Raw genomic sequence first — 115,343 nt, 5'->3', positions numbered from 1 at the left:
TCGAAGTCCTGCCGCTAAACGAAAATGCATGGCACGCAGGTGATGGTAACGGCAATGGCAATCGGAAGTCTATCGGCATTGAAATCTGTGAGTCCGGTAACTACGGTAAGACTCTTCAAAACGCGGCTGCACTCGTAGCACGTATGCTATATGAGCGTGGATGGGGCGTAGATCGCCTGAGACGGCACTTTGATTGGTCGGGTAAGATTTGTCCTAGATTGATGTACAGCGGAGGTAAATGGACAGCCTGGGAGCGGTTTAAACTTATGGTACAAAAGGAGTTGAACGCAATGGATAAACCGAAGCAGCCTGATAAATCGGCCGACGGCGTGACAATCACTGTCGACGGTCGCGAGTTGGACGAGGCTGGGATTCTAATCGGAAATACCGCCTATGTTCCGGTTCGGGCGGTGCTTGAGGCAGCCGGCGCCAAAGTGAAATGGGATGGAAAGGGAAAAAAGGTCAACATAACTTCATCGTGATTGGAGACACTATTGGGGTGTCTTTTCCTCCGAAAAAAGGGCCGCGGTAGTATACCGCGGCCCCTACAACTCCTTGCTTATCTTCTAACGATCGTCCGGAATGCATTATCTAGCGTACGAATCTCAGCGAGCAATCTCGAATCTGTAAGATCGGTCCATCCCAATATGTTGCTGACTTGTCCGACGTAAAACGTATGAGCTTGCTGCATTAAATCAGACCCGTCAAGTTCAGATACAAATGCACGGAACACCTTTTCATATGGATTCATAGCCTTCTGCCTCCATAGTATTTATATAAGAGAGGGGGCAGATGCCCCCGTATGGTTCACTTTAATATCAACGTTACAGTGTTGAGGATGATTGAAATGACAAGCAACACGATTGTGATGTCCGCCTTTTTCATCCGCATATCCACTCCTTTCTGTTGCTGTGGTATACTTGAGTTGGACGACCGAGCCACTACCCGCCCCCGAAGGGGCGAGTAGCTTCCCATCCTAACGGAGTAGGGAAATGACGGCGGTTGCGAGTTGGGCCAGAGCCGTGAGAAGCAGGACCCATTCTCGTACCTTGACTCGGTCGTCTTTTTGCTGTGGTGGCGGTTGCGGTGGCCGAGTCTGTTTTTTCTTTTTAGCCATGTGCTCACCTCCTTTCTATACCCTCATTATATACTGGTACCACTATATAAATCAAGTGTTTTTATACTGGTGACAGTATATTTTTTGTGTTATTATTCAGAAAAGGGGTGAAGCTATGGAGAAGAAAGGTAAAGCTGCGACCAGAGCAAAGGATAAGTACAATTCGGCAAACTATGATCAAATTAAATTGTGGGGCCGGAAGGGAGACCGCGAAAGAATCGATGTGGCTGCTGCGAAAAGCGGGAAGAGCAGGAACGCCTTCATCATGGAGGCCATCGAAGAGAAAATCGAACGGGAAGGGTTGGAAAGCCAGACAGAAACTAAAGAGCCCCGGGATTAGTCCCGAGGCTCTTTGTTACATAAGATACCATATTACTTTACACAACCGTATGCTTTTGGGTAACTTGCTTTACATCGAAAAGTGTAAAGTAGACCCCTTGACATTTCCTCTCTACAACCATCCTGCTAAAAATTCGCGAATTTTACAACTTAGCTATCGCAAAAGAAGAAAGTATATAGATAAGTTTGCTCCGTTTGTGTAAAATGTTGGATAACACCAAAAAGAGGGGGATAATATTGGAAATCAAATACGTATTATTGATTCTGACGATAGGAGTTGCGATTTGGGGCATCAACCTATATAAGCAACAAAACAGTACATACAAAATACCATTAATCGCGACTTTCGTTTTAGGGGTGATAACCATGGCCCTTTTTGCATTTAGTTCCGTGGCCGACGATACAAAGGATGTTGTTTCGTCTTCGGTTGAAAAGTCGTCCCAAAAGGAAGAGAGTGGTTTTTCGAAATATTTCAAAAATGATCTCGAACCATTTGCGAAAAGTATAAATGCCGATATTGATAACAACTGGAAGTATTATATGATCGAACCTATAGAGAGACTTGAACGCGACGGCGACCTGGAAGCATTCCGAGGGGACATGGATTTACTCATCAAACTTTACAGCCTTACGGTCGCGAATATCAATAACATGAAAATCCCGGATACTCTCGAGACGAGCGATCGACAAGATATAATGGAATACCGGGATGAATTGAGTAAGGCGGTAGGGTTGCGGCTCGTTATCGCGAAGACCTTGGTTGAACTGGACGACGCAGATAAAGTTATTAAGTATGATGCAAGCAAAGACATGGCAGAAAGCGAACAACATCTCAAGTCAGCAGCTAAAGCCTTTGAGCGAGCGGTGAAGAGAAATATAAAAGCCTCGGAATGATCCGAGGCTTTCTCTTTATTGTGATTTCGCCCAATCGAGGAGCGTTTCAATGTGTCCGATGCTCGCGTCACACATATAGGTGAGACCATAGGGGCTGTAGTATCCTGCAATGATAATTCTGCCGTATTTCGTTTCGACTAAAAATTCAAAAGAATAAAAATGCTCCGACTTTGTTATGATTGATTTTAGAATTTCGCCTTGTTGCAGCTTTATTTCGAGACGGCGGACATCCTCGTTATTCATTACTCCCTTTAGTTCATCAAGCGTCATATAGAACCCTTCCTTCCGTGACCATATTTTGACCATATTCGTACCTGAAAGTATCCGAAATTATCCGAACTTAATTTCTCTAAAGCCTGATTACCCTAAGAAATCCTATATAATAGGAAGCGAAACAATACGGAGATGATCTTTCCGCTAATCGAGGATGCGCTTCTGCATGGCGGGCTGGCGCTCGTGGCGACGCCGCGGCGGGATGTGGTGCTGGAGCTGAAGCCGCGGATCGAGGAGGCTTTCCCGAACGAGCGGGTCGTGACGCTGTATGGCGGAAGTCCCGACCGTTGGGGCGAGGGCAGAATTACGCTGGCGACGACTCATCAACTGCTGCGGTTCGACCGGGCATTCGATCTCGTTATTATTGATGAACTGGATGCGTTTCCTTATCACAATGATCCCATGCTCCATCGCGCGGCAGAGCGAGTTTGTCGCCGAGGGGGCGTTTTTGTGTTTCTGTCGGCCACCCCGCCGGAAGCGATGCAGCGTCAAGTGCGGCGCGGGACGCTGCGGCATGCCCGGGTGCCGGTGCGGTATCATCGGCATCCGCTGCCGGTACCGGTACGGGTCCCGATGCCGGGCGTAGCGACGTGTCTGGCGCGCGGGTCGCTCCCAGGGGGCCTGATCCGCCGTATGGCGGAATCGGTTGAGCGGGGAGCGCAGGTATTTATCTTCATCACCCGCATCCGGCAGGTGGAAGGTGTCGTGCGGCTCCTGCAGCGGCAATTTCCGGAGATTCGGGTGGAGGGGACCTCCGCAGCGGATGAGCTGCGTGGAGAGCGGGTGCTCCGCTTCCGGGAGCGGGATATTCGGATGCTGGTTACGACGACGATTTTGGAGCGGGGCGTTACGGTTCCGAAGAGTGATGTGTACATTCTCGATGCGGATGACAAGCTGTTCGATGAAGCATCGCTCGTCCAGATGGCGGGCCGGGCCGGACGTTCGAAGGAGGATCCGGCAGGCACGGTCGTCTTCGGTTCCCGTCAATGGAATCGGGCGCAGCGCAGGGCGGTGCGGCAGATTCGCGAGATGAACCGGCTGGCGAGGAGGCATGGTTATTTGCTGTCCGCTTATACTGGAAGGAGATGGCGAAGTGGCTGAACCGGCAGCGCAGGGTTATTGGCTTGAGCGGAAGCTGCAGCAGGTGCTGCGGCCGCAATCGATTCCGTGCAAGGTATGCAGCCAGGCGATAGGAACGTCAGGAGCCGCTTTTCATAAGGAGAGAAGAGAAGCAGCGTTAACGAAGGAAATATGCAGCGGATGCTTACGGGATATCCCTTGGATTCAATGGATCGGATGCATGTCATGCGGACGGGGCATTCGCTGTCCTGACTGTGTTCGCGATGCGTTAGCTTTTCACGGTTTGTCTGCCAATCGAAGCGTGGTCCAATATAATGAAACGATGAAGCAATGGCTGGCGGAGTATAAGTTCCGGGGGAATATCCGATACGAGCCGGTAATGGCGGCCATGATGACGGCATCCTATTCGATGCTGTTTCGCTCCGTGTATCCTGTCGCGGCTGGGAAAGATAATTCGACCGTGCAAAGATTGAGGAACTGGCTGTGGGGAACTCCACTGGAGGAGATGCTGCCCGATCTTGTCACTTATGTGCCATCGACGGCTGCGCGTCTCCAGGCGCGCGGGTTCAACCAGGCGGAACGGTTGGCGCGGCTGCTGGGTCAGGTTTGGATCCGTCCAGTCGTAGGGTTGCTTGACCGGAAGCAGGATGGGGAGAAGCAGAGCAAGCAGGAGCGGAAGGGCAGAGAGCGCAGTGCGGCCGAAGCCTTTGCGTTGAACAAGCATGCGCCGGTCATGGCCGCCCGTTCGTTATCTTCGGCTTTCGTCGGTGTGATTAAGCGGCGGGGACATATCCGCATTCTCATCATTGATGACGTGTATACGACTGGCAGCACGTTACGCGCTTGTGCCCGTCAGCTCTCGCGGCTGAATGACGCCTTTTCTATCCCGGTGAAGATAGCCAGCTATACGTGGGCGAGAGCTTAAATGTTAGAGGTGGTGCTTTTGATCACGAAGCAATTGAGGAAGCAACTCGGCATCGAATCTTGCATTCACTCTTGAAGTCCGCTGCTCATGTCGTTTCGCCTATATTCCGCTGCTCCTTCTTCAAGTTCTTGCAACCTTCTCGGTGCTGAAAAGCCCCTGTTTGAACACGCATTTTTTAGTAAAAATCCTCTCGTTTTCTGTCGATGAATAAGTTATGATGAATACAACGGCATATAAGGGGGCGAGAAGATGGAATTGAGCAATTGTCCGCGCTGCGGCAGGCTGTTCGCCAAGGCATTCAGGGACATCTGCCCTGCATGTCTGAAGGAGATTGAACAGGAGTATGAACGGTGCGTGGCCTATTTGCGCGATCAGCGGCATGCGACGCTGCATGAGCTAAGCGAAGAGACGAAGGTCAGCCCGCGCCAGATTACGCAGTTCATCCGGGAAGGACGCATTTCAATATACCAGGCTCCGAATTTGACATATGATTGCGAAGTGTGCGGCAACCCGATTCGGGAAGGGCATATGTGCGAATCATGCCGGAACAGGCTGGTTCGACAAATACAGGAAGCGGGCATTGCGAAGGAGCCGGACAAGGGAGAAGCGGCCTCCGGAACGAGGGCGTACCAGGCTTTTGAACCGTCCCGCGACAAATAGCCCGCGGCATGAACTTCTTTTGACAAGAACTAAATTTTCCTTGACACGGAACCGATAATCTTAGTAAAGGTTATCGGTTTTGTCTATGTATACGGATATGCCTTACAATAGAAGGAAACAAGTTGGAATGAGGACGGGATGCGAGCCGGAATGAACGGCCGTCTGCCGTGTGAAACGAGGTGTAATGATGAAGATCAATGAAACGCAGCGCGTCGGAGCGATCCAATATTATCAGAAGCAGCAGTCGGCCGGGAGAGTCTCTCCGAAATCATCCCGCAAGGATGAACTGACGATATCGACCGAAGCGAAGGAAATGCTGGATGCGCAAAACCGGGTAAACAATCCGGCCCGCCAGGAGCGTATTGCCGAGCTGAAGCAGGCCGTACAGACAGGGACGTATCATGTCGCTGCCGACAAGATTGCGGAGAAGCTGCTTCCCCTGTTTCGCAAAGAAACTGAATGAGCGGAGGAACGAATGTGAGCGCAGCGCCAATTGTGGAAATATTGAGCCGCATGGAGGATATTTATTCAGAGCTGGTGCGTATCGGGGAAGCCAAGACGCAGGTAATTATTCAGAATGACATCGATAACTTGGTCAAGCTGTCCCAGCAGGAATCGAAATGCTTGAAGCAGCTAGCTTCCCTGGAACAGGAGCGGGAAGGGGCTGTGCAGTCGTTCCTGCAATCGAAGGGGATCAAATCGCAGCTAAAGCTTACGGTGACCGAGATTACGAAGCTGATTTTCGACGCCAATGAGCGGCAAGAGATGCTCGCCGTGCAAGAACGTATCCGGACGGTGCTGGAAAAGTTGAAATTCACCAATGACCATAACCAGACGCTCATTCAGCAGTCCATTCATTTTATCGAATATCAGCTTAATTTGCATATAGATTATTCCGAACAAGACATGCTGTACCGCCGCCCGGAGCAAGCTGCTCCCCAATATAGCAGACCCGGCATGATGGATACGCGTGCATAGACGGATGAAGGAAGGGAACGAACGAAGATGAGATCAACCTTTCACGGATTGGAGACGAGCAAGCGATCCTTGTTTGTCCAATCGACCATGATGCAGACTTTGGGACATAACATCGCCAATGCTTCCACGGACGGTTATACGCGGCAGCGGGTGAACGCTTCTGCGACCCGGCCGCTGGCGATGCCCGGAATGTACAACAGCGTAGCTCCGGGGCAGTTGGGTACCGGCGTGCAGTACGACAGCATTACCCGTATCCGCGACAGCTTCCTCGACCTTCAATTCCGGAGAGAGAACCAGACGCTTGGCTCGTGGAGCATTGTCGATAATACGATCCGTTCGATTGAAGGCTTTTTCAATGAACCGTCGGATAATGGCTTGCGCAGCGTCATGGATAAGTTCTGGAACTCCTGGGAAGTCCTCAATCGCGACCCCTCTCTGCTCAGTGCCCGCGTCGAAGTGGCCGGTGCGGCCTCTAACTTCACCAATATGCTGAAGCATATCGATGAGTCGCTGACCAAGCTGGAGAACGATATCCAGTCCAGCATCAACATCAAAGTGAACGAAGCAAACGATATTATCGCAAATATTGCAAGCTTGACGGATACGATTAAGCGCGTGGAAGGCATGGGGGATAACGCCAATGATTTCCGGGATCAGCGCGACCTGCTGATTGACAAGCTCTCCACCATCATCGATGTGCAGGTGACCGATGGAGAGGGAGGAGATATCGCCATTCTGTCGGGCGGTGTTACGGTCGTCGAGAATGGAGAGGCGACGCCGATTACGGCGGATGTAGCCGCCACGGCAGGACAGCTTCATGGATATGCGCAATCGCTTGCCGAAGTCGAGCGGGTGCGCGACCAAGCGAATGCGATGGTTAGAACGATGGTAACCGGATCGGTAGATGTCGAGCTGGCAGCTGGCTATGTGGCTGCTTCGCCGCTTATTGCCAAGAGCGCCGTAGAGCTGGAGAACGGGACGACAATCCCGGCAGGCGGCACGATTCCGGCAGGCTCCATCTTGAAGGGACCCGCCACGGTCCAAGTGAACGGATTTAACGGCTTGCACAGCCTGGGTTATACGCTGTCAGACCCTGCCAAGTCGGGCATTCCATTCTTCACGACAACGGACGGCGGCGAATTCTCCATCAGCAATATCCAGGTCAATGTCGATATCGTGAATAACGTCAGTAATATCGCGGCCTCCGGACGTTATGACACCGTGAACGGGCAGAACATTACGGTTAAGGGGAACAGCGTTATCGCGCATGCCTTGGCTTCACTCCGCGACAAATCATTCAATTATCCGGCGGATATGACATCGTTGTCCACCGGCTCGGTAGATGATTATTACCGCGCGATTATGGGCGACCTGGGAACGCGGGCAACAAACGCGGAGCGAAATGTCAAAGTGCAGAGCGATATGGTCGATTCCGTGCAATTCCGCCGGCAATCGGTGAGCGGAGTGTCACTGGACGAGGAGATGGCCGACATGATTCGCTTCCAGCATGCCTACAATGCGGCGGCGCGGAACATGACGACGGTCGACGAGATGCTTGATCGGGTCATCAATCAGATGGGTATCGTTGGACGGTAACGTTAAATAAAGGAAGCAGGATATGTAAGGAGGAACTAGGATGCGCGTAACGAGTGCAATGCAGAATACGCAGCTGCTCCGCAATATGCGATATATGAACAGCAATGCGATTGATCTGAATAATAAACTATCTTCCGGTCAGCGGATTCACCGTCCAGGCGACGATCCGGTCGGCATCGGCTATCAGATGCGGTATGACAGCGAACTGAACCGCAATGATGAATTTACCTCCAATGCGCAGATGGGATCGGGCATGCTGCGCACCATGGATTCCTTGATGCAGCAGACGAGCGACGTGCTGAAGCGGGTTCGTACGTTGGTGCAGCAAGGATCAACCGGGACGACGCCGGATGATGCTCGTATAGCAAATGCTGCGGAGTTGAAGCAGCTCAAGGAGCAGCTTGTCATGATCGGCAACAGTTCCTATAATGGGCGCTATCTGTTCAACGGCCAGAAGACGGACATCCCGCCTTATACGAGTGCGGGAGCCGCGACGGAGAAGACAGATGAAGGGATTTACAGACTAAATGTAAGCCCTGCGGTCACCGTTCCGGTAAGCATTACAGGCGAATTGATATTTGGCAAGGCCATCGATACAACGAAGCCGATCGATAAAGATAATGATAATGTGTTCCAAATGATGGATGACATGATCAAAGCGGCAGAGAATAACGACATAGATGCACTCCTGAATGGATTGGAGCGGATTGACGCCTCCTCGGACCGAATTAATACGCAGTGGGCAGAAATTGGGGCGCGCATGAACCGCTTCGAGCTGATGGAGAACCGTCTTGCGGATGATAAAGTCAGCCTGAAGACCGAGCGCGGCCAGGTCGCCGATGTCGATATGCCGGGAGCGATTATCGCCTTGAAGACGCAGGAAAACGTGATGCAGGCGGCCTTGGCAACGGGGGCCCGGATTATGCAGGTATCACTGATCGACTTTATTCGATAAACTCGGAGAAGGGTTAAATTTCCATGAATATATCGGATACCATTAGGCAGGTTCAATCGCATTCCTTCCGCTATGAACCGGCTGAGTTAACGATTCGCCAGCGCCCCGTCGAGATGGAGGCCGATTGGCAGCCGGTATGGGACGAGCTGGGGCTGCAGCGGCCTTCTGTTCTAGCTAGCGAGCGCAAAAACGAGGCGATACAAGTGGCTGTCCAGGCTACGCAACAGAAAGCGCAAGAAGGCGACCGTTTGGGCAATATCGCCAAGTCGAAGACGACCTTCGGCCAGATTGCCTTCGAACGCTATATGCAAAAAGGCCAAAAAGAAGTGCGGCTCTATGCGCTGCCCTCCCAGAGCGTAGCCATTGATGTTCGGGTTTACCCGCCGGAAATTGAAGTGCAAACGAAAGGTGTTGTTCGGGAATGACGTCTACCAATGATTCAGTCGCATCAAATGTAACGATCCAAAGTTCCAATTACGGGGCTCTTCATCCTGAACCTCATCAGATCTACGAGTTCGTCAGAGGCATGGTTGGGTTTCAATCGATTACCCGCTACGCTTTAATGCCATACGACGATTCCGTCTTCTATATTCTCCATGCGGTGAATGAGGAACGGAGCTTTATCTTAATTCCGGCGGAATATGTCCAGAACTACAGCTTTCCTATCGACCGGGATACCGTGGAAGCTCTGGGAGTACAAACGCCGGAAGAAGTCGTGACGATGCTTGTCGTTAATATCATTAACGATGCGATTAGCGTGAATTTGCGAGCTCCCGTCCTCTTTTCGCCGAAAACGCAGAAGGCATGTCAGTATATCATCACAGACTCTAATCTCCCTGTCCGGCATTTTCTTCAAGGAAGGGGAGAATAGGATGCTGGTACTGAAGCGAAAAACTGGCGAGACGGTCATGATCGGCGACGAGATTGAGGTTCGCGTGCTTGGCGTGGAAGGAGAGTATGTCAAGCTTGGATTTGTGGCTCCAAAAAATGTGCAAATTATGCGGAAGGAATTGTACGAGAGCATCGTACAGGAAAATAATTCTGCTGTCGAGACCACTAGGGGAGCCAATGAAAAACAAGATATCAATATGATTGAGATATTGAAGAAATTTAAAAAATGAGAAATCATAGGCAGATTCAATGCAAGGAAATATAGCCTTGTTGAAATGTGAGGTGGATATAGATGAGCAGCATTCATCGTACAGACACCGCGGGGATAGACTTACAGGTTCATCGGTCGACGATTCAATCCTTGAAAAATGTGCTCGGCAAAGAAATGCCGGGGGAATCACCTTCTTCTCAAACTGGAACCACCTTGGATTACATAAATATGAGCATCGAAGACAAGCAGGATCTGCAAAAAAAGGTAGAGGAGTTGAATGAATCGATTGCCAGCTCCGGCAAAGAGATTCACTTCAGGTATCACGATGACGCCAAGGAATTATATGTCGAGGTTATCGACAAGAAGACGAAGGAAGTCATAGCCAGTTTGCCTCCGGAATTTTTGATAGAACTGTCGGTCAAAATGAAAGAGCTCATTGGCTTGTTTTTGGATAAAAAAATATAAAAGAAAGGCGGTAGGAACAATGGGGTTTAGTATTGGCGGTCTTGCTTCCGGATTGGATACCGGGATGATGATTGAAAAATTAATGATGCTGGAGAGAATTCCCTATAATAATCTCGAGCAAAAGAAAAAAGATTTTTCTGGGTTTCAGTCCTATTTTCGTAATTTAAATACAAAGTTGTCCACACTCCGCGATAAAGCTGCGGATTTAACGTTGAATGCGAACTTCAAGCTGACATCGACCAAAAGCTCGGATGAGCAAGCCGTAAAGGCGGTTGGCTCCGATAATGCTATAACCGGGAACTATCAGGTAACCGTAGATAAGCTGGCAAAATCGCATGTTATTAAAGCGAATGAGTTTACCTCAACAGATGATTCCTCTTCTCTTGAAAACCAAACGGTTTCTTTTCGTCAGCCAGATGGGACTGAAGTTGCGGTTACGTTGAAAGGCAAAACATATGGAGAGATGCTCGAAAATCTCAAAAATGATATCAATAAAAATAGTAAAACCGTATCTGCTTCTCTGGTAGAGACATCCCCAGGAAAGAAGACACTGGTATTAACTTCGGTGAAAACTGGAGTGGAAAATGCGTTCCATCAAGGTAACGGAGGTTCATCCGGAATCGGGATTACAGGTAGCGGGAACATTTTAAACGACCTGGGTCTCTTGTCGGGCGGGAATTTCCAGGAAGTTCAAGCTGCACAGAATGCGGAACTAAAAGTAAACGGGTTGTCCGTTACCAGTTCCTCCAACGAGGTTAAGGGCGTCATTGATGGCGTGACCTTGCAGCTCCAAAAAGAATCTTCTTCCGCTATGATCACGGTTGGACAAGACTCGGACAAGGTCCTTGAGAAGGTTAAAGGCTTCGTGGATGCATTTAACGAAGTTCGCAAGCTGATTCGGGAAGGGTTGGCCAAGCCAGCAGAAAAACCAAAGGATGATAAAACCCCCTATCGTAAAACAACGCTTCAGGGTGATTCGACCTTGCGCCAATTGGATATGGAGCTAGGCAGTTGGATGTCAAGCAATATTGCGGGCTTGGGTACATTGGCTGACCTTGGTATCGAAATCGATAAGGATAAAAAAGGGGCCGATATGACGGGGCAGATCGTCTTCGATGAGAAGAAGTTTAAAGAAGCCTTGGAACGTGATCCGGAAAAAGTAATAGCTATGTTTAATGCAGATGAGACCGACAGCTCGGGGAAAAAGAAGCAGGGGATCGCTACCATATTAAGTGAAGAGCTTCGCACTTGGACAAGCAAGGCCAACGGAATTTTACAATCCCGCGTGAATGGCTATGATTCTGAAATCTCTTTTATCACGGAATCCATGACCAAGATGGAAGATCGTCTCACATTGAAAGAACAGCAATTAAAAAGACAATTTACGGCCATGGAAGTGGCTCTGAGCAAATTGAAAAACGAACAGTCCTGGTTAAACAGTCAAATCAAAGGTTTGTCGCAGCAGAGCTAGCAGGTTAAGGGGATGAATAGATGTACACCAATATGACCGCCGGTTATCAAGCCTACCAAAAAAATAAATATGAAACAGCTTCCCCTCATAAGTTGATTCTTATGCTATATTACGGGGCGTTAAAGTATATGAATCAGGCGGAAACTGCGCTTACAGAAGATAATCCCATGTTGGCCCACCAGCATATTCTGAAGGTGCAGGATATCATCTATGAGTTGATTGCTTGCTTGAACGAACGCGAAGGCGGGGAAGTTGCCCAAAATCTAAAAAATCTGTATTTGTATGTGATTGACCAACTAGTTCAAGCTAATATCCAAAAATCTCAACAGCCGCTAGCGGAAGCTAAAAACGTGATTCAATCCATCAAAGACGCTTGGGAAACGATCGGCAAAGATGTTACGGCGGGTCAAAATTATGCGTGATACTCGAACAAGACTTGATATATACGATGAGATGATCGACTTATGCCAACAATATATTCTTGAAATAAAGGAACGAGAATGGCAGGATTCAGCTTTCCTTGCATTTGTGGAAAAGTGGGATCAACTGAAGGAATCTATCTCGTCTGTTGATCCAGGAATGCTTACTAAGGAAGAAAGAAACCAGGAAGCTATACGTTGTCAGACGCTTCAGGTGCTTTACCAGTCCATAATCGATCGCATTGAAAGACAAATAAGTCAACTGGGCTCCCAGGTCCAAGGCGTCCGCCAAAGCAAGACGATTATGAATGCCTATCAAGGTATGGGAAGAGTGGATCAAGTGGCTTTTTATTTTGATCAAAAAAAATAAGCTGCTTTTATTTTAGCTATAAAAAAAAGATTATGAAAGTTCGATATATATAATGGGCCGCAAGGAAGTGGCCCCATAATGAAATCATGGAGGATGATGAAGAATGTCGATGTTTATTAACACGAACGTGGGCGCAATCAACGCTCACCGCAACCTGGGCATGAACAACACAGCAATGGGCAAGACAATGGAAAAATTGTCTTCCGGCTTCCGTATCAACCGTGCGGCAGACGATGCGGCAGGTCTCGCTATCTCCGAGAAAATGCGTTTCCAAATCGGTGGTATGAATCAAGCTATGCGCAATGCACAGGATGGTATCTCCTTGATTCAAACGGCTGAGGGCGCTTTGACAGAAGTACATTCCATGCTGCAGCGTTTGAACACGCTAGCAAACCAATCCGCTACGGGTACTTATGATAATAAAGACCGTGCGAACACGCAAAAAGAAGTGGATGCTTTGCTCGCGGAAATTGACAATATTGCAGGCTCCACAAACTTTAACGGAATTAAATTGTTGAATTCGAGTGCAAATGTCAGCTTCCAAATTGGCGTAGAAAAAACGAATACGCTAACTGCTGCTCTCACGAGTATGAAAACTTCTGCACTCGGTGTAAGTGGTTTGAGCATCAGCACACAGGCCAAGGCTAATGCGGCTCTTTCCACAATTGCAGCGGCGATTAACACAGTTGCTGAACAACGTGCAGCTTTTGGTGCGGTACAAAACCGTCTAGAACACACCATTAACAACTTGGGCGTAACTGCCGAGAACCTGTCCGCTTCTGAATCCCGTATTCGCAACGCTGATATGGCGAAAGAAATGACAGACTTTACTCGGAATCAAATTCTGGTTCAAGCGGGTACAGCAATGCTGGCTCAAGCGAACTCTGCTCCACAATCTGTTTTGAAGCTTTTGGGGTAATATTGACTTTTTCAAAACTTCCAGCCTATTTTTGGCTGGAAGTTTTTTTATAGGGATCAATCTTGTTTATCCTATGTCAACCCCATTGGAATTAGTTTTTCTTATGGATCCAATTCATAACTAAGAGAATGGAGCAAACTTTCTTATTAGTAGATCATTGAAAGATAATTTGTTTTTACTATAAAAAATGTATGATCATTACTCGATATATATAATAGGCCGCAAGGATGTGGCCGAATGATATCATGGAGGATGATGAAGAATGTCGATGTTTATTAACACGAACGTAGGCGCAATCAATGCTCACCGCAATCTGGGCATGAACAACACAGCAATGGGCAAGACAATGGAGAAATTGTCTTCCGGGTTCCGCATTAACCGTGCGGCGGACGATGCGGCAGGTCTCGCTATCTCTGAGAAAATGCGTTTCCAAATCGGCGGTATGAACCAAGCGATGCGCAATGCGCAGGACGGTATCTCCCTGATTCAAACGGCTGAGGGTGCTTTGACAGAAGTACATTCCATGCTGCAGCGTTTGAACACGTTGGCTAACCAAGCTGCTACGGGAACTTATGATGCTAAAGACCGTGCAAACACCCAAAAAGAAGTGGATGCATTGATTGCAGAAATCGATAACATTGCAAGTTCCACGAACTTTAATGGAATTAAATTGCTGAATGCTAGTGCAACGGTCAGCTTCCAAATTGGTGTTGAAAAGGGTAATACGTTAACTGCACAACTGAAGGACATGAGAGCAGCTGAATTAAAGGTGAATAGCTTGAGCATTGGCACGCAAACAGCAGCAAGCAACGCTCTTTCCACAATTGCAGCGGCGATTAACACAGTTGCGGAACAACGTGCAGCCTTTGGTGCGGTACAAAACCGTCTGGAACACACCATTAACAACTTGGGCGTAACTGCCGAGAACCTGTCCGCTTCTGAATCCCGTATCCGCAACGCTGATATGGCGAAAGAAATGACAGACTTTACTCGTAATCAAATCCTGGTTCAAGCGGGTACAGCAATGCTGGCTCAAGCCAACTCTGCTCCACAGTCGGTTTTGAAACTTTTAGGCTAAAAGAAAATTGGTTTACCCTGGGCGCTTTCGCGAATTGCGAAAGCGCCTATTTTTATGACCTGTCCCCCCTCCATAAAATATTGAACGCCGCATACCGATAATTAAAATAAAGGAAGTAAAGGAGCGTATAAAATGCAGATATATACGGATGGAGAAATAAAAAAGAAGATTATAAATAGTTCGGATTTCATGCCTTGGTGGAACGTTTTCCGGGAAGAGCTTGTTCAGACAGGCAAGTTAGTTTATTCTACAACGATAGATGGAGAGACAGCCTATGATACCGATGTAGAGTATATAGCAAAGAATGTAAACCACATCTCTGAATTAAGGTTCCAAACGATTACCATGAAGGATGCGATTAATGAGACTCTAGACCAAATAAGAAATTATGTTGAAAGAATTTTTGATCATAAAGAAAATCTGGTATCTATATTTTACGGCAAAGTATCAGAGAAGGACTGGAAATTGTTTGGTGAATTTACAGAAGGGTTGCAATGGTTGCATGTTTCCTTAAACTTTCTCAATTCTTTACTAAAAGAAGTGGGGTTATCTAGAGAAATGGTAATAAGAATTGATGAAAAAATAGAAAGGTTAGGTCAACATATTAATAATATTAATGATGCCCTCATACAAGAAGATTTTATTTGGGGCGGCGATATTATTACTTATGAATTTTTTCCGTTATTTGAATCTATAAATGAACTTGCGGGAGATATTTATGTCTAATGTGCTAGAACGGAATTTATCTGTTTTACAGTCAACTTACCCCAATCTGTATACTGCTGTGACGGGCCATTCAGTTGATACTAATAGTGTTGAAGTTGTTAACTCTCATTCCAACGAAGTGACGATCAAAGTTCTCAAAGCCGATGGTTCCATCAGTTATCTTCATAGCCGGTACAACCCAATTGAAGAGGCAGAACGATGGTGTGATTCATTGGAAAGTAATATTTCCGATTCAGATGATTTGTTTGTGTATGGAATGGGATTAGGTTATCATATCGAGGAATTAATGAAGAGATATCCTCATAAGCGATTTTATATTTATGAACCTGAACCTGCTATTTTTATTAGAGCAATAGAATCCAGAAATTTAGAAGGAATTCTTCTCCACCCCAATCTTATTGTTCTGGGGGTTGGGAGGGAAGAATTTATCCAAGAACAAATGATTACCAGTGTTATCGATGTAATTACGAGTTCATATAAAATTGTGAGCCTTAATGGGTATGAGCGGATCTATTCAGATGAGATGCGAGTATTTAATCGCTTGTGTAAAAAAGAAATTAACCGGTATCGAAGTAACTTAGCTACCTATGCGGTCTTTGGAGAGGACTGGGTAAAAAATATCACATTGAATATGCCTAAAAATATTTCCAGTCATTCAGTGAAGAAGTTGAAGGACGTTCTCAAACAGCAACCGGTTCTTATTGTTGGTTCAGGTCCCTCGGCAGATTTGGATAAGGAAGCTTTACAACAACTATCTTCCAGAGTTTTTACCATTGCAGCTGGCTCAAGTGTACAATTTTTATTTAGTATCGGAATCATTCCCGATTTAATTGTCACTCTTGATGGAAGTGAAAAAAATTATCAAGTTTTTAGCGGCCTGCAGTATTCCGATATTCCATTACTTTATGGGACATATGTACACCATAAGATAATTGAGAATAAACGTAAAGCGCTATTTCATGTGGCGATTGCCGAAGATACATTAACGGAATACCTGCTTAATGAACAGGATGCACCAACGTTCGCTTCAGCGTGTTCTGTAACAGGAACCGCCATTCAAGCAGCTGTATATATGGGGGCATCTTCTATCATCTTTGCTGGACAAGATTTTTCTTACCCCAATAATAGGCTTTATGCCAATAAAGTTGATCATTTTACAGACGAAGAGATAACCGATTATTTAGAAGCAGTAACAGAGTTAGAGGTTCCAAATGTTTGTGGGGGCACGAACCCTACATCCATTCCAATGATGGTCACGTTAGAGTCTATTGAAGAACTTATTTCGTTTTTCAATTCTAAGATTGAATTTATTAATACATCTAAAGTTGGAGCTCATATCAAAGGAACAAAGCATACTCCAATTGAATACTTGCTTGATGAGCATCCAGAATGGAATAAATCTGATGGCTCATTATTTAATACAGCATCGCATGAGTCATCATGCGTAGAGAATGGAAAAATGGCGCTCGAAAAGATGCAAGATCTCTTGGAGCAACTAGGGAAATGTAATTCTACATTAGAGCGAATAAACGAATATTGTCGGCAAATTTTATCGACTGATAAGACCATGGATTCTTTCGATAATTACGTCAGTTTTATTGAACAAAAATGGTCCGAAATTGTAAATAAACCTGTATTTACATATATTTATTCCGCTATCCTTCACCATCAACTCGTTATTTTCCGTCGCTACATACCAAAAATCGTTAGCGAAAAGGATGAGTCTAAACGTGGAAGGCTTTTGGTAAAGCATCTTCTCCCCGTTACTTCTAATATGCAGGAGGTCACTCCTAGGCTCATTGAATATTTTAGAGAAGGAATAAATAAGGTGGAAAAATGTATAGAGGAGCATAGTCGTGAAGTCAAATAAAAAAATTCTTGTTACAGGAGCAGACGGGTTCATAGGTTCACATTTAACGGAAACGTTGATCCGGGAGGGTTACGACATAAGAGCCTTTGTCTTCTATAATTCGTTCAACACATGGGGATGGCTCGATGCTTGCGCAGATGATGTGCGTGGTCAATTTGAAGTGTTCAGTGGCGATATACGTGATCCGCACGGTGTGAAGTCGGCGATGAAGGATTGCGATGCGGTCCTGCACTTGGCTGCGCTCATTGCAATTCCTTACTCCTATCATTCGCCGGATACCTACGTAGACACAAATATTAAAGGAACGTTGAATGTGCTTCAGGCTGCAAGAGAGTTGGATATTGAGAAGGTAATCCATACATCTACCAGTGAAGTGTATGGTACTGCCCGGTATGTTCCGATTAATGAAGCACACCCCTTGCAGGGACAATCGCCTTACTCTGCTTCGAAGATAGGAGCAGATCAGTTGGCACTTTCGTTTTACCGTTCCTTCGGAACTCCAGTTGGTGTCATACGCCCATTCAATACATATGGACCAAGACAATCTGCAAGGGCTATTATTCCAACAGCAATAACGCAAATCGCATCTGGCAAGGACGTGATTGAACTAGGCGCACTGCATCCAACCCGTGATTTTAACTATGTAGAAGATACCGTCCGCGGGTTTATTGCCATGTTGGAGTCGCCTAACTCTGTAGGAGAAGAAATTAATATTGGAAGTAATTATGAAATTAGTATTGGCGAAACGGTTGAACTGATTGCAGATGTTATGGGGCGATCAATAACCATTCAAACTGCTGCAGAAAGAATGCGTCCTGATAAAAGCGAAGTGGAGCGTTTGTGGGCGGATAATTCTAAAGCGGAAAGGCTTTTGGGATGGAAGCCCAAATATCAAGGAAAAGATGGCTTAAGGGCAGGTCTGAAATCGACGATTGAATGGTTTACACAACCCGATAACCTGGGTCTATACAAAACTGGCATTTATAATATATAGAAATCAGGCGATGGACTATGATGGTGAATGACATTATCAATAAGTTAAGCGAGTTGTTGCCACAACAAAATGGAACAGTATCATTGCATGAACCTCGTTTTCAAGGGGAGGAATGGAATTACGTCAAGGATTGTTTAGACAGCGGCTGGGTGTCATCAGTAGGTTCATATGTTTCAAGGTTTGAACGGGACCTTGCGGATTATTTGGGAGTCAAGCATGCCGTAGCCGTCGTTAATGGGACAGCCGCTCTTCATATTAGCTTGTTATTGGCTGGCGTTCAAGAGAAAGATGAAGTTTTGATTCCCTCTCTATCCTTTGTGGCTACAGCCAATGCAGTAGCATACTGTCATGCGCTCCCCCATTTTATTGATGTATCTGCGAGGACATTAGGCATTGATTCTGCTGCCCTGGAAGACTACTTACTCGAGATAGCCGAAGTCCGTGCAGGAATATGCTATAACCGCCTAACTGGAAATATTATTCGAGCTGTGGTGCCTATGCATACATTTGGACATCCCGTGGATATGGACCCGCTTATCGATGTATGTACGAGGTTTCATATCGTATGTGTTGAGGATGCTGCAGAATCTTTAGGATCGATTTATAAGAGCAAGCACTGCGGGACAATAGGAAGCATAGGAGCATTCAGCTTTAATGGGAACAAAATCATGACTACTGGCGGAGGCGGGGCAATCGTCACTAATGATGAAAACATCGCTAGACGGGCCAAACACATTACGACGACGGCAAAACAACCCCACCCCTGGAACTTTGTGCACACGGAAGTGGGGTATAATTATCGGTTGCCTAATATTAATGCTGCCCTGGGATGCGCTCAATTAGAGTATTTACCGAGACTAGTTGAAGCGAAGCGCAGACTTGCAATGAAATACCAGGCTGCCTTTGAATTGGTTGAAGGGGTTAGTATATTTCAAGAAATGCCTTATGCCAGAAGTAACTACTGGCTAAATGCAATAATATTGGACCAACCTGATGAACAGATAAGGGAAGCTATACTGGAGATGACGAATAGGAAAGGTATCATGACACGTCCTATTTGGACTCCGCTTCATAAGCTTGCCATGTACGAACAAATGCCGAAGATGCCATTAAAGGTAACTGAATCTCTGCAGAATCAGATCATTAATATTCCAAGCAGTCCGCATTTGACAGGAGAGTTTTATGCGTAAATTATGTTTTATCACTGGCACACGTGCTGAATATGGGTTAATCTACTGGCTATTGCGGGAAGTCTCTTCCGATCCAGAACTCCAATTACAACTGGTAGCAACCGGTATGCATCTGGCTCCAGAGTTCGGGGCAACGTATAAGGTTATTGAGGAAGATGGGTTCACGATAGATTGGAAAGTCGATATGCTGCTGTCTGGCGATAGCGGCTATGCTATGTCTAAGTCAGTCGGTCTAGGAATTATCGGTTTCACGGATGCATTTCGTATACTGCAACCCGATCTAGTCGTGCTGACTGGAGATCGGTTCGAAACGCTTGCCGCCGCGCAAGCAGCCATGTTTCTGAATATCCCCATCGCTCATTTGTACGGAGGCGAAGTTACAGAGGGGGCTATCGACGAGTCAATCCGGCACGCGATCACGAAGATGGCTTATATACACTTTACTACTACTGAATCATACCGCAAACGGGTGATTCAATTAGGAGAGGCGCCGGAACGGGTATTTAATTTCGGGGCACCAGGTTTAGATCACCTTACTCATTTGAAGCTCCTAACTCGAGACGAGTTAAGCAAAGAACTCGAATTTGAATTGAGCCGTCCTTTTTTTCTGGTGACATTTCATCCTGAGACGCGAAGCCAGCATTCATCCATAACCGATTTTCAGGAGTTAATTCTGGCATTGGAAAAGTATGATGACTATTCAATAATTATTACCAAGCCAAATGCTGATGCTGGCGGGAGGGAGCTTATCACATACATAGAGAGATATGCATTGAACAAGAAGGAACGAATCTATCTATGTGCGTCCCTGGGACAATTAAAATATTTAAGTGCCATGAAGCATGCCGCAGCAGTTGTTGGAAATTCCTCGAGCGGAATTATTGAGGCTCCTGCACTAAGAGTGCCGACAATCAATATTGGCAACCGACAAAAAGGACGTTTACGAAGTCCTTCTATTATAGACTGCGAAGCACGGGCTAGGCATATTACAGAAGCGATTCATGTTGCTCTTTCAAAATCTTTTCAAGAAATGGTTTCTCGGCAAGAACCGGCTTATGGTGCAGGTCAAGCTTCCAAGCCAATAAAAGAGACACTGAAGAGTATTGATTTGCAAGAAGCACCTGTAAAAAGATTTTATGATGTTTCCTAAATGGAGTGGTGAGCGTGACAAAACATATCGAGATTATTGCAGAAGCAGGCGTTAATCATAACGGTTCACTGGAGATGGCAAAAGAACTTGTGCGGGTAGCCGCTCAATCTGGAGCTGACGCCATAAAGTTTCAAACGTTTAAAGCTCAGCACCTTGTTACCTCCTATGCGGATATGGCGGAATATCAAATGAAGACAAGTAAAGCCCAGTCGCAGTTCGAGCTGTTAAAAAATTTAGAGTTAAGTGCCGAATATCATTTTGAAATTATTGAGTATTGTGAAAAGGAGGGTATAGAATTTCTTTCAACCCCATTCGATGTCGAGAGTTTATTATTTTTGGTAAACAAATGCCGAATTAAGAGGATTAAGTTATCGTCAGGTGATTTAACAAATGGTCCCCTCCTGCTGGAAGCAGGGCGTAAGGGTTTACCTGTGATTTTATCTACGGGAATGGGAACATTAGGGGAAATAGAAGACGCGCTTGCAGTGTTGGCATACGGTTATCTGAATAATCAAGAGCCTGCTTCATTACATGAGATAAAGAAGTCTTATCGCACTGACGAAGCACAAAATATTTTGAAGGAAAAGGTGACACTTCTTCATTGTACTACTGAATACCCGACTCCGTTCCATGAAGTTAATTTAAATGTGCTCTCTACGCTTCGTGATGCATTCGGCTTATCGGTAGGATTATCGGACCATTCAAAAGGAATTTCCGTAGCCATAGCCTCCGCTGCCCTTGGGGTATCTGTTATTGAGAAACATTTCACTCTGAACAAAGATCTTCCTGGCCCGGATCATCAAGCATCATTAGAGCCAGAGGAATTATTTGCACTTGTTGAGTCGGTTCGTCAGGTCGAGGCTGCATTAGGAACAAAACGTAAGTATCCGACGCCATCAGAAAGCAAAAATATCAATATTGCCCGCAAAAGCCTGGTAGCTAGCCAACCTGTTCGTGCAGGAGAAGTTTGGACGAAAGAAAATGTAACAGGAAAACGGCCAGGGCAAGGAATTTCACCTATGAATTATTGGGATATACTCGGTAAGCCCGCGAATAAGGACTATGGAGTGGATGAGATTATTAGCCGTTATAAAGAGTAGCTCTGTTTCGTCAACCTTTCGCCAGAAAGCATCTAAGTGATGAGGAACGAACTGTGCAGCAAGTCGAATTGGTACTACTCGGTAATAGGGGCAGGTGTTTTGCGACTCCATTCAATACCGGAAAATATCACTGCATATGGAGTTCCTGCCAAGGAGGTTACATAATGTTCGATTGGAAAAAGGTACTCGTAAAAGGGAATACCTCCATTTTGCAGGTAATCGAGAAAATTGATGCAACTGGACTGCAAATTGCTCTTGTTGTTGATGAAGACGATTCATTATTGGGAACCGTGACGGATGGTGACATCCGCAGGGGCATCCTGAAGGGCGTTTCTCTAAAAAGTTGCATAACTGAAATAATGAACCGGCAACCTGTTTCGGCAAGAGTTAGCGACAATCCGCAAACGATTTTAATGATGATGAAAAAGAAACATTTGCGCCAAATTCCGGTTCTTGACGAAGAAGGAAAAATTGTTCGCATAGAATTATTGGATCGATTTATTGAAAAAAAACTATATCCCAATCCCGTCGTTTTAATGGCGGGAGGATTAGGAACCCGACTTCGCCCCCTTACGGATCATTGTCCGAAACCTATGCTGAAGCTTGGCGATAAGCCGATTTTAGAACTGATTATTGAGAATTTTATTGAATATGGATTTTATCGTTTCTATATCTCTGTTAACTATCATGCAGAAATCATAAAAAATTATTTCGGTGATGGTGCTAAGTGGGGGGCAGAAATTCAGTATATAGATGAAACGGAACGTCTGGGCACAGCTGGAGCACTCAGTTATCTAGCGGATATGCATTTGGATATGCCTTTCTTTGTAATGAATGGCGACTTGTTAACCAAAGTCAATTACGAGCGACTATTAGAGTATCACTCAGAAAATAAGGCAATGGCCACCATGTGCGTCCGTGAATATGAGTATCAGGTGCCTTATGGAGTTGTGCGTGTTGATGATAGCAAACTTCTTTCAATCGAGGAGAAGCCTATTCAGCGTTACTTTATAAATGGAGGGTTGTATGTGTTGCAGCCAGAAACCTTGGAATTGATTCCCCGCGGCAAGTATTACGATATGCCGGAATTATTCCAGGGGCTCATTGCAAATGGGCATAACACAACGGTATTCCCTATACTCGAATATTGGATTGACATTGGACGAATGGATGATTTGAAGCGGGCAAATGTTGATATGGAGGCGGGGGTAATATGATTTGTGAGGCAAAGACATTAGCTATTATCCCTGCCCGAGGAGGGTCGAAAGGACTTCCGAGAAAAAATGTAAAGCCTTTAATTAATAAACCCCTTATAGCATGGACCATTGAACAAGCCTTAAAATCTCGCTATATCGATCGCGTCCTCGTATCTACGGAAGATGAGGAGATAGCGAAGGTTTCAAAAAATTTTGGTGCGGACATTCCCTTTCTAAGACCGGAGGAGTTGGCAGGAGACGAGTCCTCCGTTGTAGAAAGTGTGATGTACGTATTGGAAAGGATTACTGGTTATGAGAATGTGGTCCTTTTACAACCTACCTCACCGTTGCGCGTTTCTGAAGATATTGATAATTGTTTAGAATTGCTTATGAACAATGAAGTTGATTCTGTTGTATCTGTCACTAGCCCTGAAAAAAGTCCTTACTGGTGTTATCGTGTAGATGAGCATTCTAAATTACTGCCTCTATTTTCAATTGAGAACAATCTGCCTAGACAGCAACTGCCACAAGCTTTTGTTTTGAACGGAGCCGTATATGCGATGAAAGTAGAGCATTTATTAAGGAGAAAGGGATTTGTAACAGAGAACACGCTAGGGTATAAAATGCCTGTTGAGCGCAGCATAGACATTGATTCAGAATTGGACTTTTGGCTGTGTGAGAAGTTGCTTAAATCAAAATGATGAATACGGATATTTCAAATATATTCGTTGACAACGCTTCCAGCCAGTGATATAGTCGGAATTGTGAAGGATAAATCTTCACGGCATTTGAAGATGAAGGGAATGTTATCGACATGCAAGGTAAAGTAAAATGGTTTAACGCTGAAAAGGGCTATGGCTTTATCGAGACTGCAGAAGGCAACGACGTATTCGTTCACTTCTCCGCTATCCAAGCAGAAGGCTTCAAGACTCTGGAAGAAGGTCAAGAAGTTGAGTTCGATATCGTGGAAGGCGCTCGCGGTCCACAAGCAGCTAACGTAATCAAACTGTAATTATACCGACGTGAGTCGAATTATATATGATTCCGATTAGCTTAACGAAATCCTGGCACTTAGTGCCAGGATTTTTTGTTTCTCCACTTGTTTGTTCTTAGAAAAGCCTACTGTTTTCATTAACTAAATGTCACTGCCTTACGCTCTAAAGGTACATAATTTTCCCTCTGTTACCGATATATAATTTGAATTGATTTTTTACAGTATATAGGAATGGGAGAACGACATGAGACCTCATAGCATAATGTTTCATCATTTTCATGATGATTGTGAACATATTCGTGGTCAAGGTTCAATATCGGCAGGTAAATTAGAAGAAATGATCTTATATTTACAAAAGAATAATGACATATTATCAGCAGATGAATGGATGGATAAGGCATTACGCGGCACTTTGAAACATAATGAGCTTTGTTTAAGCTTCGACGACAACCTTAAGTGTCAATATGATATTGCCTATCCCGTGTTACAAAAGTTCAGTTTGAAAGCATTTTGGTTTGTATATACATCTCCCTTAGAAGGAAAATTAGAAAAACTGGAGGTTTACAGATACTTTAGGTTTGCATACTTCCAAGATGTAGATGATTTTTATAATGCATTTTTTACTTTAGCTAAGAAGTCGGAATATGGAGATGAGGTTATCCAATCCTTAGACAATTTTATCCCGTCATCATATTTAAAGGATTTTTCCTTTTATACGGATAACGATCGGACATTTCGATATCTAAGAGATCAGATTTTAAAACCTGCTAAATATCACCAACTTATGGAAACGATGCTATACGAATATAAAATAGATTTTGATTCCTTAAAAAATAAACTTTGGATGACTAAGGAGAATGTTTTAGAATTACATAAAAAAGGACATAAGATCGGACTACATACGCACTCCCACCCTACATCAACTGCTGATTTAGATAGTAGTGAACAGATGAATGAGTACAAAACCAATTTACAGGTTCTTTCAGCTATTACTGGAGACACACCGGATTGTATGTCACATCCATGTAACTCTTATAACCATAAGACAATTGAAGTATTAAAAGAACTTCATATAAAACTAGGGTTTAGGTCCAATATGAAGGATAACTTTCATTCACTTTATGAATTTCCGAGAGAAGATCATGCAAACATTATAAAAAAAATGGAGATTGACGTGTTATGAAGATAACAGTTTTTACAAGCAATCAACCACGGCATGTGTCTTTAATAGAGTCTCTGGCAACTATTGCGGATGAAGTGTACGCGATTCAAGAGTGCAATACTGTTTTTCCAGGAAGAGTTGCTGACTTTTTTAAGAAGAGCGATATTATGCAGGAATATTTCAGTCATGTTATGAATGCGGAACGAGAAGTATTCGGAAATATAAAGTTCACTTCTAATAATGTAAGTCAGCTTGTACTCAAAAGCGGGGATCTAAATATGTTAGACATCCAAACATTATCCCCTGCGCTTAAATCCGATTACTACATTGTTTTTGGTTCTAGTTACATTAAAGGTCCATTATGCGAGTTTCTGGTTGCTAATAAAGCCATAAACATTCATATGGGGACTTCTCCATATTATCGTGGAAGTTCATGCAATTTTTGGGCCCTGTATGATGGTAACCCAGAATTGGTTGGAGCCACTATTCATTTGTTAAGTAGCGGGCTAGATTCAGGAGATATGTTATTCCATGCATTTCCTAGAGCTGAAGCAATTGACCCTTTTGTTATTGGGATGAAGGCAGTCAAAGCTGCTCATGAGTCATTGATCGAGTACATTAGTACGGGGAAAATAAATGAATTTTCTCCAGTTAAACAAGAAAGAAAACACGAAATAAGATACACACGAAATAGAGACTTTACCGATGAGATTGCTCAAAAGTATTTACAAAACTCTCCCGATCCCCAATTTATCAAAAACAAACTTGAGTCTAGGGACTTAAAACAATTTTTGAATCCCTACATTGGATAATGCATTTGCTAATATAGTTAAGTAATTTGTAAAGCCTGTTGAGTTTGGATTTAATGTTAGTCCATTCGCAGAAGGAGACATTATTGGAATTGATTCAGTAGATGACTTGCATGCTGCGGAAGAATTGCTGAAGAGAAAAGAGCTGGATTCGTGTTTGCAGGTGCATAGGAGGCCTCCTTAAGCACAACACAGACCAGAGAGAGGCACGCCTGCCTAACAAGACAAGCACAGCGCCGCTAAAGGGCGTTGGGCTTGTTTTTTTGTTTGTAAAAAATACCCCATCCGGGAATACTCCAAATACAATATACCGGGGAAGGAGGCTGCACATGAGCGGAAAGGATGAAACCTTGGAGTGCTCCGCGCTGGGTAACGAACCGTTAGCCGCGGCTATGGAGAAGAATGTGCAAAAGGTAAAGGAGACGCTGGGCGAAAGCACGGATCTCGTCGTAAGAGAACTGTGGGTGGGAGGAAGGTCTGAGCTGAAGACAGCCATTTTGTACATCGAAGGACTGGCCGATACGACGGCAGTGCAAGATTTTATCGTGAGGGCGGTTACGAGCAGCGAGATAATCTCGGAGGAGCAAGAGCGATCGCCAGAGGCGGATTGGTTCACCATATTCAAACAATATGCCGTGTCGGTGTCGCACCTTGAGGAAGTGGCCGATTTCCGCAAACTGTTCAGCTGCCTGATGAGCGGGGAAACCATTATTTTGCTTGATCGATGCGGCCGTGGACTTGCCGCGGATACGGCAGGCTGGGAGGATCGCGGGGTGCATACTCCCGAAGATCAGACGGTGGTGAGAGGCCCGCGGGATGCGTTCACCGAAAACTTGAGGACAAACACGGCGCTTGTTCGCCGGAAAATCAAAAACCCGAAGTTGTGGCTGCAGAGCAAAACGATCGGGACGCTGTCGCAGACGAGCGTAGCCGTCATGTACATAAAGGGAACGGCAGACGAGCAAGTGGTGAAGGAAGTTCATCGGAGATTGGACAAGCTGGAGCTGGCCGGCATATTGGAAAGCGGCATGATCGAAGAGCTTATTGAAGACCGGACCTATACCCCTTTTCCAACGATGTACAACACGGAAAGGCCCGATGTGGTTGCATCCGGGCTGATGGAAGGACGCGTAGCGATATTGGTCGACGGAACGCCCTTCGTATTGTTGGTGCCTGCCCTCTTCATTCAATACTTCCAGGCTTCCGAAGATTACTATCAGCGCTCCGACTTCGGGTTGATTCGAATGCTGAGGATGTTGGCCTTCTTTATTGCTCTGCTGGGCCCGTCCCTATATATCGCCGTTACGACCTTCCATCAAGAGATGCTTCCTACGCCGCTCATGATCAGTATCGCGGCCGGGCGGGAAGGCATTCCCTTCCCCGCTTTTGTGGAAGCCTTGATTATGGAAACGATCTTCGAGATTTTGAGGGAGGCAGGCGTTCGCATGCCAAGGGCGATCGGGCAGGCCGTATCCATTGTCGGCGCGCTAGTGATTGGCCAGGCGGCGGTAGAGGCGGGGCTGGTATCGCCAGGGATGGTCATTGTCGTCGCGATAACCGCGATCTCCAACTTCTCCATTCCTGCATACAGCATGGGAATTGCCGTCAGAATCTTGAGGTATCCGCTGATGGGAATGGCGGCGATGGCGGGGTTATATGGCATTTTTATCGGTCTCGGGATGATTATGGTCCACTTGTGCAGCCTGCGATCGTTCGGCGTGCCGTACATGACACCGTTCTCCCCGTTCAATCTGCGGGATCAGCAGGACAGCCTCTTCAGACTTCCGAAGGTCAGCCTCGCCCAACGCATACACCCAATTAATACGAAAAAGAAGCGCGATGGGGGCAGATAACCGTGATATATTCGGGCTATATATGGCGCACTGCTGCGCTTTGGCTTATCGCTGCGCTGGTCTTGACCGGGTGTTGGGACAGGAGAGAAGTCAACGATATGGTCATCGCGGTAGCAATGGGGGTTGACCAGGCGGAAGAGGGGTATATTGTCAGCGTTCAGGTGGTCGATCCGGCAGAAATCGCTTCGAGGAAGGGGAGCGGACGCGCTCCGGTTACGGTCTATAAGGAGCGGGGGAAGACGTTGTTCGATGCTGTCAGGAGGATGACGACAACGTCTGCTCGAAAAATCTACTTTTCCCATCTGAGGATGTTCCTGATCGGCGAAGAAGCGGCCAGAAGGGGCATCGGCCCCGCAATCGAATTCATTTCCCGGGATCATGAATTTCGAACCGACTTTTACATCGCCATCGCCAGGGAGATTAGGGCCGAGGAGATTTTGAAGGATTACCCGGCTATCGAAAAAATTCCGGCCGACAAAATGTTCTCCTCGCTGGAGATGTCAAGCAAATCGTGGGCGGCGACCGGGACAGTCAAGCTGGATGAGCTGATATCCGATATGATGACCGCAGGGAAAACGCCTGTCATTACAGGCATTCGATACCTTGGCGATCGAAAGGAAGGGAAGACGAGAAAAAATATACAGGCAACGGAATCGCCGGCACAATTAAAATATGAAGGAATGGCCATCTTTCGTAAAGATAAGCTCGCCGGTTGGCTAAATGAAGATGAGAGCAAAGGCTATAACTACATAAAGGGCCGCGTGAGGAGCACCGTGGTCGCGATTCCTTGTCCGGGCGAAGAAGGTATGCTTGTGTTAGAAACGCTTAGAACAAACAGCCGAATTCATGTAAATAGAGCTAAAGCCAGCCGCATGCCGAAAATCGATATCCATATCACGGCAATCGCCAATATAGGAGAAACGCAGTGCAAGGCTAATCTTGGAGATCCGGCCGTTATTCGCGCTCTGGAAAAGATCGGGGAAAAGAGGCTGGCATTGGTTTTAGAGAAGACGCTCAAAAAGGCGCATGACATGAAGAGCGACTTTATCGGCCTGGGGGCTGCCGTTCATCGTTCGGCTCCCGGAGCTTGGGCCCGGCTGAAGGCCGATTGGCCAGAACGTATGGCTTCCGTGCCCGTACATTTTCATGTCGATGTGAAGCTAAGAACCTCCGGGAAAATGAAAGGCACATTTCTTGAAAAAGTGAAAGAATAAGCTGCTTGTACCAAAGGGGGGGCGAGTTGATGGTGAACCCGATGAAAATCAATCTGCGTCAATTTAAAATACTGGTCATTCTCTTCACGGTCGGGACCACGATTCTGATTACGCCGGCCGGATTAGCAGCGGAAATCGGACAAGATGCCTGGATGGCTCCCATCGCGGCAATGGGGCCGGGTTTGCTGCTCGTCCTGCTGTATAACCGGATTAACCGTGCCGCTCCCGGAATGACGATCGTTGAAATAAGCGAGTCGCTGTTCGGCATATGGATCGGGAAAGGATTGGCGCTGCTGTTTATCCTGTTTTCCTTCTTCGGAGCCGCTTTGGTGTTATTCGATGTCGGCAAGTTTATTATTACGGTTTTGATGCCGGAGACGCCGCTTCTGTTCGTCAATGCGCTGTTTGCTCTTCTTCTCTTGTATGCGATCGGGAGCGGCTTTGATACATTGGCCAGAATGGCGGAACTGCTGTTTCCTTGGTTTGCGCTTTGGTTTCTACTTATGGCGGCGCTGCTGATTCCGCAAATCGATGTTCGGAATGTCCAGCCGTTCCTGGAAGCGGGGCCGAAGGAACTGGCGCATTCGGTGCTGGTGGTGTTGAGCCTGTCCTATATGCCCCTCGCGGTCTTCCTGATGATTCAGCCCGTCGAGTTGACAGGCGCCGGCAAGAGCCCTCCAGCCTTCGTTAGAGCTGTATTGATCGGCGGGGGCCTCTCAAGTCTCGTCGCGACGTTAACCATCCTTGTGCTTGGCGCTAACGTCACCTCACTGCAAGAGTATCCGGTCTATTCCTTGGCGCAGAGAATCAGCATCGGCAAATTTCTGGAACGGGTTGAGGCGATTGCGGCGGGTCTGTGGTTAATAACCGCGTTTGTGAAAATGTCCCTCTACTTCTACGCCGCAGTATCAGGGCTTGTCCGTCTTGCCCGTCTTCCGAGCCGCCGAGGCATATTGCTGCCTATGGTCGCGCTGCTCGTCGTTGTGTCGGGAAAAGTTTTTCCGAATTCGGCTTCCGAGCAGCAATTCACCGCCACAATGTGGATCCCAATCGTATTTACAGCAGGCGTGGCTATTCCTCTTCTGCTGTTCATCGGACTGATGATCAAGCGCGGGACGCATGAGGAAGGGCAATAACTCCCCTTCGCCCACGACAACATGCTCTCACTCTCTATGTGCGTGCAATCACAAGCTGTTGGAATGAGCCGTGTTTCTCTAAAAGCAGAGACGAGAACCATTCTCATTCTAAGCGCAGCTATTCTTTGCAAGCGGTAAGGGGGAGCGGCAATGAACAAGACGCTTGATCTGACGAAAACGGTGTATGACTTATGCGCATCCGATTCCGATATGATTCGCATGATGCAGTCACTGGGATTTGAGCAGATTGCGAATCCCGTCGTATTAAATACAGCTGGCCGCATCATGACGATTCCAAGGGGAGCCAAAACCAAGGGAATCGATATGGATGTCATTATTGATACATTCGAACGCGAAGGCTATCGTGTCATCGGCAGGGAGGGGATCCGCAATGAGTGAAATCATTAGCAACCGCGGGCGTCATGGTCACAAAACCAATCGGGAGCGGCAGGAACAGCTAAAGCAAATTATTAAACAACTCCATGAGGGTAAACCGGTTGATGAAGTCAGGGCCCAATTTGAGGAGGCGGTGGGCGATGTGACGGTGGCGGAAATTTCGGCGCTTGAGCAGGCGTTGATCGGCGAAGAGGGAATTCCGGTCGAGGAGGTGCAGCGCCTCTGCTCCGTCCATACCGCCGTCTTCAAGGGGTCTATCCAAGAGCTGCACCGTTCTGCTCAGCCAGAGGAGCAGCCCGGACATCCGGTTCATACATTCAAGTTCGAAAATCGCGAGCTGGAGCGGCTGCTTCATTTCCAGCTTTCTCTTCATATGGATCGCTTCATGCAGGATGGAAGCGAGCGCAGCCAGGACAAGGTGCTGGAAGATCTGAAGCTTCTGATGGAGATAGATAAGCATTACTGCCGCAAGGAGAATCTGCTGTTTCCTTTTTTGGAGCGCTACGGAATTCACGGCCCGACCCAGGTCATGTGGGGCGTCGACGATCGTATCCGCGCTGATCTGAAGGAGGTAAGACAGGTTATATTCGACTCTTCTTTCGGCGAGATGGAAGAACGGCAACGCATCGCGGGACGCCTGCGCAGTCTCGTTCAAGAAATGGACGAGATGATTTTTAAGGAAGAAAATATACTCCTTCCAATGGCTCTGCAAACCTTAACAGAGGATGAATGGGTTCACATTGCCGCCGAGAGCGGCGAGATCGGGTACTGCTTGATTGAGCAGCCCGCCGAATGGAAGCCTGGGCGTGCGCCGGCTGTATCCGAGGTTGCGGCCGTTTCCCGGCTAAGGAGGGACGGCCTTTTCTATTTAATTAATGATATTAATAATAACGTTGTCATTGCCGGCAATAGCCACAAAAATCCAGATTCAAACGCGCTTCGGCCGGGTACATAGCTCATACATATTGTTAATGAATTGTAACCGTTTCACGTGGTTCTTGCTGGGCAGATATGGTATAATGAAGGCATCAAAGGAGGAGTGTCCTATGAATTATAAAGTTCGAGGTCAACACATTGAAGTGACAGACGCCTTGCTCGATTATGTCGAGAAGAAACTAGGGCGGCTGGAACGCTATTTTGAAGCTCCCCCTAAGTCAGATGTCAACGTGACGCTGAGCGTGATACGCGATCAGCATACCGTTGAAGTGACGATTCCTTTGCCGGGCTTGCTGCTAAGGGCGGAAGATCGAAGCAAGGATATGTATGCATCCATCGATTCCGTTACGGACAAGCTGGAACGGCAAATCCGCAAGCATAAGACCAAGGTCAACCGGAAGTTCCGTCAGACGGGCACCGATGCGCATCTGTTCAGCGATGCGGCCACGCCGGTACCGGTGGATGAGGAAGACCAGCTCGAAGTCGTACGGACGAAGCGGTTCACGCTGAAGCCGATGGACGTCGAAGAAGCGATTCTGCAGATGAATATGATTGGACATAGCTTTTTCGTCTTCTCGAACGCACAGACGAAGGAAGTGAACGTAGTCTACCGCCGCAATGACGGGCGCTACGGCTTGATTGAACAAGGCTGATTACGGCTTGGCCGGCTCTGCTGCATTGCGATGTCAGAGTCTGCACCCAATACCCAAATTTGGACTGAGCCTATTTCCACAACGGAATGGGCTCTTTTCGCGTATATACTATAGTAAAGATGTTTAGTACACATTTTGCGGCTTTACTTGAAAAGTTTCATATAGTTTGCGAAAGCGAGACATTCACTCATTCTGCAAGGCAGGACGGCCTGAATTGGCGGAAATGCGCGAATTCCTGCCCTGCCAAGGTTGCGGGCGCCTTTTGAAACTGTTACAATTTATTGCAAAACGAGTCAACGCCGCCATTCCCGAATCCACCCGCTCCGCGGGGGTGGGATGGACGAAGAAATCACGAACGGATTTGCGTGAAAGGGGTTTAGCATGCTAGGACTTGTGAAAAAGATATTCGGTGATGCCAACGAGCGCGAAGTGAAACGGTTGATGAAGACCGTGGACGTGATCAATGGCATGGAGCCGGAATTCGCGAAATTAACGGATGAACAGCTGCGCGGGAAGACGGAGGAATTCCGCGCCCGTCTTGAGAAGGGCGATACGCTGGATCAACTGCTGCCTGAAGCGTTCGCTACCGTCCGCGAAGCGGGCAAGCGCGTGCTTAACAAGCGTCACTATGACGTGCAGTTGCTTGGCGGTATGGTGCTTCATGAAGGCAAAATCGCCGAAATGAAAACCGGGGAAGGGAAGACGCTGGTCGGGACCTTGCCCGTCTACTTGAACGCCCTCGCCGGCAAAGGCGTGCATGTTGTTACAGTCAACGACTATTTGGCTACGCGCGACAGCGAAGAGATGGGGCAAATTTATCAGTTCCTAGGCATGACAGTCGGCTTGAACTTGGCCGGCATGGATCCTCTGATGAAGAAGGAAGCTTATGCCTGCGACATTACGTATGGCACCAACAATGAGTATGGGTTCGATTACTTGCGCGACAACATGGTGCTCTATAAGGAACAAATGGTTCAGCGCCCGCTGAACTTTGCCATTATTGATGAAGTGGACTCCATTCTGATCGATGAAGCGCGGACGCCGCTGATTATTTCCGGACAAGCCGCCAAGTCGACAGATCTTTACCATTTTGCGGATTCATTCGCGAGACTGTTGAACCCAGAAGAGGATTACACGGTCGACGTCAAGACGCGTCAGGTCGCTCTGACAGAAGCGGGGGTATCGAAGGCGGAGAAGGTGCTCGCTGTCGATAACCTGTTCGACCTGAAGAACGTTACGTTGAACCATCACCTGCAGCAGGCCCTCAAGGCGCACGTGATTATGCGCCGTGACGTCGATTATGTCGTGCATGATGGCGAAATTGTCATCGTTGATGAGTTCACCGGCCGCATGATGGCGGGCCGCCGTTACAGCGATGGCCTCCATCAGGCGATTGAGGCGAAAGAAAATCTGGAAGTGCAGAACGAGAGCATGACGCTGGCGACGATTACGTTCCAGAACTACTTCCGGATGTATCGCAAGCTGGCCGGCATGACCGGTACGGCGAAGACGGAGGAAGAAGAATTCAAGAGCATCTACGGGCTTGAGGTTATTCAGATTCCGACGAACAAGCCGAATCAGCGGAAAGATGCGCCGGATGTCGTCTACAAGACGGAGAGTGCGAAGTACAACGCGGTCGTCGAAGAGATTGTGAGACGGCATCAGAAGCAGCAGCCGGTGCTTGTCGGTACGGTATCGATCGAGAACTCGGAGCTGCTGTCGGATAAGCTGCGCAAGAAGGGCATCAAGCATCAGGTCCTGAACGCGAAGTTCCATAGAGAGGAAGCCGAGATTATTTCACGGGCGGGCGAGCCGGGTCAAGTTACCATTGCGACCAATATGGCCGGCCGCGGTACGGATATTATTCTCGGCGAAGGCGTGCCGGAGCTGGGCGGCCTGCATATTATCGGGACGGAACGCCATGAGAGCCGTCGGATCGACAACCAGCTTCGCGGCCGTGCCGGACGCCAGGGCGACCCGGGCTCGACGCAGTTCTACCTGTCGCTCGGGGACGAACTGATGCGCCGCTTCGGCGCGGACAACGTGCTCGGCATGATGGAGCGCCTCGGCTTCGAGGAGGATCAGCCGATCGAGTCGAAGCTGATTACGCGCGCGGTAGAATCTGCCCAGAAGCGGGTCGAAGGCAACAACTTCGACTTGCGCAAAGTCGTCCTTCAATATGACGACGTGATGAACCAGCAGCGCGAGATTATTTACCGTCAGCGCCGCGAAGTGCTGGAGGCGGAAAATATCCGGCAAATCGTCATGGATATGATCAAGCCTTGCATCGAGCGCGCCGTCGACGCGCACTGCAACGAAGATGATATTCCGGAGAACTGGGAGCTGCAGGAGATCGTCGATTATATGCACCGGACGATGCTGGATGAAGATACGATTACGAAGGATGACCTGTGGGGCAAGGAGAAGGACGAGATCGTCGAGTTCTTGTTCGACAAGGTCGTTGAGAAGTATACCGAGCGGGAAGAGCGTCTCGGACCGGAGCTCGTGCGCGAGTTCGAGAAGGTCGTCGTGCTTCGCGCGGTCGATTCCAAATGGATGGATCATATCGATGCGATGGATCATCTTCGCCAGGGCATCCATTTGCGAGCGTACGGCGGTACCGATCCGCTGCGTGAATACCAGTTCGAGGGCTACGAGATGTTCAACAACATGGTCGCTTCCATTCAGGAAGAAGTCTCGCAATACATTATGAAGGCTCAAGTGGAGCAGAATGTGGAACGCCAAGCCGTTGTCGACGAGAGCAAAATGTCGACCAACGCCGAGCCGGCGGTCAAGCGTCCGGTCGCCAAGGGCGAGACAATCGGCCGGAACGACCCTTGCCCTTGCGGCAGCGGCAAGAAGTACAAGCAGTGTCATGGCAAACAAGGGTAAGGGAGCCGTTCTATAGGCAGGTGTCGGGGCGGTCAATGAATGACCGCAATAGGCACTGTCTAAGCGGCGGCATGGCAATAAGCCGATGAGATGGACGGGCGGCATAGGAATGAGCCGCCCGTTATTCGGATCGGAGGGAATGGAATGACTTCCCTTCCCATACAATATGGTCGAGGTGACAGCAGATGATTGATGCAAGTGTACGCCATCAATTGCGGGATATCGCAGCCAAATTGACCACCCTTAGGGGGTCTCTTTGACTTCGATCTGAAGCAAGAGATGATAGCGAACTACGAAGAGAAGATGTCGGCGCCGGATTTCTGGGATGATAACGAGCGGGCGCAAGGCGTTATTGGCGAGCTGAACGCCATCAAGGGCATCGTCGAGGAGTACAGCAAGCTGCAGCAGGACTATGAGGACACGCAGATGATGCTGGAGCTCGCCGAAGAGGAAAATGACGAAGGCCTCGCCCAGGAGCTGGGAGAGAGCGTGAAGCAGCTGTATGGGCGGGTCGAGCAGTTCGAGCTTCAACTGCTGCTCAGCGAGCCATACGACAAGATGAACGCTATCCTGGAGCTTCATCCGGGCGCCGGCGGCACCGAGTCCCAGGATTGGGGACAGATGCTGCTGCGCATGTATACGCGCTGGGCGGAGCAGCGGGGCTTCAAGGTCGAGGTGCTCGACTATCTTCCGGGGGATGAAGCCGGGATCAAGAGCGTAACGCTCCTCATCAAAGGCTACAACGCTTACGGCTACTTGAAGGCGGAGAAAGGCGTTCACCGGCTGGTCCGCATCTCTCCATTCGATTCCTCCGGCAGACGCCACACGTCCTTCGTGTCCTGCGACGTCGTTCCCGAGATTACGGATGATGTCGAGATCGAGGTACGGAATGAAGATTTGAAGATTGACACGTACCGGGCCAGCGGCGCCGGCGGCCAGCATATCAATACGACGGATTCGGCCGTGCGGATTACGCATATTCCGACCGGCATCGTCGTGACATGCCAGACGGAGCGCTCCCAGATCAAAAACCGCGAACGGGCGATGACCCTTCTGCGATCCAAATTGTACGAACGCAAAATCGAAGAGCAGCAGAAGCAGCTTGCCGAAATCCGCGGCGATCAGATGGAAATCGCGTGGGGCAGCCAGATCCGTTCGTACGTGTTTCACCCGTACAGCATGGTCAAGGACCATCGCACCCAGGTGGAGACGGGCAACGTCGGCGCCGTCATGGACGGCGACATCGACGAATTCATCGAAGCGTATTTGCGCACATTAATCCAACCCGCTTCCGAATCTTAATCGAGGTTGTTCCGTTCGAAAAGCCAGGCTTTTGGAACGGATCCTAATATAGACCGACTTGCCACCTGCGCCGATGTTCATATCGGGGCAGGTTTTTTTCTGCACGGCAACGCTTCACTATGCTAGAGTGAGGGCCTGGAAAGCAAGCAATACTATCATGGACGATGTCCGTGATTTGCAATTATGGTGAACAAGGAGAGACGCAATCGTTATGCCAACTCAATCTCAATCCCAATCTCAAGGTCAAGCCTCATCGGGATCTTCCCGCAAGCCGCGGCGCCGCGAGCCCCGGCTGCCCTATCATCATCCGCTCCGGATCGTGCTTGACTATGGCTGGATCCTGGTTGGCGCATTCATTATGGCGCTGACGTTCAACAGTCTGATGCTCCCGAACCGCATCGCCTCCGGCGGCATCTCCGGTCTGTCCATTCTGCTGGAAAAGCAATTCGGCTGGAACCCGGCCTACACCCAGTATGCTTTCAATATACCGTTATTTATAATTGGCGTTCTCCTGCTCGGCAAGCAGTTCGGGGTACGGACATTCATCGGTTCGCTGGCGCTGCCGACCTTTATATTTCTGACGAGCCACATCGAGCCGGCGACGGATAACCCGCTGCTGGCATCCATATTCGGCGGCATCGGCATCGGGTTGGGCCTCGGCATCGTCTTCCGCGGGCGCGGGTCGACCGGGGGCAACGCCATCTCGGCACAGCTGCTTCACCGGTACGGACGCATCAGTCTCTCGCTGTCCGTCGCGATCTGCGACGGCATCATCATCGCGCTGGCCGGCTTCATGCTCTCCTTCGAGAGCGCCATGTATGCGCTGATCGCATTGTTCATTACAAGCAAGACGATTGATATCGTCCAGGTCGGCCTCGGCTCGACGAAGGTCGCCTTCATCATCAGCGAGGAGGCCGAGCGCATGTCTGAGGTTATTCTGCATGATCTCGATCGCGGCTTGACGAAGCTGCGCGGGGAAGGCGGCTTCACGGGGGAAGGACGAACCGTACTGATGGTCGTCGTCGGCCAGACGGAGATTATCCGGCTGAAGGAACTGGTCCGCTCCGTCGATCGCCAAGCCTTCGTCATTATTAGCGACACGAATGAGGTGCTGGGAGAAGGATTCAAGCTGTCTCCCGAACGGCCGTAAGCCGAGCAACAGCCACAAGATGTTTCCACTGCAGGTAGAGTCTGGACATCCGCTGAATGGTTCAGACTCTTTTCCTTAATATATATGTAAACTTTCTTGACTTGGGCAGTGAGCCGATGTTACGATTATTACAGAATTGTTACCTACATAAAAACGGGAAGATGCTCTTTTTCCGCAAGGTGACGACTCCCCTGAATGAGTCCATCATATACATACGATGGATAGAGATGGATAAGATTCATCTGCCAGAACCACGGCATGAACTAACCGGCCGATAGATGACTGAGTTATGGGAGGTGCACGAATGGCAGTGACGAACAATCGAATCCGCGGGAATCCGTGCGCGCTTGTCATCGTGGTGCTTATTCTCATCACCTCGATACTCATGCCGCTGCATCTTGATTTTCATCCGGTTACGGAAGAGTCGCCGAAGCAAGTGGCTGAACCGTATACGCATACCATTGTTAGCACGAGGCCGAACGTCAAGGTGAAGTTCGTCGGCCCGCCCCCGATGATATCAACCCCCTCAATTCTAAAATGGAGCATTCCATCTGAAATTACACCTCATATTTTTCATTTTTTGGCATTTATTGCGATTGCGCTCAAATGTTTATTTCTGATGCCCGTAAAATTCACCTCGGCGTTCGTGGACGTAGCCATGCGCACAGCTGGCAATGCCGGGAGCACAAGCTGAATCATTACGATAGTGGAGGGAATCACATTGAATATCAGGCAATCGGATTTACCGGGAATTGGTCGGAAGTACTCGATGGAGACAGCGAGCGGAGACAAGCTGGTCATTATTATTCATGACGACGGCCGCCGGGAAATGTACCATTTCGACGAGGAAGATCCCGAGCTTATTCTGTCGACGGTAACGTTGGAGGATGAGGAGGCCCGCATGATCGCCGGCATCATCGGCGGCTTGAATTATCAACCGAAAGCATTGGAAACGGTAGAGATGGCATTGAATGACCTTGTCATTGAATGGTACAAACTGGATTCGCATGCAAAATGCATCGGCAAACGCATCGGGGAATTGAAAATCCGTGAACGGACGGGCGCGACCATTATCGCCGTAGTCGAGAAAAATCAATCGAAGCACATTAATCCGGGCCCGGATTATCAATTTGCACCGAATACGACGCTGGTAGTCACCGGGGAAAGGCAGCACCTGAAAGCGCTGAAAGCATTTTTGTCTACTGGATGCGATGAGAGTTGATGAGGGGGGCGGCGCTAAGCCGCGTCCATATATGCTGCTATCCCTATGTACAAAGGGGGATATATGGATACGTTAATTTTTGAAATCGGACTGGCGATAGCCTTAATTACGATCGTAGGACTCGTGTCGAACAAGCTCCGGTTTTCGGTCATCCCGTTCTATATTTTGATTGGGATGGCCGTCGGACCGCATGCTCCCCATTTCGGAGTCATTGACCTGCGGTTTATTGAGAGCGGAGTATTTATTGATTTCATGGGACGCATTGGCGTGCTGTTCCTGTTATTCTATCTCGGGCTGGAGTTTTCCGTCAGCCGGCTGCTGAAGTCGGGCAAATCGATTGTCGTCGGCGGACTATGCTACATCGGGATTAATTTCGTCTCGGGTCTGCTGCTCGGATGGCTGATGGGCTTCCCGCTCAAAGAGACCATGGTTATCTGCGGGATCATGACGAGCTCTTCCACCGCCATCGTGGCGAAGGTCCTCGTCGACCTGAAGCGGACGGCGAACCCCGAGACCGAAATTATTATGGGCATGATTATGTTCGATGATCTATTCATCGCCGTGCATATTTCGATATTGTCCGGGCTGGTGCTGAGCGGAGACAGCTCATTCTGGAGCGTGCTCCTGACATCGCTGTCGGCTTTGATCTTCATTCTGCTCTTCCTGTTCATCGGACGAAGGTTCATTCCTTTTATCGATAAAGGCCTCAATATCAAGTCGGCGGAGCTCTTCCTGCTTGTTATCATCTCGGCGCTGTTCCTGACGGCAGGCTTCTCGGAGACCTTCCATGTCGCGGAGGCCATCGGGGCCTTGATGGTCGGCATGGTGCTGGCGGAATCGAGCCATGTGAAGCGGATTGAGCATTATATTTTGCCGTTCCGCGATCTGTTCGGCGCGATCTTCTTCTTCAGCTTCGGCTTGACGATTGACCCGACCTCGCTGTTCGGAGCGGTATGGGTCGCTTTGCTCGGGGTTCTGCTTACGATTCTCGGAAATATGCTGTCCGGCTATATCGCGGGGCGCGTGGCCGGCATTTCCGGGCGGGCATCGATGAACATCGGCTTTACGCTCGTATCCAGGGGCGAATTCTCAATCATTATGGCCAATATCGGGAAAATGGGCGGTCTGCTGCCCGTCGTTCAGTCGTTCGCCGTACTGTATGTGCTCATATTGGCTGTCTTGGGCCCGTTACTGACCAAGGAGTCAGAGCGAATATACGGATTGTTCGGCAAGCCGCGGCAGCGGCAGAAGCCCAAGCCGAAGCAGCAGCATAAGGAAATGTGACGCGTTCTCCGCATGGATCGGGTTGCGGAAGCGTTTATAGATTCATATGAAAAAGGCATGAGGAGGAGAAGCTTGAGGCTTCGCTCCCCATGCCTTTTTCCGTTGGAGAAGGGTAAGAAAAAGGAAATTGGAAAAGTGATTGTATTTATATAAACTCGGATGTATAATGATACATAAATTATTGCGCCGGAACGTATTTTCTACTGAAAGGCAAAGAAATGGAGAGATCGAGACATGGGGAAGGAACAGGCAATGAAGGTGGCGATTGTCGGATCGACGGGTTATGGCGGCGTGGAACTGATTCGTCTGCTGCTGAATCACCCGTATGCGGACATTGCGTCCGTCATATCGGCTTCGAGCGCGGGGACGCCGATAGCTGCCGGATTTCCGCATCTGCATGAGATCGTGACCGACACGCTCGATGGGGTTGACCCGGAGCTGATCAAGAGCAAGGCCGATGTCGTGTTCACGGCGACGCCATCGGGCGTCAGCGCCAAGCTCGTGCCGCAGCTGCTGCAGGCGGGCCTTAAGGTCATCGATCTGTCCGGGGATTTCCGGTTGAAGGACGGGGCGGAATATATGAAGTGGTATAAGCATGATGCGCCGCCCGCCGAGCTGCTGGAGGAAGCGGTGTACGGCCTGTGCGAATGGAGCGGCCGCGCGGAGCGGGTGAAGGGACGAAGGCTGATCTCCAATCCGGGCTGTTATACGACGGCCGCGCTGCTTGGCCTAGCGCCTGCGGTCCAGGCGGGCTGGATCGATCCGGCGACGATCATTATCGACGCCAAGTCCGGCGTGTCCGGAGCAGGGCGGGGCGTCAGCCTGAATGTTCATTACGCGGAGATGAACGAGAACTTCAAGGCTTACAAGGTCAACCAGCACCAGCATATTCCGGAGATCGAGCAGCTGCTTGGCGAGGCTGTGGGAGCGCCTGTAACCGTGACCTTCACGACCCATCTGACGCCGATGACGCGCGGCATTTTGTGCACGATGTACAGCACGCTAACCGGGGATTATACGGAACAGGACTTCATTCGGCTCTATCGGGAGAGCTACGCGGGGCGGCGCTTCGTCCGCATACGCCCGCAAGGAGAGCTTCCGGCTACGAAGGAAGTGTTCGGCTCGAACTATTGCGATATCGGCTTCGCGGTCGATGCGCGAACGAAGCGGGTGACGGTCATTTCCGTCCTCGACAACGTCGTCAAGGGAGCGGCCGGGCAGGCCATCCAGAATTTGAATCTGATGATGGGCTGGGAGGAGAGCAGCGGACTGCAGCTCGCTCCGGTCTACCCTTAATCACAAGTTACCATTTCAGAAGAAGAAGGTCGATGCCTTATGAAAAATACAGAAACCTTGCTTACCGCCACTGAGGCGCCTTTTCACGCAATTCCCGGTTCGGTCACGACGCCGCTTGGCTTTCGTGCCGGGGGCCTGCATTGCGGACTGAAAAAAACCGATCGCAATGATCTCGGCGCCATCGTATGCGACGTGGCGGCGACGGCGGCGGCGGTCTACACGACGAACGCCTTCCAGGCGGCCCCGCTGGCCGTAACGCGCGCCAGCCTGGCGGAAGCCGGCACGCTGCGCGCCGTGCTCGTCAACAGCGGCAACGCCAACGCCTGCACCGGCAAGCAGGGCGAGGCGGACGCATACCGCATGCGCAGCGGCTTTGCCGGGCAGTTGGGCGTCGCGCCGCATGAGGTGGCGGTCGCTTCGACCGGGGTCATCGGCGAGCCGCTGAAGATGGATTGCGTCGAGCGGGGCATGGCGGCTTTGCCTGCCCGGCTGACGGCGGAGGCGGACGGCGCCGAGCAATTCGCGCAGGCGATTCTGACGACGGATCTCGTGAAGAAGGAAGCCTGCGCGGCGGTAACCGTGAACGGCAAGACGGTTACCGTCGCCGGCGCGGCCAAAGGCTCCGGCATGATTCATCCGAATATGGCGACGATGCTCGGCTTCGTAACGACCGACGCGGCGGTTGAGCGCTCCGCGCTGGAACGGCTGCTGCGGCAGACGACCGACGTGACGTTCAATATGATTACGGTGGACGGCGACACGAGCACGAATGATATGCTGCTCGCGATGGCCAGCGGCTTGGCGGGCAATGAACCGCTGCAAGAAGGCCATCCGGACTGGGCGTCGTTCGCCTCCGCCTTCCGCTATATCTGCGGCCAGCTGGCGCAGGCGATTGCCCGCGACGGTGAAGGCGCGACGAAGCTCATCGAGGTGAGCGTCACCGGCGCGGCGACCGATGACGCGGCCCGGGCGATTGCGAAGTCGATTATCGGCTCCAGCCTCGTCAAGTCCGCCGCTTTCGGGGCGGATGCGAACTGGGGGCGGATTATCGCGGCGGTCGGTTATTCGGGCCAGCCGGTGAACATCGACACCGTCGATATTCATATCGGGCCCATCGAGGTGCTGAAGCAATCGACGCCGGTGCCGTTCGATGAAGAGGCGGCGCTGGACTATTTGAAGGGCGATACGGTGCATATCCAGGTCGGCCTGCATATGGGCAGCGGCGAAGCGACGGCATGGGGCTGCGACCTCACCTATGATTATGTCCGCATCAATGCGGCCTACCGGACGTAGATAGCGGCCAAGTAATTGATGGGATTAATCATTTATTCCGCTAAAGATAATAGACCTTAATAAAGTTAATAAATAGAGGTAATGAGTTTAAAGAGAGATTAGCTTCCCGATGGAGAGGGGGATGGACCTTGCACACGTTGTCTGAGGAGCAGGGAACCGGGACGAAGCGCTTCGTACGGACGGAACGGTTCGTCATGAAATGCGGAGGCAGCACCCTGGCGGCGCTGCCCGATACCTTTTATCAGCAGCTGACGCAGCTGCAGGCGGAAGGCACGATGCCGGTCATCGTGCACGGCGGCGGTCCGGCCATATCGGCGATGCTCGACAAGCTCGGCATCGAGAGCGAGTTCGTAGGCGGACTGCGCAAGACGGACGAGGCCGTGCTGGACGTCGTGGAAATGGTGCTGGCCGGACAGATCAACAAGCAGATTGTCCGGCGCTTGACCGGGACGGGCGCGCGTGCGGTCGGCCTGTCGGGAACGGACGGCGGGCTCATCCAGGCCCGGCCGGTCGCCAATCAGGCGGAAGTCGGCTACGTCGGCGACGTGACACAGGTGAACGCCGGGCTCGTGGAGGCGCTGATCAGCCGGCAGTATATGCCGGTCATCGCGCCGATCGGACTCGATGGAGGCGGACAGCGCTACAACATTAACGCGGACACAGCGGCCGGCGCAGTCGCCGCGCATCTCGGCGTGGAGCGGCTCATCGTCATTACCGATGTGCCTGGAATTATGAAGATGAACGACGGCGCCCGCACCGTCCTCCCCGTCGTCACGACCGCGGAGATCGAGGCGATGATCGGGAGCGGGGAGATTTACGGCGGGATGATTCCGAAGGTGCGGGCCGCGATGCAGTCTATGGCGGGCGGCGTGAGGGAAGTCGTCATCGCGGACGGAGCGGAGCCCGGAATATTGCGCCGGCTGATGAGCGGCGAAAACATCGGCACGCGAATCGTGCAGGAAGAGGATGAGGAGGGAGTACAGTGACACAGGCGGACCATGTAACACCATCATTATTGCCAACCTATGCGCGCTATCCAATCACTCTCGTGAAAGGAAGCGGCAGCCGATTATGGGATGATCGGGGCCACTCGTATTTGGACTTCATGAGCGGCATCGCTGTCGCGAACCTCGGGCATGTGCCGGAGCGGGTCAAGGCGCGCGTGCAGGAGCAATTGGATACGCTCTGGCACGTCTCCAACCTGTTCCGCATTCCGCAGCAGGAGCAGGCAGCCGAATGGCTGACGAATCATACATGCGCGGACGCGGTTTTCTTTTGCAATAGCGGAGCGGAGGCGAACGAGGCCGCCATCAAGCTGGCCCGCCGCTATCACGCCAAGGTGGCGAAGAGCGGACGCTACGAGATCATTACGTTCCAGCAGTCGTTCCACGGCCGGACGCTGGCGACGCTGACGGCGACGGGGCAGGATAAGGTGAAGGAAGGCTTCCGCCCGCTGCCGGAAGGCTTCCGCTATGTGCCGTTCAACGATATCGACAGCTTGCGGGCGGCCGTGAACGATAAGACAGCCGCTATCATGCTGGAGATCGTGCAGGCCGAAGGCGGCGTGCACACGATTAAGGCCGCCTTCGCCCAGGAAGTGGCGAAGCTGTGCGCCGAGCATGGGCTGCTGCTGCTTATCGACGAGGTACAGACCGGCATGGGCCGCACGGGAGCGCTGTTCGCGCACGAGCATTACGGGCTTGAGCCCGACATATTCACCGTGGCGAAGGGACTGGGCAGCGGATTCCCGGTTGGAGCGATGCTTGCCAAGGAGCATCTGCGCGAAGCATTTGGTCCCGGCAGCCACGGATCGACCTTCGGCGGCAACCCGCTCGCGATGTCCGCGGTCATCGGCACGATGGAGACGATGATCGAGCAGAAGGTCGCGCAGCGGGCCGGAGAGCGCGGAGCGTATCTGCTGAACTCGCTGAAGGTGAAGCTGAGCGACGTCCCGGTCGTACAGGATGTCCGCGGCTTGGGGCTCATCATCGGCATCGAATGCGGCGAGCCGGCTGCGGACATCGTGGAAGCCGCAAGGGCCGCCGGATTGCTCGTCATTACGGCCGGTCCGAACGTCGTCCGGCTGCTGCCGAACCTGCTGGTCACGACGGAGGAGATCGATGAGGCGGTCTCGATTCTGCACCAAGTGCTGGAGGCGCGTTCGCAGGCCAAGGCGATCGTATAAATCAATAACATACCCCGAGCCTGCCGGGCGCTTGCGGCCGGCGGCTTCGGTTCACTCATGGCGCAACAGGAACAGATTCGCGGCGAACCGCCGCAACAACACGGAACCCGGAGGTGGCTTCATGACTTTGACAGAGGCGAAGATTGATTTGCGCGGTCGCGATTTCATCGCGCTGGCCGATTATACGAAGGAAGAGCTTGAATACCTAATCGATTTGGCGATCGAACTGAAGCGCAAGCAGAAGGCGGGCGAGGCGTACCGGCCGCTGGCGGGGAAGACGCTTGGCATGATTTTCGAGAAGTCGTCCACCCGGACTCGCGTCTCCTTCGAGGTGGGCATGTACCAGTTGGGCGGGCATGCGCTCTTTTTGAGCAAAAACGATCTCCAGCTAGGACGCGGAGAGACGATCTCGGATACGGCGCAGGTGATGTCCCGCTACTTGGACGGCATCATGATTCGGACGTTCGCCCATCGCACGGTCATTGACCTGGCGCGCAGCGCGACGATTCCGGTCATCAACGGACTGACGGATATGAGCCATCCGTGCCAGGTTCTGGCCGACTACCAGACGGTTCTCGAACATAAAGGCCGTCTGGCCGGCTTGAAGGTCGCTTATATCGGCGACGGCAACAATATGGCGCACTCGCTTATGATGGGCGCCGCGAAGCTTGGCGTCAACATGGCGGTCGCTTCGCCGGAAGGCTATGCGCCGGATGCGAATGTCATTGCCCAATGCGAGGAGCAGTCGGGCCTGACCGGAGCGGAACTCCTTATCACCCAGGATCCCGCCGAAGCGGTTGCGGATGCGGATGTCATTTACACGGATGTGTGGGCAAGCATGGGCTTCGAGGAAGAGCAGAAGATGCGGGAGCAAGCGTTCAAAAACTTCCAGGTGAACGAGGAACTCGTGCGCTATGCGAAGCCGGATTACATCTTCATGCACTGCCTGCCGGCGCATCGCGGCGAAGAGGTAAGCGCGGGCGTCATTGACGGCGGCAATTCGGTTATTTTCGACGAGGCGGAAAATCGCCTCCATGCACAGAAGGCCATCTTGGCGGCTTTGATGGGATAATCGGATAGCCAGGACGCCGGGACAGCATTGCAGCTAACGGGACGAAGAGGAACGGGGGAGACAGAAGTGGAAAAGATCAAAATCGTATTGGCGTATTCGGGCGGCCTCGATACGTCGGTCATTTTAACCTGGCTAAAAGAAACCTATGACGCCGAAATTATCGCTTTCACCGCGGATGTGGGCCAAAAGGAAGAGCTGGACGGCCTCGAAGCGAAAGCGATCGCGACCGGCGCATCCAAAGTATATATCGATGATCTCCAGGAGGAGTTCGCTCGCGATTTCATCTATCCGATGTTCCAGGCGGGCGCCCTGTATGAAGGCCAATATTTGCTCGGCACGAGCATCGCGCGTCCGCTGATTGCGAAGCGCATGGTCGAGATTGCCCGCAAGGAAGGGGCCAAATTCATCGCGCACGGCGCGACGGGCAAAGGCAATGACCAGGTGCGCTTCGAACTGGCGGTCGCTTCGCTGGCGCCGGACATCGAAGTCATCGCCCCATGGCGCTCCGAAGAATTCCGGGCCCAATTCCCGGGCCGGGCCGAGATGATCGCCTATGCGGAGAAGCATGGCATTCCGGTCCAGGCATCGGCGGCGAAGCCGTACTCGACCGACCGCAATCTGCTTCATATCAGCTTCGAGAGCGGCATGCTGGAGGATCCGTGGTTCGACGCGGCTGCCGACAGCAACAAGGAAATGTACGTGCTGAGCGCGGCCCCGGAAGATGCGCCGGATGAAGCCGAGTACGTCGAATTGACGTTCGAGCAGGGGAATTGCGTCGCGGTCAACGGCGAACGCCTGACGCCGCTGCAGGTGATGAACAAGCTGAATGAGCTTGGGGGCAAGCACGGCATCGGCCGCGTCGACATGGTCGAGAACCGCTTCGTGGGCATGAAGAGCCGGGGCGTGTACGAGACGCCGGGCGGCACGATTCTGTTCACCGCTCACCGGAAAATGGAGTCGCTCACGATGGACCGCGAAGTGATGCATCTGCGGGACTCGCTTATTCCGAAATATAGTTCGATTGTGTACAACGGCTTCTGGTTCGCGCCAGAGCGCCTGGCGATCCAAGCGCTTGTGGACGAGAGCCAAAAGCATGTTACGGGCACGGTCCGTCTGAAGCTGTATAAAGGCAATGTCATCGGCGCCGGCGTGCAGAGCCCGTTGAGCCTGTACAATCCGGATATCGCGACGATGGAAGCCGATCCGACTCAGGCTTACGATCAAAATGACGCGACCGGTTTCATTCATCTGAACGCGCTGCGGCTGAAGGTCGCATCCGGTGTTCACGGCGCGAGCGTGCACGGAGCGAAGCTGGAGCAGTAGACGGCACGGAACAGGCAGGCGGGACTCGGCAGCTGTGCACGGCAGCTGCCGCCGTTGCCGCAGGCATGAAATGCCGGTCTGCAACGCAAGCAAGGTGGAGGGGGTAACAGGGTGAGCAAATTATGGGGCGGCCGGTTCACGAAGCAGACGAACGAGTTGGTGGAACAATACACGGCCTCGATCTCATTTGACAAATTGATGGCAGAAGAAGATATTCAGGGCAGTCTCGCGCATGTCGCCATGCTGGGCCGCTGCGGAATTTTGCCGCAGGACGATGTCGAGACCATCAAGGACGGATTGAATCAAGTTTTGGACCGGATTCGGAACGGCGAGATGGAGTATTCCGTATCCGATGAAGATATCCATATGAATATCGAAAAAGCGCTGATGGAAATCGTCGGCCCGGTTGGCGGAAAGCTCCATACGGGACGGAGCCGCAACGATCAGGTGGCAACCGATATGCATTTGTACTTGCGCAAGCATGTCGTCTCCTTCGCCGGCTTGCTGGCGGACCTGCAGAACGCGCTTATCAAGCAGGCCAAGGAAAATATCGGGACAATCGTGCCGGGCTATACGCATTTACAGCGGGCGCAGCCGATCCTGTTCGCCCATCATCTCATGGCGTACGTATCCATGTTCGAGCGCGATATCGAGCGGCTTATCGACAGCTACAAGCGGATCAATGCGCTGCCGCTCGGCGCCGGCGCCTTGGCGGGAACGACCTTCGCCATCGACCGGCATCTGGTCGCCGAGCAGCTCGGCTTCGACCGCGTCTACGAGAACAGCCTCGACGCGGTGAGCGACCGCGACTTTATCGTCGAGTTCCTCTCGAACGCGTCGCTCATCATGATGCACCTGTCCCGCCTCTGCGAGGAGTTGGTGCTCTGGTCGAGCACCGAGTTCCAGTTCATCGAGCTGGACGACGCGTTCTGCACGGGCTCGAGCATCATGCCGCAGAAGAAAAATCCGGATGTGGCCGAGCTCGTGAGGGGCAAGACCGGACGCGTGTACGGGCATCTCGTCGGCATGCTGACGGTGCTCAAGGCGCTGCCGCTCGCGTACAACAAAGACATGCAGGAAGACAAGGAGGGCATGTTCGATACGGTCGAGACGCTCGATGGAGCGCTGCGCCTGTTCGTGCCGATGATCGGCACGATGAAGGTCAACCGCGGCCGGATGGCCGATGCGGTCCGCCAGGATTTCTCCAACGCGACCGACATCGCCGACTTCCTCGTGAACAAAGGCTTGCCGTTCCGGCAGGCGCATGAAGTGATCGGCAAGACGGTGCTCTACTGCATCGAGCGGAACAAGTTCTTGCTCGATCTGACGCTGGAAGAATTCCAGCAATTCTCCCCGCTGTTCGACGAGCGCATCTATACGGTGCTCCAGCCGGAGAACGTGGTCAACGCCCGCAACGTCTACGGAGGGACCGCGACCGGACAAGTGCAGGCGGCGATCGCCCGCGCCGAGCAAGCAGCGGCGAAGACGGCGGCCTGGGTGCAGGAAAAGCAGCAGCCAAATGCGTAACGGATAAAATCGGGCACATTGGTTCCTGAAAATGCCCCCTGCCCGTTATAACGCTGGGCATGCGTTAATAGCGTCCCGTGAGGCGCTGACGCATGCCGTGCTATTCGAGAGGCTCCTGTCTGATGCGGCAGGGGCCTCAATGATTGTGCCGACGGGCTCGGCTGCCGCTTGTTGTTCTCTGTAAGTTGTTGGGAAAAGCCCGAAGAGAGAAAGCCTCTTTCTTTTTGCTCAGATGCGGTTTGATTGCTGTGCGCAATCTTTTCCGGGAATGCGAATGGATGAAAACTTCTGCTAGAGCCAGTCTCCCCAAAGCTCAGTAACGAGGAGAAATAAGTAGGGAAGAATGAGCATGAATAGATAATCCAGGTCCTTAGCTTCATCCCCCTAAAGCCCTGTGTACTCGCTCCCTTACAAGCATTCTCCCTTAAGCTCAGAAGAAGATATACGCGGCATGCCTTGCGAATAATATCCCCAACAGTCAGGTATGGTTTCTTTCTGTAGACGCACTATGTGCATGATCCCCTTTGGTCAGATAAAGATAGGAGGAACCGAACCCTTTTAGGGCATATCCCCATAATTCAGGATTGATTTTTAGCACGCAATTCCTCCCTTTTATCATGCGATGCTGGCAACCGGCCAAGTCGGACTCGAGCGTAATGTATAGGCAGTCGTTCCAAAAGTCTTGCATAGCAAGGGCATTCTGACCCGATGGGATATTGGCTAAAAGGTCCTTGGAAGGGCACCTGACTGGACGGGATATTGGTCATAAGAGCCTTGAAGGGATACCTGACGTTATGGGAGACTGGCAAAAGAGCCTCTGAAGGGCACCTGACGGGATGGGAGACTAGCCAAAAGAGCCTCGAACAGGTGCCTGACGGGACGGGATACTGGCTAAAAGAGTCTTCAAGAGGATACCGAACCGAAGAAGACTGGCATCAATTGGCGGGACTTGAACGTAAATGTTAACAAGACCTTCATTTGTCACCATATGTTACTTGTTGTATAATAAAAGGAAGGCGCTTTCATTGGCCGATACAACTGTATACAGGAGGGATGTCCATGCCTATGCCGAAGTACGTTACCGACATCGAGAAGATCACGCAGATACCCGAGACGGAGAGGAAACGGCTAAAGCAAATCACGGAAAAGTTCGTATTTCGTGTAAATGACTATTATTTGAACCTCATTGATTGGAACGACCCCGATGACCCTATTCGGAAGCTAGTGATTCCGAACACGGGTGAACTTCAGGAGTACGGCCGTTGGGATGCCTCGGATGAGGACACCAACTATGTCGTCCCCGGCTGCCAGCACAAGTATGGCACTACCGCCTTGTTAATTGTGTCGGAGGTATGCGGCGCCTATTGCCGATACTGCTTCCGCAAGCGCCTCTTCCGCAACGATGTCAAAGAAGCTATGTCCGATGTCAATCCCGGCTTGGCCTATATCGCCGAGCACCCCGAGATCAACAATGTCCTGTTAACCGGCGGGGATAGCCTCATCCTCGCGACGCCGAAGCTGAGAATGATTCTGGAACGTCTTCGCGCCATCCCGCATGTACAGATCATTCGCCTCGGATCCAAAATGCCTGTATTCAATCCGATGCGAATCTATGAAGACAACGCGCTGCTGGAGACGATCCGTGAGTTCTCCTCGGCCGACAAGCGCATCTATGTCATGGCTCATGTTAATCACCCGCGCGAGATTACAGCCGAAGCGAAGCGGGGCTTCGAAGCGCTCCATCAGGCCGGCGCCATCGTCGTCAATCAGACGCCCGTCCTCCGCGGCATCAATGATAATGCCGATGTGCTCGGCGAGCTTCTCGACAAGCTGTCCTGGGCAGGCGTGACGCCATATTATTTCTTCATCAATCGCCCGGTAGCGGGGAATAGCGAATTCGTGCTTCCGTTGAAGGAGGTGTACCGCCTGGTGGAGGAGGCGAAGGCGAAGACATCCGGCTTAGGGAAGCGGGTCCGCCTCTCGATGAGCCATACGTCAGGGAAGATCGAGATTCTGGCGATCGAAAACGGCAAGGCCTATCTGAAATATCACCAGTCCCGAGACAACCATTACGGGCGCTTCATGGTTCTGGATTGTCCGGATGACGCGGCCTGGTTCGATGATTTGCCGGGCAACGAGCGGTTCTGGACGCCGCCGGTGAAGAAGATTGAGGATGTCGTGTCTGTCAATGCGCTGCCGGATATGCCGCAGCGTCGAACGAAGAGGGATGCGTAATGCAAAGTTCCGCCCTGTCGATTGTCCGCTTTGTTTTTCTGTCGACCGGTTCCGAATCCGGCGCATGCGAACAGTCTGGCCTGTCCATGTGAGGAAGGGCCCGGCATGGGAGGACGACCGACTAGAGGGTATGGCGGCGACTGCAAGCTGTCGCCTTGCATCCGGATCCAACTTCATTCTTATGAAGAGGCGGCGCTCACCGCATGGCGGCCGGGCGACCCATAAGAACATCATCTTGAGCAGAGAACAGCCTTGGCCCCGTACGGCCAAGGCTGTATTGCATGCCCTCCTGAAGTTCGCAAGACATGCGCGGCATGCTGAGCGGCACGGGGCCCGATTATGTATTCGGCTTGAAATCAGGCCCGTTGATTCCATCCTCCACGATCGGTTCCTTGTCGCTCTTCGGCTTCGCCGGTGCGGTTCCGCTGCCGCTGTTGACGGCAATCAGCGACGGTTGAGGCTGGTAGGTATCCAGGGCGATGCGCTCGCGCTCCACCTCTTTCCCGTTCACCATTTTGATGCGGTACGATTCGACGACATAGCCTTTTTTTCCCTGTTGCAGCACCTGCTGCGCCCCGGCTGTCAGATGCGGGTTTTTGACGTATTTCACTTGCGGATCCAGCACCTTCACGGTTTTTGTCTCCATTTTATAGGAAAGGTTCTTATCCATCGTGCCGAAAAATTTAATCGTCAAGCGCCCGTTTTCGGTCTCGGTCCGGATAAGGAGGTGCTTGCCGGTAGAGTTTTTGAACTTGAAATTGATATATCCCTGGGAAAATGTCGCGTCCAGCCCAAGAGGCAGGTATGAGACCGGCAGGGAATGATTGCGCCGTTCGACGATTTCCAGTCCTGTCCGGAGGACCGCATTGTAAAGCGTGCTTGACACCTGACAGATGCCGCCGCCGATGCCTGGCACCAATTTACCGTTGTAAATGACAGGGGCTTCCCTGAAGCCGTACTTTTTCTCTGTCTCCGCAATGACTTTGTCGTAGTCGAAAATATCGCCGGGCTTCAATATCATGTCATCGATCGTTTTGGCGGCCGATACGACATTATGCGTGCGCCCGTCCTCGGATTTGGCGAAGCCGGTCGAGAACTCGATGATTTTCCGCTCGATGCCTTCCGCCTTGAGGGAGGCGACCGTTACCGGCGGATCGGTCAGCGCCAATGGGGCTTCGATGCGAATGGGTCCTCCTTCATACCAGACCGGAGGAATAGCGGCCCGTATCAATTGCTCCAACTGAACGCGATCGATGCGGTAGACTTGCCGCTCCGGCGTATAGACGACCTGGTCATCCTTCGTAATCTCGCGCGAGGCATTGACCGGTTTCCCGAAGCTTGCCGTCTCCCAGCCTGGCGTAAACCGCTCCTTCCACACATCCTCTTTCCAATGAAACTGCAGATCCCAATCCTGATTGAAGCTTCTTCTTGCCGTTATCCGTTCCCAGAGAGAACCTTCCTGCAAAGGCTTCAGCGCGGCCAAGAACGGCTTGGCGTCATAGGTTACCCCGAGCTCGGATAAGGTCGTCTTGACCGGAGCTACCCCGCTGTTGCCGAAGGTGACCTCCACCGGCGTCGCTTCCAATTGCCGCACCCGCCGATTCAGCTCCTCGCGAAAGGCAGCAAAGGACATCCCGCCCACTTCCCAGGAAGAGAGCCGGACCTCCGGCGGAATGCGGTCTTGCGAAGCATAGCTGTTCGCCCAGCCCCACATGGCGGTAACGGCGAGCAGCAGCGAAGCGGCGGCGATGAATAGCGCATGGATTTTTCTCAAACCGATTGCCTCCTGCGTGAAGAAAGTAAAAGATCAGTCTCTCTCACTATATGCGCGCGAAGAGGCAAACTTTACTTGGAAAGCAGGGGGAACGCTTGTCTTGTCATCAGCTGCGCCTTCTCAAAAATTCAAGTGTTCTCCCTAATGTTTTTTCGGCATGGGGAGAAGTGAAATCGAATTGGTACTCATGACCCAACTCGGGATTCGTGCCGTCAAATAATACCGTGTCGGCTTCGACTCCGTTCCCAAGGAGAACGTCAATCAGATCCGCGGAATGCGGGGCCAGCGGATCGGCATCGCCGACGGTCAGAAAGACTGGCGGGTAATCCGGCGTAATGTGGTTCACCGTGGACATTTCGTCCAGCCGGGAGAACGTGCCGAAATTTTTGACACCCGTATAGGACCAAAATACCGACTTTACTCCAAACTGCAGAATAAAAGAGGACTGGGGCCGGGTCATTCTATCCATATTGTAAAGACCGCAGTATAATAAGGCGCCCTTGAGCTGTTTTTTGTCGACGGAAGGCTGTATCCCCATCGAATCCGCCAGATTTTCATTGGTGATGACAGCCGCGGTCTGGCTGGCGATGTGAGCGCCCGCCGAATCCCCGCCAATGAATAATCGGTTCATATCGCCGCCGTACTCCGAGATGTAGGCCTGCAAATATTCCAGCGCTTTGTTGGCCTGAATGACAGGCTGGGGATACTTCTCCCCCGGTGCAAGGGCGTAGTTGATATTGGCTACGATATACCCCTCATTGGCCAGCGCCATGCCATATTCTTGCGTTTGTTCTTTATTGCCTGACACGAATCCCCCTCCATGTATCCACATAATGACGGGGAGATCCTTGCCGGTATGCTTCGGACAGTAAATATCGAGGAGGCTGTTCTCCCTTCCGTGCTTATCATATACAACGTCTTTTACGACATGGACCTGCTTCTTGATCGTCTCGATGTTGGCGGGGGACGCGAAGGGCTTCCATTCGAAGAGCCGCTTAATGATCAGGGCATTCAGAGAAGGGGTGAACTGACCGATGATATATATGAGCAATCCAGGAATAACAAAGATAGGAAGAATCGCCATAAGAACGATCCATTGAATAATCCGGCGAGCCGTTTTCTTTGGTTTCATTCGAATCAACCCGTCCTTTCTCGTTGGCGCAGCTTGCGGGTTCGTTGATCCCGTTCATCCAAGTATGGAGATTGTAACATAACGGATTTGGCAAGGGAAAATGGCCTTTCCCCTTGCCGGGCCGATCTATGGTTCAGGTCGACATTTTCCGCATGATGAGCAGGGTCGAACGTCCTGAAGACCGGAAAAGATGTTGAATTTCGCTTGATCTTAGAGGAATTGGCGTGCGGGTGTCGAATATGTAGAGGCTAATCTTTTATAACGTAGGGTGTGATCATTTGATAGAAATGCAGGATGTGTGGAAGACGTACCCGGATGGATCGCATGCGTTGCGCGGTGTCTCTGTCCGGATTGACAAGGATGAGTTCGTCTATGTGGTTGGTCCATCCGGAGCGGGGAAATCAACCTTTATGAAGCTGATATACAGAGAGGAAATCCCGACGAAAGGGCAGATTGTCGTCAGCGGATTCAATATCGGGAAGCTGAAGCAGCGCAAAATTCCGTTCGTGCGGCGCAATATCGGCGTCGTATTCCAGGATTTCCGGCTGCTGCCCAAGCTGACTGCTTATGAAAATGTAGCCTTTGCAATGGAGGTCATTGAAGCGCCGCCGAAGGTCATTAAGCGCCGGGTGCCGGAGGTGCTCGAACTGGTGGGCTTGAAGCATAAGGCGGCAAGCCTGCCTGCCCAATTGTCGGGCGGGGAGCAGCAACGGGTCGCGATTGCCCGGGCGATCGTGAACAATCCGTCGGTTATCGTCGCGGACGAGCCGACCGGCAACCTCGACCCCGAGAATTCCTGGGGCATTATGAAGCTGCTGGAGGAAATTAATTACCGCGGGACGACGATTGTGATGGCGACGCACAACAAGGACATTGTCAACGCCATGCGTCAGCGGGTTATCGCGATCGAGCACGGACATATCGTGCGGGATGAGGTTCGGGGGGAATACGGATATGACTTTTAATACGTTGGCCCGCCATCTGAGAGAAGGCAGCAAGAGCTTGTTCCGCAACGGATGGATGTCATTCGCCTCCGTAAGTTCGATCGTGATCTCTCTGTTCATTCTCGGTGTATTTATGGTATTGTCCATCAACGTCAATGCCATTACGAACAATATTGACAATCAAGTGCAGATTCGGGTCTTCCTTCAATTGGATGTGACGCCGGAGCAGACGAAGCTGCTGGAGACGGATATCGGCAATATGTCCGAGGTCAGCAAGGTCGTCTTCATCTCGAAGAAGGAAGGAATGAAGCTGCTGGAGCAGCAGATGGGCGAAGAAGGCAAGGAACTCCTCGCCGGTTATAACGACGAGACCAACCCGCTGCCGGATTCCTTTACGGTTGATGTGTACGAGCCGGAAGATGTGCCGATGGTAGCCAAAAAAATCACAATGCTGAACGAGACCAACAGCGCCAAGCCGATCTGGAAGGTGCAGTACGGCAAAGGCACCGTCGAGACGTTGTTCAAAGTCACCTCGACCATCCGCAACTTCGGGCTGCTTGTCGTTGCCGGGCTGGCCGTGACGGCCATGTTCCTTATTTCCAACACGATTAAGGTAACGATTATGGCGCGCCAGCGCGAGATCGGCATTATGAAGCTGGTCGGCGCGACGAACTCTTTTATACGAGGGCCGTTCTTCGTGGAAGGGGCGCTCCTCGGCATCATTGGTTCGGTGGTGACCATCGCGTTGCTCTTCTATGGATATCAGCAGTTGACCACGCATTTTGAGTTCGGTCTGATGATTATCAAGTTGGTTCCCCTGGCGGATATTTGGCTCCTTGTGGGCGGGACGCTGCTTGGCCTGGGCATCGTCATCGGCGTATGGGGAAGCACGATTTCGATACGGAAGTTCTTGAAGGTATAATCATTTTTCTCAAAAATAAGATACTCGGCGCAGATGAACCAGATGACAGGTAAGGAGGAACCGTGTTGTTGATGAAGCAAGGACGGAAGAAGAAATGGATAGCCCTGATCGCAGCGGGCGCTCTTCTACTGACACTCGTGCCGCCGACGGTTGGGGAAGCGTCGGAGCTGGATAAAGTGAACAAGCAGCTTCAGGATCTGCAGCGGCAGATGCAGGAAGCGGAGAAGAAGCAGCAGGAGGCCGATGCGCAGAAAGCGCAGGCCGAGAAGCTGATTAAGAAGACGACCAAGGATCTGAATTACGTCGTCGGCGAGATCGAGAAGAAGACGAAGGAGATGCTTGACGTCACGCTTGAAATCGACAAGACGGAGGCGAATCTGGAGGAGGCGGCCCAGGAGCTGGAGGATGTCAAGCACCGGATCGCCGAACGGGAGAAGCTGCTCGATTCGCGCGTGCAGCTGATGTATACGAACGGCGCCGTCTCCTATATCGATGTGTTGTTCAGCGCCACAAGCTTCTCCGACTTCGTCGATCGGCTCGACTCGATGCAGACGATTGCTTCGCGGGACAAGGAAATATTGACCGAGCATAAGCGGGACAAGGAATTAGCCGTCGTCAAGAAGAAGGAGATCGAGACGGAGCTGAAGCGAGTCAAGCTGCTCTACGCGAAGCTGGATGAAGCGAAGAAGAACTTGCAGCTGAAGGAAAAAGAGAAAAAGGTCATGATCGCAAGCTATGAGAAGCAGGCGGAAGACAATCACGGCGTGAGCGAAGAGCAGGAGCGTCTTCTGATGGAATTCGCCAAGCAGCGGGCCGATCTGATCCGGAAGAAAAATGAGCTGAATGCGCAGCGTCAGCAGCGCAAGACGGGCCAAACGTCGCGGAAGGTCTATACGTATTCGGGCGGCAAGCTTGGTGTGCCGCTGCAAGACGATTACTACATTTCTTCGCCGTTCGGTTCCCGCACGGATCCGATTACCGGCGCCCGCAGCGCGTTCCATAGCGGCATCGATATGGCGACCCCGGGCGGGACGCCGATCTATGCGGCCGAGGACGGCGCGGTTATCGTAGCCGAGTGGTATGGGGGCTACGGCAATTGTGTTATAATTGATCACGGCAACGGACTCTGGACGCTGTATGGCCATATTCGTCCGGGCGGCATCAAGGTGCAGAAGGGCGATACCGTCAAGCGAGGCGACAAGATCGCGGAAGTCGGCCAGACCGGCCGCGCGACGGGCAACCATCTTCATTTCGAAGTGCGGGTGAACGGCGAACAGGTGGATCCGAAAGAATATCTCAAATAAAATGCACTGCAATGGCATATACTAGTAAAGACCTGAGCATGCGCATATGGACAAGACAAAGGCGGTGATTCAATGTCGTTCAAAGGACGGACGGTCGCCTTGCTTGTAGGGGCGGCAGTGCTGGCAAGCAGCGTGGTGACGCTGGCTGCGGTGGATTTGCCCAGTCTGGCCAGCGGAGGACAAGCAGCGGCCACAGGCAAAGGCCTGTCCCCGCAGGAGATGCAGAAGATCAATTCCGCACTCGGCATCATTGAAAATAAGTATGTAACCCCGGTAGAGCGCCAGAAGATCGTGAACGGGGCTGTGCATGGCATGATCTCGGCACTGCAGGATCCGTACTCCTCTTATATGGAGGCGGAGGAAGCCGAGCAATTCAATCACAGCATCGAAGGCGCCTTTACGGGCATCGGCGCGGAAGTGACGATGGAGAACGGCGAGGTCACGGTCGTATCCCCGATCAAGGGCTCGCCTGCCGAGAAGGCGGGCGTGAAGCCGAAGGATGTGCTTCTCTCTGTCAACGGGGAGAGCCTGGCAGGCAAGACGCTGAATGAAGCCGTGGAAAAGATTCGCGGCCCGAAAGGCACCAAGGCGAAAATCATGATCAAGCGCGCGGGGCAATCCCAGCCGATTGAGCTCACGGTCGTTCGCGATGAGGTGGACTTCGAGACTGTCTATCCGAAGATGCTGGATGACAAGATCGGCTATATCGAGGTGCGCCAGTTCTCGATGAACACGTTCGACCGCTTCAAGGAAGAACTGGAGAAGCTGGAGAAGCAGGGCATGAAGGGACTTGTCATCGACGTGCGCAGCAACCCGGGCGGTGTGCTCGATATCGTGCAGAAGATGACGGAGCAGTTCGTTCCGAAGGGCAAGACGATTGTGCAGGTGGAGAACCGCAACAAAGAGCGCGACAAGTACAACTCCCAGGGCACGTCCACAGCCGTGAAGCCTTATCCGATCGCGGTGCTGACCAACAAGGGCAGCGCGAGCGCATCCGAGATTATGGCGAGCGCGTTGAAGGAATCAGCCGGAGCGAAGCTGGTCGGCGAGCATACCTTCGGCAAAGGAACGGTCCAGACGAGTTATGATTCCGGCGACGGCGGCCTGATCAAGATTACGATCGCGAAATGGCTCACCCCGGACGGCAATTGGATTCATGAAAAAGGCATCGAACCGGACGTTGTCGTTCATCAGCCGGAATATTACAGCGTCGCGCCGCTTCCGCGGGACAAAACGCTCAAGTTCGATATGAACGATGCGGACGTGAAAAATATGCAGCTTATTCTCGATGGTCTCGGTTATAAGCCGGGCCGTACGGACGGCTATTTCTCCAAGGAGACCGAAGCCGCGCTGAAGTCGTTCCAGCGCGCTGCCGGATTGAACGCGACCGGCCAGGTCGACGCGAAGACGGCGGAGAAGCTGGAAGCCGACATTTTGAAGGCGATGCGCGATCCGAAGAATGATGCCCAATTGAAAAAAGCGGTAGAAACGGTGAAGCAGGAAATTCGCTAAGCGCCGTCGAATAAAGAAGGAAGGTCGCAAGCTTGAACTTGCCGGCCTTCCTTTTTTCAGCTATACGAAGAGTATGGGCTTGCATGTAAGCGCGGCTTAGATTCCCCGCGGCAGCGCCGTCCTCGCTACCCAAGAGGAGCAGCGGCATATCTGCCGGTGATATGGCAAGCCGCATATTCGAAAGGGGCGAATGAAGTGGACCTCCTGACGGAAATTGGCGTTCATTTGGCGGAAGCGCTGCTTCAGTGGCTGCTGTCGCCATTTTATTGGATATCCATTATATTGATTGCACTCCTCTACCGGAGGCAGATGCTGCTTGAGCGAAGGCTGTTCGCGGTCAAGATGCACAGTTGGATCGAGCATACGTGGCATGCCTGGCTGGGCGGGCTGCTGGCGGGGCTCGCCGTCTCGGCCGCGGCGATCGGCCTGGGCGTCTCCTTGACGGCGGAAGCGATTATCGCGCTCTGGGCGGTCGCGCTGCTGCTCTTGTTATTCCGCGTCCGCTTTCTATGTCTTGCGTACTCGGCGGGCGTGCTCGCCCTGGCGCAGTTCGCGCTGAACGCCTTCGCGCCGGCCTGGGCGCCGGAAGGCTTCCTGGCGCCGTATGTGGCCGCCATCCGGGAGATGGATGCAGCGGGGCTGCTCATCCTGGTGGCGCTGCTGCACGCGGCGGAAGCCTGGCTTATCCGCAAGCAGGCCGCACGCATGGCCGGCCCGTTGTTCATGGAGAGCAAGCGGGGCCGGATTGTCGGCGCCTATCAGATGCAGAGCCTGTGGCCGCTCCCGCTGCTGCTGCTCTTCCCGGCCGTGACGACGGGAACGCCGCTTCCATGGACACCGCTCCTCGGCACGGGTTGGGAGCAAGGCTGGACCTTGATCGCGTTCCCGGTCGTCATCGGCTTCTCCGAGCTGACGTTCACCCGTCTGCCGCAGGAGAAGGCCGCGGTAAGCGCCTCGCGCCTGTTCGCCTATGCGGCGATTCTGCTTGCGCTCGGGCTGGCGGCTTCCTGGTGGCCGCCGCTGGTCCCGCTGGCGGCGATCGCGGCGCTTGGACTGCATGAAGCGCTCATCTGGTTCAGCCGCCGCGAGGAGAACGAGCGCAGCCCCGTCTTCACGCATGATCCGCTTGGGCTGCGTGTGCTGGCGGTGCTGCCGGGCAGTCCGGCGGAAGCGCTGGGCATTCGGATTGGCGAGGTCATCGCCAAGGCGAACGGCGTCCCGGTGCGCACGAAGGAGCAGCTGCATCAGGCGCTGCGCGCCAATGCGGCGTTCTGCAAGCTGGAGGTGTATAACCGGGACGGCGAGGTGCGCTTCCTGCAGCGCGCGCTCTATGCCGGCGAGCATCACCAGCTCGGCGTCCTGCTCGCGCCGGACGATCGCGTCGCCTTCGTCGCCGTGACGCGGCAGCCGTCGCTGTTCGCGCTGCTGAGGATGCCTTGGACGAAGCTGAAGACGATGCTGGGCCGTCCGGAACCGGAGCAGCCGGGCTTGGGCACGGCGGACGCTTCGGAGGCGAAGCCGGCCGATACATCCGCTACATAATGGATAGGCAAAAAGCGATAAGCTCCCTCCTGTGTGGGTCAGGCGGGAGCTTTTTTGTTGTTAAAAATGGAAGTTCATCGTTGTACACAGAGGGGGGACGAGATTGTGGATATTCTGTGGGTATTCGGGATAAGCATGGCCATTGACGGTCTTTTTCTGTGGATAACTTGTTCGTAAATGAAAAAAGGAGGGGATAACTCCCCTCCAGGATGTGTATAAACGGTGGGTAATGGGGATAGTCTACTGCACCATGTTCCGCAGGACGATAATCTCCACCCGCCGGTTTTGTTGGCGGTGCTCTTCCGTATCATTATCCACAACCGGCCGCGTCTCGCCATAGCCCGCGATCTGGAACTGGTCGGCATCCAGCTTCTTGTCGTCGACGAAGAAACGGAGAACGGACAGGGCCCGGGCTGCGGACAGCTCCCAATTGTCCTTGTAGCGTCCGCCGGAGGCGAACGGCAGATTATCCGTATGTCCTTCGATGCTGACCATCGTGTCAAGCTGCGGCAGCAGGGTAGCCAGCTTGTCCAGGGTCGGCAAAGCCTTGTCCTTCAGTTCCGCGCGGCTCAAATCGAACAACAGCCGGTCGCTGAGCCGAATCGAGATCCCCTTGGGGATATCCGTCACTTCAATCTGGCCGCCCAGATCGTTGTCGTTGATGTATTGCTGAATGACTCCCATGAAGTTCTGGAGCTGTTCCTCCTGCTTGCGGAACGCCAAGTCCTTGTCGGTCAATACGCCGATGGCGACCGGCTTCTCTTCCTTGACTTCTCCGGAGCCTCCGTCCTCGGCGGTCTTCAGCGCCCCTGTCTTGCCGGGCTTCGTATAGGCTCCGTCCAGGATGCCCGCGCCTTGGTCCATCGGAGTGTTGCCGCTCTTGAACGATTGCTGGAGCGTCTCGGACAGCGACTGGTATTTGACGGCGTCGACCTGGCTCATGGCGTACATAATTACGAAGAAAATGAGCAGCAGCGTAATCAAGTCCGCGTAGGTGATAAGCCAACGTTCGTGATTGGCCGTTGCCTGGCCGCGTTGTCTACTTCTGCGTCTCATGGATCATCCCCCGCTTCATCAACGGATCCGCCTTGAGCGACTCGAACGCATCCTCGGCAAGCAGGAAGGAGCTCAGCTTTTTGCGCACAATCTGCGGATTCTCTCCGGCCTGAACGGCGAGAATGCCGTACTCCATCATCTCCATGATGCGGATTTCGTCCGCGCTCCGCTCTTTAATCTTGCTCGCGATAGGCAGATAGATGACGTTGGCGGTCGCTACGCCGTACAGGGTCGCCGTGAAGGCGACGGCAATGGAAGGTCCGAGCATCGAAGGATCGGACAAGCTGCCCAGGACGTGAATGAGGCCCATGACCGTACCGAGTATCCCCATCGTCGGGGCATAGCCCCCGGCGGCTTCGAATATTTTGGCATAGCCTTCATGCTTCTCGGCGATCGCGTCCATCTCCAGTTCAAGCATCTGCTTTACCAGCTCCGGTTCCGTGCCATCGATGACCATCATCATGCCGCTGCGCAAATATTCATTCTCGTGCCGCTGCACTGTGTCTTCCAGGGACAGCATTCCTTCGCGGCGGGCGACCGTGCTCAGGGCCACAATATCATCGATGAGCTTTTCCGGCTGCGGCGCGCGGTGCGCGAAGGCCATCTTCAGCGCCTGGGGAATGCTGCGGAGCCGCTTGCCCGGGAAGCTGACGACGACGGCGGCGATGGTGCCCCCAATGACGATAAGCGCCGCTGTTTTTTCCCATAAGCCGCCAATATTTCCGCCTTCCCACAAGAAACCGCCGATGAGCGCGGCTAATCCTGCGATAATCCCGATAACAGTCGTCTTATCCATTCTGTAATCCTCTCCCATTTAACATTTCCCATTTGCATCCATACCGTGAAACGAGTATAATCGAAAGGGAACAAACATTCTTATTTGTGGCTGTATATGGCAGCCGATTGACGATGCAGATGTATGTAGTTGTGTACTCTTTCACGTATAGAAGTTCGCGGGAGCGAGAAGTCCGTTTATGGGCGGAACCCCGCTTCTTTCCACATGTTTGCCTGATCCTATTATCGGGTCAATATAGTGTAAAGTTTAGGGAGCGGCAATTTACGCGGATTTTGGCCTGTTATTTGGTTCGGGAGACCTACAGAAGGGCTGGATTTAGGCCTGAGCGGGAACGGCTCTGGTCTGAAAGGCTTATCCGGGCGCCTAATTGATTATTATTTGGAAGAAAGTGCGGTGAAGCTATGGCAGAATGGGAAGTGTTGACGAAGCCGTTTGAGCTGGTATCGGAATTTGCGCCACAGGGAGATCAGCCAGCAGCGATCGACAAGCTGGTCGAAGGCGTGCAGCGGGGGAAGCGTCATCAGACGCTGCTGGGCGCGACAGGCACGGGCAAGACATTCACGATTGCCCAGACGATAGCCCGAGTGAACAAGCCGACGCTGGTCATTGCTCATAACAAGACGCTGGCGGCCCAGTTGTGCAGCGAGTTCCAGGAATTTTTCCCGAATAACGCCGTGTCCTACTTCGTCAGCTATTACGATTACTATCAGCCGGAAGCGTACATTCCGTCTTCCGATACGTATATTGAGAAGGATTCGAGCATCAATGAAGAGATCGACAAGCTCCGCCACTCGGCGACGAGCTCGCTGTTCGAGCGGCGGGACGTCATTATCGTTGCCAGCGTGTCGTGCATTTACGGCTTGGGATCCCCAATGGAGTACGGGAATCTGGTCCTGTCGCTGCGGACGGGGATGGAGAAGCCGCGCAATGCGATTTTGGCGAAGCTGGTCGATATACAGTATCAGCGCAACGATCTGAACTTCATCCGGGGAACATTCCGGGTGCGAGGGGATGTCATTGAGATCTTCCCGGCCTCGAAGAGCGAGCATGCCGTCCGCGTGGAGCTGTTCGGGGACGAGATTGAGCGCATCACCGAGATTGACGTGCTCACGGGCGAGATCATCGGCGAGCGCGATCATATTGCCATCTTCCCGGCGTCCCACTTCGTTACGGCGGAGGAGACGATGAAGATTGCGTTGAAAAATATCGAGCGCGAGCTGGAGGAGCGGCTCGAGGAGCTGCGGAGCCAAGGCAAGCTGCTGGAAGCGCAGCGGCTGGAGCAGCGTACCCGGTACGATATCGAGATGATGCAGGAGATGGGTTTCTGCTCCGGCATCGAGAACTATTCCGGACCGTTGACATTCCGCGAGCCCGGGTCGACTCCGTATACGCTGCTCGACTACTTCCCGGACGATTTCCTCGTCGTCGTCGACGAGTCGCACGTGACGCTGCCGCAGATTCGCGGCATGTACAACGGGGACCGGGCTCGGAAGGAAGTGCTCGTGGAGCACGGATTCAGGCTGCCTTCGGCGCTGGACAACCGTCCGCTCCGCTTTGAGGAATTCGAGACGAAGGTGCCGCAGGCCATCTATGTCTCGGCCACGCCGGGTCCATACGAGTTAGAGCATTGCCCGACGATGATCGAGCAGATTATCCGGCCGACCGGATTGCTTGATCCGGTCGTCGAGGTTCGGCCGACGAAGGGGCAGATCGACGATCTGCTGGAAGAGATCCGCCTCCGCCTGAAGAAGGACGAACGGGTGCTGGTCACGACCTTGACGAAGAAAATGGCCGAGGATTTGACCGATTATTTGAAGGAAATCGGCATTAAAGTCCGCTACCTTCACTCGGACGTCAAGACGCTGGAGCGGATGATGCTGCTTCGCGATTTGCGCCTGGGGGTATATGATGTGCTGATCGGGATTAACCTGCTAAGAGAAGGGCTCGATCTGCCGGAGGTGTCGCTGGTCGCCATACTGGATGCGGATAAGGAAGGCTTTCTGCGCGCGGAGCGCTCGCTCATTCAGACGATCGGGCGGGCGGCCCGGAATGCCGACGGCCACGTCATCATGTACGCGGACAAGATAACCGACTCCATGGATAAGGCGATTAAGGAGACGGAGCGCCGCCGCACCATACAGATGGCGTATAACGAGAAGCACGGCATTACGCCGCAGACGATACGAAAAAAAATCCGCGAAGTCATCGAGGCGACGAAGACGGCGGAATCGAAGGCGGGCTACGATGTCGGAACCTCGGTGGAGAAGATGTCGAAGAAGGATCGCCAGTCGGTCATTCAGCGGCTGGAGAAGGAAATGAAGGATGCGGCCAAGAACCTGCAGTTCGAGCGTGCGGCCGAACTGCGCGACGCCTTGATGGAATTGCGGGCGATGGATTAGAATGCAGAGGCTTGAAGAGGTTCGAGTGGACCCGAAGCGGGAGGTTAAAACATTGGCGAGTGAACATATCGTGATCAAAGGGGCGAGGGCCCACAACCTGAAAAATATTGATGTAACGATTCCGCGCGACAAGTTCGTCGTGCTCACCGGATTGAGCGGCTCGGGCAAATCCTCGCTGGCGTTCGATACGATTTATGCCGAAGGCCAGCGCCGCTATGTGGAGTCGCTCTCCGCTTATGCGCGCCAGTTCCTCGGGCAGATGGAGAAGCCGGACGTTGATTCGATAGACGGCCTGTCCCCCGCCATCTCCATCGACCAGAAGACGACCAGCCGCAACCCGCGTTCCACCGTCGGAACGGTAACGGAGATTTACGACTATTTGCGGCTGCTGTACGCGCGGATCGGGCGGCCCCACTGTCCGGTGCATGGGATCGAGATTACGTCGCAGACGGTCGAGCAGATGGTGGACCGCATTATGGCGTATCCGGAGCGGACCCGGCTGCAGATTCTGGCTCCGGTCATCTCCGGGCGCAAAGGCGAGCACAAAGGCGTCTTCGCCGACATCCAGAAGCAGGGCTTCGTGCGGGTGCGCGTCGACGGCGAGATTCGCGACGTGTCGGAGACGATCGAGCTGGAGAAGAACCGGAAGCATAATATTGAAGTGGTCGTTGACCGGATTGTCGTGAAGGACGATGTCCAGGCGCGGCTGGCCGATTCGATCGAGACGGCGCTCCACATGTCGGGCGGACGGATTATCGTCGATGTCATCGGCCAAGAAGAGCTGGTCTTCAGCTCGAATCTGGCTTGTCCGGAGTGCGGGTTCAGCATCGACGATCTGTCGCCGCGGATGTTCTCCTTCAACAGCCCGTTCGGCGCCTGCCCGGATTGCGACGGTCTCGGCATCAAAATGATCGTCGATCCGGAGCTGCTCGTTCCGGACTCGTCCAAGACGATCGAGGATGGGGCGTTCGAGGCATGGGCAGGCAGCACGTCGAACTATTATCCGCAGTTCCTGCAAGCGGTATGCGAGCATTACGGCATACCGACGGATGTGCCCGTGTCGCAGCTGGAGCCGGAGCAGATGACGAAGCTGCTGCATGGCACAGAGGGAGAGAAGGTGCGCTTCCGCTATGAGAACGACTTCGGTCACAAGAAAGAGGCGCAGGTGGCGTTCGAAGGAATTATTCATAACCTGGAACGCCGCTACCGCGAGACGGCATCGGAAGGCATCCGCGAGTATATTGAAGGCTTCATGAGCGCCAAGCCATGCGGCACCTGCAAAGGGCACCGCTTGCGCAAGGAAAGTCTCGCCGTGACCATCAATGATCAAAACATGGCGTATGTCACGGCGCTGTCTATCGGGGAGGCGCAGCGTTTCTTCTCGAGTCTGGAGCTGACGGAGAAGGAGCAGCTGATCGCTCATCTCATCCTGAAGGAGATTAACGCCCGGCTTGGCTTCCTGGTGAACGTAGGTCTGGATTACTTGACGCTGAGCCGCGCGGCGGGAACGTTGTCCGGCGGGGAAGCGCAGCGCATCCGGCTCGCGACTCAGATTGGCTCCAGCCTGATGGGCGTGCTGTATATTTTGGACGAGCCGAGCATCGGGTTGCATCAACGCGACAACGATCGCTTGATTCAGACGCTGGAGCATATGCGCGATCTCGGCAACACGCTTATCGTCGTTGAGCATGACGAAGATACGATGCTAGCCGCGGACCATATTATCGATATCGGTCCGGGCGCGGGAATTCACGGCGGTCAGGTTATCGCCGAAGGGACGCCTGAAGAGATCATGAAGGACAAGCATTCGCTTACCGGCCAATATTTGAGCGGGCGCAAGTTTATTCCGGTACCGGCGAAGCGCCGCGCCCCAGACGGGCGTTGGATCGAAATTATCGGAGCCAAGGAGAACAATCTGCGCAGCGTGAACGTGAAGTTCCCGCTCGGCGTATTCACGGCGGTGACCGGCGTATCCGGCTCCGGCAAATCGACGCTGGTGAACGAGATTCTGTATAAGACATTGGCAAGAGATTTGAACCGGGCGAAGGTGCGTCCGGGACAGTACAAGGAGATTCGCGGCCTCGAGCATATCGACAAGGTCGTCGATATCGACCAGTCGCCGATCGGACGAACGCCGCGATCTAACCCGGCTACGTATACCGGCGTGTTCGACGATATCCGCGATCTGTTCTCGACGACGAATGAAGCGAAGATTCGCGGCTACAAGAAGGGACGCTTCAGCTTCAACGTGAAGGGCGGCCGCTGCGAGGCTTGCCGGGGCGACGGTATTATCAAGATTGAGATGCACTTCCTGCCGGATGTATACGTTCCTTGCGAAGTGTGCAAGGGCAAACGCTACAACCGGGAGACGCTGGAAGTGAAGTATAAAGGCAAGAGCATCGCCGATGTGCTGGAGCTGACGATCGAGGATGCGGCAGAGTTTTTCCAGAACGTGCCGCGCATTCACCGCAAAATCCAGACGCTGCTCGATGTCGGGCTCGGCTACATGAAGCTGGGCCAGCCGGCGACGACACTGTCTGGGGGCGAAGCCCAGCGGGTGAAGCTCGCGGCGGAACTGCATCGCCGCAGCACAGGCAAGACATTTTACATTCTCGACGAGCCGACGACCGGTCTGCATGTCGCGGATATCGACCGCCTGCTGCAGGTGCTGCATCGCCTCGTTGATTCCAGCGAGACGGTTCTCGTCATCGAGCATAACCTGGACGTAATCAAGACCGCCGATTACTTGGTCGACCTTGGCCCGGAAGGCGGCAGCGGCGGCGGCACGATTGTGGCGACCGGCACGCCGGAGCAGGTCGTGAAGGTGTCTGGCTCCTACACGGGCCGCTACTTGAAGCCGATTCTGGAACGGGATCGGGAGCGGACCGCCCAGCTGGAGACGGCCTGCAGCGTAGTGCGGGAGGCCTAGACGCCAAGGGGCATTCTTGGTTAAATGCGGCGCCAACTTGCCGAATATAGAGAAGAGGCACAGCCCTGAGAGGGGCTGTGCCTTTTTAGTGTACAAGAGGGGGAGGCTTCGTTCATTACTTGATGACTCTATGTATGAAAGCCTTATGTGCAATATTCCCGCGCCTCAGGAACTACGGTATGTGGAGACTTATGTGCAAACTCCCCTTGCCTCAGGTAAGTAGAAGCATGTTGGAGCCCTATGTTCAATCTCCCCATTCCTCAGGCAAGCAGAATTAGGTTGAAAGCCTTACGGACGAACTCCCCCATGGCTCAGGCGCTCTATTTTTTCTAGACCTTATTTGCATTCTCCTATTCGGTCAGAAATTCGGTTCAACACCTTTTTTCCAAATTCAAGATTTTCATTACCCTAAAATGAAATGTCTATTCGGCTTGTTGTGGATGGAGCAGCTGATAGGACGGAAAGGGCTGATTTTAAGCGATGGAAGCGTTCCGAGCTTGAATGGATAGAATGCCAGGGGTTCCTGAAATGATGGGATAGTGAACGCAAACAACACTCGGTTACCTGATGCGATGGGATAATGGCAGAAAGAGCTCGGAACACCTGATGGGACGGGATAGCGAAACCACAGCACGGAGCAGCTTGGCGCGATGGGATGTGAAAATAAAGAGCCGGGAGTTTCTTGGCGCGACAGGATGCGAAAATAAAGAATCGGGAGCTGCCTGGTGGAACAGGATGCGAAAAGTAAGAGTTTGGAGCTGCCTGACGCGATGGGAGAGTAAAGATAAGAGATGGTTATTGCCTGACGGTAGCAGGTTGGCGAAAGTAAACCGAGTGCAAGCCTGATGGAAGGGGAGAGTGGCCGTAAGGAGAACGATAGGGAAGTATAAGCTTGATGATTTCGTCACTCCGGTTATGTTGATTTGCTTTCTTGACTCAATCTGGGAGGGCGGTTTTTGCAGCTTCACAAATCTGTCGTTGCTTTTTACATTTTCAACCTATAATATGGAAGTGGAAATAAGTAATGTACAAAATTAACAAAATAACTAGCGGGAGCCTGCGGAAGCAAGCTGAGAGTACAACTAGTCTGTTGTTGACCGATTGAACCTGTTGGATAATGCCAGCGTAGGAAAGCGAACACGAGGGCACATGTATGGGAGGCCGTGCATGTTGTTCGCATATGTTATTTGTAATCGAATGTCCAGCTTTCATCTTTTCTCTCTTCTTTTTGATACTGCTTCATATCACCTCATGTCTAGCGAGAGGAACCATCGTTCTCGTCAAGCGAGAAGAATGTTCGTGCTCGTTATGTTCTTTTGTCTATAAATTTCCTGCAACGGATTTTCTCAATCGGTCTAGCGATTTATGAAAAGACTCGATTCTATCAGCCTTGGCCAAGCTCCCGCTCGTGAGAAAGGTTGGATGGATATGATGGTACATCAAGTGTCCGCGCTGATCGACAAGCTGCGGCAAGATCGACCGCTCGTTCATAATATGACGAATGTGGTGGTAACGAATTTTACGGCGAACGGCTTGCTCGCGCTGGGGGCGTCGCCTGTCATGGCGTATGCGCGCGAGGAAGTGGCCGATATGGCGGCCATCGCCGGGGCGTTGGTGCTCAATCTGGGCACTCTCTCCGAGGATACGATAGAGTCGATGATCGTCGCCGGACAGGCGGCTAATCGCCATGGAGTCCCTGTGCTGCTCGATCCGGTCGGAGCGGGCGCGACGCGTTACCGGACGGCGTCCGCGCTGCGCGTGCTGCGCGAGGTTCAAGTGTCTCTTGTCCGCGGCAACGCCTCGGAATTAGCGAATTTGATTGGCGAACAGCGCGTTATCAAAGGCGTGGATGCAGGGGACTCGGCAGAAGACGAGCGGGTAGAGCTGGCGGTTCGAGCTGCCCGGAGCCTGCAGTCGGTCGTTGCCATTACGGGACCGGAGGATGTCATTACCGATGGACAGGCCGGCTATATCGTGAAGGGGGGGCATCCTCTGCTGGCGCAGGTCACGGGCGCGGGCTGCCTGCTGACGTCGGTGCTGGGGTCATTTGCCGCCGTGGAGCGGGATATGCTGCTGGCGGGAGCCGCGGGGCTTGCCTTCTACGCTGCGGCTGCGTACGAAGCGGCGGCGCGAACGGAAGCGGCCGGGCCGGGAAGCTTCCAGATTGCGCTGCTGGACGAGCTGTCCCGCTTGAACCGGGATTCGCTGAAGGATCATACGGAAGTGCGTCCGTTCGAGCCCTCTGTCGCAAAGGGAGGTGAAGCGCGATGACCATCTACAAGGCACTGACGATTGCCGGCTCGGACAGCGGCGGGGGAGCCGGGATTCAGGCTGACATCAAGACGTTCCAGGAACTCGGCGTATTCGGGATGTCGGCGATTGCGGCCATCACCATCCAGAATACGTTGGGTGTATCCGGGGTGTATTCGATTCCGACGGAGGCGGTTATCGGGCAAATGGATGCGATCGGTTCCGATCTCGTTCCGGACGCCGTCAAGACAGGCATGTTGTTCAATAAGGAGATTATTACGGCGGTGGCCGACCGCATCGTGCATTTCGGCTGGAAGGCCGTCGTGGTCGATCCGGTGATGATTGCCAAGGGCGGATCGGAGCTGCTGCAAAAGGAAGCGGTCGAAGCGTTGAAGGAACTTCTCCTTCCGCACGCACTCGTCGTCACCCCCAATATCCCCGAAGCCGAGGCGCTGACGGGCATGCCGATTCGAACGATGCAGGATCGGCGGGAAGCGGCCAAGCGGCTCAGCGAATGCGGTCCCGCATATGTCGTTATCAAAGGCGGTCACAGCGAAGGGGAAGAGCGTGTGACGGATCTGCTCTATGACGGTGCGCAGTTCACGGAGCTGCACGGGAAGCGGGTGCATACCCGCCATACGCACGGGACGGGATGCACCTTCTCCGCCGCCATGGCGGCAGAACTGGCCAAGGGCTCATCCGTCGCCGATGCCGTCGCAACCGCCCGCGCGTTCATCCAGGCGGCGCTGGAGGAGACGCTTGGCATCGGTCAAGGCCATGGGCCGACCAACCACTGGGCTTACGGCCGCAGAAAGGCGGTGCGTTTATGAGCGGCATACGGGCGAGGTACGGTGAGAAGCTTGGGAACGGAGCGCGAGTGCAGTTGGAAGGTGAGAGCGGGGGCAGAGTCCGGCCGGAGCAGATGCGCGCCTATCTGCCGCTGTACTTGGTCATCGGCAGCGTGAACTGCCGGATGGATCCGGTTCAGGTGGCCGAAGAAGCATTGGCGGGCGGCGTCTCGGTGCTGCAATACCGGGAGAAGGGGAGAGGCGCATTGACCGGCGACGACAGGAGGCGGCTGGGAGCCGAGCTGCAAGCGGTATGCAAGGGGTACGGCGTTCCGTTCATTGTGAACGACGACCTGGAGCTGGCCCTGGAGCTTGGCGCCGACGGCATCCATATCGGGCAGCAGGATGAGCGGGCCGACCGCGTGCGGTCCCGCATTGGCGGCCTGATGCTCGGCGTATCGGCGCACACGGTCGAGGAGGCGCGGCTGGCGGTGGAGGAGGGAGCGGATTATTTGGGCATCGGCCCCATTTACCCGACCCAATCGAAGGAAGATGCGCTGGAAGCGCAGGGTCCCTCTATCATCGGAGACATCCGGGCGGCGGGCATCGATGTGCCGCTCGTCGGCATCGGCGGGATAACGCTCGCGAACGCCGGAGCGGTCCTGGAAGCGGGCGCGGATGGCATCGCTGTCATCTCGGCGCTGACCGGGGCGGACGATATTCGGGGGACGGCGGCCAGCTTCCGCCGGTTGGGGCCGTAGGCGGGCAAGGACCAAGGGAGTCGCCGAGCCGCGGCGAGCCATAGGAGAGGGCAGAGCGGGTATGGAGTGACTCGTTCTATTATTAGGGAAGGTGGAAGCCAAGATGAGTGTCGCGAAGGAAGCGGGTACGAAGAAGCTGTTTTTGGCAGGGCCATTCAAGAGCTTGGTAGACACGAAAACAGGCACCATGCAGGAGCAGGAAAAACGCAAGCTGATTCAGCTTATCTCTTTTTTTGAAGCGAGAAATTATGATGTTCACAATGCCCATAAACGCGAGGGCTGGGGAAAAGATTTCATGACGCCCGATCAGTGCACGGCCATCGATTTCGAAGAAATACGCGCCTGCGATCTGTTCGTCGCCTTTCCCGGCTGCCCGGCTTCTCCGGGGACGCACATCGAGATAGGGTGGGCCTCCGCTTTCGGCAAACCGATCATTTTGCTGCTGGAGGAGGGGATGGAATACGCCTTCCTTATTCGGGGGTTAGGTCAGGTGGCCAATGTGACGTACCTCTACTATCGGGAGGAACAAGACTATCTGTCGGAATTGGAGCGGATGTTCGTCATTTCATAGGAGAAAGGGGAGAGGCAAGTGCGATTCGACCGGTTTCACGAAGCTTACCTGGCTACGCTGGACGCTGTCCGCAGCCAGCCGCAGTTCCGCAATGCCCCGCGAGGCCATCAGAGCCGCGAACGGCTGAATTATCAATTCGCCCTTGCGAATCCCGTAGAGCGTGTTTGTTATTTGGCGAGCCGCCGCACGAATATCGTATTTAATTTTGCCGAGGCGCTGTGGTACTTGTCTGCCAGGGACGATCTGGACTTTATCGGCTACTACAATCGAAAAATGAGAGAGTACTCGATGAACGGCCAGACGCTTACCGGAACGGCATACGGGCCTAAAATATTCCGCTTCGGAACCGGCCAGGTGAATCAATGGCAGCGAATTACGCACTTGCTGGGCCGGGATGATCCCGATTCCAAGCGGGCGTTCATGCAAATTTTCGACGCCAACGAGGAACTCGGCACCGACAATATCGATGTATCCTGCACGTTGGGGCTGCAATTATTCGTGCGGGAGGAGAAGCTGTATGCGATCGCCTATATGCGTGCGAACGATGCGTTCCGGGGAATGGTCAGCGATGTGTTCTCGTTCACGTTCATGCAGGAGCTGCTCGCGAGAGAATTGGGGCTCGAACTGGGCGATTACTATCATGTTGTCGGTTCGGTACATATCTATCAGCCGGATGACGAGGCGGTGGAGAGAGTCTTGGCTGAAGCCGCAACCGGCATACAGAGGCCGATAGACGAATTTCCTGTCATGCCTTCCGGCAATCCTTGGCCATATCTGGAGACGGTCCTGGAATACGAATCGCTCTTGAGAGAAGACCGCATCACGTTGTCGGGTCCGGACATCGAGGCGCTGGATCTGCCTGCTTACTGGCAGCAGGTGCTGCTGCTGTTCAGCTTCTACCAGTCTATCGCATACCGGAGACCGGCGGATGCTTCCGTGCTCCGTGCGTTGTGTCCGCTCTATCAGCGGCTGCTTCACTACAAATGGCCGCATCAGGCGGCGCTGCCGCTTTTCGAGCATCAACAACAGAAATAGGGAGAGGATTACGATGCAGACGTCGTGGAAGGAACAGGACGTGGCGAATCAGTTCGAAGCGTATAACGACATTTTGGAGCAGACGTTGGGGTTCCGCTTCGTGTTCGATCTATTGAAGACCGTTCCCGCGGGCAAGCGGGTGCTGGATTATGGCTGCGGTCCCGGCAAAGTGGCTTACCGCTTGGCGGAAACGGCCGATGTCCAAGTGGTCGCCGTGGATGAATCGAGGCATATGCTCGATATCGCCATGCAGAAGCGCTCTCACCCCCGGGTCGACTACTGCCGCATCGAGCAGGATCGGTTATCGTTCCTGGAAGACAACTCGGTGGATGGCGCCATGACCTGTTATGTGTTCATTAATACGAGCAGCCAGGAGAGAATCGCGCGCATTATCAGCGAGATTCATCGGGTGCTGGCTCCGGGCGCTTCTTATGTCATCTTGGATACGCATCCGGATTCGACGGGGATTGATTTCTCGACATTCCGCAACGGGGTTCCGGGGAAAGCCTACGGGCATGGGGAAGCCCGGCAAGAATGGCTTCATCTTCCGAACGGCGAGGATATGATTCTCCATGATTTCCATTGGCCCAAGGAGATGTACCGCGAGCTTCTGGAGGATGCCGGCTTCCGGCATATCGAGTGTCTGGAGCCCACGTTGCGCGATATTCCGCCGGATGAGTTAAGAAGAATTGAGCAGGACAACCGGTTCGATCAATGGAAAATGGAGCGGGATTATCCGCCCTTCCTTATTTACCGGGCAGTCAAAGAGGCGTGAATGTAAGGAGGAACGACGTGTTATTCGATGCATTTGACGTATTCTTATTTGATTTGGACGGTGTCATCTATGTCGGACCCGAGGCTCTGCCCGGAGCGGTCGAAGCGCTGGAACGGCTGCGCTCCGGGGGGAAGACGATCAGATTCCTGACCAATAATCCCTGCATGACGCGGGAGCAGACGGCTGCCAGGCTGAACCGTCTTGGCATTGAGGCCGCGAAGGATGAAGTTATCTCCTCGGGCTGGGCAACGGCATGCTGCCTTCGGGAACGGCGGGCAGGGTCTGTCTATGTGCTCGGTGACGAGCATTTGGAGAGGGAATGCCGGGATGCCGGACTTGACATTGTGGACGTGAACGCTGCCGAGGCCGTCGTGGTCGGCTGGAGTGACGATCTGACGCTGCGGGATATCCAAAGCGCGGTGACGCGCATCGCGAATGGCGCCCAGTTCATCGCCACCAATGCCGATTGGAGCTTTCCGGGGCCAGATGGCCCGATGATGGCGGTCGGGACGGCCGTGGAAGCGATCAAGATGGCTTCGGGCAAGACGCCCTATATCGTAGGCAAGCCTTACCCTTATATGTTCCGGCAAGCGCTGCAGCATGTGGAGGACTGGTCACGGGCCGTCATGTTCGGGGACACGCCCGATGCGGATATCGCAGGCGCACACCGGATAGGCATCTCGGCTGTTCTTATATCCAGCGGGCCGTATACCGGATATTCGTCCGCCCGGGATTACCGCAAGCCGGATGCGATTATTCCCGATTTGCGCAGCCTGTGGGATGAAGAGCTGCGTATCGAGCGTTGGATCCCGCCGGCTTTTCCTTGGCCGGACGATATCAAGCCTGGAGTGGCGGGCATCGTCATGGACGAACGAGGCAGGGTTCTCCTGATGAAGCGGGCCGATAACGGCTGCTGGGGCCTCCCGTCGGGTCATGTGGAGCGGGGAGAAAGCGTAGAGGAGGCAATCGTGCGGGAAATCCGCGAAGAGACCGGATTGCAGGTGGAAGTCATGCGGTTGGTCGGCCTCTATTCCGATCCCGAGTCGCAAGTATTCACCTACCCGGATGGAGCAGCCACTCAGTTCGTGACGGCCTGCTTTCGCTGTGAGACGGTGGGAGGAGCGCTTGTCAGAACGGGGGCCGAGACGTTGGATGTGAACTATTTCGAGGCGGAGCGGCTGCCGGACCCTATACTCGCGATGCACCCCCGGTGGATCGCGGATGCCTTGGCGGAGGAATCGCTTTGCATTTTCCGTTAGAACGAATCTATTAAGTGAGAGTAGCGCGTTCCATTTTAATAGAAGCGGGGGAGAAGGAAATGTCAAAGGTAAAAGGCTTCATTTACAAACCACTGATGGTGATGCTGGCGTTGCTGCTCGTCGTTGTCAGTCCGGCCGGAGCCGGGGCGGCCCATTCCGATGCGTCTTCGGATATTACGCTGAAGGTGGCGATCTACCCGTACGTTCCGGATCCTGCCCGTTTCCAGGCGGCCGTTCTTGATCAGTGGCAGCGGCAGGAGCCTGGCGTCAAGCTGGAGTTTACGGACTGGGATTCCTACTCCGCGGATCCGCCGGACGATTTGGATGTGTTCGTCCTGGATTCGATTTTTTTAAGCCATTTTGTCGATGCGGGGTATCTCCTGCCCTTCGGCAGCCAAGATATCGACCAGGCGGAGGATGTGCTCCCTTTTGCTCTTCAAGGGGCGAAGCGCAACGGCGAGGTCTACGGTCTGCCGCAAATTTTATGCACGAACCTGCTTTTTTACCGTAAAGGCGATTTGAAGATAGGGCAAGTCGACAATATTTATGAACTGTACAAAAAAATAGGAACCAGCCACTCCGAGCAGATTCCGCCTCCCCAGAATAAGGGTTTGCTAATTAATATGGCCGGCGGGACGACGAAGGCAAGCATGTATTTGGAGGCGCTTATCGATGTGACCGGCCAGTATACGGAATATGACCTTCTTCCGCCGCTGGATCCCCTAAATGACAAGGTCATTCGCGGCTTGCGCCTGTTAATCAATATGGCGGGGGAGAAGCCGTCGCAGTATGTTCCCGAGGATGGCGACGCTTATGTAAGGGCGTCGTGGTTCGCGCAAGGGAGCGGCAGAGCCTTCATCGGCTACAGCGAGTCGATGATGCGCATGGGCGACTATGCGGAACAAGTCCGGTTCAAGCCGATTTCCTCGTCAGCCGGGCAGGACATTCCTCTGTTCTACAGCGATGTCGTGAGCGTGAACTCCAAGACGGCCCATCCGGAGCTGGCCAAAAAACTGGCGAATGTCATGGCTTCCGCGGATACGGTGGAGCAAGCTCTGCGCCCGCAGGCCGACGGCCAATATCCTCAGTATCTGTTGCCTGCGCGGCATCAGGTCTACGAAGCATTGATGCAGGATTATCCGATTTATTCCGAATTGGCCCAGATCGTGAACAAGCCGTCAAACCGGGTGTTCCGGCTCGGACCTGAAGTCCGGACATGGCTAAAAGACGCCAAGCAAGTCTTGCCCGAAGCGCTCGGCTTGACGGATGTATCGAGCCTGGCGAGCTAAAGCTTCCGCATCCCCCTCCACCCGTTGTACGGGAGAGGGGGATTGTTTTTGTCGTTGGCGGAGAGAAGGGACGGCGCAGGAATGAGTTATCAAAAAGCAGCGCTTGAAAAGAGGAAAACAGGGCCCGGCGCCGAATGTAGTGGTCAATACAGAGGAGAGGTTGATGCAGATGGTTCAGTTGAGCGCCGGAGATCGCAGCGCCCAGGTTCGCGGCATTCTGTTCGACAAGGACGGCACGCTGCTGCAATTTATGAGCTTGTGGGGCTGGTGGGCCGAGAAGGTGCTTCAGGACTTGGAGCAGGAGCTGAAAAAAGAGGGCGGCTCCCTGCCGGAGCAGCCTGGATATATATTAGGGGTTATTATCGAAGAGGATGGTTCGATTCGGAGGCATGACCGTCAGGGAGCGCTCGCGATGGGCTCTCCGTCGCAAATGATCGGCATCGCGACGTATTTGCTGCATCGGACGGGGGTAGCGTGGAATGATGCGTTGCGGCGCGTTACCGCCGTCTTCGAGAAGGCGAACGAGCAGGTGCTCGAGCAAGCCACTATCGTGCCGATTACCGGCACCGTCGCCTTTCTGGAGCGCTGCAAGGCGTTAGGGCTGACGTTGGCCGTCGTCACTGCCGATGACCAGGGGCCGTCGGAGCAGCATCTGGAGAAGATGGGGATTCGGCATTATTTCGATGCGGTCATCGGTGACGATTGCGTCGAGCGAGGCAAGCCCTTCCCGGATATGGTCGAACTGGCCTGCCGCGAGATCGGCTTAAAGCCGGAGGAAGTGGCCGTGATCGGCGACTCGGTCGGCGACATGGAGATGGGGCGCAGCGCCGGCGTGGCGCTGAATATCTTTATCGATGAAGAGCGCGTTTTCGCTGAGGCGCCGGCCGCCGCGGATGCGATTGTTCGCGCTTACGATGAGATCGGGCTGGAATCATAGCACAACCCCCCTCATTCCGGGAGCGCGGAAGAGGGGGATTATTCTTCTCTTATGACTATACGGAATGTATGTTCGCACAAGGATGAGAGTGTGGTATAATGTGGGTGCAATAGAATAGGCTCGTTAAGGGTGGTCGGCCCATCTCAAGAAGTAGACCTCCCTGAGCTTACCGGCCGGTGGAGGTCTACCTTCCATAAATGGTCGACTGCCTAGAAGATGTTCAAAAAGTCCGCTTTTGATCCCGACGTAATTCAGGATGTCGCTCGGCATCGAATCTTGCGTTCACTCTCGAAGTCCGCTGCTCATGCAGTCTGCCTACACTCGGCTGCTCCTTCTTCGAGTTCAAGCAACCTTCTTGGTGCTGAAAACCGTTCTTTTTGAACGTGCATTAGATGACAATCTATTGCAAGACCGTAGATGTTCCAGCATCTGCGGTCTTTTTTAGTGTATTCATGCACTGTTCCAAATACACATATCGCTATAAAAATAAAACCATAGATAAAAATAAATAGGAAGATAGACTGCAACAATTGCCGACTTCTCCCCGGGCTTGGCTGTTACGACGTGAGTGCGGGGGAAGCGAGCACTTCCGTCAGCTTCGCCTGGAAGGCTTCCGCGCCGACGCGGAGGAAGAAGGCGTGGAACGATTCCTGTCCGTTCCGCTCCTGCTTGTAGTAGCGGAGGAGCTGTTCCAGGACATAAGGCACGTCGTCGCCCCGGACCCGGCCCTTGAGCGCCGTGTTGAAGCGGGCGCCCGGACCGAGGATGCCGCCTACCGCGATATCGAAGGCGTCGACCATGCCCTGCTCGGTCTTGATGAGCGAGCCTTGCAGGCCGATGTCGGCGACATGCTTCTGGCCGCAGGAGTTCGGGCAGCCGATGAAATGAATCCGCACTTTGTCGTTCAAATCGCCGACATGATCGTCCAAGTATTGGGCTACGCGCCGCGCCCTTTCCTTCGTCTCGACGATGGCGAGGTTGCAGAACTCGTTGCCCGTGCAGGAGACGGTGCGGCTCATGAACGGCCGCGGATACGGAGTCAGGCGCCCGAGCACCGGCAGCGCCAGCACCGTATCCAGCGCTTGCTCCGGAATGCCGGTCAGGATGATATTCTGCGACATCGTCGTGCGCAGCGAGCCGTCGCCATACCGTTCCGCAGCGTCCGCGAGCTGCTCGAGCTCATCCGCATCTAACCGGCCGACGGGAACGTTCAGGCCGATGTAGTATAGACCCGGCTGCTTCTGCGGGTGGACGCCATCGAAATAGGCGGCTTGCCAGCCGACAATCCGGTCTTCGCCCCGGGAAGGCAGCTTGCCGATCAACTCCTCCAGATGAGCTTGGAATTTCTCGATTCCCCAAGCCGCGATCAGGTACTTCAGGCGGGCTTGATGCCGCTTCTCGCGGAAGCCGTAATCGCGGAACAAGGTCGTGACGCCGACGGCGACCTTGAGCACCTCTTCCGGGCGGATGAACAGCTCAAGCTGCTGCGCCAGGTGCGGCTTCGCCGACAATCCGCCGCCGACCCAGGCGTGGAAGCCGATCACTTCCTGTCCATCGATCAGCTTCGTGGCCGGGGTGAAGGCGAGATCGTTGATCTCCGCATGCGCGTTGTTATAGATGTTGGATGAAATGGACATTTTGTACTTGCGCGGCAGGTTCGAGAAATCCCGGTTCAGCAGGAAGAAATCATTCACCTCATTAACTAATTCGGTCGTGTCCATTACCTCATCCGGGTCAATGCCTGCAAGCGGGTTGCCGACAATCGTGCGCGGACAATCGCCGCAAGCTTCATAGGAGTACAAGCCGACCGCTTCCAGCCGCTTGAAAATGTCTGGCATATGCTCGACGCGCAGCCAATGGTACTGTACGGCCTGACGCGTGGTCACATCGATCAGCCCGCGTCCGTACAGTCTGGCGATCTCGGCCAAGGCCCGGGCTTGGGCCGCCTTCAATAGGCCGGAAGGGATGCGGATGCGCATCATGAAATGGCCGTCCTTCGGCTTTTGCTCGTAGACGCCGGCCCATTTAAACCAGTTTTTGTCATCCTCCGGTATGGACTCGTAGCCCTGCACCGCATAGGTTTCAATAATGTCGCGGATGACGTCCAGTCCGTCCTTTTCGATCTTAACAAATTCAAACTTGTTCAGCTTCGATGGTTCCTGCATCCATACCGGTTCATACGCCATTATGGTATCCCCCGCTCTCCAAATATTAATAATTCCGATATAAATAGTGTGGATTGATTGGTGACATCGTATCACATTTCATGGGAAGCGACAAGAAAAACAAAAATCATTTTTTCTAATGAATCCCATTTAGATGAGTTATAAATGGGAGGAAGAGGGGAGATGCTGTGACATGGTTCATCTGCAAATGGCATTCGCGTCGAAAAACTTGAAAAATTCGTGACAATCCTGTTAAATATAGAGGAGAAGTATTGCAACTCTTGCTGGGTAAATATAACATAGGGAAAGATAGGTAAAATGCGCGTGTAGAGGGAGGTCGCACCATGTTTCTGGCCGAAGGAGCAGAACAGACCGAAAGTCTGTTTCAATTTTTTGACGTCTTTATGATCGTGTTTACGTTAATCTTGATTTGGGCGGTAATCCGTCAACTCAAGCAGCGTCCGCGCAATAAATTTGCGATTGGGTTTGCGATTGTCAGCTTGATTGTCTTTTTGATTGCAGACGTGAAGATGATCTCAGGTTGGTAACATACAGCTACATAATAGTTAAGCGGTTTCAATGGGGATTCCGAGCTCCGCACACATACGTACAACGAACAGACAGGCTCTTTGATGCAGATATCAAAGGGCTTTTTTTCGCTTCTGGGCGGAGGGGCCGGGGAGGCGGATCGGCTAGCGGGGCAGCGGGAGCTGTGGAAAAGCTGGAGACGAAGGGCTAGGAAGGTGTCGCGAGCACTTATTTATGCTGTGGATGAACCATGTGGCTGCGGTCGAGGAGGCGCTGGCCTTTTGGAAAGAATCTCTCCTGTCCGAGAGTGATCCGTCGATCCGGTTCGTGAAAGAGGAGAAGAACACCTGGCGGGGCCAATCGGCAATGCGCGTGCCGTTCACGGGCTTGACGCCCGGCGTGAACAGCACCTAGACGCCGAATATGCTGCTGATCGTCAAGGATGGGTATGTCTATACGCTGTACTGGACGATGTACGATGTATCCCGCACGCCAGAAAAAGTGGAGGAGTTCGAAACAGGTTGTAGACTCGTTCCGGTTCACCACGCTTTAATCGATGAAGTGATGACGCTGTGTCGTAGGGCATGGCGTCTTTTTTGGCTGCGTCTGGGGGAGATTGTTGTGGGGCTGGCCTCGGTGCTGCGGAGGAGGTGTTCGAGCTTCTTTTAGCCAATCTCCCCGTCGCTCAGGGAAAAAGTCCCCTATGGGTTGTTCATTGCTGTGGTTTGGCAGGAGCAAAGTCTTCCTATTAGTGTTAATGCGGAGTCAGGGGCAGAAGGTTCGGACAGTATAAAAACCGGCTGTAGTCCAGGGGCTGTTGTGCGGGAGGAACGCGGTGTGTCTGAGCGAGGGGGAGAGGGAGCGGAAGAAGACAGATCGAGGGCTGGCGGCCGCATCTTAACAGGGCGCAACCGCAGGGAAGGAAGATATCGCCGCTACTGGAGTTTTGGCCGAAAGACCGCTATACTATGTAAGGCATCTTCGATGTCTGGCCTTGTTGGTTAGCAGGCAGAATTGAAGAATTCAGGTTGGGGGTCAACGTAATGACGACAATCAAGCAACATAACGATAGACAAGCCGTAGATGTCGTGAAGGCTGCGATGCAGGAAGCGGGCATGGCGCCCCGGAATCTGCGGCGTGAAGATATTGAGCTGCTGGCGCCTGCGGGCGACTGGGATTGCATGCGGGCGGCGGTGGCGAATGGGGCGGACGCTATCTTTTTCGGCGTGGAGAAGTTCAATGCACGGGCGCGCGCGAACAATTTCCAGATGGACGAGCTGCCGGAGATTATGGCGTTTTTGCACAGCTATGGCGTGAAGGGTTTTTTGACGTTCAATATTCTCGTATTTGAAAATGAGCTCTCGGATGCGAAGGAGCTGATTGATGCTTGCATTACGGCCGGGGTCGATGCGGTCATCGTGCAGGATCTCGGCTTGGTGAAGCTGATTCGCGAGATTTCGCCGGATTTTCCGATTCACGGCTCGACGCAGATGACGATTACGTCGCCGGAGGCGGCATCGTTCACGAAGCCGTACGGGCTGGAGCGGGTCGTGCTGGGGCGCGAGAACAATCTGAAGCAGATCCGGAAGATCGGGGCCGAGGCGCAGCTTCCGATGGAGGTGTTCGTGCACGGCGCATTGTGCGTGTCCTATTCCGGACAATGCCTTACCTCGGAAATGTGGGGCGGTCGCTCCGCGAACCGCGGGGAATGCGCGCAGGCGTGCCGCCTGCCGTATGACATGATGGTCGACGGCGAGCATCAGCCGATGGGCGATGTGACGTATTTGCTGTCGCCGAAGGATCTGGCGGCGCTCGATCTGGTGCCGGAGCTGATTGAAGCGGGCGTGACGTCTTTCAAAATCGAGGGCCGCATGAAGCAGCCGGAATATGTGGCGAATGTGGTCGGCAAGTACCGGAAGGCGATCGATGATTATTTCGATGGCCGCTGGACGGGACCGACGAAGGAAGAGGTGCGCGAGCTGCAGCAGAGCTTCTCGCGCGGCTTCACGCACGGCTTCCTGAAGGGGACGAACAATAAGCAGCTCGTGGACGGCACGTTCCCGAAGAGCCGCGGCGTCTATCTCGGCCGCGTCGAGCAGGTGCTGCGCGACGGGGTCGTGTGCAAGCTGGAGGCGCCGCTGAAGCGCGGCGACGGGATTGGCTTTGACGCGGGCGACCCGACGAAGAAGGAGGAGGGCGGCCGCGTATACGACCTGCGCCGCAAAGGCGTCAAGCTGGACGGCGAGGCGCAGGAGGGCTGGCAGGTCGACATTGTGCCGGGACGCCACGATGTCGACCTGCGGCGGGTGAAGGTCGGCGATCGCATTTGGAAGACGAGCGACCCGGCCTTGGACAAGCGCATGCGGGCCACGTTCGAGACGGAGAAGCCGTATCGCGTGTTCCCCGTGCATGTGCGCGTGGAAGGCCGCGCCGGCGAGCCGCTCCGCACCTGGTGGACCGACGTGCCGAAGGGCACGACGGTGCAGGTGGATTCGGAGCTGGCGCTGGAAGCGGCCCAGAAGCGCCCGATGGATCAGGCGCTTCTGGAGGAGCAGTTCGGCCGCCTTGGCGGAACGGTGTATCAGCTCGAGCGGCTGGACGCCGCCCTGGAAGGCGACGTCATCGTGCCGATGCGAGAGCTGAATGCGGTCCGCCGCCGGGCGGTGGAACTGCTCGCGGGCGAGCGGCCGAAGCCGCCGGTATACGAGCGCCGCGACGTCGACGTCTACGGCGGCGCGGTGCGGGAGCACACGGCGGTGCAGCCGGGCCAAGCGAGGCTGACGGCGCTGTGCCGCTCGCTCGCGCAAGTGGAGGCGGCCGTGAACACGGAGGCGGAACTCATCTACGCCGATTTCGAGTTCATCAAGCAGTTCCCGGCCGCCATCGAGGCGTGCCGCGCTGCCGGCAAGCCGATCGCGCTCGTCACGCCGCGCATCCATATGCCCGGCGAAAACGGCTACCACCGGAACATCCTGAAGCTGAAGCCGGACGCAGTGCTTGTCCGCAATACCGGCGCGCTGCAGTTCTACATGCAGGCGAAGGCCGAAGCCGCCGAGCGGGGCGAAGCCTTCCCTCGGCTTATCGGCGACTTCTCGCTGAACGTCGCCAACCATAAGACGGTGGAACTGTTCGCCGCTTCGGGCCTGGACTGCATCACGCCGTCCTATGACCTGAACATTCAGCAGATGGTCGATATGCTGCGACATAGCGACACCTCTTTGCTTGAGATCGTTATTCATCAGCATTTGCCAATGTTCCATACCGAACACTGCGTCTACTGCACCTTCCTTAGCGAAGGGACGGATTACACGAACTGCGGCCGCCCGTGCGAGGAGCACCGCGTCTCCCTGCGCGACCGCATCGGCATGTCCCACCCGGTCCGGGTGGATGAAGGCTGCCGCAACACGGTTTACAACGCCATTGAGCAGTCCGGCGCCGAGTACATTAGCCACTTCCTGGACTTGGGCGTAGGCAGCTACCGCGTCGAATTCCTGGAGGAGACGCCGGAACAGGTTCATCAAGTGATCGACCTGTACGGCCGCGCTCTCCGTGCCGAGATCAGCGGCACCGAAGTGTGGCGCACGTTGAAGGCGACGAACCAGCTCGGCGTGACGCGCGGGCAGTTGGTGAAGTAAAATAAATGCTTAGAGCAGGAACCATTGTATTACGTGGGTTCCTGCTTTTTTGTTAAGAAGGAGGGTTTTACTCTCCATCTATAGCTCCTTATGAAGCGAGTCTACCGTTTTTGCGATATAATAGGCGTAACCAATATAAGAAACCGGTGTTTCGAATAGAAATGAAGTAGAGAGGGGAAATTTCGTGAAGGTCAGAAAAGCGATTATCCCGGCTGCGGGACTTGGAACCCGATTCCTCCCGGCGACGAAAGCAATGCCAAAAGAAATGCTTCCTATCGTAGACAAACCGACTATTCAATATATCATCGAAGAAGCGGCCGCATCGGGGATTGAGGATATTATTATCGTTACGGGAAAAGGCAAGCGTGCGATTGAGGACCATTTTGATACCATTTTCGAATTGGAGTATATGCTTCGTGAACGAGACAAACTTGCCCTGCTGGAAGAAGTACAAAAACCGTCTGAACTGGCAGATATCCATTACATAAGACAAAGAGAGCCGCGCGGCTTGGGTCATGCCATCTGGTGTGCCCGCAAATTCATAGGCAATGAACCGTTCGCCGTCCTGCTGGGGGATGATATCGTTGAAGCCAGTACGCCCTGTCTTAGACAAATGCTTGACGTGTACGAGGTACATGAAGCGCCCATCGTGGGGGTTCAGCCTGTTCCGTGGGAAGACGTATCGCGTTATGGCGTCGTTGCAGGCGATCAAATAAACGAACGGCTGCTTCGTGCAAAACAGCTCGTTGAAAAACCTGCCCGCCAACAAGCTCCTTCGAACTGGGCCATTATGGGACGTTATATCCTTACACCGCGTATCTTTGAACTGCTGGAGCAGCAGAAAGAGGGAGTAAACGGCGAAATTCAACTCACGGACGCCATAGCCGAGCTGAGCCAAGAGGAGAAAGTGCTGGCTTATCACTTTGAAGGGGAGCGGCATGATGTCGGAGAGAAGCTGGGCTTTATCAAAACGACCCTTCACTATGCTCTGCAACGGCCTGATTTGCGAGATGAGCTCCTGAAATATTTAAAAGACCTTATAAAGGAGCCACACCACTATATTTATCAAAAAACAAAATAGAAAACGGCCCATTCCGGGCCGTTTTCTATTGATTACTGTTTTAAAAATCGCATTTCAGCAACTTGTTCAATTCGCTCTTTTTCTTCTGGATCCACACTGAGCAACTTATCATACCATACCTGATCGACTTGGCCGCTCTGGAGAGTCGCTCCTACATACCAGCGGGCTAGCTCCTTATTATCCGCACTCGAAAGATCCTCGTTGAGGTAAGGCTTCATTGTTTCCGCTCCCTGCCCGGGGTCGCCTTTCATAATGTAGGCCCGGCCAGCATTCATGGCCATCGTGGTCGTTACCCTGAATTCTCGCCCCTGAAGCTGTCCTTCCGGCAAAGTTTTGAGATGTTCTACGCCTTGTTCAACGTGGCGCAATGCGGCAATAATCTCATCCATGTATTCATTTTTCTTTTCTGGAGATTCGTTATAAACGATCATCCCTTGGCGCAAGGCAGCATCCATATACTTGTCGTACCATTCCATATCCCACGGGAAGCGCTCAGCATTTTCAGAGTAGACTTTATAAAGTTCCGAATCCATTCCTTTTTGCTTATAAAGCTCTATCAATCGTAAGAGCAATAATCGGTTTCCTGGTTGTTTTTCCAGCGCCTGTCGTAACGTATGCTCCGCTTCAGCAAAAAAGGCTTCGTCTCCTTGCTGTGCGTATACTTGTTGGAACAAGGCAGCTTTAAACTCAGCATATTCAGGTACGGTTCCCCGTATTTTTAGAGCCTTATTTAATGAGTCCATTGTTTGATTAAAATTGCTCGTTTCATTCAGGACCGCTCTCGCTTTCGCATAAGAGCTGGAAGCTTGAATAAACAAGAGAGAAGTGATGAACATTATCACTCCACAGACTCCGAGAATACTTGCCGCAGCCGCTTTAAATGTACCTGGCTTTATTTTCTTAAGTGGCTCCGTTGAAATTGATGCCGCCATTCCTCCCAAGCTAATAAAGACAATAATCCCGATATAAACATAGCTCATGTTAAAATCCATCACACTATGTACCAAGATGCTTGTCGCTAAAATGAAATACATGAAATAGCCATTCCGCTTCGTCTCTTCCGCGTTCCGGAACGATTGTATGTACTTCCAATAAACGATTCCGAGAAAAGCAATTAATATAAGGAAGCCGAGAAATCCGGTCTCAACGAGATACTGCATGTAGTAGCTGTGAGCTTGGGCTGATTCATACGGGTTGTTTTGGTACTTTTCATACAACGCGCTCCAAGCGCCGCCGCCTGCACCGAAGACTGGATAGTCTGCCACCAGCTTCATCGAATCTTTGTAGAATGTAATCCGCTCAAGCACGCTGTGCTGCTGGAAGTTGATTGAACTAAGACGTGAAGAGATGCTTTCCGGCAGCATATTTTTTAGACCGGTTCCTAGCAAAAAGAACAACAGCACTCCAGCAAGGATGGTTCCCCCTACAGGGAGGAGAGCATTGGCCCACTTTTTCATTGAGAAGTTTTCCAGTTTATTTTCCAACCATGGCGCAAGGAATCGTTGTACAATCCAACACAATACAGCGCATAGAGCGGATGCTCCAAAAATATAAAGCCATCCTTTCAAGGAGGAAACATCTGCTCCGTTCAGATGTACTTGATTGCCGATATCGGATACGGTATTCAAAATAACGAATGTCGCGACGCCGCTGATTGCCAGATGGACAATCCATAGAATCTGCCGTGCCGGCTTTATAAATAAGAGAACTAAAACAAATACCACTGGCAGTAAGACCAGACCGCTACGAGACAGGGTTAATAAAATGGATAGAATAATTGGTACCAGCATAAAACCGTGTACCGCATGACTAACGGCCTTACGGCTTGTCGTTAAGTAGAACACGGCCACAAACAAGAATGCCATCAAATAGGCCGCATACGTATTCGGGTACTGGAACACCGAGGCAAGACGCGGTCCATTCGCATCTACCCAAATCGCTTGCTGATATAGTCCATCTGCATTAAGCCTAGAAAACCAGCCAATCAATGCAGCCGCAAGTTTCCCATTTCCAAGCCAGTTCATCAATCCGAACCAGACTACGGCATAGGCGGAACCTGTTAACGTAATCTGGATTATACGATTAATCTTCTCTTCGCCTGTTGTTAGTTTAGAAAGAGCGAAGAAAACGGCATAGGTTAACATAATGAAAATCGCATTTACCGCCAAATAACTGGAAGCTGCAAAAAATGACGAAACTCCGTAGGTTAAAGGCAGTAAAAACACAAAGAGAGTAAGCACATCAGACTGGTCGTAATTTCTTTTTTTCAATTGGAATAGGATTCCCGCTGTCAAAAATGCTAAAATAGAAGCTATGAGAAATGACCAGTAAATTGTTTTTTCAAATTGTGTGCTTTGACCGTTGAATAGACCGAACTGAAATGGTGACCAGATTAAGAATAAAATGAGAGTAACTATTGCTCCCCATTGAGCAAGAGAAAAATGGTTACTTTTGTCGTTTTTTTGTTTGGGCTTTGAAGCACCATAGCCATATGTAGACAAAGTTATTCTCCTTTGCTAGTAAATTACGCTTATAATAATAGCACAGTTAGGCGAGAACATCCATTTCACTAATTGAGAGATAGTTACATTTTGCAAGTTGGTAGGAGGAAGATTAAAGGCGACTTTCTTGTCTGTTCGGCCCTAGATAGTTAATTTTATGATAACGGTATTCAACAGTGCTGGAAAAGACATTGGAGAGGAGTTACATTGATAGTTTTTACTTGGAGGGAGTACATTTAGTTTGCATTTCATTAAGTATGGAACATAATCATAACTCGTAAAGTGGGAAAGGAGTGGGCATTTACTTGAAACGGCACAGTGGAAGATTGAAAAAATTAATAAATATTAAGGAAATATAAATTGGTGATATATTCATTTGGCAGATTTCATACTAAATGATATCTCAACTAGTGGGGTTAGGAAAATGATTACTAAGACGATTAATGTTTACCGTAAATATGGTTTTTTACTTTCTCAATTGGTAAAGAGGGACTTTAAAACGAAGTATAGAAGATCGTTTTTGGGTATTATTTGGAGTCTCTTGAACCCGTTGTGCATATCTATTGTTCAGTACATGGTTTTTTCGAGCTTATTTCGCTTCGATATTTCAAATTATTCTGTATATTTGCTGAGTGGTATTGTTATGTTTAATTACCTAACAGAGGCTACTACTCAATCAATGACATGTATTATTCAAAATGCTTCCTTGATAAATAAAGTATATATTCCAAAGTATATTTATCCGCTTTCTCGTGTCTTATCTACTGGTGTCAATTTCTTATTTTCTTTGTTGGCATTATACATTGTAATAATCGCCTCAGGTATGAGCGTTACTTATGCCCACATATCTATTTTATATGTGCTAGCTTGTATGTTTGTGTTTATATTAGGACTCTCTCTTTTATTAGCTTCATTGATGGTTTTCTTTAGAGACACACAATTTTTGTATGGAGTTGCATTAACGATATGGACGTATTTAACACCTATTTTTTATCCAGAATCCATTCTCCCGCCACATATGTTGGCGTTGTTGGGGTTTAATCCTATGTATCATTTTATTAGATTTATGAGATTTATAATTTTATATAATGGTATTCCCGACTTTAAAGCATGGATATATTGTGCTGTTTTTGCATTGTTGTCTCTCTTATTAGGAATGTACGTATTCAAACGAACGCAAAATAAATTTATTCTTAATCTGTAAGGAGAAGGATTCACTTGATTGAATTAAATAACGTATCCATGAAATTTCGCATGGCTAATGATCGTATTATGAGCCTCAAGGAATATATGGTTAAGAAGATAACCGGGAAGCTAGAATACAAAGAATTTGTCGCTTTAAAAGATGTGACTTTCTCTATAAAAAAGGGTGAAGTAGTCGGTATAGTTGGTGGTAACGGTGCTGGGAAGAGTACATTGCTTAAAATTATTTCGGGTATTTTATCACCAACCCAAGGAACTGTAAATGTAAAAGGGAGCATTGCCCCTATGCTCGAACTTGGGGCGGGTTTTGATTTTGATTTAACAGCAAAAGAGAATATATTCCTAAACGGAGCAGTGCTGGGATACTCAAAGGAATATTTAGAAAATAAATATGATGAAATAGTCGAATTTTCTGAACTAGAAGAATTTATGGATGTTCCCGTTCGCAATTTTTCATCAGGGATGACAATGCGTTTAGCTTTTTCTATTGCTACGCTTGTTAACCCGGATGTTTTGATTGTTGACGAGATCTTATCTGTTGGTGACGCTCATTTCCAAAAAAAGAGTTCTCAAAGGATGAGAGAACTGATACATGGGGGAGCAACAGTAATTTTGGTTTCACATAGCATTGAGCAAATTCGCGAAATGTGTTCACGAGTTATATGGCTTGAACGAGGAACTTTGAAAATGATTGGAAACACCGTTGATGTTTGCAACGCATACATGAGTAGTATGAGAGATCCCTCCCAAAATATATTGGAATCTTCGAAATCATTGGGGTATTCGGAAAGGTTATACACACCTACTCTAATTGCAAAGTATAAGCATCTATATTTTATTGTTGATTGTTGGCATCACCGTGTCATATATAATAACAATTTAATGGACCCTATCAAAAAATGGAAAACATTAGAAGGGGAGTTTGTTAATCCACATTCGATTGCAACTGATGGTAAAATTTTATTAGTAGATGACACGGATAATAATGTCGTTAGAGTTTATAAGGAAAACGGTGACTCTTTTATTGAAACACAAACAATAAGAAACATAGGAATTCAACCACATAGGTTGTTTTTTGATGAGAAAAGCGGTTTGTTTTATGGGATATCAGCGTCATCACAGCAAGTTTTTGTGTTAAGAAACACTGAAACTGAGGTTATTGTTGAAAAAATTGTGAAACCGGAATATTTAGGTAGTGCCTATATCAGATCATTTAGCATTATAGACGAAAAAATACATTTTGTATCGGGGCCTGGGAAGATCATTGTAGCTGAAATAGCTGACTTATCCTTTGACTTGATTTGTGAGTACGATGTTCCATTTGAATTACAGGGAATGAATGATATAGCTAGAATAGGTTCTTATTTCTATATTAGTGTGTATCAAGACGGAATTGGTGAAATTGCGCCAAGATTAGTCAGAGTTAAGGATTTAAATGAACTAGAATATAATTACGAAGATATCTATGAGTTATTAGATTTGAAAGGAGTCCCTTATTATTTTTCGTTTTTAGATGATAGGGTTTTCCTAACGGAAATTGATAGTTATTCATCAATTAAATCATTTAATATAGTAGATGATCAAATAATCGACATTAAAGTACATTTTGACATGGGGCAAGCGAATAGCGCTTCTATGAAGCGGCGTGAAATGAAGTAAAAAAAGATTAGTCTAATGACAGGAGTGGGCGTTTATGGCTAAACTTAATCTTGATTATTACGTGCCAAGTACTGACGACGTATATTCTGATGGTGATATAGAGTCTGAACTGCTTCAGTACGCAAAAAGTGGAAAATGTGACTGGCATAAAGATGGAAGATGGCCTGTTGTTTACCATATGTCCCATCTCCGGCACAATATTTTAAACTGGTTTCCATTTAAAAAACAGGCTCGCATATTAGAAATTGGTGCTGGTTGCGGAGCTTTAACTGGACTTCTATGTGAGTTAGGTTCAGAAGTTATTGCTGTCGAATTGACTAAAAGACGTGCAGAAATCAATTATCAGCGCCATAAACATTTTCATAATCTAGAAATTGTAGTTTGTGACTTTCAAAGAATCCCTCGAGAAAGGAAATTCGATTATATAATTATTAATGGTGTATTAGAATATGCCGCTTATATGATCGAGAGTAAGCAACCATATGTAGATTTCCTTAAATTATCAGCAATGCATTTGGATGATAAAGGTAAAATCTTGTTGTCGATTGAGAATAGGATAGGACTGAAGTATTTCTCTGGTTCTAGAGAAGATCACACAGGTAAGTTTTTTTCTGGCTTGAATGAATATGGTAATGGTGAGAAAGTCAAAACATTCTCTAAGATAGAATTAGATGAACAAATCAGCAAAGCAGGACTATATCCATTAAAGTACTTCTATCCTTATCCTGATTACAAGTTCCCAGTCGAAATCTTTACAAACGAGACAATTTTTGAAAGAAAGCCTTCTAGTTTCGACTATCCTATGGATATGACTAGGGTAAAGCTTTATGAAGAGAAAAAAGTCTACGAGACTTTTATGAAACTAGGTGTTATTGATAAATTCAGTAATTCTTTTTTGGTAGAAATAGCAGTTACACCTGAGGAAGAAACAACGGATATCTCATATGTAAAAATAAGCGCGAACAGAAATGAAGAGTTTAGAATATGTACCTATTTTAGTTCTGACAAAATGGTGCATAAAAAAGCTTTACGTCCAGCTGGTAAAGAACACTTGTATAAAATGGCTCATTATAGTGAATTTAATTATGGTAACTCCAGTTTGAAAAACATAGCTTGTCACCAAAAAGGTGAAAGTTTATCCTTCCCATTCATAACGGCGGATAATTTAGAGAGAATTTTGCTCAAAGCATGCATACAAAATGATAAAGAAAAGTTTTTTTTACACATTAAAGGCTTCCGAAGGATATTGTTTGGAAATATTCCATTACGAAAGCAAATTGCTTCTTCATCTTTCGAAGAAATATTTGGTCAAGTACAATGTAATCAGGAACTTCGGTGGAGAGACAATGCGAATGTTGATATGATCTCCGGCAATATTTTTGTTGAAAATGGTCGTTATGAAGTTATAGATTATGAATGGCATGTAACATGTGAGATCCCTATGGAGTTCCTTCTATGGCGTATGCTAAAACAATTTGCGGAGGAACACGAAACCTGTGATTTTTTGACGAAACCTGTTTTATATGATTTAATCGGTATCAATGTACAAATAGAGGAATGTTTCTATAACTGGGAGTCCCATTTCATTAACGAATATGTAGGTATTAAAGAATTACATCTTCTTTCAAAAGATATTATTCCTATTGATCTTGAACAAGCCGTAACACAGAAAATGAAAGAAAATGTGTTACAGAGTAGCTTGTTCTTTGATTTGGGAGGGGGATTTTCGGATGTTAACTATGAAAATAAGCGTGCAATGTATACTCCATCTGGCTTTGTAGTGTTATTTTCGCACGAAAAATTAAAAGACGCGAAAAGCTTGAGATTTGATCCGCTTGAAGGAGATGCTTGTTGCATTCAAATACAGAAAATCGAAACCGATGGAACTATCGCGGATATTACTCCAATAAATGCTGAAAGATATGCGGATGATAGAGGTTATGAATTCTTCACCTTCGATCCGCAATTCCAAATAAATGGTGATTTTTCTAATGCAACATATCTGAAAATATTTTTCTCTTGCAGGATTTTGGATTGGACAGTTGGATATCAAAAACGGGAAGAAGAGCTATATCTTACTAGACGAAGAATCGAAGAGCAAATATCAATAAACGATCATCTTCATAGTAAGTTAGGAGAACATGTAGTAGTAATTAGTCAAATTACTTCTGAATTAGAAGAGAAGGTGTTAGAGAACAAACTCCTTAACGCCCAAATAAAGAGCCTCGAAGAACAAAATAATAATAAAAAAATGCAGTTAGAAAAAATAGAATCGGAACTGGTATCGACTAAAAATTATTTAAATGAAACGGAAAATAAATTGCATCATATTTTGGCGGAAATGAAAAAACATAGATTCAAAACAATATTAAAAATTTTACTATTTGGTGGTATTACCAAGGGGGGATACGGTGAGTAAAGTAAGTATAATTATGCCTTGTTATAACGATGGAGCATATATTAAAGAATCATTGGCTTCTGTACATGCTCAAACCTACAAAGATATAGAAGTAATCATTATTAACGATGGATCTGATGATCAGAACACTCTAGATATTTTAAATAGCATATCTAGTTCAAATATTAAGATATTACAAACTAAGCGACTGCGCCCTGCTGGTGCAAGAAATGAAGGTATCACCCAAGCAACGGGAAAATATATTTTGCCGCTTGATGCTGATGACATTATCGAACCAGAGTATGTAGAAAAAGCTGTGAAGGTTATGGAAGAAAATGAACGGGTTGGTATCGTATACTGCTATGCAGATTTATTCGGTGAACGAAATGGGCGATGGGACCTTCCTAATTACTCTTTGGAAAAAATGCTTCTGGATAATATTGTTTTTGTAACGGCATTATTTTACAAAGAAGATTGGAAAAAGGTTGGTGGATTTAATACAAAAATGCAACATGGAATGGAGGATTATGACTTCTGGCTTTCTATTTTGGAGATAGGGAGGGAAATTCACCAAATACCGGAAGTTTTATTCCATTATAGGATTAAACCGACTTCACGAACTACAGAATTTATGACAAATATCCAGGTTGTTAAGGAAACATATCGCCATATCTATGAAAATCATCCTGTACTTTATGAAAAGTACAAGGATCAATATGCTATTGGACTACGAGAAGCACTAATAGAACAAATATTTTTAAACAAAGCATTGCAAGAAGGAGTAACTATCTTAGAAAAGATCAAACGTATACCTATATTAAAATCAATTATTAAAAAATATATAATGAGATAAAAAAGAGGTAAAAAAATGATAATATTTACGTCTATTTGTGCGAATTATATACATAAAGCTCGTACATTAGCTAAATCAGTAAAAGAGAATATCTCGGATGCTATTTTTGTAGTTTGTTTAGTAGAACGTGAAATTTTACCGCAATATGAATATCCTGACTTTGATCATATTGTTTTGGCAAATGACGCCTGGGAAGGTAATTTTAATCGTTTTATATTTAAACATGCGATTGTTGAGGCTTCGACTGCAGTCAAAGGGCAATTTTTTAGATATTTGTACAAGACATTCCCTGATGAGAAACAGTTTGTATATCTTGATCCAGATATCTATGTATACTCTGATTTTGTAGAATTAAGAGCTCTTTTAAATGATCGCCCGATTGTCGTATGTCCTCATTTGCTCGATCCCGGAAATATTGATATGGAGCTCTCGAGTACTGCTCATGGTGTATACAATTTGGGATTTTTAGGCGTTAATCGAAGTGATGAGGCAGAAAAATTTATTAACTGGTGGGCAGAACGTCTATACCTATTTTGCTATGACGATATTGCTAATGGAATTTTTACTGACCAGAAATGGATTGATCTAGCTCCTTGTTTTTTCGATGTTGAAATATTCAAACATAGAGGGTATGATTTTGCCCCTTGGTCACTGCTTAACTGTGAAATGACTGAAGAAAATGGGGAGATTTATATCAAGGGGGATCCGTTGCGATTTATTCATTTTTCGGGGTATGGAGATTCCGCAAAAAAATGTATGAGAGAATGGCTTCCTGAAGGGGAGCATCTGTTTAAAAAACTTTACGCTAAATACTCTGAAATTCACGAATTTAATAATTCAGATAATATTTCAAAAACGAAATGGTCATATAGTTGCTATTCTTCGGGAGAAAAAATCGATGATGCGATCAGAGCATCATATCGCAAAGACTATGATGTGATGTTTAGCGTAGAAGATCCCTTTGAGTTAAGCAATGCATACTTTATGGGGAGATTACAAGTTGGTAAAACTATTAGTAAGTCAAAAAAATTAGTTACTAAATCTGTCTATATTATACGCTCTCAAGGTGTAGGGGGGTTCTTTAAGAAGGTATTTAAGAAATTATTCACTACCTAAATGAGATAGGAATAGTGTAAACCAAACGTTTATAGGTTGGACAGTATTAATATCTTTAATATATGTTAAGGTAGTAAAGTCAAAATAAAAGACGCGCTTAGGACAAATTCTCTTCAAACTAGAGTTTGAATTAGCTGTTTTTTATAGGAACCTGACTTCATTAAAAATTATGTTGAACTGTTTATCGGAGGATAATACTTTATGTTGCAGGGTTTACGTAGTAGAGATAAAAAAGAATTTTTTGTAAAGTTCTTGATTATCTTAATCTTTTCCCTGGCTTTAATGATACGCTTCTATTCTGTTGACATTACGAGGGAGTTGAGACCCGGGAGCGATGAATTAGTTTATCATTATGCTGCGGAAAGTTTGTTGAAATACGGAACATTAATATATGACCGCGATGGTGAAATGTTTTATGGAAAACAAGAATTAAAACCTACTGCAGTCATACCACCTGGATATCCAATTTACGTTGCCATAATTTATAAGTTGTTTAATCATTCAACTCAGGCAGTTCTCTTTTCCCAACTTATTCTTAGCATGATTTGCCTTTTTCTTATTTATAAGATACTCAAATTGCTAAATGTTAAGACACCGTATGTTCTGGTCACATTACTACTTGCATCAGTGTACCCTGGATTTTTATACAATATTGAACGAATGCTTACAGAACAATTGTTTACTACATTGTTAATTGCATTTGTTTATGTTTTTCTTAAGGGCACACAGAATAACAACATCTATTTGATTATTATTTCCGCCATTCTATTTAGTTCTGCAACGCATGTTCGCCCTTTGGCATTTCCTTTCATAGTTTTAGTGCTTTTTTTCTTTATTATTTATGAAAGGAATGATAAGAAGTATATTTTTAGAAATATAGTTGTTTTTTTGGGGATTTTACTTTTGTTTATGCTGCCTTGGTGGTTCAGAAATTGGATTACATTTGAAAAATTCATTTTGTTTTCAGAGTCCGGAGATAACGCCGAGGTTTGGGGGGCCGTCCCCTACTTTATTGATATGGGTTCTGTGTCTAATCTGCCTTTAAGAACTATATTAGACAATAATATTAATTCGAATCCATGGGTGTACTATAAATGGAGAATTTTCGGATTTTTTCAATATATGTGGGGAGATCTTTGGGATGAAAATCTTGTTCACCCACACTTTCTTTTAAGGCCATTCATTATACTCCAGCAAGTATTAGTAGTTCCATGCATTGCATTAATTCCATTAATAATTAGAAATTGTAAGAGAGAAATTATTTTTATTTCATGTGTTCCTATAGCTTTTACTCTTATGAATCTACCATTTCATGGATTACCACGTTATGTATACCCGTCAGTCCCATTTGTTTTTATATTGGCAGCTGTTTTATTCGAAAAAATCGGGAATAAATTGAAGCCAAGCAATGATGGATCAACGAGGGCTGATTTTTATTTGTATGGATGGCAGCGTGTGATTAATTTATATATGCAAAGGTGTTATTTGATTTTTTCCGTGTTTTTTTCAATAGTTTTACTTTACAGTGTTTATATCTTTGCTTATGGTATAAACGAAGAGATGTCAGAGTATCGTTTGAGTAGATATATGGGGACATCTGCTCAGTTGTTACAATCAAAAGAGATTGTATCATCAAAAAAATATAATGGGGATGAACTATCACTAGAGAATGCAAGCTTATCTTTTAATAATTTCTATAAGAATGACGTAAATGCCCCAGCCATTATTAGGCTTGAAGTGGAGAATAAAGATAATCCTGATAATAATGCTAACATTGCTTCCGAAATTACTCTTAACATTCAGGGTGGTTACCCGTTTGATTATATGACAATATACTGGACTGGGAATAACACACCTGAAATTACGGAAAATAGTGTCTATAAATTCCCTATTAATGCTTTCCAAAAAAAACATAAAATTTTTATTGATGACGATGTACATTCATTAATGATTGTACCAGTAGTTTTTAGGGGTGGGGAATTTAAAGTAGATTCCATCGAAGTGATGAAATACAATGTTGAACAGAGATAGAGAAATAAAACCGGTTGTACGCCACAATCGGTTTTATTCTATGTAAAACCAGGTCTATCTCAAATTGACTGTTGTTACATATTGAGGGATTTTCTTGTTTTCTTGACTTATTCACTGCTCAGTCTAGCATCAAGGAGGGCTTCTTTTTGAAAATTTTATTGATAATACCCGCATATAATGAGGAGAATAACATTAAAAACTTAGTAAATAAAATATACTCAATTTGTGGGGAGGCAGTGGATATATTAGTCATTAATGATTGTTCTGTAGATGAAACTAAGTCCATCTGTGAGAAAATGGGTGTACTAACAATAAATTTACCTTGCAATTTAGGAATTGGTGGGGCTGTACAGACAGGGTATAAATATGCTGCCCAACATGGTTATGATATTGCGATTCAAGTAGACGGAGATGGACAGCATAAACCTGAGTATATAATGGCTCTCGTTTCCACAATTATAGAGGACAATGCAGATATGATTATTGGTTCTCGTTTTATCAATAAAGAGGGGTTTCAGTCAACACTAATGAGGAGAGCAGGTATCGCTTATTTTACATACTTGTTGAAAATTTTATCCAAAGAAAAAATTACAGATCCTACTTCTGGTTTTAGAGCATGTAATAGAAAGGTGATTGGTACTTTTGCAAAAAGGTATCCGGTAGATTATCCAGAACCCGAATCAATAATGTATCTATTACGAAATGGTTATCGTATTAAGGAAGTGCCGGTAATTATGCAAGAAAGAATGGGAGGAAGGTCTTCAATTACTACGCTAAAGTCTATTTATTATATGATAAAGGTATCTTTAGCTATTTTAATTGATAGATTTAGAAAACAAATAGTTTAGAGGTTATGGTATGATATCACTAAAATTACAAGTAATATTAATAGTCGGAGCGATAATTTGTGCCTTGTTCCTATTTAATTTAATAAAGAAATATAGATTAGAGTTAAAGTATACAATGTTGTGGTTGATTTTGATGTTTATTATACTTACTATATCCATTTTTCCAGATTTAATTGGGCTTCTTGCGCGAACGATGGGAATCGAACTACCTGTGAATGCTTTGTTTTTACTAGTTTCGTTTAGCTCCTTTGCGATTTTATTTTCAATGACAATTACTGCATCCAGGTCTGCGACAAAAATAAAAGAACTTTCACAAGAGTTAGGGCTATTAAAATTAGAGGTAAGTCGTTTGTCAGAAGAACTGCGGGTAAAGGAGAATAAATAAATGAATGCACTTCTTCTGCTTATGAATATTTTTATGCTCGTAGCTGGCCAGGTTTTTTTTAAGATGGGTTTAGACAAAATGGGTGGAGTTACTTTGGTCACTTCTTGGAAAGCATTATTTATACCACATATCCTATTAGGATTATTTTTATATATTTTAGCAACTTTAGTATGGTTTGTTGTTCTTTCTAGAATGTCATTAAGCACAGCGTATCCGATCTCGAGTTTAGCATATGTCTTTGGCATGATAGTTGCTCTTATTGTGTTTAAAGAACCTGTATCCTTAACAAAATGGATAGGCGCAGGCATCATTATCATTGGTGTAATAGTGATATCAAAATAAAATATTTAAGAGTTTGCTCTTATTTAGGGATTTAATGAAAGTTAATTTTAGTAGGTTGATCTCAATACTAACTTAGTAAGGATGGATAGATATGAAAGGAATTATTCTATCAGGAGGTACTGGCTCTCGCCTCTACCCCTTAACAAAAGTAACTAATAAACATTTATTGCCAGTAGGTAAGTATCCAATGATATTTCACGCAGTAAATAAATTAAAGCAAGCTAAAATCGATGATATCCTAATCGTCACCGGCAAAGAACATATGGGTGATGTCGTCAACCTCCTTGGCAGTGGCAGCGAGATGGGAGTATGTTTTACTTATAAAGTCCAGGATGAGGCTGGAGGTATTGCACAAGCCCTTGGTTTGGCTGAACAATTCGTAGGCGACGATCAAATGGTCGTTATCCTGGGGGATAATGTCTTCGCAGATGATATTACCCCATATGTGGATAATTTCCGAGATCAAAAAAAGGGTGCCAAAATACTTCTTCAGGAAGTTCACGATCCGAAGCGTTATGGTGTAGCAGAGCTGAAGGGTGATCATATCATCTCGATTGAGGAAAAGCCGAAAGAACCTAAAAGTAATTACGCTGTAACAGGTATCTATATGTTTGACTCCAGTGTGTTTGACATTATCAAAACGCTTAAGCCATCAGGCCGGGGTGAACTTGAAATTACTGATGTAAATAATGCCTATATAAAGCGGAATGAGCTTACTTTCGATATTTTTCAAGGTTGGTGGACGGATGCTGGGACTCATGCATCGCTTGCGCGTGCCAACGAACTCGCCAAAGATATTACTTTCGGTGAAGAGTTCGGGAAATTAAAGCTGTAAGGAGAGAGGGACGTATGAGAATTGAAACATTATCTCTGTCCGGCGCTTATGTTATAGAACCGGTGCTCCATGGTGACCGCCGGGGCTTTTTTATGGAAAGCTATAATGAGGAGAAATTAAAGGAACAGGGGATTTCATTCAATTTTATTCAGGATAATCAATCCCTTTCTGCTGAAGCAGGTGTGATAAGAGGATTGCATTATCAACTTAATCCCAAGGCTCAGACAAAGCTAGTGAGAGTGATTTCCGGAGCAATCTATGATGTCATTGTTGATATTCGCAAAAATTCCCCGACACTTGGGCAGTGGGTTGGGGTAATATTAAGCGAGCATAACCATCGCCAGCTTTTGGTGCCTAAGGGGTTTGCCCATGGTTTTTGCACGCTCGTCCCTGATACGCAAGTCTTGTATAAAGTTGATGAATATTATTCCCCTGAACATGATCGAGGGATTCTGTGGAATGACCCTGCTTTGAATATTGACTGGCCAACCTCAAATCCGATATTGTCTGATAAGGATAAAATACATCCTACTCTTAAAGAAGCAGAAATTAATTTTGAATAGGAGATATTTGAATGAGATTAATCGTAACTGGTGGAGCAGGATTTATCGGAAGTAACTTTGTCATTTACATGCTGAACAAATACCCGAAATACAAAATAGTAAACGTTGACGCATTAACTTACGCAGGTAATCTTGAGAACTTGAGTGAAATCCAAGACAACCCAAATTATTGCTTCGTTAAAGCAGATATTGCGGATCCTCAAGCGATGGAGAAGTTGTTTGGCGAAGGTGTAGACGTGGTTGTCAACTTTGCGGCGGAATCCCACGTTGATCGGAGTATTCTTGACCCTGAAATATTTGTGAAGACAAATGTATTAGGAACGCAAGTACTTCTGGATGCTGCAAAAAAATATCGGATCACCAAGTTCGTTCAAATATCTACGGATGAAGTTTACGGTTCCCTTGGGGAAACGGGGTTGTTTTCTGAAACGACACCCCTGGCACCTAATAGTCCATATTCGGCTAGTAAGGCCGGAGGAGATTTGCTGGTACGAGCTTATCATGAGACTTTTGGTCTCCCTGTGAATATCACTCGTTGTTCGAATAACTATGGACCCTATCAATTCCCTGAAAAATTGATTCCATTAATGATTGCCAATGCCTTGAATGATAAACAACTTCCAATTTATGGGGATGGACTTAATGTTCGCGACTGGTTGTATGTCGAGGATCATTGCAGCGCCATTGATTTGGTTATTCATAAAGGTCGCGATGGGGAAGTATACAATATAGGTGGGAATAATGAACGGACGAACACTCACATTGTTCGAACCATTCTCGAGCAACTCGGAAAGCCGGAATCGTTAATCAAATATGTGGAAGACCGGCTCGGTCATGACCGCCGCTATGGAATTGATGCGACCAAGATTACGATTGATCTTGGCTGGAAGCCGAAGCATACCTTTGAGACAGGGATTAAAGAAACGATTGAATGGTATTTGAACAACCGAACATGGTGGGAGAGAATACAGTCCGGAGCATACCAAACCTATTATGAAAAACAATACGGGGTACGGCTGGGGGAGTAAGGGATGAAAGTACTCGTAACAGGCGCTAATGGGCAGTTAGGGGCGGACGTAGTCCGCCTTTTTGCTGAAAAAGGACATCTTGTAATAGGTATGGGAAGATCGGAATTAGATATTACGGACGAGAAGCGATGCCGAGACATTATTACTGAATTGCAGCCAGAGGCTGTCATTCATTGTGCGGCGTATACCGCGGTCGACCATGCAGAAACGGATCAAGATAATGCCTACCTGGTGAACGCCATGGGAACAAGAAATATTGCTGCAGCAGCAGAGCATGTGAAAGCCAAAGTTTGTTATATTAGCACAGACTACGTATTTGACGGCAATAGCGCAAGCCCCTATTATGAATATGACAATACTAATCCATTAACCGTATACGGAAAATCGAAGCGAGCGGGGGAACAATTGGTTCAGTCTCTAAGTTCCCGTTGGTTTATTGTAAGAACGTCCTGGGTGTATGGAGCTTCAGGCAGTAATTTTGTCAAAACGATGTTAAAGCTTGGTGCTGAACGCGATTCCTTACAAGTCGTCAATGACCAATGGGGCTCGCCGACATACACGTGTGATTTGTCGTTCTTTTTGGAAGAACTAATTGCAACTGAAAAGTACGGCATTTATCACGCTTCGAATACGGGAATATGTACATGGTATGAATTTGCCAAAGCCATTTTTGAAGAGGTCAAGATAACTGTCAAGGTTGACCCATGTACGACAGAGCAATTCCCGCGTCCGGCTCCACGGCCTCGTTATTCAGCTTTGGACCCGATGGCCATTCGAGTGAATGGCTTTACGCCGATTCGGCACTGGCGAGAAGCCTTGCGTGATTACTTACATCGACATTGAAATTGGAAGTGAATGAGTATGGGAGAGCAGCGAGACAAAGTTCAGATTCTTGTTTCTACTTATAACGGGGAGAAGTATTTGGCTGAGCAGCTTGATAGTCTCTTGCAGCAGACTCACTCCCATTTCTTCATTACCATACGTGATGACGGTTCATCTGATAGTACAACAGCAATTATTAGCGAATATGTCTCTCATTATCCCCATAAAATCGAGGCTTTTTATGAGAAAAACGTAGGAGTCGTTGCTAGTTTTTTTGAGCTTCTTACTTATCATGTTCATCAGGACACGAACTATGTATGCTTCTGTGATCAGGATGATGTATGGATGCCAGATAAGCTGGAGAGAGGCATACAGACATTAAGTCTTTGTTCCGACGGACTACCTATGATGTATTTAACTCCTACGCTCATGGTGGATCATACGCTGAAGCCGCTTAACTGTTGGCCCCCGTTTCCAAAGAAAGGCCCCTCTTTTTTTAATGCATTGGTTGAAAATATTGCAGTTGGTGCTACGATCATGCTTAACCGTCCGGCAATTGATTTAATGCAGCGCAATATGCCTTCTCCCCAAAATATCGTTATGCATGATTGGTGGGCGTATTTGGTTGTATCTGCCTTTGGCAAAGTCATTTATGATGAGAAACCAAGCATTTACTATCGGCAGCATCAAGGCAACGTTGTAGGTGGTCAAAATGGTCTTAAAAATGCTTTGAGTAAGAAGTGGAAAAACTACCTGAAGCAATGTCGGGAAAAAACCTATTGGAAGCAGGCAAAAGAGTTCGAACGTTGCTTGGGGGGACAACTTCCTTTTGAGATAAAACTTGAATTAAACCGCTTCCTGATTCCGAATCAGGGGATTTTTAGAAGGATAAAATATGCAATGACTTCACATTTATACCGACAGGCAATGTTAGATAATATCGTAATTCGACTTATGATAATTAAAGGTGATATACATAGATGAGAGATATATCTATATCATCACAGATTACTTCTCCATCTTTGAATAGAAATTTCTTTAACGAAACGTAAGTTGTTGGTCATTCGGGTATTTTTTACTCTGTAATGTTCGCACTATTATATGCAGTAAGCGCTATGGAAAGTTGATATTTCAGCCTTGTACGAAATGGTTGATCTGTAAAGATAATGTAAGTGTATCTTCTATATTCAGATAAAACCCGATTTATCTTTCTCATGATCATCCGCTCCTCATCCTTACTCTGATTCAAAGAAAAATGACCCCAAGGCGGCAAAAAATGTCGTCCTTGTGGGTCGCAGTCAACATATTCCTTTGATGCACTTAAACTAACTATTTTTTTTGAAATAAAAACAACCAATGTCTTCAGGGAAAATACCCTTAATTAGCAAAGAGATCTTAATGAGAGGGCTGATAATATCGGCATATTTTTTCAGACTATTATCCATTAGGATACGACTTTTAATATCTGTGGAATCAATACTTTCAAGTTTATGATAATCAACAAGTTTAAAATTATTCTTTTCGAAAACTTTTTTCAAACTTTTATGATTAAAATAATAAAAATGAGGACTATGGAAATTAAATTGCCAGAGTCTGTTCATAAAAGATGTTATACCCAATTTGTAAAAGACACTTCCCATCCTGTAAAAGAAACCGGTATGCAGAGGTATGTTGACTACTACATATCCACCATCCTTCAGTCTTTTATAACAATTTTCAACTACAAAGTTTATGTCAGGGATATGTTCTAATACATCATTGAAGATGATAAAATCATACAATTCCTCATTAACTAGGTCATTAGGAAAAAAACCTCTTACCATTTGGTGACCTTTGTTAACGCAAAAGTTAAACATCTCTTCTTCTGGCTCTATTCCGACACAGTCTATTCCATTTTTCTTGGCAATGTCCAAGAACCATCCATACCCATTCCCAACTTCCAAACCCGCTATTTGCCCTGATTTTTCGGTGATTGTTTTTAATCTATCAATTATTATTGAAAAATTACTATAACGTAAACTTTCCAATGCCTTAAAACGGGTTTTTTCATCTAGTTCAGAAATAAAGCTATGGTTAAACCGTACATCAGGTGCGAAAAATAATTCGCATTTTTTGCAGTAATATACATCATTGGTCAATCTCATTCTAATGTTTGCATCTGACTTACACACACTGCATGTTGAACTCAAGATAATACCTTCTTTCAATGATTTAGTTTAAAGTACCTAATTCATAACACGGTAAAGTTAAATCTACAATAATAAATTGTCGAAGAGGCGTTGGTGCAGCGATAGTTTTGGTATGTGAATACGATTAGAATAAGTTATAAAAATTAAAGTGATGTAAATAAAAAGGTGCCTATGTAGAATTTTATTATACTATGTTAAGCTTTTTTCGTGAATCATTATAAGTTATCCTAGAATAAGAGTTGTGTGCACTATTTAAAAGTTCGTTTATATAAATAAAAAATTTTATAAAAGCTAACTTAGCCAAATACATTATACTAACCTTCATGTTGGAACTGTCACTGTTACTATACCACCACTCTATTGGATAATCTCGTCGACATGTCGTTTTTAGAGGAGATATTTTAAAATGATAGATTTGTCCATTATTATCATCAACTATAATACGAAACAACTAACTCTTAACTGCATAGAGTCCGTCTACCAATCGGTAACGGACTTTCAGTATGAAGTCATCCTTATAGACAACGCTTCCCGCGACGATTCGGTACAAGTCTTCCGTCAGCAATGTCCGCAGGCCGAGCTTATCGCAAACGAACAAAACTTAGGTTTCTCTAAGGCGAATAATCAAGGCATAAAAATAGCGAAAGGCCGCTATGTTCTTCTTCTTAATTCCGATACGGTGATCCAACCGGATACGCTCGATGTGATGATTCGGTTCATGGATGAACATCCAGAAGTCGGAGCATCGGGCTGCAAAGTCGTGTTGCCCGACGGATCGCTGGATAAGGCATGCCGCAGGGGATTCCCTACGCCGGCGGCCACGTTCTTCTATGTGTCCCGCTTATCGAAGCTGTTCCCGAAGAATCCGAGAATCAATGCGTATCATCGCGAAGACTTGGACCCCGACGAGGCCTATCCGATCGACTGTTTAATCGGGGCTTTTATGATGGTTAGACGCGAGGCGATCGATCAGGTCGGCATGCTGGACGAGCAATTCTTTATGTATGGGGAAGATGTCGACTGGTGCTACCGGATCAAGCAGGCGGGATGGGTGAATTATTACTACCCGAAGACCCGGATCATTCATTACAAACGGGCCAGCAGCCGGAATAAACCGTATAAGATTACGTATGAATTTCATAGGGCGATTTACGTGCTTTACAATAAGCATTTTAAGAAAAAATATCCGTTCTGGGTGACTGCGCTCATGTATGCCGGGATAGGGGCAAAGCTGGGACTCGCGATGCTCATGAATGTATTGGCCCGGGCAGGAGCGTCTCTACGTCCGTCGAAGCCAGCCTATGCCAACAAAAAGGATATATCGTCTTAACCTTATTGCCGAATCCTAGTATAATGGGGCTAGGTCTAGGAAAAAGAGGGTTGCATATGCTCCGCAAAAATCAAAGTTTTCTGTCGAAGTTGTATATGATATTCGACGTCCTGATCATCGCGTTAGCGTTTGGGATGGCTTGGTGGATAAAGTTTATAAGCGGATGGCTGGAAAACGACAGCGCGCTTCCCTATTCTACATATGTCGCTTGGGGCGGGATCTATGCGGTGATCGTGCTTCTGGTCGGCGCGATGTCTTCATTGTATCATTTTCATCGGAAAAAGCGGTTCGCTGATCAGCTTCTCCGCATTATCCAAACGCATGCTATCAGTTTATTTATCTTGCTTGGGATGTTGTTCTTTTTCAAGCAGGTTCACATCTCCCGTGAATTTTTGGCCATCTTTATTACGGCGGCCACGATAGGAACCGTTATTTATCGATATACGGTCAAGGTGATGCTGCGTTCCTTGCGGCAGAAGGGATACAATAAGCAATATATCGTTATTTTGGGAGCGGGCTCTTTAGGCAAGCGGTTTTATGAAAATTTGCGAAATCATCCGGATATGGGATATGAGGTTATTGGCTTCTTAGACGATCAGGCAGAGTGGGATGCCCTGGAGAAAAAGCGCTATAAGCCCATCCTCGGCACCCTCAACGACCTGGGTCAGTTGCTCAACGATAAGCTCGTGGACGAAGTCATCATCGCGCTTCCGCTGGATGCGCATCACAAGTTCCCGGACATTATCGCGGCTTGTGAAAAGGCGGGGGTACGGACGCTCATCATACCGGACTTCTTCGATTATCTGCCGGCGCGGCCATACTTCGACAACTTTGCCGGGATGCCGATGATCAATGTTCGCGATATTCCGCTTGATGTGCTTCGCAACCGGGTGTTCAAGCGCTGCTTCGATATCGTGTTCTCGCTGATCGCGATTCTCATTGCTTCGCCAGTTATGCTGCTTATCGCCTTGGGCATTAAGCTGACTTCGCCGGGTCCGATTCTGTTCAAGCAGGAGCGGGTGGGGCTGAACCGCCGCACCTTCCACATGTACAAGTTCCGTACGATGAAGGTGAGCTCGGACGCCGTATCGGATACGGTGTGGACGACGGAGAATGATCCGCGGAAGACGAAGTTCGGCAGCTTCCTGCGCAAGACGAGTCTCGATGAGCTGCCGCAATTTTTCAATGTGCTCCTGGGCCATATGAGCGTCGTCGGTCCGCGCCCGGAACGGCCTTTCTTCGTGGAGCAATTCAAGGAAGAGATTCCGAAGTATATGGTCAAGCATCATGTCCGTCCCGGCATTACCGGGTGGGCGCAGAGCAACGGCCTGCGCGGGGACACGTCGATCGAGGAACGCATCCGTTATGATATTTTCTACATTGAGAATTGGTCTTTATTATTCGATATTAAAATCATTTGGAAGACGATTTGGAACGGATTTGTTAATAAAAATGCATACTAAAAGACGACGTACACAACGCATATCTAACCTTACCTCACACGAATGCAACGACCTGGGGTAAGGTTTTTCTGATCCGCGTATATCCCCCGGCAACTTCCGTCCACAATGAGGATATACATAATCTATGGAGGAGTGGACGATATGAACCATCGGGACAAAAGCAACGACACCGATCATCTGGCAACCGGCCGCGGCTGGGTCATTGCGCTGCTGCTAGGGGTGTCGCTGTGGGTGATCATCATCAGCATCGTATACGAAGCGTGTTTTGGCTAAGTCTTACTCCGTTCCGCTCCCTTCAACTTCCCCGTGACTTCCCCCCTCATTTTGATTACAATAGAACAATAAGAACATACATTCTGCCACTAACACGCATCTCTGCTCATTGACACCTCCTGACTGCATTCGTAGACTGAATTTGATACACTAGGAAGAGCAGTTTATTCGAAGCTTGGAGGACAACATCGTGCATACCCCTGTCATTTCAATCGAAGCGTGGCGACACGTGTTCAAATTAGACCCCGACAAAGATATCAGCGACGACGATCTGGACCGCATCTGTCTGTCCGGAACGGACGCGATCGTGGTGGGCGGATCGAGCGGCGTGACGTTCGAGAATACGGTCGAGCTGATGTCGCGGATACGGCGCTATGAGCTGCCGGCCGCGCTGGAGGTGTCGAATCTGGATTCCGTCGTGCCCGGGTTCGACACATATTTGATCCCGATGGTGCTGAACACGCCGAATCCGGACTGGATGGTCGGCCAACATCAGCGTGCGATTCAGCAGTACGGCTATATGATTCCGTGGGAGCTGCTCATCCCGGAAGGCTACATTATACTGAATCCCGAGGCGACCGCGGCCAAGCTGACGGAAGCGGAGACCGGACTGACATCGGCGGAAGCGGGAGCGTATGCGCAGGTGGCGGACAAGCTGATGCGGCTGCCGGTCGTCTATGTCGAGTACAGCGGCACGTATGGCGATATGGAATTGGTTCATCATGTTCGAAAAAACTTAAGCCACGCCCAACTATTCTACGGGGGCGGCATTCGCACGGAGGAGCAGGCCAGGGAGGCGGCGGAAGCGGCAGATACGGTCGTGGTCGGCAACATCGTGTACGACGACGTGGAAGCCGCGCTGCGGACGGTTGAGGCCGTCCGGCTTGTCCCATAAGGCGAGACGCCTTCCTCTCAATTATCGATGACATCAGGTAATGATAGGACAGCATATACAGCCGGTGCTTAGGTGCACCGGCATCCGGCCGCTCACGCTAGCGATCCTAGCAGGCGGTTAGACAGTAAGGTGAAAGGAGCACTTCCTCATGTTTGAATTTCTAGAATCGTCCCGCCCCGGAGTGGATCTCCATGAATCGATAGCGAGACTGAATCCGGAGCAGCGCCGCGCCGTCGAGACGATGGAGGGGCCGCTGCTCATTATGGCCGGCGCCGGCTCCGGCAAGACGCGCGTGCTGACGCACCGCATCGCCTATCTCATCTCGCAGCGCAAGGCGCCGCCTTGGTCCATTCTGGCGATTACGTTCACGAACAAGGCGGCCCGCGAGATGCAGGAGCGGGTCGCGAAGCTTGTCGGCGCGGAAGGCCGCGACATCTGGGTGTCGACATTCCACTCCATGTGCGTGCGTATCCTGCGCCGGGACATCGAGCGGATTGGTTTCACGTCGAACTTCACCATCCTCGACTCGACGGACCAGCTCTCAGTTATCCGGGGCTGCATGAAGGACCTGAACCTTGATACCAAAAAATTCGAGCCCCGCGCCATCCAGGCCGCCATCAGCGGCGCGAAGAACGAGCTGCTCTCGCCGAAGCGGTTCGAGCAGAACATCGGCGACTACTTCCAGGGCGTGGTGGCGAAGGTCTATACGAAATACCAGCAGCGGCTCAAGAGCAACAACGCGCTTGATTTCGACGATCTGATCATGACGACGATCGAGCTGTTCAAGGAAGAGCCGGAGGTGCTCGATTTTTATCAGAATAAATTCAAATATATCCATGTCGACGAGTACCAGGATACGAACCGGGCGCAATACATGCTGTGCCGCATGCTGGCGGACAAGCATCATAATATTTGCGTCGTGGGGGACAGCGACCAGTCGATTTACCGCTGGCGCGGCGCCGACATTACGAATATTTTGAACTTCGAGGAGGACTATCCGGAAGCGACGGTCATCTACCTCGAGCAGAATTACCGTTCGACGGCGAATATATTGAATGCCGCGAACAATGTTATTAACCAGAATACCGGCCGCAAGCCGAAAAAGCTGTGGACCGATCAAGGGGAAGGGCAGTTGATCAAGGTCTACCAGGCCGATTCGGAGCATGATGAAGGCTACTTCGTCACCGGCGAGATCAATAAGAACAAAGCGAACGGGAAATCCTACAGCAAACATGCCATTTTATACCGTACCAACGCGCAGTCCCGGGTAATCGAGGAAATTTTGATAAAATCCGATATTCCGTATCAGATCGTAGGCGGCATCAAGTTCTACGATCGCAAAGAGATCAAAGACATCCTCGGCTACCTTCGCCTTATCTCGAACCCGGACGACGATATCAGCCTGGAGCGCGTTATTAACGTGCCGAAGCGAGGCATCGGCGCGACGACGATGGCCAAGCTGGCGGAAGCGGCGGCCGAGCGGGGAACGTCGATGATGAAGGTGCTCGACGATATGGACGGGCTCGACATCGCGGCGAAGACGAAGGGCGCGCTGCGCGAGTTCTATGCGATGATCGACAGCCTGAACCGGATGGTGGACTATTTATCGGTGACGGAACTGACTGAGAAGATGCTTGAGCTGTCCCAATACCGGCTTGAGCTGCAGCGTGAAAATACTTTGGAATCGAAAGCCCGTCTCGAAAACATCGACGAGTTCTTGTCGGTCACCCAGGAGTTCGAGCAGCGGAATGAAGACAAGTCGCTCGTCGCCTTCTTGACCGACCTGGCGCTGATCGCGGACATCGACTCGATGAACGACGCCCCGGAGGAGCAGGACGATGCGGTCATACTGATGACGATGCACAGCGCCAAGGGGTTGGAGTTCCCATATGTCTTCATCATCGGGATGGAGGAAGGCGTCTTCCCGCACAGCCGGGCCTTCAGCGACAACGAGGAGCTTGAAGAGGAGCGGCGTCTGGCATATGTCGGCATTACGCGGGCCGAGGAGCAGCTTTACTTGACCTGCGCCCGGTCGCGCACGCTGTTCGGCCGGACGAATGCGAATCCGCCGTCCCGGTTCCTGCGGGAGATTCCGGACGAGCTGAAGGAGGATATATCGCCGGCGGGCGCGCGCTACGAGCGCTTCGACCGCTACGGCCGCAGCAATTCCGCGGCTTCCTACGGCGGACGCGGACTCGGCTACAGCGGCGGAGCCAACGGCGGCACATCCACAGGCGGCCTCGGCAGCCGTACCGGCACCGCGGCCAGTCAGCGCACGTCAGCGGTGTCCTCCAAGCCGGGCGGGGTGACCGTGACCTCCGCATTCGACAAGGCGAAGCAGAACGGCGATTCCTCCTACCAGGCCGGGGATAAGGTCGCGCATGCGAAGTGGGGCACCGGCGTCATCGTATCCGTCAAAGGAACGGGCACGGATATGGAACTGCAGATTGCCTTCCCGGCCCCGGTCGGCGTCAAGCGCCTGCTGGCCGCATTCGCTCCGGTAACCAAAGTATAACGTGACAGCGGGCGCTTGCCTGGCTCGAACCTGTTTTCATAACCACCTCATATATGAATAGGAGATAGAAAGGAGTACCTCCGTGACGAACGCACAATCTCGAATGGAACAACTCGTGGCGGAATTGAACCGGTACAATTACCATTACTATACGCTCGACAATCCGGTGATCAGCGACAAGGAATATGATGCCCTGTATGACGAATTGGTCGCCCTGGAAAAAGAAACAGGGTTCATCCACCCCGATTCGCCGACGCAGCGCGTGGGCGGGGAGCTGCTGAAGGGCTTCGCCCCGCACCGCCATCTGGCGCGGCTGTGGAGTCTGGACAAGGCCCAGTCGGCAGACGATCTGTACACCTGGCATCAGCGGGTGCTGCGCCTGATTCAGGATTACAACGCCAAAAATCCGGATCGGGAGCCGTTGCCGGCTCCCACATACGTCGTTGAATTGAAATACGACGGGTTGACGCTCAACCTGACGTATACGGACGGCAAGCTGGTTCAGGCCGCGACGCGGGGCAACGGCACCGTCGGCGAGTCGATTCTGCCGCAAGTAAAGACAATCCGTTCCATTCCATTGACCATTCCGTACAAGGAAGGGACGATAGAGGTACAGGGCGAGGGGCTTATGAATCTGTCCGTGCTGGAGGCGTACAACAAGACCGCCGCCGAGCCGCTCAAAAATGCGCGCAACGCCGCGGCCGGCGCGCTTCGCAACCTGAATCCGCAAGTGACGGCGCAGCGGAAGCTGAACGCGTTCTTTTACAATATCGGTTACGCGGATCGATTGGCCTTCCAGACTCATCAAGAGATGATGGCGTTCTTGAAGGACAATCATTTCAAGGTCAATCCGTATATCTCCTACTTCGATTCGATTGAAGCGGTGCATGCCGAGCTGGAGCAGATCCAGGAACGGCGCACAACGCTCGATTACCTGATCGACGGGGCGGTCGTCAAGATTACCGATATGCGCACCCGGGAGGTCTTGGGCTATACCGACAAATTCCCGCGCTGGGCGATCGCCTTCAAATTCGAGGCGGAGGAGACGACGACCGTCCTGGAAGAGGTCAACTGGGAAGTCGGCCGCACCGGAAAGATCACTCCGGTCGCGCGGGTCGAGCCGGTCGAACTGGCTGGCGTGACTGTCCAGAACTGTACCTTGAACAATATCGGGGACATCGAGCGCAAAAACTTGAAATACGCCCTCGGATCGCGCGTGTTTATCCGGCGTTCCAACGACGTCATTCCGGAGATTCTCGGCAAGGTGACGGAGGAGCAGGATGGGGAAGAGATCGCGTACCCGACGCACTGTCCGTCCTGCGGATCGGAGCTGGAGATGCGCGGGGCCCATCTGTTCTGCAACAACAAGCTGAACTGCAAGCCGCAGATTGTCGGGCGGATCGTGCACTTCGCGTCCCGGGACGCGATGGACATCGAGACGTTCAGCATTATGACGGCCGAGCAGATTTACAATGAGCTGGACGTCCATGATCCGTCGGATCTGTACACGCTGACGTTCGACCAGCTCGTCGGCCTGAACCGGTTCGGAGAGAAGAAGGCGAACAATTTGCTCCAGGCGATCGAAGCGAGCAAGACGCGCGATCTGTCCGCGTTTTTGTTCGCCCTCGGCATCCCGAATACCGGAAAGACGACGACCCGAGCGCTTGCGGAGCATTTCGGCACGCTGGAGGGCGTCATGAACGCGACGCGGGAGGAGCTTATCGCCGTTCCGGATGTCGGAGATATCGTCGCGGACAGCATCGTCTCGTTCTTCGAGGATGAAGTGAACAAGCTGAGCGTCCAGCGCCTGCTCGAATTCGGCGTGCGGCCGCAGCCGATCGAGAAGCCGAAGCCGGTCAGCACGGAATCCTTCTTCTACGGCAAGACGGTCGTCTTGACCGGAACGCTGCATCTCATGACGCGGGAAGAAGCGACCGCGAAGCTGGAAGCGTGCGGCGCCAAAGTAACCGGGAGCGTGTCCAAGAAGACGGATCTCGTCGTCGCCGGCGAGAAGGCCGGCAGCAAGCTGGCGAAGGCAGAGCAATTGGGCATTCCGGTCATTACGGACGAGAATGAGCTGGTCCGCCTCCTGCAAGAGGCAATGCCTGCGGAATAACGACAGCGCAAGCTATACGGTAAGCCCCTTTTCCACCAAGGAAGAGGGGCTCTTTATGCGGAAAAACACATTTACATGAATAACAGATTTATGTAATCATGAGATAAGAAACCATTGAATCAAAATTGTTCCTGAATGCGAGGACAATGCAGAGGCGGAGGTGGTCATTTCAGCACCAGCAAGCTAAGGCGGCATACCGCTCTAGAACGGCATAATCGACTTCACAGCATAAGCAAAAGTAACGGATGCACCACGTATGAATCGCTCAGGCGGAACTTTCCTTTTTCATAATAATAGACAGGGAAGAACCGCTATGAGAGATAACCAGCTTTCCATTACAGGTGAAGAGGTGTCGATCGTGATGACGATGAATCGGTTCATGAAGAAGCTATTCTCTATGTTCTTGGCGCTAGCCCTGATCGTTGGCTATACGGCGGCCTATCCTCTGCCCGCAGACGCCGCGGCGTCCGGACAATCATTAGGGCCGGTAACATCGAAGGATGTCATTTATCAGATTTTGACGGATCGCTTCTATGACGGAGATCCCGCGAACAACATTCCCCCAGGCACACCCCCGGAGCTGTTCAACGATGACAACGGGGATGGACGCGGCGACGGAACCGATCTGAACAAATATCAAGGCGGCGATTGGAAAGGCATCCAGGAGAAAATCCCGTACCTGAAAAATATGGGCATTACGGCGGTGTGGATCTCCGCTCCGTACGAGAACCGGGAGAACCTGATCGCCGGCATGTACGCATCCTATCATGGCTATCATGCGCGGAATTACTTCGCAACCAACCCTCATTTCGGGAAAATGCAGGACTTCACGGCGCTGGTCGATGCGCTCCATGACAAGGGGATCAAGGTGGGTTATTGATTTCGTGACCAACCATTCCGGTCCGCGGCCGGACGGCGACGGCGTGCTGTATGAACCAGATCGCGACAGCTCCGGCCAGTATGTGTTCGACCCGGACGGCAACCCAATCGATTACAACGGCGACGGCAAGGTCGAGAACCGAATCGCCGACATCCTCAACGATACGAACGGCTTTTTCCATCATGAAGGGAACCGGCCGGACAGCGATACATCCCAATTCGGGTACCGGCATAAAGAATTGGCCTCGCTCGCCGACTATTCCCAGGAGAACGGCGTCGTCATCGAACATTTGGAGAAGGCGGGCAAGTTCTGGAAGGCGAAGGGCATTGACGGTTTTCGCCATGATGCCACGCTGCACATGAACCCGGCCTTTGTGAAAGGATTCAAGGATGCGATCGATTCTGCCCCATGCGGTCCGGTGACCCACTTCGGGGAATTTTTCATTGGCCGGCCTGATCCGAAGTATGACGAATACCGAACGTTCCCTGATCGGACAGGCGTCAACAATCTGGACTTCGAATATTACAATGCCAACCGGCAAGCGTTTGGTGACTTCAGCAGAAGCATGAGCGATTTCGGACAAATGCTCGTACAGACGAGCGCGGACTATACGGTAGAAAATCAGGCCGTCACCTTTATCGACAATCATGACGTGTCGCGCTTCCGTTATATCCAGCCGAATGACAAGCCCTATCATGCTTCTCTGGCCGTGCTTCTTACCTCGCGCGGAATCCCGAACCTTTATTATGGCACGGAGCAATATTTGAATCCGGGCCATGGCGGGTCGGATAAAGGCCGCTTGTTCCTGCAGACGGCGGCCCCGGCGTTCAGCGAGCAGACAGTGGCCTACCGCCTTATCGGCAAGCTGTCGGCCCTGCGGCAGTCCAATGACGCCTTGGCATACGGGACGACCGATATTTTGTTCAGCAATGACGATGCGCTCGTCTACAAGCGGCAGTTCTTCGACAAGCAGGTCATTGTCGCCGTGAACCGGCAGCCGGATCGTACCGTATCCATCCCTGCCTTGACGACGACCCTGCCGGTTGGTACCTATGCCGATGCATTGGAGGGCCTGCTGTATGGCCGGACAATGACCGTCGTTGATCAGAACGGAACGCTTCAGATTCCGGCCTTTACGCTCGCTGGCGGCGAAGTCAGCGTCTGGTCGCATAATCCGCCAGCCGATCCTGCGGAACCGCATATCGGCGATGTCGTCTCAACGATGGGGCGTCCAGGGAACACCGTATACATCTATGGCACCGGACTGAGCGGTGGGGCTACCGTTGCATTCGGGTCTCAGCAGGCTGCGGTCGTATCCGCACAGGATAACCGGATTGCGGCCGTGGTGCCGAACGTGCCTGCCGGCGACTACGCGATTACTGTCACGAAAGACGGAAAGACGAGCAACCCGTTCCGGTACCAGGTGCTGGGCGGGGATCAAGTGCAGGTCATTTTCCACGTCAATAAGACGACGCAGCCGGGACAGAATGTCTATGTCGTTGGCGATATTGCCGAACTGGGGGCCTGGAATCCGGACAATGTGCTCGATTCGTTCATGAATCCGAATTATCCGGACTGGTTCCTGCCGGTTAGCGTGCCAGCCGGGGCGGCCTTTCAGTTCAAATTCATCATCAAAGACGCGGCAGGCCATGTCACCTGGGAGGGCGGGGCGAACCGCATGTTTACCGCCACATCAAACCCGACGGGAACAAGCGACACTCCGGTGTACAACTGGCAGCCTTAGACTCGGGTTGGCGGTCATGATTGCAGGGGCGGCTTCAATCCTTGGTTCCCGACATCATCATATTATCGTAGTGTGTTTCCATAACGTAATCTCTATCCATCAGCCTTGGTGCGTTCGGAGCGATCCGGGCATATCAAGGCTTTTTGAGCTGCATCTGGTCCGCATTCCTTTTTGTAACGTTCCGTTCATGATGAGTTCATTTTCATTTTTTATACTGACACGAGCGGGAGAGACACAGGTTGGCTTGGACAGACAGCGTTTTTGGCAGTCCGGCAAGAGAGAAGGAGGGAATAACATGTTTTTAGCGGTGCGGGAATTGAAGCATGCCCGAGCCCGGTTTTTACTGATCGGGTTCATTATGGTCATGATTGCTTCCTTAACATTAATCATCTCCGGTCTGGCGAACGGCCTCTCGGACGATAATGCGTCCGCGATCAAGCGGATGAAGGCGGATTTCATCGTGTACCAGTCCGATACAGAGTTCAAGCTGTCGCGCTCCTCCTTGCCGAGAGAGCGGTTGGCGCAAGTCGCCGAGCAGGACGGCGTGCATGAAGCGACGCCGCTTGCGCAGACGATGCCGACGCTGACCCGGGACGGATCGGAGCGGAAGTCCGATGTGACGTTGTTCGCAATTGATACAAAAGGGATGCTGATGCCTCCGATCGTGGAAGGAGCATCCCCGGTGGTGAACGATGCGCATGAAGTGGTGGTTGACCGCTCTCTGCAAAAAGATGGAGTGAAGCTCGGTGCTACGTTGACCATCCCAGATACGAAGGCAACCTTGAAGGTCGTAGGCTTTGCGGAAGGGCAGACATTCAGTCATACGCCTGTCATCTATATGGATATGAAGAGTATGGATGCAATGATGGACACATTGGGCCGGCAAGCCCCGCCTTATAACGCGATTGCGATAAAAGGGGACCCGTCGGTTCCGGATACGCTGGCTTCCCACATCGACGGCGTCGAGACGGCGACGCTGAAGGAGGCGATGTCAGGCATCCCCGGTTTCAAGGAAGAACAAGGCTCTTTATCGATGATGATCGGTTTCCTCGTCGTCATCGCCGCTTTTGTGCAAGCTGTTTTCTTCTATGTTATTACTTTGCAAAAAACGAATCAGTACGGCATCATCAAGGCGATTGGGGCGAGCACCTCGTACTTGGCGCGGAATC

At 50.4% G+C, this 115,343-nt stretch carries 100 protein-coding genes and 2 pseudogenes (2 of these 102 running past the window's edge); 94 read left to right on the top strand and 8 right to left on the bottom strand.

Annotated features, from left to right (window positions below; all coding sequences use genetic code 11):
* The 3 genes from L6439_RS25620 to L6439_RS25610 form a co-directional block, all read left to right on the top strand.
* Positions 1-482, top strand: partial view of an N-acetylmuramoyl-L-alanine amidase gene (locus tag L6439_RS25620; protein ID WP_213471784.1) — the 3' portion only. 208 nt of this gene lie to the left of the window's left edge; only the last 482 of its 690 coding nucleotides appear in the window; its start codon lies beyond the left edge, outside the window; its stop codon occupies positions 480-482.
* Between the two features lie 750 nt (positions 483-1,232).
* Positions 1,233-1,457 (top strand): ribbon-helix-helix protein, CopG family, encoded by a 225-nt coding sequence (locus tag L6439_RS25615; RefSeq protein ID WP_213430223.1) that lies wholly within the window; start codon positions 1,233-1,235, stop codon positions 1,455-1,457.
* A 236-nt stretch (positions 1,458-1,693) separates the two neighbouring features.
* Positions 1,694-2,350 (top strand): hypothetical protein, encoded by a 657-nt coding sequence (locus L6439_RS25610; protein WP_213471293.1) that lies wholly within the window; start codon positions 1,694-1,696, stop codon positions 2,348-2,350.
* A gap of 15 nt (positions 2,351-2,365) precedes the next feature.
* Here the strand turns inward: L6439_RS25610 and L6439_RS25605 are convergent, their stop codons facing one another.
* Entirely contained in the window at positions 2,366-2,620 is a 255-nt protein-coding gene (locus L6439_RS25605; RefSeq protein ID WP_213471292.1) for a hypothetical protein, read from the bottom strand.
* A gap of 129 nt (positions 2,621-2,749) precedes the next feature.
* On the opposite strand from L6439_RS25605, the pseudogene L6439_RS25600 reads away from it, so the two are divergent.
* From L6439_RS25600 to L6439_RS25370, 47 genes and pseudogenes are all read left to right on the top strand, one after another.
* Positions 2,750-3,724, top strand: a pseudogene (locus tag L6439_RS25600) (helicase-related protein); the annotation flags it as partial.
* Positions 3,717-4,628, top strand: a complete 912-nt coding sequence (locus tag L6439_RS25595; protein ID WP_168179129.1) for a ComFC family protein — start codon at positions 3,717-3,719, stop codon at positions 4,626-4,628. The pseudogene L6439_RS25600 and the gene L6439_RS25595, both read left to right, overlap by 8 nt.
* Before the next feature lie 249 nt (positions 4,629-4,877).
* Complete coding sequence (locus tag L6439_RS25590) at positions 4,878-5,288, top strand: TIGR03826 family flagellar region protein (protein ID WP_168179128.1); 411 nt, start codon at positions 4,878-4,880, stop codon at positions 5,286-5,288.
* Between the two features lie 187 nt (positions 5,289-5,475).
* Entirely contained in the window at positions 5,476-5,751 is a 276-nt protein-coding gene (flgM, locus tag L6439_RS25585; protein ID WP_168179127.1) for a flagellar biosynthesis anti-sigma factor FlgM, read from the top strand.
* Between the two features lie 14 nt (positions 5,752-5,765).
* Positions 5,766-6,266 (top strand): flagellar protein FlgN, encoded by a 501-nt coding sequence (locus tag L6439_RS25580; protein ID WP_237096645.1) that lies wholly within the window; start codon positions 5,766-5,768, stop codon positions 6,264-6,266.
* 27 nt (positions 6,267-6,293) lie between these two features.
* Complete coding sequence (flgK, locus tag L6439_RS25575) at positions 6,294-7,862, top strand: flagellar hook-associated protein FlgK (RefSeq protein WP_168179125.1); 1,569 nt, start codon at positions 6,294-6,296, stop codon at positions 7,860-7,862.
* 40 nt (positions 7,863-7,902) lie between these two features.
* Positions 7,903-8,817, top strand: coding sequence for a flagellar hook-associated protein FlgL (gene flgL, locus L6439_RS25570; RefSeq protein ID WP_168179124.1), 915 nt, complete (start codon positions 7,903-7,905; stop codon positions 8,815-8,817).
* Positions 8,818-8,840: 23 nt separating this feature from the next.
* Entirely contained in the window at positions 8,841-9,242 is a 402-nt protein-coding gene (locus L6439_RS25565) for a DUF6470 family protein (RefSeq protein WP_168179123.1), read from the top strand.
* 101 nt (positions 9,243-9,343) lie between these two features.
* Positions 9,344-9,688, top strand: a complete 345-nt coding sequence (gene fliW, locus L6439_RS25560) for a flagellar assembly protein FliW (protein ID WP_237096644.1) — start codon at positions 9,344-9,346, stop codon at positions 9,686-9,688.
* A 1-nt stretch (position 9,689) separates the two neighbouring features.
* Positions 9,690-9,938, top strand: coding sequence for a carbon storage regulator CsrA (csrA, locus tag L6439_RS25555; RefSeq protein WP_168179121.1), 249 nt, complete (start codon positions 9,690-9,692; stop codon positions 9,936-9,938).
* Positions 9,939-10,000: 62 nt separating this feature from the next.
* Positions 10,001-10,384, top strand: coding sequence for a flagellar protein FlaG (locus L6439_RS25550; protein ID WP_213471289.1), 384 nt, complete (start codon positions 10,001-10,003; stop codon positions 10,382-10,384).
* Between the two features lie 19 nt (positions 10,385-10,403).
* A complete protein-coding gene (gene fliD, locus L6439_RS25545) occupies positions 10,404-11,855 on the top strand; it encodes a flagellar filament capping protein FliD (protein WP_213471288.1) in 1,452 nt (483 codons plus the stop codon).
* 20 nt (positions 11,856-11,875) lie between these two features.
* Positions 11,876-12,277, top strand: coding sequence for a flagellar export chaperone FliS (gene fliS / locus L6439_RS25540; protein ID WP_168179118.1), 402 nt, complete (start codon positions 11,876-11,878; stop codon positions 12,275-12,277).
* Positions 12,270-12,644, top strand: coding sequence for a flagellar protein FliT (gene fliT / locus L6439_RS25535; protein WP_213471287.1), 375 nt, complete (start codon positions 12,270-12,272; stop codon positions 12,642-12,644). The genes fliS and fliT overlap by 8 nt, the downstream gene beginning before the upstream one ends.
* A gap of 103 nt (positions 12,645-12,747) precedes the next feature.
* Positions 12,748-13,563 (top strand): flagellin N-terminal helical domain-containing protein, encoded by an 816-nt coding sequence (locus L6439_RS25530; protein ID WP_269155959.1) that lies wholly within the window; start codon positions 12,748-12,750, stop codon positions 13,561-13,563.
* A 262-nt stretch (positions 13,564-13,825) separates the two neighbouring features.
* Positions 13,826-14,641 carry a flagellin N-terminal helical domain-containing protein gene (locus tag L6439_RS25525; protein ID WP_269155958.1) on the top strand — a complete coding sequence of 272 codons (816 nt, stop codon included), beginning with the start codon at positions 13,826-13,828 and terminating at the stop codon, positions 14,639-14,641.
* 132 nt (positions 14,642-14,773) lie between these two features.
* Entirely contained in the window at positions 14,774-15,367 is a 594-nt protein-coding gene (locus L6439_RS25520) for a hypothetical protein (RefSeq protein WP_213471286.1), read from the top strand.
* Complete coding sequence (locus L6439_RS25515) at positions 15,360-17,237, top strand: motility associated factor glycosyltransferase family protein (protein WP_213471285.1); 1,878 nt, start codon at positions 15,360-15,362, stop codon at positions 17,235-17,237. Before L6439_RS25520 ends, L6439_RS25515 begins: the two co-directional genes overlap by 8 nt.
* Complete coding sequence (locus tag L6439_RS25510) at positions 17,224-18,231, top strand: NAD-dependent 4,6-dehydratase LegB (protein ID WP_213471284.1); 1,008 nt, start codon at positions 17,224-17,226, stop codon at positions 18,229-18,231. The genes L6439_RS25515 and L6439_RS25510 overlap by 14 nt, the downstream gene beginning before the upstream one ends.
* A 17-nt stretch (positions 18,232-18,248) precedes the next feature.
* Positions 18,249-19,421 (top strand): LegC family aminotransferase, encoded by a 1,173-nt coding sequence (locus tag L6439_RS25505; RefSeq protein ID WP_420540569.1) that lies wholly within the window; start codon positions 18,249-18,251, stop codon positions 19,419-19,421.
* Complete coding sequence (gene neuC / locus L6439_RS25500) at positions 19,414-20,571, top strand: UDP-N-acetylglucosamine 2-epimerase (protein ID WP_213471283.1); 1,158 nt, start codon at positions 19,414-19,416, stop codon at positions 20,569-20,571. Before L6439_RS25505 ends, neuC begins: the two co-directional genes overlap by 8 nt.
* Before the next feature lie 14 nt (positions 20,572-20,585).
* The gene (neuB, locus tag L6439_RS25495; RefSeq protein ID WP_269155957.1) at positions 20,586-21,671 is read left to right on the top strand and encodes an N-acetylneuraminate synthase; all 1,086 of its coding nucleotides are present in this window, start codon (positions 20,586-20,588) and stop codon (positions 21,669-21,671) included.
* 164 nt (positions 21,672-21,835) lie between these two features.
* The gene (locus L6439_RS25490; protein WP_213471282.1) at positions 21,836-22,888 is read left to right on the top strand and encodes a nucleotidyltransferase family protein; all 1,053 of its coding nucleotides are present in this window, start codon (positions 21,836-21,838) and stop codon (positions 22,886-22,888) included.
* Positions 22,885-23,568 carry an acylneuraminate cytidylyltransferase family protein gene (locus L6439_RS25485; protein ID WP_213471281.1) on the top strand — a complete coding sequence of 228 codons (684 nt, stop codon included), beginning with the start codon at positions 22,885-22,887 and terminating at the stop codon, positions 23,566-23,568. The genes L6439_RS25490 and L6439_RS25485 overlap by 4 nt, the downstream gene beginning before the upstream one ends.
* A 113-nt stretch (positions 23,569-23,681) precedes the next feature.
* On the top strand, positions 23,682-23,879 hold the full coding sequence (locus L6439_RS25480) for a cold shock domain-containing protein (protein ID WP_168179101.1): 198 nt from the start codon (positions 23,682-23,684) through the stop codon (positions 23,877-23,879).
* A 226-nt stretch (positions 23,880-24,105) separates the two neighbouring features.
* Positions 24,106-25,044 carry a polysaccharide deacetylase family protein gene (locus tag L6439_RS25475; RefSeq protein WP_213471280.1) on the top strand — a complete coding sequence of 313 codons (939 nt, stop codon included), beginning with the start codon at positions 24,106-24,108 and terminating at the stop codon, positions 25,042-25,044.
* Positions 25,041-25,835: a formyltransferase family protein gene (locus L6439_RS25470; protein WP_213471279.1), complete on the top strand. Its 795-nt coding sequence runs from the start codon at positions 25,041-25,043 to the stop codon at positions 25,833-25,835. The genes L6439_RS25475 and L6439_RS25470 overlap by 4 nt, the downstream gene beginning before the upstream one ends.
* 326 nt (positions 25,836-26,161) lie before the next feature.
* Entirely contained in the window at positions 26,162-27,685 is a 1,524-nt protein-coding gene (locus L6439_RS25465) for a spore germination protein (RefSeq protein WP_213471278.1), read from the top strand.
* A 2-nt stretch (positions 27,686-27,687) separates the two neighbouring features.
* On the top strand, positions 27,688-28,899 hold the full coding sequence (locus L6439_RS25460; RefSeq protein ID WP_237096643.1) for a Ger(x)C family spore germination protein: 1,212 nt from the start codon (positions 27,688-27,690) through the stop codon (positions 28,897-28,899).
* Positions 28,900-28,928: 29 nt separating this feature from the next.
* Positions 28,929-30,035 carry a GerAB/ArcD/ProY family transporter gene (locus L6439_RS25455; protein WP_168179098.1) on the top strand — a complete coding sequence of 369 codons (1,107 nt, stop codon included), beginning with the start codon at positions 28,929-28,931 and terminating at the stop codon, positions 30,033-30,035.
* A 150-nt stretch (positions 30,036-30,185) separates the two neighbouring features.
* Positions 30,186-30,434, top strand: coding sequence for a DUF1858 domain-containing protein (locus L6439_RS25450; RefSeq protein ID WP_213471277.1), 249 nt, complete (start codon positions 30,186-30,188; stop codon positions 30,432-30,434).
* Positions 30,427-31,242, top strand: a pseudogene (locus tag L6439_RS25445) (DUF438 domain-containing protein); the annotation flags it as partial. The gene L6439_RS25450 and the pseudogene L6439_RS25445, both read left to right, overlap by 8 nt.
* Positions 31,243-31,477: 235 nt before the next feature.
* Positions 31,478-32,020: a ribosome hibernation-promoting factor, HPF/YfiA family gene (hpf, locus tag L6439_RS25440; RefSeq protein WP_168179096.1), complete on the top strand. Its 543-nt coding sequence runs from the start codon at positions 31,478-31,480 to the stop codon at positions 32,018-32,020.
* Between the two features lie 381 nt (positions 32,021-32,401).
* On the top strand, positions 32,402-34,912 hold the full coding sequence (gene secA / locus L6439_RS25435) for a preprotein translocase subunit SecA (protein ID WP_168179095.1): 2,511 nt from the start codon (positions 32,402-32,404) through the stop codon (positions 34,910-34,912).
* 185 nt (positions 34,913-35,097) lie between these two features.
* A protein-coding gene (gene prfB, locus L6439_RS25430) for a peptide chain release factor 2 (protein WP_213471276.1) occupies positions 35,098-36,214 on the top strand; the annotation gives its coding sequence in 2 pieces (ribosomal slippage) (positions 35,098-35,169 and positions 35,171-36,214; 1,116 coding nt in all).
* Positions 36,215-36,425: 211 nt separating this feature from the next.
* Positions 36,426-37,364, top strand: a complete 939-nt coding sequence (locus L6439_RS25425; RefSeq protein WP_213471275.1) for a YitT family protein — start codon at positions 36,426-36,428, stop codon at positions 37,362-37,364.
* 304 nt (positions 37,365-37,668) lie between these two features.
* Entirely contained in the window at positions 37,669-38,058 is a 390-nt protein-coding gene (locus L6439_RS25420; RefSeq protein WP_168179092.1) for a hypothetical protein, read from the top strand.
* Positions 38,059-38,085: 27 nt separating this feature from the next.
* Positions 38,086-38,586: a cation:proton antiporter regulatory subunit gene (locus tag L6439_RS25415; RefSeq protein WP_172879164.1), complete on the top strand. Its 501-nt coding sequence runs from the start codon at positions 38,086-38,088 to the stop codon at positions 38,584-38,586.
* 63 nt (positions 38,587-38,649) lie between these two features.
* On the top strand, positions 38,650-39,870 hold the full coding sequence (locus L6439_RS25410; protein WP_168179090.1) for a cation:proton antiporter: 1,221 nt from the start codon (positions 38,650-38,652) through the stop codon (positions 39,868-39,870).
* 234 nt (positions 39,871-40,104) lie between these two features.
* On the top strand, positions 40,105-41,166 hold the full coding sequence (gene argC, locus L6439_RS25405; RefSeq protein ID WP_213471274.1) for an N-acetyl-gamma-glutamyl-phosphate reductase: 1,062 nt from the start codon (positions 40,105-40,107) through the stop codon (positions 41,164-41,166).
* Positions 41,167-41,205: 39 nt separating this feature from the next.
* Positions 41,206-42,459: a bifunctional glutamate N-acetyltransferase/amino-acid acetyltransferase ArgJ gene (gene argJ, locus L6439_RS25400; protein ID WP_213471273.1), complete on the top strand. Its 1,254-nt coding sequence runs from the start codon at positions 41,206-41,208 to the stop codon at positions 42,457-42,459.
* A 128-nt stretch (positions 42,460-42,587) separates the two neighbouring features.
* A complete protein-coding gene (gene argB / locus L6439_RS25395) occupies positions 42,588-43,445 on the top strand; it encodes an acetylglutamate kinase (protein WP_168179088.1) in 858 nt (285 codons plus the stop codon).
* Positions 43,442-44,644 carry an acetylornithine transaminase gene (locus L6439_RS25390; protein WP_269155956.1) on the top strand — a complete coding sequence of 401 codons (1,203 nt, stop codon included), beginning with the start codon at positions 43,442-43,444 and terminating at the stop codon, positions 44,642-44,644. Before argB ends, L6439_RS25390 begins: the two co-directional genes overlap by 4 nt.
* A gap of 121 nt (positions 44,645-44,765) precedes the next feature.
* On the top strand, positions 44,766-45,716 hold the full coding sequence (gene argF / locus L6439_RS25385; protein ID WP_168179087.1) for an ornithine carbamoyltransferase: 951 nt from the start codon (positions 44,766-44,768) through the stop codon (positions 45,714-45,716).
* Between the two features lie 66 nt (positions 45,717-45,782).
* Positions 45,783-47,039 carry an argininosuccinate synthase gene (locus L6439_RS25380; RefSeq protein ID WP_213471272.1) on the top strand — a complete coding sequence of 419 codons (1,257 nt, stop codon included), beginning with the start codon at positions 45,783-45,785 and terminating at the stop codon, positions 47,037-47,039.
* Positions 47,040-47,150: 111 nt separating this feature from the next.
* The gene (argH, locus tag L6439_RS25375; RefSeq protein WP_213471271.1) at positions 47,151-48,566 is read left to right on the top strand and encodes an argininosuccinate lyase; all 1,416 of its coding nucleotides are present in this window, start codon (positions 47,151-47,153) and stop codon (positions 48,564-48,566) included.
* A 1,059-nt stretch (positions 48,567-49,625) separates the two neighbouring features.
* Positions 49,626-50,801, top strand: a complete 1,176-nt coding sequence (locus L6439_RS25370) for a KamA family radical SAM protein (protein WP_213471270.1) — start codon at positions 49,626-49,628, stop codon at positions 50,799-50,801.
* Between the two features lie 337 nt (positions 50,802-51,138).
* Here the strand turns inward: L6439_RS25370 and L6439_RS25365 are convergent, their stop codons facing one another.
* Positions 51,139-52,575: a VanW family protein gene (locus L6439_RS25365; RefSeq protein ID WP_168179083.1), complete on the bottom strand. Its 1,437-nt coding sequence runs from the start codon at positions 52,573-52,575 to the stop codon at positions 51,139-51,141.
* Positions 52,576-52,681: 106 nt separating this feature from the next.
* Entirely contained in the window at positions 52,682-53,707 is a 1,026-nt protein-coding gene (locus L6439_RS25360; protein ID WP_237096642.1) for an alpha/beta hydrolase, read from the bottom strand.
* Between the two features lie 278 nt (positions 53,708-53,985).
* Here L6439_RS25360 and ftsE point away from each other — a divergent pair, with 278 nt between their 5' ends.
* The 5 genes from ftsE to L6439_RS25335 all read left to right on the top strand — a co-directional run bounded on the left by ftsE (position 53,986) and on the right by L6439_RS25335 (position 59,931).
* Positions 53,986-54,672: a cell division ATP-binding protein FtsE gene (ftsE, locus tag L6439_RS25355; protein ID WP_168179082.1), complete on the top strand. Its 687-nt coding sequence runs from the start codon at positions 53,986-53,988 to the stop codon at positions 54,670-54,672.
* Positions 54,662-55,573: a permease-like cell division protein FtsX gene (gene ftsX, locus L6439_RS25350; protein ID WP_168179081.1), complete on the top strand. Its 912-nt coding sequence runs from the start codon at positions 54,662-54,664 to the stop codon at positions 55,571-55,573. The genes ftsE and ftsX overlap by 11 nt, the downstream gene beginning before the upstream one ends.
* A gap of 71 nt (positions 55,574-55,644) precedes the next feature.
* Positions 55,645-56,877: a murein hydrolase activator EnvC family protein gene (locus L6439_RS25345; protein ID WP_168179156.1), complete on the top strand. Its 1,233-nt coding sequence runs from the start codon at positions 55,645-55,647 to the stop codon at positions 56,875-56,877.
* Between the two features lie 72 nt (positions 56,878-56,949).
* Positions 56,950-58,389: a S41 family peptidase gene (locus L6439_RS25340; RefSeq protein WP_168179080.1), complete on the top strand. Its 1,440-nt coding sequence runs from the start codon at positions 56,950-56,952 to the stop codon at positions 58,387-58,389.
* 195 nt (positions 58,390-58,584) lie between these two features.
* The gene (locus tag L6439_RS25335) at positions 58,585-59,931 is read left to right on the top strand and encodes a PDZ domain-containing protein (protein ID WP_168179079.1); all 1,347 of its coding nucleotides are present in this window, start codon (positions 58,585-58,587) and stop codon (positions 59,929-59,931) included.
* A 240-nt stretch (positions 59,932-60,171) separates the two neighbouring features.
* Here the strand turns inward: L6439_RS25335 and L6439_RS25330 are convergent, their stop codons facing one another.
* Both L6439_RS25330 and L6439_RS25325 read right to left on the bottom strand, forming a co-directional pair.
* Entirely contained in the window at positions 60,172-60,987 is an 816-nt protein-coding gene (locus L6439_RS25330; RefSeq protein WP_168179078.1) for an OmpA/MotB family protein, read from the bottom strand.
* Positions 60,971-61,783, bottom strand: a complete 813-nt coding sequence (locus L6439_RS25325) for a flagellar motor protein (protein WP_213471269.1) — start codon at positions 61,781-61,783, stop codon at positions 60,971-60,973. Before L6439_RS25325 ends, L6439_RS25330 begins: the two co-directional genes overlap by 17 nt.
* A 401-nt stretch (positions 61,784-62,184) precedes the next feature.
* Here L6439_RS25325 and uvrB point away from each other — a divergent pair, with 401 nt between their 5' ends.
* The 11 genes from uvrB to L6439_RS25270 all read left to right on the top strand — a co-directional run bounded on the left by uvrB (position 62,185) and on the right by L6439_RS25270 (position 76,776).
* A complete protein-coding gene (gene uvrB, locus L6439_RS25320) occupies positions 62,185-64,182 on the top strand; it encodes an excinuclease ABC subunit UvrB (RefSeq protein WP_168179076.1) in 1,998 nt (665 codons plus the stop codon).
* Between the two features lie 52 nt (positions 64,183-64,234).
* Positions 64,235-67,111 (top strand): excinuclease ABC subunit UvrA, encoded by a 2,877-nt coding sequence (gene uvrA / locus L6439_RS25315; protein WP_213471268.1) that lies wholly within the window; start codon positions 64,235-64,237, stop codon positions 67,109-67,111.
* A 1,428-nt stretch (positions 67,112-68,539) separates the two neighbouring features.
* Positions 68,540-69,382, top strand: a complete 843-nt coding sequence (thiM, locus tag L6439_RS25310) for a hydroxyethylthiazole kinase (RefSeq protein ID WP_213471267.1) — start codon at positions 68,540-68,542, stop codon at positions 69,380-69,382.
* Positions 69,379-70,191 carry a bifunctional hydroxymethylpyrimidine kinase/phosphomethylpyrimidine kinase gene (thiD, locus tag L6439_RS25305; RefSeq protein WP_168179073.1) on the top strand — a complete coding sequence of 271 codons (813 nt, stop codon included), beginning with the start codon at positions 69,379-69,381 and terminating at the stop codon, positions 70,189-70,191. Before thiM ends, thiD begins: the two co-directional genes overlap by 4 nt.
* A 92-nt stretch (positions 70,192-70,283) precedes the next feature.
* The gene (thiE, locus tag L6439_RS25300; protein WP_213471296.1) at positions 70,284-70,910 is read left to right on the top strand and encodes a thiamine phosphate synthase; all 627 of its coding nucleotides are present in this window, start codon (positions 70,284-70,286) and stop codon (positions 70,908-70,910) included.
* 103 nt (positions 70,911-71,013) lie between these two features.
* Entirely contained in the window at positions 71,014-71,481 is a 468-nt protein-coding gene (locus tag L6439_RS25295) for a nucleoside 2-deoxyribosyltransferase (RefSeq protein ID WP_168179072.1), read from the top strand.
* A gap of 18 nt (positions 71,482-71,499) precedes the next feature.
* Positions 71,500-72,516: a thymidylate synthase gene (locus L6439_RS25290; RefSeq protein ID WP_168179071.1), complete on the top strand. Its 1,017-nt coding sequence runs from the start codon at positions 71,500-71,502 to the stop codon at positions 72,514-72,516.
* Between the two features lie 13 nt (positions 72,517-72,529).
* Positions 72,530-73,291, top strand: coding sequence for a class I SAM-dependent methyltransferase (locus L6439_RS25285; protein WP_213471266.1), 762 nt, complete (start codon positions 72,530-72,532; stop codon positions 73,289-73,291).
* Positions 73,292-73,308: 17 nt separating this feature from the next.
* Positions 73,309-74,550, top strand: coding sequence for an HAD-IIA family hydrolase (locus L6439_RS25280; protein WP_213471265.1), 1,242 nt, complete (start codon positions 73,309-73,311; stop codon positions 74,548-74,550).
* A 59-nt stretch (positions 74,551-74,609) separates the two neighbouring features.
* Positions 74,610-75,839, top strand: a complete 1,230-nt coding sequence (gene bcmE / locus L6439_RS25275; RefSeq protein WP_168179068.1) for a thiamine pyridinylase — start codon at positions 74,610-74,612, stop codon at positions 75,837-75,839.
* A gap of 169 nt (positions 75,840-76,008) precedes the next feature.
* Entirely contained in the window at positions 76,009-76,776 is a 768-nt protein-coding gene (locus L6439_RS25270) for an HAD family hydrolase (protein ID WP_168179067.1), read from the top strand.
* Positions 76,777-77,333: 557 nt separating this feature from the next.
* Here the strand turns inward: L6439_RS25270 and L6439_RS25265 are convergent.
* On the bottom strand, positions 77,334-78,962 hold the full coding sequence (locus tag L6439_RS25265; RefSeq protein ID WP_213471264.1) for a nitrite/sulfite reductase: 1,629 nt from the start codon (positions 78,960-78,962) through the stop codon (positions 77,334-77,336).
* A 323-nt stretch (positions 78,963-79,285) separates the two neighbouring features.
* Between L6439_RS25265 and L6439_RS25260 the strand changes: the two genes are divergently transcribed.
* From L6439_RS25260 to galU, 5 genes are all read left to right on the top strand, one after another.
* A complete protein-coding gene (locus L6439_RS25260; RefSeq protein ID WP_168179065.1) occupies positions 79,286-79,489 on the top strand; it encodes a DUF2759 family protein in 204 nt (67 codons plus the stop codon).
* A 214-nt stretch (positions 79,490-79,703) separates the two neighbouring features.
* Positions 79,704-79,883 carry a hypothetical protein gene (locus L6439_RS25255; protein WP_213471263.1) on the top strand — a complete coding sequence of 60 codons (180 nt, stop codon included), beginning with the start codon at positions 79,704-79,706 and terminating at the stop codon, positions 79,881-79,883.
* 9 nt (positions 79,884-79,892) lie between these two features.
* On the top strand, positions 79,893-80,138 hold the full coding sequence (locus tag L6439_RS25250) for a hypothetical protein (RefSeq protein WP_168179064.1): 246 nt from the start codon (positions 79,893-79,895) through the stop codon (positions 80,136-80,138).
* 446 nt (positions 80,139-80,584) lie between these two features.
* The gene (locus tag L6439_RS25245; protein ID WP_213471295.1) at positions 80,585-83,104 is read left to right on the top strand and encodes a U32 family peptidase; all 2,520 of its coding nucleotides are present in this window, start codon (positions 80,585-80,587) and stop codon (positions 83,102-83,104) included.
* 184 nt (positions 83,105-83,288) lie between these two features.
* Positions 83,289-84,185, top strand: a complete 897-nt coding sequence (gene galU, locus L6439_RS25240) for a UTP--glucose-1-phosphate uridylyltransferase GalU (protein ID WP_213471262.1) — start codon at positions 83,289-83,291, stop codon at positions 84,183-84,185.
* Between the two features lie 32 nt (positions 84,186-84,217).
* Here galU and L6439_RS25235 read toward each other — a convergent pair whose 3' ends face one another.
* Complete coding sequence (locus tag L6439_RS25235) at positions 84,218-86,686, bottom strand: O-antigen ligase family protein (RefSeq protein ID WP_213471261.1); 2,469 nt, start codon at positions 86,684-86,686, stop codon at positions 84,218-84,220.
* Between the two features lie 424 nt (positions 86,687-87,110).
* Between L6439_RS25235 and L6439_RS25230 the strand changes: the two genes are divergently transcribed.
* From L6439_RS25230 to L6439_RS25165, 14 genes are all read left to right on the top strand, one after another.
* Positions 87,111-87,890 carry an ABC transporter permease gene (locus L6439_RS25230; RefSeq protein ID WP_213471260.1) on the top strand — a complete coding sequence of 260 codons (780 nt, stop codon included), beginning with the start codon at positions 87,111-87,113 and terminating at the stop codon, positions 87,888-87,890.
* Between the two features lie 14 nt (positions 87,891-87,904).
* Entirely contained in the window at positions 87,905-89,548 is a 1,644-nt protein-coding gene (locus tag L6439_RS25225; RefSeq protein WP_237096641.1) for an ATP-binding cassette domain-containing protein, read from the top strand.
* Between the two features lie 34 nt (positions 89,549-89,582).
* Positions 89,583-91,967: a class I SAM-dependent methyltransferase gene (locus tag L6439_RS25220; RefSeq protein ID WP_213471259.1), complete on the top strand. Its 2,385-nt coding sequence runs from the start codon at positions 89,583-89,585 to the stop codon at positions 91,965-91,967.
* Positions 91,960-92,799, top strand: coding sequence for a glycosyltransferase family 2 protein (locus tag L6439_RS25215; protein ID WP_213471258.1), 840 nt, complete (start codon positions 91,960-91,962; stop codon positions 92,797-92,799). The genes L6439_RS25220 and L6439_RS25215 overlap by 8 nt, the downstream gene beginning before the upstream one ends.
* Positions 92,800-92,814: 15 nt before the next feature.
* Positions 92,815-93,915, top strand: a complete 1,101-nt coding sequence (locus tag L6439_RS25210; RefSeq protein WP_213471257.1) for a glycosyltransferase family protein — start codon at positions 92,815-92,817, stop codon at positions 93,913-93,915.
* A gap of 201 nt (positions 93,916-94,116) precedes the next feature.
* On the top strand, positions 94,117-95,946 hold the full coding sequence (locus L6439_RS25205; protein ID WP_213471256.1) for an ArnT family glycosyltransferase: 1,830 nt from the start codon (positions 94,117-94,119) through the stop codon (positions 95,944-95,946).
* A gap of 146 nt (positions 95,947-96,092) precedes the next feature.
* Entirely contained in the window at positions 96,093-96,794 is a 702-nt protein-coding gene (locus tag L6439_RS25200) for a glycosyltransferase family 2 protein (protein WP_213471255.1), read from the top strand.
* A gap of 10 nt (positions 96,795-96,804) precedes the next feature.
* The gene (locus L6439_RS25195) at positions 96,805-97,179 is read left to right on the top strand and encodes a DUF2304 domain-containing protein (protein ID WP_213471254.1); all 375 of its coding nucleotides are present in this window, start codon (positions 96,805-96,807) and stop codon (positions 97,177-97,179) included.
* Positions 97,180-97,521: an EamA family transporter gene (locus L6439_RS25190; RefSeq protein WP_213471253.1), complete on the top strand. Its 342-nt coding sequence runs from the start codon at positions 97,180-97,182 to the stop codon at positions 97,519-97,521. It abuts the gene before it with no gap.
* A gap of 91 nt (positions 97,522-97,612) precedes the next feature.
* Entirely contained in the window at positions 97,613-98,356 is a 744-nt protein-coding gene (locus tag L6439_RS25185) for a sugar phosphate nucleotidyltransferase (RefSeq protein WP_213471252.1), read from the top strand.
* 14 nt (positions 98,357-98,370) lie between these two features.
* On the top strand, positions 98,371-98,919 hold the full coding sequence (gene rfbC, locus L6439_RS25180; RefSeq protein WP_213471251.1) for a dTDP-4-dehydrorhamnose 3,5-epimerase: 549 nt from the start codon (positions 98,371-98,373) through the stop codon (positions 98,917-98,919).
* Between the two features lie 11 nt (positions 98,920-98,930).
* Positions 98,931-99,947: a dTDP-glucose 4,6-dehydratase gene (gene rfbB / locus L6439_RS25175; protein WP_213471250.1), complete on the top strand. Its 1,017-nt coding sequence runs from the start codon at positions 98,931-98,933 to the stop codon at positions 99,945-99,947.
* A gap of 3 nt (positions 99,948-99,950) precedes the next feature.
* Complete coding sequence (rfbD, locus tag L6439_RS25170; protein WP_213471249.1) at positions 99,951-100,790, top strand: dTDP-4-dehydrorhamnose reductase; 840 nt, start codon at positions 99,951-99,953, stop codon at positions 100,788-100,790.
* An 18-nt stretch (positions 100,791-100,808) separates the two neighbouring features.
* Entirely contained in the window at positions 100,809-101,753 is a 945-nt protein-coding gene (locus L6439_RS25165) for a glycosyltransferase family 2 protein (RefSeq protein ID WP_213471248.1), read from the top strand.
* A 341-nt stretch (positions 101,754-102,094) separates the two neighbouring features.
* Here L6439_RS25165 and L6439_RS25160 read toward each other — a convergent pair whose 3' ends face one another.
* A complete protein-coding gene (locus tag L6439_RS25160) occupies positions 102,095-102,958 on the bottom strand; it encodes a class I SAM-dependent methyltransferase (RefSeq protein ID WP_213471247.1) in 864 nt (287 codons plus the stop codon).
* A 406-nt stretch (positions 102,959-103,364) separates the two neighbouring features.
* Here L6439_RS25160 and L6439_RS25155 point away from each other — a divergent pair, with 406 nt between their 5' ends.
* The 9 genes from L6439_RS25155 to L6439_RS25120 form a co-directional block, all read left to right on the top strand.
* Positions 103,365-104,288, top strand: coding sequence for a glycosyltransferase family 2 protein (locus L6439_RS25155; protein ID WP_213471246.1), 924 nt, complete (start codon positions 103,365-103,367; stop codon positions 104,286-104,288).
* A gap of 56 nt (positions 104,289-104,344) precedes the next feature.
* The gene (locus L6439_RS25150) at positions 104,345-105,751 is read left to right on the top strand and encodes an undecaprenyl-phosphate glucose phosphotransferase (protein ID WP_213471245.1); all 1,407 of its coding nucleotides are present in this window, start codon (positions 104,345-104,347) and stop codon (positions 105,749-105,751) included.
* A gap of 141 nt (positions 105,752-105,892) precedes the next feature.
* The gene (locus tag L6439_RS29390; protein WP_269155955.1) at positions 105,893-106,024 is read left to right on the top strand and encodes a hypothetical protein; all 132 of its coding nucleotides are present in this window, start codon (positions 105,893-105,895) and stop codon (positions 106,022-106,024) included.
* Positions 106,025-106,214: 190 nt separating this feature from the next.
* Positions 106,215-106,919 carry a heptaprenylglyceryl phosphate synthase gene (gene pcrB / locus L6439_RS25145; RefSeq protein WP_237096640.1) on the top strand — a complete coding sequence of 235 codons (705 nt, stop codon included), beginning with the start codon at positions 106,215-106,217 and terminating at the stop codon, positions 106,917-106,919.
* Positions 106,920-107,067: 148 nt separating this feature from the next.
* Entirely contained in the window at positions 107,068-109,434 is a 2,367-nt protein-coding gene (gene pcrA / locus L6439_RS25140; protein WP_213471243.1) for a DNA helicase PcrA, read from the top strand.
* A 103-nt stretch (positions 109,435-109,537) separates the two neighbouring features.
* On the top strand, positions 109,538-111,550 hold the full coding sequence (gene ligA / locus L6439_RS25135) for an NAD-dependent DNA ligase LigA (RefSeq protein WP_213471294.1): 2,013 nt from the start codon (positions 109,538-109,540) through the stop codon (positions 111,548-111,550).
* A 313-nt stretch (positions 111,551-111,863) separates the two neighbouring features.
* Positions 111,864-112,430, top strand: coding sequence for an alpha-amylase family glycosyl hydrolase (locus L6439_RS25130; protein ID WP_237096639.1), 567 nt, complete (start codon positions 111,864-111,866; stop codon positions 112,428-112,430).
* Positions 112,431-112,434: 4 nt separating this feature from the next.
* Positions 112,435-114,174: a carbohydrate-binding module family 20 domain-containing protein gene (locus tag L6439_RS25125; RefSeq protein WP_237096638.1), complete on the top strand. Its 1,740-nt coding sequence runs from the start codon at positions 112,435-112,437 to the stop codon at positions 114,172-114,174.
* A gap of 295 nt (positions 114,175-114,469) precedes the next feature.
* A protein-coding gene (locus tag L6439_RS25120) for an ABC transporter permease (protein ID WP_213471242.1) crosses the window boundary here: on the top strand, positions 114,470-115,343 show its 5' portion. It continues 227 nt past the right edge of the window; only the first 874 of its 1,101 coding nucleotides appear in the window; it begins with the start codon at positions 114,470-114,472; its stop codon lies beyond the right edge, outside the window.

The organism is Paenibacillus dendritiformis (assembly GCF_021654795.1).
Lineage (GTDB): Bacteria > Bacillota > Bacilli > Paenibacillales > Paenibacillaceae > Paenibacillus_B.
Note: the sequence above shows the minus strand (reverse complement) of the source record. Positions and strands in the feature narration are given on the sequence as shown.

What these genes read in the sequence shown, in the direction of transcription:
- L6439_RS25615 (WP_213430223.1), top strand. Translation starts at nt 1,233, where the DNA reads ATGGAGAAGAAAGGTAAAGCTGCGACCAGAGCAAAGGATAAGTACAAT.
- L6439_RS25605 (WP_213471292.1), bottom strand. Translation starts at nt 2,620, where the DNA reads ATGACGCTTGATGAACTAAAGGGAGTAATGAATAACGAGGATGTCCGC.
- L6439_RS25590 (WP_168179128.1), top strand. Translation starts at nt 4,878, where the DNA reads ATGGAATTGAGCAATTGTCCGCGCTGCGGCAGGCTGTTCGCCAAGGCA.
- flgM (WP_168179127.1), top strand. Translation starts at nt 5,476, where the DNA reads ATGAAGATCAATGAAACGCAGCGCGTCGGAGCGATCCAATATTATCAG.
- flgK (WP_168179125.1), top strand. Translation starts at nt 6,294, where the DNA reads ATGAGATCAACCTTTCACGGATTGGAGACGAGCAAGCGATCCTTGTTT.
- flgL (WP_168179124.1), top strand. Translation starts at nt 7,903, where the DNA reads ATGCGCGTAACGAGTGCAATGCAGAATACGCAGCTGCTCCGCAATATG.
- L6439_RS25565 (WP_168179123.1), top strand. Translation starts at nt 8,841, where the DNA reads ATGAATATATCGGATACCATTAGGCAGGTTCAATCGCATTCCTTCCGC.
- fliW (WP_237096644.1), top strand. Translation starts at nt 9,344, where the DNA reads ATGGTTGGGTTTCAATCGATTACCCGCTACGCTTTAATGCCATACGAC.
- csrA (WP_168179121.1), top strand. Translation starts at nt 9,690, where the DNA reads ATGCTGGTACTGAAGCGAAAAACTGGCGAGACGGTCATGATCGGCGAC.
- L6439_RS25550 (WP_213471289.1), top strand. Translation starts at nt 10,001, where the DNA reads ATGAGCAGCATTCATCGTACAGACACCGCGGGGATAGACTTACAGGTT.
- fliD (WP_213471288.1), top strand. Translation starts at nt 10,404, where the DNA reads ATGGGGTTTAGTATTGGCGGTCTTGCTTCCGGATTGGATACCGGGATG.
- fliS (WP_168179118.1), top strand. Translation starts at nt 11,876, where the DNA reads ATGTACACCAATATGACCGCCGGTTATCAAGCCTACCAAAAAAATAAA.
- fliT (WP_213471287.1), top strand. Translation starts at nt 12,270, where the DNA reads ATGCGTGATACTCGAACAAGACTTGATATATACGATGAGATGATCGAC.
- L6439_RS25530 (WP_269155959.1), top strand. Translation starts at nt 12,748, where the DNA reads ATGTCGATGTTTATTAACACGAACGTGGGCGCAATCAACGCTCACCGC.
- L6439_RS25525 (WP_269155958.1), top strand. Translation starts at nt 13,826, where the DNA reads ATGTCGATGTTTATTAACACGAACGTAGGCGCAATCAATGCTCACCGC.
- L6439_RS25520 (WP_213471286.1), top strand. Translation starts at nt 14,774, where the DNA reads ATGCAGATATATACGGATGGAGAAATAAAAAAGAAGATTATAAATAGT.
- L6439_RS25515 (WP_213471285.1), top strand. Translation starts at nt 15,360, where the DNA reads ATGTCTAATGTGCTAGAACGGAATTTATCTGTTTTACAGTCAACTTAC.
- L6439_RS25505 (WP_420540569.1), top strand. Translation starts at nt 18,249, where the DNA reads ATGATGGTGAATGACATTATCAATAAGTTAAGCGAGTTGTTGCCACAA.
- neuC (WP_213471283.1), top strand. Translation starts at nt 19,414, where the DNA reads ATGCGTAAATTATGTTTTATCACTGGCACACGTGCTGAATATGGGTTA.
- L6439_RS25490 (WP_213471282.1), top strand. Translation starts at nt 21,836, where the DNA reads ATGTTCGATTGGAAAAAGGTACTCGTAAAAGGGAATACCTCCATTTTG.
- L6439_RS25485 (WP_213471281.1), top strand. Translation starts at nt 22,885, where the DNA reads ATGATTTGTGAGGCAAAGACATTAGCTATTATCCCTGCCCGAGGAGGG.
- L6439_RS25480 (WP_168179101.1), top strand. Translation starts at nt 23,682, where the DNA reads ATGCAAGGTAAAGTAAAATGGTTTAACGCTGAAAAGGGCTATGGCTTT.
- L6439_RS25475 (WP_213471280.1), top strand. Translation starts at nt 24,106, where the DNA reads ATGAGACCTCATAGCATAATGTTTCATCATTTTCATGATGATTGTGAA.
- L6439_RS25470 (WP_213471279.1), top strand. Translation starts at nt 25,041, where the DNA reads ATGAAGATAACAGTTTTTACAAGCAATCAACCACGGCATGTGTCTTTA.
- L6439_RS25465 (WP_213471278.1), top strand. Translation starts at nt 26,162, where the DNA reads ATGAGCGGAAAGGATGAAACCTTGGAGTGCTCCGCGCTGGGTAACGAA.
- L6439_RS25455 (WP_168179098.1), top strand. Translation starts at nt 28,929, where the DNA reads ATGGTGAACCCGATGAAAATCAATCTGCGTCAATTTAAAATACTGGTC.
- L6439_RS25450 (WP_213471277.1), top strand. Translation starts at nt 30,186, where the DNA reads ATGAACAAGACGCTTGATCTGACGAAAACGGTGTATGACTTATGCGCA.
- hpf (WP_168179096.1), top strand. Translation starts at nt 31,478, where the DNA reads ATGAATTATAAAGTTCGAGGTCAACACATTGAAGTGACAGACGCCTTG.
- secA (WP_168179095.1), top strand. Translation starts at nt 32,402, where the DNA reads ATGCTAGGACTTGTGAAAAAGATATTCGGTGATGCCAACGAGCGCGAA.
- L6439_RS25425 (WP_213471275.1), top strand. Translation starts at nt 36,426, where the DNA reads ATGCCAACTCAATCTCAATCCCAATCTCAAGGTCAAGCCTCATCGGGA.
- L6439_RS25420 (WP_168179092.1), top strand. Translation starts at nt 37,669, where the DNA reads ATGGCAGTGACGAACAATCGAATCCGCGGGAATCCGTGCGCGCTTGTC.
- L6439_RS25410 (WP_168179090.1), top strand. Translation starts at nt 38,650, where the DNA reads ATGGATACGTTAATTTTTGAAATCGGACTGGCGATAGCCTTAATTACG.
- argC (WP_213471274.1), top strand. Translation starts at nt 40,105, where the DNA reads ATGGGGAAGGAACAGGCAATGAAGGTGGCGATTGTCGGATCGACGGGT.
- argJ (WP_213471273.1), top strand. Translation starts at nt 41,206, where the DNA reads ATGAAAAATACAGAAACCTTGCTTACCGCCACTGAGGCGCCTTTTCAC.
- argF (WP_168179087.1), top strand. Translation starts at nt 44,766, where the DNA reads ATGACTTTGACAGAGGCGAAGATTGATTTGCGCGGTCGCGATTTCATC.
- L6439_RS25370 (WP_213471270.1), top strand. Translation starts at nt 49,626, where the DNA reads ATGCCTATGCCGAAGTACGTTACCGACATCGAGAAGATCACGCAGATA.
- L6439_RS25360 (WP_237096642.1), bottom strand. Translation starts at nt 53,707, where the DNA reads ATGAAACCAAAGAAAACGGCTCGCCGGATTATTCAATGGATCGTTCTT.
- ftsX (WP_168179081.1), top strand. Translation starts at nt 54,662, where the DNA reads ATGACTTTTAATACGTTGGCCCGCCATCTGAGAGAAGGCAGCAAGAGC.
- L6439_RS25345 (WP_168179156.1), top strand. Translation starts at nt 55,645, where the DNA reads ATGAAGCAAGGACGGAAGAAGAAATGGATAGCCCTGATCGCAGCGGGC.
- L6439_RS25340 (WP_168179080.1), top strand. Translation starts at nt 56,950, where the DNA reads ATGTCGTTCAAAGGACGGACGGTCGCCTTGCTTGTAGGGGCGGCAGTG.
- L6439_RS25330 (WP_168179078.1), bottom strand. Translation starts at nt 60,987, where the DNA reads ATGAGACGCAGAAGTAGACAACGCGGCCAGGCAACGGCCAATCACGAA.
- L6439_RS25325 (WP_213471269.1), bottom strand. Translation starts at nt 61,783, where the DNA reads ATGGATAAGACGACTGTTATCGGGATTATCGCAGGATTAGCCGCGCTC.
- uvrB (WP_168179076.1), top strand. Translation starts at nt 62,185, where the DNA reads ATGGCAGAATGGGAAGTGTTGACGAAGCCGTTTGAGCTGGTATCGGAA.
- thiM (WP_213471267.1), top strand. Translation starts at nt 68,540, where the DNA reads ATGATGGTACATCAAGTGTCCGCGCTGATCGACAAGCTGCGGCAAGAT.
- thiD (WP_168179073.1), top strand. Translation starts at nt 69,379, where the DNA reads ATGACCATCTACAAGGCACTGACGATTGCCGGCTCGGACAGCGGCGGG.
- thiE (WP_213471296.1), top strand. Translation starts at nt 70,284, where the DNA reads ATGCGCGCCTATCTGCCGCTGTACTTGGTCATCGGCAGCGTGAACTGC.
- L6439_RS25295 (WP_168179072.1), top strand. Translation starts at nt 71,014, where the DNA reads ATGAGTGTCGCGAAGGAAGCGGGTACGAAGAAGCTGTTTTTGGCAGGG.
- L6439_RS25285 (WP_213471266.1), top strand. Translation starts at nt 72,530, where the DNA reads ATGCAGACGTCGTGGAAGGAACAGGACGTGGCGAATCAGTTCGAAGCG.
- bcmE (WP_168179068.1), top strand. Translation starts at nt 74,610, where the DNA reads ATGTCAAAGGTAAAAGGCTTCATTTACAAACCACTGATGGTGATGCTG.
- L6439_RS25270 (WP_168179067.1), top strand. Translation starts at nt 76,009, where the DNA reads ATGGTTCAGTTGAGCGCCGGAGATCGCAGCGCCCAGGTTCGCGGCATT.
- L6439_RS25265 (WP_213471264.1), bottom strand. Translation starts at nt 78,962, where the DNA reads ATGGCGTATGAACCGGTATGGATGCAGGAACCATCGAAGCTGAACAAG.
- L6439_RS25260 (WP_168179065.1), top strand. Translation starts at nt 79,286, where the DNA reads ATGTTTCTGGCCGAAGGAGCAGAACAGACCGAAAGTCTGTTTCAATTT.
- L6439_RS25255 (WP_213471263.1), top strand. Translation starts at nt 79,704, where the DNA reads ATGCTGTGGATGAACCATGTGGCTGCGGTCGAGGAGGCGCTGGCCTTT.
- L6439_RS25250 (WP_168179064.1), top strand. Translation starts at nt 79,893, where the DNA reads ATGCTGCTGATCGTCAAGGATGGGTATGTCTATACGCTGTACTGGACG.
- L6439_RS25245 (WP_213471295.1), top strand. Translation starts at nt 80,585, where the DNA reads ATGGCGCCCCGGAATCTGCGGCGTGAAGATATTGAGCTGCTGGCGCCT.
- L6439_RS25230 (WP_213471260.1), top strand. Translation starts at nt 87,111, where the DNA reads ATGATTACTAAGACGATTAATGTTTACCGTAAATATGGTTTTTTACTT.
- L6439_RS25220 (WP_213471259.1), top strand. Translation starts at nt 89,583, where the DNA reads ATGGCTAAACTTAATCTTGATTATTACGTGCCAAGTACTGACGACGTA.
- L6439_RS25210 (WP_213471257.1), top strand. Translation starts at nt 92,815, where the DNA reads ATGATAATATTTACGTCTATTTGTGCGAATTATATACATAAAGCTCGT.
- L6439_RS25205 (WP_213471256.1), top strand. Translation starts at nt 94,117, where the DNA reads ATGTTGCAGGGTTTACGTAGTAGAGATAAAAAAGAATTTTTTGTAAAG.
- L6439_RS25195 (WP_213471254.1), top strand. Translation starts at nt 96,805, where the DNA reads ATGATATCACTAAAATTACAAGTAATATTAATAGTCGGAGCGATAATT.
- L6439_RS25190 (WP_213471253.1), top strand. Translation starts at nt 97,180, where the DNA reads ATGAATGCACTTCTTCTGCTTATGAATATTTTTATGCTCGTAGCTGGC.
- L6439_RS25185 (WP_213471252.1), top strand. Translation starts at nt 97,613, where the DNA reads ATGAAAGGAATTATTCTATCAGGAGGTACTGGCTCTCGCCTCTACCCC.
- rfbC (WP_213471251.1), top strand. Translation starts at nt 98,371, where the DNA reads ATGAGAATTGAAACATTATCTCTGTCCGGCGCTTATGTTATAGAACCG.
- rfbB (WP_213471250.1), top strand. Translation starts at nt 98,931, where the DNA reads ATGAGATTAATCGTAACTGGTGGAGCAGGATTTATCGGAAGTAACTTT.
- rfbD (WP_213471249.1), top strand. Translation starts at nt 99,951, where the DNA reads ATGAAAGTACTCGTAACAGGCGCTAATGGGCAGTTAGGGGCGGACGTA.
- L6439_RS25165 (WP_213471248.1), top strand. Translation starts at nt 100,809, where the DNA reads ATGGGAGAGCAGCGAGACAAAGTTCAGATTCTTGTTTCTACTTATAAC.
- L6439_RS25155 (WP_213471246.1), top strand. Translation starts at nt 103,365, where the DNA reads ATGATAGATTTGTCCATTATTATCATCAACTATAATACGAAACAACTA.
- L6439_RS25150 (WP_213471245.1), top strand. Translation starts at nt 104,345, where the DNA reads ATGCTCCGCAAAAATCAAAGTTTTCTGTCGAAGTTGTATATGATATTC.
- L6439_RS29390 (WP_269155955.1), top strand. Translation starts at nt 105,893, where the DNA reads ATGAACCATCGGGACAAAAGCAACGACACCGATCATCTGGCAACCGGC.
- pcrA (WP_213471243.1), top strand. Translation starts at nt 107,068, where the DNA reads ATGTTTGAATTTCTAGAATCGTCCCGCCCCGGAGTGGATCTCCATGAA.
- ligA (WP_213471294.1), top strand. Translation starts at nt 109,538, where the DNA reads ATGGAACAACTCGTGGCGGAATTGAACCGGTACAATTACCATTACTAT.
- L6439_RS25130 (WP_237096639.1), top strand. Translation starts at nt 111,864, where the DNA reads ATGAGAGATAACCAGCTTTCCATTACAGGTGAAGAGGTGTCGATCGTG.